Raw genomic sequence first — 85,675 nt, 5'->3', positions numbered from 1 at the left:
CCTCCCCACTTCGTAGGGAGGAGAAGTTAGCCCCGCCGGGTATGGATTTTACCGTGGAGCCACGCCATGCCTGACCCTATCTCCGGCCTTCGGCAGCGTGTGTCGGCCCTGGGGCGGGTCGACCTGTTCAATCTGAACATCTTCAACCCCAACTTCTTTCGCCAGACTCCGTTCCGCCTGACCCTGGTCTTCCTCAGCGTCTATGTCTTCGTCGCCGTTCTGGTGTTCGGCTATATCTACCTCGCCACCTCGACGGAATCGCGCGCCTGGGGCAACAGCGCCATCGATGCCCGCATGAAGGTCTTACAGGAACTGCAGTCCACCGAAGGCCAGGCCGGCGTGGTCTCGGAAATCCTGACCGATGACGCCGTCGAATGGGTCTTCGCGAAAGGCGCCTTTGACGGCTCCGGCCAGGTTCTGGCGCAAAACAGCCGCGCCCGGATGGAGGGCCGCGACCTGCCGGACTATCTGATCGCCGCCGGTTTGAAGATGTTGAAAAACGGCCAGAAGGAGATGTCGGTCAACTTCTTCAGCCGTTCACCCAGCGACGAGAAATGCTGCCGCTACCAGGGGCGGATCGTCAAGCTGGGCGACGACTTCCTCGTTTATGTCGCCATGGACATGAGCTTCGCCGATCACAATTTCCAGCAGGAGGTCAAGGCGGCGGTCGGCGGCGGTATTCTGGTCATCATCCTGGGCCTGTTCGCCGGCACCCTGATCAACCAGGAGGTCTCGCGCTCGGTGCAGCGCGTCACGACCGTGCTGGAACGCGTCCAGGAGGGCGATCTGAAGGCGCGCATTCCCGTACGCGACACCGGCGATGAATTCGACGCCCTGGGCATCCGCATCAACCAGACCCTGGCGCGGATGGAAAAGACCATGGGCAACCTCAAATACGCCGGCGACGCCATCGCCCACGACCTGCGCTCGCCGCTGTCGCGCCTGCGCACCAAGCTGGAAGTGTCGCTGATCGACGTCGAAAAGGACCCTTCCCAGGCGCGTGAGGCCCTGGCCAAGGCGCTGGACGAGACCGACCAGCTTCTGCGTACCTTCCAGACCGTGTTCTCCATTTCGCGGCTCCAGGCGGCGGGCGGGGCGCCGGAGCAGGTCCTGTTCGACGCCACCGCCCTGGCCGACGACATGGCCGAGCTGTACGAACTGGTCGCCGCCGACAAAGGGCTGGAGTTCGAATTCGAGATCGAGCGCGACGTCAAGGCGCTGGGCAATCGTGATTTCCTGGCCCAGGCCCTGGCCAACCTGCTGGACAATGCGGTGAAATATACGCCGGAAGGCGGGATCACCTTCCGCCTGCGCCGGACCTCCCAGCGCGAGGTCGAGTTCTCGATTACCGACACCGGACCGGGCGTGCCGGAAAAGGATCGGTCGCGCATCGCCGAACGCTTTGTGCGCCTGGAAAACTCGCGCACCCTGCCGGGCGTGGGTCTGGGGCTATCGATGGTCGAAGCCGTGGCGATTGCGCACAAGGGCCGGCTGGACATCGCCGAAGGCCCGGGCGTGTACAAGACTCAGGGGCCGGGCCTGCGCACCGCCCTGGTCCTGCCAGCCGTTTAGGCCTTTTCCCGGTTCAAAAACAAGAAACGGTTTCGCTGACAACGTTTTTGCATTACTCAGCAAAGACCGCGTAAGCGATTCCGGGGGGAACAGGAGAGGCGTTACCAGGCTACCATGGCGGATGTGTTGTTTTCTTCTCTGGTCGAACGGCTGCACCCCTGCGGCCCCGTGCTCAACGAGTCCAATGCCGCCTACGTCATGGACACGCTGGAAGAGGTCGCCCGCGCCGAAGGCTGGATCGACGTCCTGAAGGCCGCAGAACCCGCCCTGCGCCCCGTATTGGCCGCGTCGCCCTATCTCGCCGGCCTGATGCGCCGAGACCCCCAACGCCTGCGCGAAACCCTGATCACCGCGCCCGAAGCCCGCCTCAAGGCGATACTGATGGCCACCGAAGCCATCGAGCAGCAGGCCCTGACCATGGACACGCTGGATATTCCGGCGGCCAAGAAGATCCTGCGCCACCTCAAGGCCGACACCCACCTCCTGACCGCCCTGGCCGACCTGGGCGATGTCTGGAATCTGGACCACGTCACCGCCGCCCTGACGCGCTTTGCCGATGCTGTCACCTGCGCCGCCCTGGCCCTGGTGGTACGCGATGAAACCGACAAGGGCCGCATCGTGCCCTTCGAACGCGGCGAACGTGGCATCCTGCCCGGCCTCTTCGTCCTGGCCATGGGTAAGCATGGCGCCGGCGAGCTCAACTATTCGTCCGACATCGACATCACCTTCTTCTGCGACCTGGACCGCTTGCCCATCGCCGGCCAGGTCGAAGCCCAGACCTTTGCCGACCGCGTCGCGCGCGCCGTGTCGACGATGCTCAGCGAACGTACCGGTGACGGCTATGTCTTCCGCGTCGACCTGCGCCTGCGGCCGGACCCGTCCTCGACGCCGACCGTGGTCAGCGTCCCGTTTGCGCTCAACTACTACGAATCGGTCGGCCAGAACTGGGAGCGCGCCGCCTTCATCAAGGCGCGGCCGATTGCCGGCGACATGATCGAGGCGCGTCAGTTCATGACCGACCTGACGCCGTTCATCTGGCGCCGCAGCCTCGACTATCCCGCCATTGCCGACGTTCAATCGATCAAGCGCCAGATCCACGTCTACCATGTCGACGAACGCCTGGACCCTGCCGGCGCCAATCTGAAGCTGGGCGCCGGCGGTATCCGCGAGATCGAGTTCTTCGCCCAGACCCAGCAACTGATCCTGGGCGGCCGCGACCCGTCCCTGCGCTCGCGCCGCACCCTGGATGCCCTGGACGCCCTGCGCCGGGCCGGCCATCTGGTGCCGGCCGTCGCCAAGGAGCTGAAACAGGCCTATTGCCGTCTGCGCGACTGGGAACATCGCGTCCAGATGATCCACGACGAGCAGACCCACGAACTGCCGGAAGCCGATGAGGGCCGTCTTCCGATTGCCGCCCTGTCCGGTTTCTCGAACCTGTCGCGCTTCGATCTGGCCGTGTCGCGGACCCTGCGTCTGGTCAACGGCCACTATGGCGAACTGTTCAGCGAGGCCGAGCCCCTGTCGTCCAGCTTCGGTTCCCTGGTCTTCACCGGTATCGAGGACGACCCCGAAACGCTCAAGACGTTGAAACGCATGGGGTTCGACCAGCCCGAACAGGTGTCGGCGACCATCCGGTCCTGGCACCATGGCCGCATCCCGGCGACCCGGTCGGAGCGCGGGCGCGAACTGTTTACCCGCCTGGTGCCGCGCCTGCTGGAGGCGCTGAACGAAACCGGCACCCCGTCGATCGCCTTTACCCGGTTTTCGCGCTTCTTCGTGACGCTGAATGCCGGGGTGCAGATTCAATCGCTGTTCCTGGCCAATCCGAAGCTGTTCAAGTCGATCGTCGAGATCATGGGCTTCTCGCCGCGCCTGGCCCAGATGCTGGCGCGCCACCCCACCTCGTTCGACGCCATGCTGGATGCCGGCTTCTTCGATCCGCTGGGTGAAGAACTGGACGCCATCGTCACCCGCGAAGTTGAACGCGTGCCGGGCGATCTCGAAGCCGTCATGAACGCCCTGCGCCGGGTTGGCCGCGAACAGCAGTTCCGCATCGGCATGCAGATCCTGTCCGGGCGGCTGGATACCGAAGCCGCGGGCGGTGCCTATGCGCGCCTGGCGGATGCCTGCGTCAACCACCTGGCGCCGTTATGCCTGGAGGATATCCAGCGCCAGGCCGGCCGGCTGGATGGCCAGGTTGCCATTCTGGCCCTGGGCAAGCTCGGCTCCCAGGAGATGACCGCGACCTCCGACCTGGACCTGATGGCCGTCTACCTGCCCGACGACCCGTCGGGTGTCTCCAGCGTCAAGGGCTGGGCGGCGGAAACCTGGTTCGGCCGCTTCACCCAGCGCCTGATTTCGGCCCTGTCGGCGCCGACTCACGAGGGCTCGCTGTACGAAATCGACATGAAGCTGCGCCCGACCGGCGCCAAGGGACCGGTGGCCGTGTCGCTGGCAGCGTTCGAGAACTATTATACCCGCGGCGCCGATACCTGGGAATTCCAGGCCCTGACCCGGGGGCGCGTGGTGTGGTCGTCTTCGGCCGACTTTGCCGACCTGGCGCGGCTGAAGATCGAGACCATCCTGCGGCGTCAACGGCCGAAGGGCGAGACGGCGCTGGACGTGCTGAACATGCGCGCCCTGATGGAGCGCGAACGCCCCGGCAAGGGTTTCTGGGATTTCAAGCTGTGTGTCGGTGGTCAGGTCGACTGCGAATTTGCCGCCCAATACCTGCAACTGATCCATGCCTCTGAAGGCGGTCCCCTGCGCGTCGGCACGCTCCAGGCCTTGTCGGCCATGCAGCGCGCCGGCCTGGCGCCGGCCGAAGAGGTCGAGGCCCTGGCGTCGGCCTGGCGGGTACAGCAATCCCTGGCTCAGGTGATGCGCGTGTCGCTGACCGAAACCGATGACCCGCACAACGAGCCCGAAGCCTTCCAGCGCAAGCTGGCGCGCGCCGTCCACACCCGCCGTCTCGACACGCTGGAAAAGAAGCTGAGGGACTTGCGCAAGCGGGCCCGCCAGGCGTTCGAGAAGATCGTGCGCGCATAAATCATACCTCCCTGCGCCCTTCGCGTGGGGAGGGGGACCGCACGAGCGCGCACCGCCGAAGGCGCAGCGCGTGAGATGTGGTGGTGGGGCGACTTTCTTCCAAGCGCGCTATAAGAATTCTTCTCAGTCGTTTCGACGGAAACACCGTTATTGTTCGTACAATTACATGAAGCCAACCCGGGGGACGGTGTTCAGGATCAGGTAACTCAATGTCGCGTACAGTCATGCTCCGTTTCGCTCTCCGATATGTTCGTCGTGACGGCATGTTTGTGGTAAGGAAGTAAGGCCCATGCCCGAGACCCTGCGCATCAGTCTGCCACCCGCCGACTCCGCCAGGCCCGCTGCCGTGGCGAGGCCGGAGACCACACGTGTGAACGCCGATCCCGACGAAACCTTGCTGGAGCGCATCGCCAAGGGTGATACCTCCGCCGTGTCGACCCTGGTGTCGCGCAAGCTGCCGCGGCTGCTGTCGCTGGCGCGGCGCATGCTGGGCGATCCGGTCGAAGCCGAGGACGTGGCCCAGGAAACCTTGGTCCGCACCTGGAAACAGGCGCGCGACTGGGTGCCGGGCAAGGCGCGGATCGACACCTGGATGCACCGGGTGGCGCTGAACCTGTGCTACGACCGTCTGCGCCGCCGGCGCGACCAGGTGTCGACCGACGATGTCGAAATCGTCGATACGGCGGCCGGACCGGGCGCGGCGCTGGAAAGGGCGCAAAATGCGGCTTCGCTGCAAACGGCGTTGAAGGCCTTGCCGGAACGCCAGCGGGTTGCGATAACGCTGTGTTATTATCAGGAATTGTCCAATATCGAGGCCGCGGCCCTGATGGAGGTCAGCGTCGAGGCCCTTGAGAGTTTGCTGTCGCGGGCGCGGCGCAGCCTCAGAGCCCGGCTCAATCCTGTCGAAGATAAGTCCGGTATCGCCGGATCCGAGATTTACCCTAAGCCTGGTGCCAAAGACTTGGACAACAGGCCGGGAGGTGCGTGATGCGTAACGAAGACATGACGGCCCGGCGGTTCCGGGACATTCTCGACGCCTACGGCGCCGATCCGGTCCGCTGGCCGGACGGTGAGCGTGAGGCCGCGTGCGCCTTTGCCGCCGGCAATGCCGACGCCGCCGAATGGCTGGCCGAGGCCCTGTCACTGGACGATATGCTGATGGCGGTCGACGACGTCGCGGTCAGCGAACGCCTGCACTTTCAGACCGTGGCGAAGATGATCGCCGCCAATGACGTCACCGGCCCGGCCATGGCGGAACCGGCGCGGCGCATGGCGGTCTTCTGGGCCGGCGCCGGTGTGGCCGCCTGCCTGGCGGGAGCGGTTTTCGGCATCAACATCAGCCTGAACAGTCTGGACGAGCTCCGCGCTCAGTCGGTGCTGGAACAGGCCCAGATGGTTGAGATGGCCGAAGAACTGGGGAACGGCTAGATGGCCGGCAAGATCAAATGGGTGCTGGGCGCGTCCATCATCCTCAATGTCTTCCTGCTGGCGACCATGGGCGGCAGCTATTATGTCGTCAAGCAGCATTGCAAGTCCAAGCCCCAGATGCCGATCGCCTCAGCCTGGAAGGACGCCACCAAGGCCATGCCGCCTGCGGCCAAGGAACGCATCATCGCCCTGATCAAACAGTCGGCCCTCAGCGGTGAGGACGACATGGCCAAGGCGCGCGACCTGCGCGCCGAGGCGGCACGCCTGGCGGCGACCGATCCCTATGAGCCGACGCATATTGCGGCCCTGTCGGAAGAGGCGCGCAGCTATGAGGACCAGGCCCGCGCCAAGGTGGAACGCGCCCTGATCGACGGCATGGCGTCCCTGTCGCCGGACGAGCGCAAGCTGGTGGCCGATCACCTGCTGAAGGCCAGCTTCCGCTTCCGTTATTACCTGATGAAGCCGGCGGATGTGAAACCGGGCGAAGCCAAGCCGGCCGCGTCGGCGGTAAAATAGGGTTTTGCTTCCCGCCCTATCCCCGGTTCGGGGGTGGACGGAGGATCGGACATGGGACTACTGTCGGCCCCGACATCCCCTCCAATCCCAGGGCGACCCTTGAACTTCACGTTTTTCACCAAGCCCTCGACACGGCTGCGCATACTGATCGCGCCGGCCCTGGTCGTGCTGCTGGTGGTGATCGGCTGGGCGGTCCAGCCGCCGTCGGGGTTCACGCCAGATGTCGCGGCCTGGCGTCCCTTCAGCGTTCACCCGGCGGTCTGGGTGTCGCTGGGCGTAGGTTTCGGCGCCTATCTCGTCTCGATCTGGATATGGGTGCTGAAGCCGCTCAACCCGGCCTCGAGCCTGTTTGCGCTCAGCGGCGTGATGACCCTGCTGTTCACCTTTGCCTCTACCCGCAGCTTTATGGCGTCCCCCTTGCCGGACGGGCTGGTCACGGCCTTGCAGACCCTCAACCTGCTGGCGGCCTCGGGCTTCGGGATGGTGATGATCGCACTCTTTTTGATCTACCCTGCCCGGTTGCCGTACTGGCGCTGGATTCTGGCGGCGGTGGTCACCGTGTTTGGCCTGTGGACCCTGGTGCGCGGCTTCGGTCCCTTGCGCCATCCGGCGTCTGTTCAACCTATAACCTTCCTGGAAATGGTCGGGATTATCCTGGCCGCCCTTGGCCAGGTCGTTGCCGCGCGTCGCGATCCTCGTCAACGCGCCATTGCCGTCTGGCTTGGCGCGTCGGTCCTGCTGGGGGCCGGTACGTTCATCGCCCTGGTCTCGGTGCCAAACCTTTTCGGCCACAGCGCGCTGATAAAGCCCCAGTACGCCTTCGCCGCCTTTCTGATCATCTATGCCGGCCTGGCCGTCGGACTGGTTCGTTACCGCCTGTTCGATCTCGGGGGATGGGCCTTCCAGCTCATATTCCACGCCTGTGTCGCCCTGGCCGTTCTGGCGGTCGACACCTTCCTGATCGGCAGTCTGTCGCTGGCGCCCGGCCCGGCCCTGGGACTGGTGCTGTTCGGCATGGCCTTCCTCTACATGCCGCTGCGCGAATTCGCCTGGCGGCGGCTGACCCGGAGGCACACGCCGGATGACGCCGGGATCTTCCGTTCGGTCGTCGAGGCCGCACTGCAACCCAGCGGGCCGCAACGCGCCCAGGGGTGGGAGCAGCTTCTGCGCGACATCTATAGCCCGCTCGACATCGTTGCCGAGGCACAGTCGATGGCGATGCCCCAAATCGCGGCGGAGGGGCTGGCCCTGCACCTGCCTGCGGTGGCCAGTTCGCCGGCCCTGACCCTGCGATACCCGCAGGCCGGGCGAGGCCTGTTCAGTCAACGCGACCTGGCCACCGCCGAACAGATCGTCGCTCTGATGCGGCATGCTGAGGAGAGTCGGGGCGCCTACGACCGTGGCGTCAATGAAGAGCGCACGCGCATTGCCCGCGATATCCACGACAATATCGGCGCGCAATTGCTGCGCGCACTGCATTCCGGAGCGGCCGAACGCAAGGACGACATGATCCGCGACACCCTGGCAGATCTGCGCGACGTCATCAACAATGCGCAGGCGCACGATCTGCCGCTGGCGTCCAGTCTGGCCGATCTACGGGCCGAAACCGCCGACCGGCTGAGCCCGCATGATGTTTCGCTGGTGTGGCGTGTCGATACCCCGGCCGACACGCCGCTGGCGCCGTCCCGGCTGCATGCCTTGCGCTCTCTGGTCCGCGAGGCCGCCAGCAATACCATCAAGCACGCCGGAGCCGGCACCCTGACGGTCGAGATCGGTATCGACGACCGTCATCTGTCGCTGTGCGTCGAGGACGACGGCCGCGGCTTTGCGGTCGATACGGTGTCGCTGGGGCATGGCCTCGACAACATGAAGGCGCGCGCCGAAAGCCTGGGCGGAGACTTTTCCCTGGCAAGCCCCCTGGCCGGCCAGGCGGCGGGCGTCCGCCTGGTCGCCCGCATTCCCTTGCCCGCGCAGGAGCCCGCGTCATGAAACAGATATTGATCGTCGAGGATATCGGCGAGACGCGGGCCTGGCTTGGCCGGGCGGCCATGACCGCATTTGCCGGTGCCGAAATTCGCGAAGCGGCCGACATGCGTAGCGGCGTCCATGCCGCGAAAGGCGGAGGGATCGATCTTGCCATCGTTGATCTGGGCCTGCCCGACGGGTCCGGCATCAACGTCATTGCGGCCTTCCGTGAGGTGCAACCCGATGCGGTCGTGGTCGTGGCCACCGTCATGGGCGACGATGCCTCGATTATCGCGGCCTTGTCGGCTGGCGCCCACGGCTATCTTCTCAAGGATTCGCCGATAGATCTGTTTGCACGGCAGCTGGCGCAGCTGGACCAGGGCATTCCGGCGCTGTCGCCCTCCATTGCTCGCCGGATTGTCGATCACTTCCGTTCCACCGCCGTTGCCCACCAACCGGAGGCCACGCTCAGCCCGCGTGAACTCGACGTCCTGGGCCTGATCTCCAAGGGGTTGCGCAATGCCGATACCGCCCTGGCGCTGGGCCTGACGGAAAACACCGTGGCCAGCCACATCAAGTCGATCTATTCCAAGCTGGGCATTACGTCACGCGCCGAGGCGGCCATGCACGCCCAACGCATGGGCCTGACGCGTCTCTGAGAGGTTCGGTCTCCCCTGAACAGGTGAAGACAGCTGTCCTGAACCGGTCATAATCGGCCCCGTTACATCGGGGAGCACAGCCATGTCATCCGTCAACCTGTCACGTCGTTACCTGTTGGGGGCCGCTGCCGGCTGCGCCCTGTCCACCGCCCTGCCAAGTTGGGCCCAGGCTGCCGGCACGCCGGGCGCCACCCTTTTCGTCGACAGCTCGGCGGCGGATCTGACCGGCGTGAAGCGCGTGGCCATTTCTGCCTTCGTCGTCGAGTTTCAGACGGCTGACAAGGCAACGAAAGACGGTTTCCATATCGCCAGCCTGCATATCAGCGATGATACCGCCGCCTACAGCCGCTGGCAGGACGCCGATTCCACCCTACTGCAAAAGATCGCTGATGACGCCTATGCCGCCCTGAAGGCCCGGTTCACTGCCCTCGGCATCGAGGTCGTCGACACAGCCGTTCTGACCGCGGACCCAACCTATAAGACCCTGCAATCGAAGGCGGGATTCGACAGTGGCGCCAACTGGGACAATGCCGACGGCCAAAGCGTCGTCTTTGGTCCGATGGGATTGCCCCCCTACATGCCCTACGCGCTTGAACTGGGAAATTACGAATGCAATCCCAATCCCAAGCTCAGCAAGGCCGGAGATAATGTCGCGCGTAACCCGTCGCACCGGATGCAGGTCGGAAACTGGCAGATTCCCGGCTGGGAAATCGACATCGCAAAGGCATTGGGCGCGACTCTCGTCAAGGCCTGGTATGTCGTCAACTTCTCGGAACTGAGCGCCGGCAGCAAGATCAGCGACATGACTTTCTTCGACGACCTGGGATCGGGCATGAGCGGTGTCACGACCGCCTACTCGGCCGAGGCGCGGTCCTTTGTTCGCCTCAGGCAGGAGCAGAGTCGGATCAGTTTCCGCCTGCCGACCAGCGCCAAGAAGATGGGCTACAAGGTCAAGAATTATCCCGGCACGCTTATGGCCGCGCCGAAAGATGGCGACGTTGTCGTGGCGCTCGGCAAGCCTGTCGGCGTCGGCGCGGATATGTATAGCTTCGTCGAGGGCAGCAGCGGCGCCAAGGGTGTCGGCGGGGCGCTTATGGGTATGCTTAACTCCAAACAGACCTTCTATATCGACGCCACTCTGAACGACCCGACCGCCTACTCCGCGCGCATGAGAGGCGCTTTGGTGGGGGCGCAGCAGACCTTGCTCGACGCGGCATTCGCCCGATAGGCCAGGGACGTTCGATTAGAGCGCATCCCAAAAAGTGTGACGCACTTTTTGGATTAAGATGCGCGTAAAAACAAAAACTTAGAGCGCCGATCCGATTCTACCGGATCGAAACGCACTCTAAAAGGAAGCATGGGATGTTCAAAAGAATATCTGTATTGGCTGGGTTCAGCCTCTGTCTGTGGACGCAGGGCGCGCAGGCCCAATCGGTTTTCGACGATTTGCAGGCCATGGACGACGCGGCTGCCCAGGCGGAGGCTGACGAGGCCACGCAGCGCGCAATCAAGGCCGCCGGCTACGAGGTTGAAAATCACGTGCGCCGGGCCAGGCATTACATTGAGGAGGCGGTTGCTGACGCGAAGAACAACAATTCGAGCCTGGCCTGCTACGACCTCAATGCTGCGGCCAGCGAATATGGTGAGGCCTATATCGCGTACAAGAAGGCTTCGGGGCAGGGTCTGACGGAACTGGAAGACAGGATCGCCGAAATCCACAAGGTCGAACGCTCTCTCGGGTGCTGGTAGGTCTGGCACGGAGGGCTTGTCGTCCAGGCGCTCAGGTTCTAGGGTTCCCCGGACTTTCAAGGGGGCTCCATGCATTACCGTTTTCTGGCCGGACTTCTGACCGCGGCGCTTCTGTCGCTCGCGACCGGCGCCGTGGCCCAGACTGCGAACATCTGTGCCTCGCCGGCGCAGAAACTCGACGAGAAGGGCTTTGTCGAGATCGGCGGCATACCGCAGTGGGTGACCATCAAAGGCGACCGCTGCGACAACCCCGTCGTCTTTATCGTTCACGGCGGTCCGGGTAATCCCATGAGCCCGTTCTCCGACGCCATCTATGGCACTTGGGAAAAGGACTATACCGTCGTTCAGTGGGACCAGCGCGGCGCCGGCATGACTTGGGGCAAAAACCGTCCGTCCGAGGACACGCCGCTGACCATCGAACAGATGCGCGATGACGGACTCGAAGTGGCGCGCTATCTGACGCAACACCTGGGTCAGCGCAAGGTCGTCCTGCTGGGCGGGTCATGGAGCTCGATCCTGGCCGTCCACATGATCAAGGCCGAGCCCGACCTGTTCCATGCCTATCTCGGCTGGGCGCAGATCGTCAGCTATGGCGATAACCTCCCGGCGACCTACACCAGACTGCTCGATATGGCGCGCCAGGCCGGCGACCAGGACAGTGTGACCAAGCTGGAAGGGCTTGGCGCGCCGCCGTGGGCCAATCCGCGCAACTTCGGCATCCTGCGCCGCATCGACCGCAAGTACGAAGGCCTGGCCACCGATCCGGCGCCTGCCCAATGGTGGCAGCCTGCGCCGGACTATGCCACGCCTCAGGCTCAGGAGGACTATACGGCCGGTGAGGACTATTCCTACATCCAGTTCGTCGGCTGGAAAGGCGACGGCATGTTCTCGCAGGTCGACCTGCCGGCCCTGGGCACGGACGTCAAGGTGCCGGTCTTCCTGTTGCAGGGCGAGGCGGACTACCTGACACTGCCAGAGATTTCGCGATCCTATTTCGACAGCCTCAAGGCGCCGCGGAAAGAGTTCGTCGTCCTGCCGCGCACCGGTCACGACCCCAACAGCATCATGGTCGATGCGCAATTGAAGCTGTTGAACGAGACGATCCGTCCGTTGATTCAGTAGGCGAATTCACCTCACCCGCCGCCCTCCCGCATATGCGGGAGAGAACGCCATGCGGTAATATGTTCAACTCTGCGCCACCTGGGACCTCGCGTCTGCACCTGTAGCCCGTCACCGTAGGGGCGACAGACCGCACCGCGCCCCTTCTGCGCAAAGGCTCTGAACCATGACACTGGCTGTGATCGGCATCACCCATGAAACCGTCGTAAACACCTCGCGTTCCGGCGATCAGCACACATCGGACATTGCCTGGCTGGAAGACGGCGGGTGGGTGGTGACCTGGACGTCCGGCGTCCACATCCTGCAGCAGCGCTACACGGCCGCCGGCACCAAGTCTGGCGGACAAATCACCGTGACGACCGGCTTGGATGCCCGCAACAACAGCGCCGTCATAGGCCTGAGCGACGGTGGCTGGATCGTCACCTGGGAGATCTACAAAAACGGCGAAACCGGGGTCAATGTCGAGTCCCAGCGCTACGATGCCCTGGGCGCGAAGGTCGGCAGTGCCGTCACCGTCAACACCTTCATCCCCGGTTCACAGCAGGCACCGGATATCACGGCCCTGACCGGCGGCGGCTATGTCGTGGTGTGGGGTTCGAACGGCCAGGATGGCGACCAGTTCGGCATCTACAGCCAGACCTACAACGCCGCTGGTGTCGCGGTGGGCGCCGAAGTCCGGCTCAACGTGATGACCGTCGGGTCCCAGGCCACGCCGTCCATCGCGGCTCTGACCGATGGCGGCTATATTGCCACCTGGGAACACTTCGGCAGCCACAACAATCTCTTCGGCCAGTTCCATGTTTCCCAGCGTTTCGACGCGTCCGGCCAGGTGGTCGGTCCGGAGGTCTTTACCCAGTCAGGCGGGCGTGTCAGCGTCGCCGGCCTGTCGAACGGCGGATGGGTTGTCATCGCCATCGGCGGGCCGAACAACACCACCGTCATTCAACAGGTCTACGATGCGACGGGGGCGGAGATCATCGCCTCGACCGTCGTCAACACGACCGCCAGCGTCTTCGCGCCCAACGCAACCGTGACCGCCTTGGCAAACGGGCGTTGGGTGGTTGTCTGGGAAAATTACAATGCTTCGGGCCAGCCGGATGTTTACGGCCAGGTTTTCAATGCCGACGGCAGCAAGCTGGGTTCCGAACTGGTGATCAACCAGGTCACCAATTTCGACCAGCGCCTGCCTTCGGTCACCGCGCTCAGCAACGGCAATTTCGTCGTCAGCTGGCATGGCTTCAATAGTGAAAGCGACTTCGTCAGCTTCGGTTCCGATATCTACCAGCGCGTCTTTACGATCATCGACAACGCCGCCCCGGTACTTACGGGGGCCCAGGCCGTTCTCGAACTGGGTCATGAGGATACTGCTTACTTCGTTACGACCGCGCAGTTGCTGCAGGGCTTCAGCGACGCCAATGTCGAGACACCGCTGGTGGTGACCAACCTGACCGCCAGTCACGGCATTGTCGTCGCCAACAGCAACGGTACCTATACTATTACGCCGTTTGCCGATTTTGCCGGCACTATGACCCTGAGCTATACGGTCAGCGACGGGGTGGTCGGCCTGGGGGCCAGTCTGGCTTACGGTGTCGCGCCGGTCGAAGACCACGCCCCGACGGCGGCTGCCCTGGTCAACACCACGACCGCTGGAGACCAGAAGAACCCCGAATTGACGCAGTTGCCGGATGGGTGGCGCGTGAGCTGGGATTCCCCCGACGGCCGTCGCCGCCAGGACTATGACAGCGACGGCAATGCGGTCGGCAGCGAAGCCGCGGGATCGGCTTCGTCCGACCTGACCGCGACGCTGACGGACGGGACCAGCGTGACGGTGCGCGTGGTTTTCACCATAGTCTCCGGGGTGCACACCTATACACTGCTGGCCCAGCACCGAACGGCCGGTGGGGTGGCCATCGAAGCCGAATTCACTATCGACAGTTCTTCGGGGACTGCCGAGTCTTCGCTGAACGATCCGAAAATCGTCGCCATGGCGGGTGGTCAGTGGCTTGTGACCTGGGAGGACCAGTCCAGCACCACGCAGTCGCAGCTGCTCTGGGCCATCTACAACAGCGATCGCAGTCGCGATACTTTGGGAGCCGCGCCTTCGCAGGGACAGGGCTATCATGAGAACGGCGTGGTCACCGTTCTGGCCGATGGCGGCTTCGTCCTGGCCTATACCTTCGACGGCACCTATAGCGCCAGCAAGCCCTTTTATGACCCCAAGCTGATCGTGCTGCGCTACGACGCCGAGGGCAATCCGGTGTCGAGCCACGACGTGACCAGCCCGACCAGCTCCAACCTGTATTTCCCGGACGTTGCTGCCCTGCCGGGCGGAGGCTGGGTTGTGGCCTACTCCAATGCGTCGGCCATCTACTACCGGATATTCAATGCCGACGGCACGGCGCAGACCGAACGCTTCGTCAGCGACTACACGCCGACCAGCATCCACAGTTTCAAAAACCTCCTCAGCGTCACGACGCAGTCCAATGGCGACTTTGTCATCGCCTGGGCCAGCTTCGATGAAGACGGCTCGGGCATGGGCATCTACCAGAGCCTTTTCCGCAGCGACGCCACCTACGGCACGGCCGCGGCCGACACAGTGAACGGAACCACCGGGGACGATCTGCTCTTCGGCCTGGCGGGCGCGGATTTGCTCGACGGTGGCGCCGGCAAGGACGGGCTGGAAGGCGGCGCCGGCAATGACACCCTGAACGGCGACGGTGGCGCGGACACCATGACCGGCGGCCAGGGCGACGACGTCTACTTCGTCAACGACGTTGCGGACGTTGTGCTGGAAGAGGTGGGGCAGGGCAACGATACCGTTTTCTCGACGGTCAGCTTTACCTTGGGGACCGGCGTCGAAGCCTTGGTCCTGCAAGGGAGCAACGTCGTCAACGGCAAGGGCAATACCTTGAACAACACCCTGACCGGCAATGCCGGCGTCAATATCCTGACCGGGGGATTGGGCGACGACACCTACTTTGTCCAGAACGCGGGCGACAAGGTGGTCGAGCTCAGCGGCGAGGGCAACGACGTCATTTTCAGCTCGGTCAGCTACAGCCTGGCCGGCATCAACGCCGAGGTTCTGGCCCTGACCGGCGCCGCCAACCTGACCGCGACGGGCAACAGCCTGGCCAACAGCCTGGTCGGCAATAGCGGACACAACCTGCTGGATGCTGGCGCGGGCACCGATACCCTGACCGGCGGACTGGGCGACGACACTTTTGTCGTCAACATCGCCTCGGACGTGACCATCGAAGCGGCCGGGGAGGGCAATGACCTTGTCCGCGCCTCCGCCAGCTACACGCTTGGCGCCAATATCGAGCGGCTGGAACTGACGGGTACAGCAAACCTGAGCGGCACGGGCAACAGTCTGAACAACAGCCTGACAGGCAATGCCGGAAACAATGCCCTGACCGGCGGCGTCGGCGCGGACACGATGATCGGCGGACTGGGGGACGACACCTACTTTGTCGACCAGTCCGGCGACCGTGTCACTGAGCTGGCCGGCGAAGGCATCGACACGGTGCAGTCTTCGGTCAGCTTAAGCCTGGTTGGGACGGTCGTCGAAAATCTGGTTCTCACCGGGACGGCGAACCTGGTAGCGACGGGGAACGGCGTCGGCAACCGGCTGACGGGAAATTCCGGCAACAACGTCCTGGATGGTGGTGCGGGCCGGGACACCCTGGCCGGTGGACTGGGTGACGACACCTATTTCGTTCAGGATACAAATGACAAGGTGGTCGAAAACAGCGGCGAAGGGCGCGACGTCATTTTCTCGACCGCCACCTACACCCTGACCGGCCGATATGCCGAGGTGCTGGAACTCACCGGAACGGCCAATATCGACGCCACGGGGAACAGCGTTTCGAACCTCCTGATCGGCAATGCCGGCAATAACCTCCTGAACGGCTTGGGGGGCAATGACACATTGACCGGCGGTGCGGGGCTGGATGTTTTTCTGTTTCAGACCGGTAGCCGGGCGGACGAGATCACCGATTTCACCGCGGCCCAAGACGATATCATCAACGTCAGCGCCTATACGTCCGGCGTGGTGAGTACCGGCCTGGTGACGCAGACCGGTGCCGATGTCGTCATCAACCTGGGAGGCGAGAACCTGGTGATGATCCGCGACGCCGGCCGGGCGGACGTGCTGAGTCATATCGTCTGGTAACACGCGCTTTTGCGAAGACATCGCGCTGGAAATCGCCGCGCCCAGAGGTATGCGGCGATAACTGCCGGCGACGGCCACCGCCAGGGATTCATCACCGGCGGCGCCGTTCTGGCACCCGAAGCGACCGAAGTGACCGAAGTAACCGGTATGGGGGGCGAGGCCGCGGCCAAATGCGTCAAGATTTCAGTTGCCAGCTCCTGGTTTATGTCACATAGATGCGACATCCGTCGCATGAGGATCGGTAATAATGGTTAAGCCCAGTGACTTCGAACTGAAACTTCTGCGCCATCTGTGGCAGCGCGGACGCCTCAGTGCCCGTGAACTGCATGACGCCAGCGCAGCGGAAACACGCTGGTCCTATTCGGCAACACGCAAGACGTTGGAGCGCATGGTCGAGAAAGGTTTGGTCAGGATCGAGGCATTTCACGGCCTCAATACCTACGCTGCCTCCCAGTCCAAGATCGAGACCCTGGCCGTGCTGGCCAGCGCCTTCGCCCGCGATGTTCTCGACCTGGATGCGCCCCTGCCGGCTGCGGCCTTTGCCGGCAGCAAGCTGGTCTCGCCCGGCGAGATCGCCGAGTTGGAGGCCCTGCTCGAGCAATTGTCGGATGCGGCGAAAGGTGAGGACAAGGTATGAGCACGGTGATCGTGGTCGTTGGGGTGTTGCCGTTTCTCTGGAGCGCCGCTCTTTATCTGATGCGCCGGTTTTCCGTTCGCACGCCCCATGCTCCGCGCGACCAGGCGGAAAAATCCTTCCTGCTTTTGTTGCTGGCGCCGGTCGCTGTGGGGCTGGGCGTCTTGGCCGTAGCGCAACTGTTCGACATCCATCTCTCCTTGCCGCTGCCTCTACCGCAGGCCACGGGTATTGATGGCGGCTTTGTGCCAGCCGGACCAGAGACCGGCGAACCGGCGCGGGTTTATCCGGATTTATGGCGTTTATGGCCTCTGGCCACGGTCATCGCCTATGCCGGCGTTACCGCTGTTCTGGCCACCCGTCTTTTGCATACCCAGATTCGTATCGCCCTGACCTGCGGTCGCGCCGCGCCCAGCCTGGCCTTGGGCGCAGGCGTGCGCGTTTCAGGCCGTACTGCCATAGCCCTGGCTTGGGGTGAGGCAACCATCCTTCTGCCCCAGCCCCTGTTGGCGCTTTTGTCGCCGGTTCAGACACACCTGATCATCTGCCACGAACGCGCGCACCTTACCCGCCGCGACCCGCTCTATTTTGCGGTGTTAGCATGGCTTGATGTGCTGATGTGGTTCAATCCGTTCGTCCGCGCCCAGACCCGGCATTGCCGGCTGGCAGCCGAGCTCGATTGCGACGCTCGGGTCACCGCCGCGGCGCCCGAAATGCGCGAAGCCTATGCTGAATCTCTCATCATGGCTGTCAAGCATGCCGCTGGACACGCACGGCAATGCGTTCCAGCGGCCTTCTCACCCGCAAAATCTGGAGATTATCGCATGAGAATTAGCGAAATTATGCACCCTGTACCCGGCCGGGGCAAGACGCGCCTTTGGCTCATCGCTGGTGGCCTGCTTCTGGTACCGCTCAGCGTGGCGCAACTGGCCTGGTCGCAGGGGCCGGCAACATCTGTAGCCGCAGTGACGACATCGGCGCCGGCCCGGTTCTTTACGGTCATGCCGGTCGAAGGCCGTCTGTCGAGCGGCTTTGGCATGCGCAGGAACCCTGTCACCGGCGAGATGTCGCAGCATGATGGCGTCGATGTCGCTACCCCGATCGGCATGCCGGTCCGCGCTCCGGCGAGCGGCCGGGTGACGCGTGCCGATTTGGCTGAGCCGTGGTTCGGCAAGGTATTGGACATTGATCATGGCAATGGTCTGGTGACGCACTACATGCATCTTGGCGACTTCGAGGTGAAAGTCGGCGACACGGTCGCTGCCGGGCAAGAGGTCGCCAAGTCAGGCAATACCGGGCGCAGCACCGGACCCCACGTCCATATCGGGGTGTTCGAAAACGGTAAGGCCGTCGATCCAGTGGGCCGGATTCCCCTGCCCAATGCGGGTTAGAGCGCATCCCAAAAAGTGTGACGCACTTTTTGGATTAAGATGCGCGTAAAAACAAAAACTTAGAGCGCCGATCCGATTCTGCCGGATCGAAACGCGCTCTAAATCTTTGATATGAGGCGCAGGCCAGGTATGGCCTGCGTCTTTTTCCTCCGGATCAGGCCGCTACGGCGTCTTCGTCATGGGCGACCGCAGTCACCTGACGGATCGGCAGGATAACATTGACCGTCGTGCCCTGGCCTTCGGTGCTGTCGATCTCGAGACGGCCATTGTGCATCTCGATCAGCGATTTGGTGAGCGCCAGGCCCAGACCCGTACCTTCCTTGGTTTTCGAGAACTGGTTCTCGATCTGCTCGAACGGCCGGGCCAGACGCTCCATGTCCTTCGACGCGATGCCGATGCCGGTGTCCGACACAGCGATATGGACATTATCGTCGGTCATGGCCGCCGACACCGTCACCGTGCCGTGCTGCGGCGTGAACTTGATGGCATTGGTCAGCAGGTTCAGCAGGATCTGCTTCAGTGCACGGAAATCGGCCTCGATCTCGGGCAGTTGCGGCATGTGCACCCTTATCTTGAGGCCGGCCTTTTCCGCCCGTTGCCGCACAAGGCGCAGCGTGTCCTCGATCACCTCGTCCAGGCTCACCGGCTCGATGCGCAGGGTCATTTTTCCGGCTTCGATCTTCGACATGTCGAGGATGTCGTTGATCAGGCTGAGCAGGTGCTGGCCCGAGCCCAGGATGTCGCCGGCATATTCCTTGTAGCGCGCATGACCCAGCGGTCCGAACATTTCGGTCGCCATGATCTCGGAGAAGCCGTTGATGGCGTTCAGCGGCGTGCGCAGTTCGTGCGACATGTTGGCCAGGAATTCGCTCTTGGCATGGTTGGCCGCCTCGGCGCGGATCTTGGCCATTTCGTACTTGCGCGCCAGGATCATCTGCTGCTGGCGCGACTGCTCCAGCTTCTCGACCAGTTCCTGCAAGGCTTCTTCGTTGCGGCGGCGGAACTCTTCCTGGACCTTGACGGCGGTGATGTCGGTGCCGGTCAGCACCCGGCCGCCTTCCAGGGTGCGGCTTTCCGAAATCTGGATCCAGCGGCCGTTGTTCAGCTCAGCTTCGTAGACGCCATCGCGGGCGTCCGGCGCCGGTTGATGGCGGCGTATGGCGATCTGCATCACCTGGTCGATCAGTTCGCGCGGAGTACCGACACGCAGGAAACGCTCGTCGATGCCGAAGGTTTCGCCGAAGGTCGTGTTCCACATCAACAGGCGATGGCGCCGATCCCACAGCACGAAGGCGTCGCTGACCGAATTGATGGCGTCCAGAAGCCGGGCCTCGGCGCGCTGGGCCCGCGACTGGGCCATGCGCTCGTCCGACACGTCCAGGGCGACGCCGTTCAGCCGCATGAAGCCAAGTTGCGTGCGGGCGCCGACCGACTGGCCGCGGACATCGACCCAGATCGACTTGCCCTCGGCATTGGGTACGCGGAAAGAGACGTCGAATGCACCTTTCAGCCGCGCGGTGTCCAGCGCCTTCATGACGTCGGCGCGGTGTTCTGGCGCCACCCGGTTGACGAATTCGCCGGTCGTCGCCACGCCGCCGCCGCCCCAGCCCAGCATGACGCCGGTGACGTCGGACATGTAGATCAGGTCCTGCTCCAGATCCCAGTCCCAGATGCCGCAGCGGGCCGCTTCGACGGCCAGGCGGTAGCGCTGCTCATTGGCCTGGAACTGCAGGGCGTCGGACTGGCTCTTGCGCGCCTGGAAGACCAGCAGGAGGCCGAACAGGGCCCCGATCAGCAAAGGGCCGCCGACAAAGATCAGGCCTTTGACCCAGGCTGCGGAGGACGAATAGAACTGTTGTGTCGGCACGCCGGCCACCGCGATCAGGCCGTCGGCCTGGGGGGCGGAGGCCAGCTTGACGAAGCCGCCGCCGTCGCGCGCGCCCTGGATCAGGTCGCGGCTGTCGGCGCGGGCGCGAAGCTGGTTGTAGCTGACGTTGAGGGCGTCGCGGATATCCTGGCCGATCAGGGCTTCGTCCGAGGCTTCGACAATGGTACCGCCGCTGTCGACCAGAAGGCTTAATCCGTTGGCCTGGGGGGGCGCCAGTTCGCCGTCCAGGCGGGCGACCAGGGCGATATTACCGCCGCGCGCCACCAGATAGGGGCGGGGCTGCGGTGTCAGGCTCTGGTTCAGCGTCAGCAGGCCGGTGTCCTTGGCGTCCTGCGCCGCGCGCAGGATCAGGGCCGGTTCGTCATTACCCTGGCGGGCGACGATGGTGCCATCCTTGACGACGGCCACGCCCAGCGCCGCGCCACGCGAAAGTTTTAGGCCATGCTCGGCAGCGGTCAGGGCGTCGTCCGGCTTGGCGGCCAGGTGCAGGGCGGCGGCATCCAGCGCCGTCCGCGCGGCGGTCAGGCGGGTCTCCGCGCGCGCGGCGGTGAGCTGCGCGGCTGACAACAGGGTGTTGCCTTCGCTGTCCTTGTCGGCCGACAGGCTGTTGTTGAGCTGAAGCGTCGACAGGCCCATGAACAGGACCAGACCCAGTGTAAGCCCCAGGGCGCCCAGGCGAATCCACAGCGGCATCGACTTGCCAACCGGGTAGGTGGCCATCGACATGGCCGAGGATTTGAGAACCTGTTTGAAGTCGCGCGGGCCGGCAGACGGCGTCGCATCTTCACGTGGGCGGCGCGCCGACGCGGCGTCTGTCCTGGGGGCGGACGTTCGCTGATGTTGACGTCCTGACGCCACTTAATGTCCCGCCGTGATTCGCATGCAATTCAGAGGGTAAACGTGCGGTTAAGCTATTGTCGAGAGTCTTAAGTCTTTCTAAATTTCAGTTATCAACCGCGATTTTGCAATCGTTTACGCCGCAGTGTGGCCGATCTGCAAAAGCCCCAAGGCGTTTGAGCTAAAATTAAGCCACGTCCTCGTCCGGATCGTGCGGATCCTGGGTCAGCTTTTTCTTCTTGTTGGCGGGCGGTTTGTGATCCTCGCTCCAGCCTTCGCGGCGTTCTGGCCCCATATATTTGGGATCCATCTTGCGGCGGCGGTCGGGCCCGAAATAGCCGCCGGTCTTGATATAGGGACGCGGAAAGTCAACCACGGCCACGACCTTGCGGTGCAGTTCCTGGGCGGTGACGGGCTTGCAGCAGAATTCGTTGGCGCCGGCGTCGCGCGCCGACAGCACCCGCGACCGCTCCGAGTGAGCGGTCAGCATGATAATCGGGACATAGCGGTTGGCGCTGTCGGACGAATTGCGGACCAGCTTGATGAACTCGACCCCGTCCAGCACTTCCATCTGGTAGTCGGTGATGACGATGTCGATCGAGTCGTGCTTCAGGCGGTGGAAGGCTTCGGTGGCGTCACGGGCTTCGAAAATCTGGGTGGCGCCGAAGCCACGCAGGATCGTTTTGACAATATTGATCATGTGGGCGTTGTCGTCCACCACCAGGAACCTTACACGTTCGAGGCCCGCCAATATTGTCTCCTGAGATTACGCCACTTTGTCCCGGCACTTTCCGAGGATTTGGCTTAGGATTGGTTAACGTGTCCGCCGTCCATTGATGTTTTGGAAAGGCAGTCAGCCATTTAGCGCCTTGCCGGCCAACTCTGCTACGTTTTTTGACAGGTTCGGTTGCGCCAGGATGGTCTCCAGCGCTTTTTGCATGCCGTCCTTGTAGGGCGAAACGTAGTTGCGGAAGCGCGATAGCGGCTCAATCATCCGTGCCGCGGTCATCGGGTTGAAGGTATCGACCGTCAGCACCTGCTTGACCAGGAAAGCGTAGCCCTTGCCCTCGGCATTGTGGAAGACGCTCTGGTTGGCGGCGAAACCACCGACCAGGGCGCGCCAGCGGTTGGGCGTCCGGGCGTCGAAATCCGGGTGGTTCTGCAATGCCTCGACACGTGCCAGGGTGTCCGGATACGGGCAGGTCGCCTGCAGCGAAAACCACTTGTCGATGACCAGAGGCTCGTGGCGGAAACGGTCGTAAAACGCATCCAGCGCCGCTTGATAGGGTGCGCCCTGGACATGCATCAGCGCGATGAGACCACCGACCGTGTCGGTCATGTTGGTGGCCGTGGCGAAATGGGTTTCAGCCAGGGCGATCAACGCGGCGTCCCCGCTATGACCGGCCAGCAGCAGGTCGAGCAGGGCGTTGCGGAAAGCGCGGCTGCCGGCGGCCTGGGCGTCGGGCGAGAAGCTGGCCGGCGTGACGATGGCGTTGTACCGGCTGAGCAGGGTGTCCTTCAACTGGACAGACAGGGCGGCCTTGAAGCGCTTGCGGCTGGCGTGCAGGAAGGCCGGGTCGACCGGCAGGATCGACTGGGCCAGATCGCTTTCGGTCGGCAGGCCCAGGATCAGCGCCTTGAAGGCCGGCTCCAGGGCATCGTCGGTCAAGGCGGCTTTCAAGCCGGCGGCAAAGGCGTCGATCAGCGCCTGGGCCGGCTCGGGATTGAGCAGGATGGCCCGCGCCAACCCTTGCGCCGCTTCCCAACGGTTAAACGGATCGGGATCGCCTTTCAAACGGGCAAAAGCGTGGTTTTCCGGTTCTTCCAGGTTCAGGATGACCGGCGCCGAGAAGTGACGTAACGCCGAGATGACCGGCTGTTCGGCGACGCCGCTCAGCACCACGTCCTGGCTGGCCTCGCGCAACACGATCACGGTCTCGGTCTGGCCATCGTTGAAACTGAGCGTCTCACCGGCTTCGCTGAGCAGGCCCAGGCGAATCGGTATGGGCAGGGTCTTCTTGGTCGGCTGGCCGGGCGTCGGCCGGGTGGTCTGGCTCAGGCGCAGGGTCAGGGTCTGGCTGGCGGCATCGTAGGACGGCGCGATATGAAGCTGCGGCGTGCCGGCCTGGGTGTACCAGTCCAGCATGACCGACCAGTCTTGGCCGGTGACAGCCGTAAAGGCGTCGACAAAGTCCTCCAGGGTCGCCGCCGTACCGTCGTTGGTCGCGAAATAGTGGTCCAGCGCCTGGCGATAGGTCTCCGGGCCGGCGATGGTGCGCAAAACGCCGACGATCTCCGCGCCCTTTTCGTAGATGGTGGCGGTGTAGAAGTTGTCGATCTTGGCGTAGGACGACGGCCGCGCCGGGTGGGCGAGGGGGCCGGAATCCTCCGGAAACTGGCGCGCGCGCAGAGCCCGCACATCCTTGATGCGCTGGACGGCGTGGCCGCGCTGGTCGGCGGAGAAGCCCTGGTCGCGATAGACGGTCAGGCCTTCCTTCAGGCACAACTGGAACCAGTCGCGGCAGGTGACGCGGTTGCCGGACCAGTTGTGGAAATATTCGTGCGCCACGACCGACTCGATGCGCTCGTAATCGAGGTCGGTCGCCGTGGTCGGATCGGCCAGCAGCAGCGACGCATTGAAGATGTTCAGCCCTTTGTTTTCCATGGCGCCAAAGTTGAAATCGCGCACGGCGACGATCATGAACAGGTCGAGATCGTACTCGCGGCCATAGGCCTCTTCGTCCCACTTCATCGACCGCTTCAGCGCGTCCATGGCGTAGGCGGCGCGGTCGCGCATGCCGGTATCGACATAGATCCGCAGCGCCACCTCGCGGCCGGACACGGTGGTGAAGCTATCCTCCAGCACATCCAGCTCACCGGCGACCAGGGCGAACAGATAGGCCGGCTTGTTGAACGGGTCTTCCCACTGGGCGAAGTGGCGGCCGTCGTCCAGATCGCCGGTTTCGATCAGGTTGCCGTTGGACAGCAGGTGCGAAAAACCGGCCTTTGGCGCCTGGACACGGACGCGGTACTTGCTCATCGAGTCCGGGCGATCGAGATAGTAGGTAATCTTGCGGAAGCCTTCCGCCTCGCACTGGCTGCAGTAGCGGCCCGACGACATGTACAGCCCTTCCAGAGTCTTGTTGTCGGAGGGATTGATCTCGACCTCGGTCTCGAGAACGAACCGGTCGGGGACGGAGCCGATCGTCAGGGTTTCATCGGTGACGGTGTAATCGGAGACCGCCTGACCATCGACGGCGACCGAGATCAGCTTCAACCGTTCGCCCATCAGCACCAGCGGCGCGTCGGCGGCGCCCTGCCTTTGGAGCGTCAACCGCGCCCTGACTCGCGTGGCGGTCGGCGCCAGGTCGAAGGTCAGTTCGGTGGTAGGGATCAGGAAATCCGGACGCTTATAGTCGGCGAGGCGAATGACGGGAGGCTGTTCGGTGCGCATGATCGGGTCCGGATGTGAGGTCTTACCGGACCATATGGGGCGTCGCCAGACGAAGGCAATGCGGAAAAGCTATTCCGCCATCTTGGTATCGGAAACGTCCGTCTCGACCGCCTTGCGCAGTTGCTCGGCACGCTTGGCCAGCTTCAACAGGTCGTCGTCGATATCGGCGCTGTTGTCGCGGGCATAGTCGCGCAATTCCTTGATCAGCTTCAACAGCCGCGGCGCCGCCGCGATCAGCCGCGCCTGCATCTCGATCAGCGCCGGGTCGCGTTCGTACTCGGCGCCCGGCACGCGCCAGCCGCCCCAGTCATTCACATCGGTGACGACGATCGGATAGGTGCCGGGGAAGGGGTGATTGCGCGATTCATCGGGGCTTTGCCACTTGTTGCGCGCGCGCATCAGGCGCCAGTTGCCCATCTCGCTGTCGCGGGCTTCGGCCTCGCCTTCGGGGATCAACTCGCTTTCGGCAAAGTCGCGCCCGAGTCCACAGTCGTAGGTTACCCGCACCGGTTCGTCGAAGCCCTTGACCCACACCGGATTGACCTTGTCGATGACGGCCCAGGTGCCGACGGGCTCGACATAGACGCGCTGATGACGGTGATAGCTGGCTTTGGCCATGAATGTCCCCGCTTAGATTCTTAAGCTTCTTTGACGTTCAGCCTAGCGGAAAACCGTTAAGAATTGGATGAATGCGGATTGTTGCGGCGGCAACCATAAAAATTCCGGGCCGTAAGCTGTGTTAGCGGTACCTTATCTTGCGCTGCACAAAAATATGTTTAAGCTTGCTGTCACGGATAAAAAATCCGAACCGCCACAGGAAACGGATTACGGGTGAAGCAACTTATTGAAGGCTTTCAGGCCATGAACGAGACCCTTGTCCGACACCATGCCGCCCTGCTGGACGGCTATCTGAACGAAACCGTTACGGACCTGGGCCGTGGAGGCGTCCTCGACAAGATCGAAGCGCTGAAACATCCCGACTTCGACTTTGCGTCGCTGACGGAATCCGAAGCCGCCCACGCGGCGCGCATCCTGACCTGCCAGTCGACGCTTCAGGTCATTGCCGACGATGTGTCGCAACTGGGTCAGATCGACACCTTCACCACCTCCGACGGCTCCATCCAGACGGTCAGCCTGGCCAATGCCGTCCGTTCGGCAATGAAGGCTGGCCTGCCGACCGAGGATGTCGAAACCGTCCTGTCCGAGCTTCTGGCGTCACCGGTTTTCACGGCCCACCCGACCGAAATGCGCCGCGCCAGCGTGGTCGAACGCGAATATGAAATCACGCAGTTGCTGCAGGCCTATGAGAAGGTGACCAACCACGCCGAGCGCGCGCAACTTGAGGACGACCTCTACCGCGCCGTTTCCCTGCTGTGGAATACGCGCCTGAACCGGCCCGAGCGCATCACCGTCCAGGACGAGATCAACAACCTGGTCGGCGCGGTCAAGCGCTCTATCCTGCCGGCTCTTGTGACGCTGTACAACGAATGGGGCCGCGAAATCCCGCACGACGGCAAGCTGCCCAACATCCTCAAGCTGGGCTCGTGGATCGGCGGCGACCGCGACGGCCACCCCCATGTCGACGAGGTCACGCTCAACTACGCCTTCAAGACCCAGGCAACGGTGCTTTTCGACTTCTACGCCCAGCAACTGGACCAGCTCGATCGCGAACTGACTGTGTCGGACGAGGTCACCCCGGCCAGTGAAGCCGTCAACGACCTGGCGCGTAAGTCGCTGAACACCGACATCCACCGCATCGACGAGCCCTATCGTCGCGCCCTGTCACACATGAAGCTGCGCCTGGCGCGCACCCGCGCCCATGTCTTGGGCGAGCCCGTCACCAATGGTACCGCCACCGCGCCCGCCTATGATGCGCCGGAAGTGTTCAACAAGGATTTGCGGATGATCCGCGACAGCCTGGCTGAACATGGCGGTCGCCGGATGATCGGTCGTACGCTGAAGACCTTGATCCGCATCATCCGGTCTTGCGGCTTCCACCTGCTGGCCCTGGACCTGCGTCAGAATTCCGACGTCCATGAACGCGTCATCGCCGACCTCTACACCCACTCGTCGGAACTGGTCGACTATCTCGGCATGTCGGAAAGCGAGCGCTGTTCGCTGCTGTTCGCCGAACTGACCAATGACCGCATCCTGCGCTGGGATTTCGCCAAATATTCCGACGAGACACGCAAGGAACTGCGAATCGTCGATGCCGCCGCCGCCCTGATCACGACCTACGGTCCCGAAGCTTTCGGCGCCTATATCATCTCCAAGGCGTCGTCGGTGTCGGACATCCTGGAGCCCCTGGTGCTGCTGAAACAGGCCGGCCTGGTCCGCGGCGGCCCGCAGCCGCACACCATGATCAAGATTTCGCCGCTGTTCGAAACCATCGGCGACCTGGAAGCCGCGCCCGACATCATGAAGAAGTGGCTCGGCAACTACGCGGTCCGCTCGCTGATGGGGCGACCGGCCATCCAGGAAGTCATGCTGGGCTATTCCGACTCCAACAAGGACGGCGGCTATACCGCGTCGCGCTGGAACCTGCACAAAGGCTCCAAGGCCGTCAAGGCGGTCTGCGACAAGGCCAAGGTCAAGCTGCGCCTGTTCCACGGCCGCGGCGGTTCGGTCGGCCGAGGCGGGGGGCCGGCCTTTGCCGCCATCCTGGCCCAGCCCGAAGGCACGGTGAACGGCCAGATCCGCGTCACCGAACAGGGCGAAATGATCGCCCGCAAGTTCGGCAATGTCACCACGGCGCACAAGACCCTGGACAGCTTCGCCGCCGCCGCCTTCCTGGCCACCGTGCCGCGCGGCAGTGACCACGATGCCGACATCAAGCTGGAGAAAAAGTTCGCGCCCGTCATGGATGCCCTGTGCGACGCCTCGTTCAAGGCCTATCGCGGCCTGGTCTATGACGATCCGCATTTCCTCAGCTTCTTCCGCTCGGTGACGCCGATTTCGGAGATTTCGGACCTGAAGATCGGCTCGCGGCCGGCCTCGCGGACGGCATCGAACAAGATCGAAGACCTGCGTGCTATTCCGTGGGTGTTCTCGTGGTCGCAGTCGCGCCTGATGCTGCCGGGCTGGTACGGCTTTGCCGCCGCCGTGCGCGAAGTCGGCACCGACGAAGCCACCTTGCAGGACATGGCGAAGTGGGACTTTTTCGATGTCTTTCTGGCCAATATGGAAATGGCCCTGGCCAAGGCCGACATGGACATTGCCGCCCTCTACCTGCCGCTGGCCGCCGAGCCCGAAGAGGCGAAACGCATCTACGACCAGATCCGTTTCGAATTCGATGATACGGTGGCCCTGATCAAGCGCATCCGCGGCGCCCAGACCCTGCTGTCGACGCACGAGCGCCTGCGCCACCAGATCGAGCGTTCGCGGCCATTGCTGGATACGCTGAACCGGCTGCAGGCGCATCTGTTCGCCGTCCGCCGTTCCGGAAACCAGCACAAGCTGGTCAAGCTGGCCATGCAACTGACGGTCAGCGGCGTCGCCAGCGCCCTGCGCAATACCGGGTGACTCCGGTCAGGCGATAGCCGTCCAGTCCTCAAGCCCGGCCAGATGCGGCTTAAGGTGCTGGAAAGCCTTGTCCCGCGTGACCAAAACGGCGCTTACCGTCTTGGCATGAGCGGCTATCATCATGTCGGAGGTGGTCAGGTTGACGCCGGCGGCTTCGCATGCAGCGCGCAGGTCCCCATAGTTGCGCGCCACGGCCTCCGTCCATGGCAGGACCTCTACGCCGGCCAGAAAGCCGCCGATCAGCTTGCCCAGGCGATCGGGATGGCCGCGCCGGGCCCAGCCGTAAAACAGTTCCGCCTGACTGATGACCGATAGCGAGATGATCCCGCCTCGCGCCACCGCCTGGTCCAGCCGGTCACGAACCGGCAGAATATCACCGCGCAAAATGTGACTGACGGTGTTGGTATCGATCAGATAGCGGCTCATTCATCATAGCCGGCAAACGGGTCCACCGGGGGATCGTTTTTCAGTCGATCCTCTTCAGACAGGAAATCGGCCGGTATTTCGGTCCGGTCGGCCAGGGCATAAAAAGCGGCCCAGTCCTGACGTTTCGGACGCAGGATGACCTCGCCGGTGATGTCGTCCCGCCGGATTTCGACCTCGGTGCCCTCGAAGCGGAATTCCTTGGGCAGTCGGACGGCCTGGCTCTGGCCGGTCATAAAAAGTTTGGCGATGCCCATGATGAACCGTTTAAGCAGATTGCACGCCGTTATAACATGCAACCTAAACTAACGCAAATAATAGATACTAATAGTACGTATTCGCTGGGGCGGGTCATGAGATGGAGCGTCATCGTATTGTGCATCGTAGGGGCTGTCGGCATGCCAGCCCGTGCCATCGATCTTGGCCGAATGCGAAACGGCGATGAAAGCCGAAGAGCGTGCAGGGTTTAGCCCGGAGGGATGCCATCCCGCCCCAGGCGGTAACGCAGTTGTCCACTTCAGACGTGGCGCGATCGACCTGCTGACCAGGGAAGGTGTCGTCCCTGCCGGTTCTATTGACGGGGGTAAGGTCGTTTGGGTTCCAGATTCCAGCGGCTTTATCGCCGCTGATTACGAAGGTTCAGGCCAGACAGAGACCTTTCGATATGTCGATGTCTCGACGGCAGACGGCAAGGTGCGTTTGGTCGTGCAGAATGGCGTTCATAGCGAAGGTTGTGTCTTCGATGAGGAAATCATGATCGGTGTTCTTGGCAACCCCGTGACGGGTGTCGTTGACCACGTTCTGTCCGGCGAGGAAATTCGCGCCGAATGGTGCACGTCTGAGGAGCATACCGAATACGGGTATTGTTACGAAGAGGAAGCTTTCCAGAAGGCGCATCCGGCATCAGGCCAGGGTGTCAAATAACCCCCAACCCTTTGAGTACGCTGATCCCCTGCTGCGCGAAGGCCTGGGCCCGCGTGCGCATAGCTTGGCGCTTCTCCTCGGAGTCGGGTGCCATGGCGTCGGCCACGGTTTCCAGCGACTGGCCGCGACGCATGGCGGCCAGAAAAACCTGTTCCGGACCCGGTAGAGGAATGCCCGTACCTGTCACGGGCGAGGGCAGGGCGGCGACCGGCCGGCCCGCCGCCGCCGATTGCATGGCAACGGCGTTGAACCGGTCGGTCACCACCTTGCGCGCCGCATCGCCGTCTTCGGCCAGGGCCGGCTGGACATAGCCGAGCCCGCACAAGACCCCCAGTGCCTGTTCGATATGTCGCGCTTCAATGGCTGCAAGGGCCGGCAGGGCGCGAAGCTGGTCGACCGTCGAAGGCGCCGCGGCCAGGCCGTCCAGCACCGCGTCGAACACTTCGGGGGTCAGATTGAACTCACCGCCCGGACGCTGGAACTTGAGGGGACACAGGTTGCGCAGGCGGGCCAGGGCGAAGCGCCGGCCGCGCATCCACGCCGAGCCTTCGCCGAGCTTCAGGGCGGGTACCCCACGGCCATAGACGTCGCGGCGGAAGCGCCGGTCCAGCAGGACGTCGCGGACGACCTCGGTGGCTGCAGGTGCGTCGGGCGCCGTGAGAACGGCGCGCTGGGCCGGCTTGAAATTGAACTGATCGAAGCCGTCCATCAGACGCGCCTGAGCGACATAGCCCAGCTTGGCGGGAGCCAGGGCGTCGGCGACCTCGTCCTGGTAGAACAGCCACCAGTCCTCATTGAGGTATTCGTGCGCCACGTAGGTCGGATTTTCTTTCGCCAGCCGCTCCAGCAGCGGGCCGGTTTCCGCCGTAGCGGCGAAAAACGTGGCGCCGGCATCACGCAGGGTCCGGGCATAGCCCAGGGCCTGTACAACACGGTCATGGGCCGGGGCCTGAGGGTTGGTGACGCCCAGCTTCATGATCCGCCGCAAAGGCGCCGCGCGCGACCAGCCCGGCATGCAGTTGTAGCTGATATAGATCAGCCCGCCCGGTTTCAGCCGGCGGCGGATAAGCTCGACGATATAGTGTCGGTTCTCGGCGCTGACCCACGACCAGATGCCATGCAGGGTGATGAAGTCGAATTCGGGCAGGTCGGTATTGAGCAGGTCTTCGAAACTGGCTTCGAGGAAGGTGACATTGTCGAGCCCGGCGGCCTGGGCCGTACCACGCGCATTGAGGATGTGGGTCGGGTTGAAATCGTTGGCCCAGAAACGGCCGTGCGGATTGGCCGCCGCCAGCAGGGCTGTCGAATAGCCGTTGCCGCAGCCCAGTTCGAGATAGGTGAAGGGCTGGTCGACATCGACGGTGCGCCGGCCGGCCAGGGTCGCGGCCATCGCCAGGTTCAGCGGCGCCAGCTCCGGGTAGAAGCCGTGCGTATATTCGACATCGACGACATAGCCGCCGGTCCAGGTTTCATCGGACACGGTTCATCCCTTGTGTGTATGACGGGCGCAATTTGAACCTGCTTCGCGTCCGGGTTCAAGGGGAAGCGGAACGGTGTCCAGGAGAGAGGCCGCGTTACTCCTGTGGCGTCCCGGAGCGCATCCCGAAAAGTGTGACGCACCGCGCTGGCGCTCCCGTTTTTGGATTAATACCAAAGGCATTGGCGTCTGACCGTTAATGGGAATGGCTTTTTCTTCCTTCTCCTCCCCATGACAATGGGGAGGTGGCGAGCAAGTGAGCCCCCCTATGGGGCGAACGCGTCGAGACGGAGGGGTCCTCTTAGCAGGCAGTCCCCAATGCCGTTGGTATAAGATGCGCGTCAACACAGAAACTTAGATCGCGTTTCGATCCGATTCTTCCGGATCGAAACGCGATCTAAGAGATCAGATCCAGCAGGTCGGCGTGCGGCGAGCCCAGACTCACCTCGTTATGACCGACGAAATCCCAGCCGAAGCTGAAGGGCAGATAACCCTTGCCGTCCAAGTAGTAATGCGACTGCTGGAAGCGATCGAAGGCAAAGGTCAGTTGAGCTACAGGCGATGCGACTTCGAGCTGGCTTGCTGCATGCGCGAAGTCGAACAGGTATTCGTCGATCATCCGCAGTCCGCCCGGCGTCTCGGCATAGGCTTCGATTTCGACCCGGAACCCGGGGTTTCCGCTCAGCAGGCCTTGCAGAGTCGTCAGGAGAACCTGGTCCGAGCCTAGGGCCAGGCTGACATAGGCGTTATCCTCGCCCGGCTGGAAAGCAAGCGACAGTCCGGTGATCGCGTTGAAGGCGTGATCGCCGTCGGTCAGTATGGTATTGCCCTTGCTGTCCATCAGCCGCAGATAATAGCTGATCTCGTTGTCCGTGCCGCCGGTGACGGTACCTGGGACGAAGGGGCCGTCGCCACTCAGGTCCACGCTTTGGCCAAGCTTGTAGTCCCAGCCGACCGTGGTCGTGGTCTTGCCGTCGACGTGTGCGGCTTCGAACCGTTCTGCATTCAACGTGAACACCGTCCGGTCCTGGTTCGTAATGCCGCTAAGCACGCTGACATCCTCGTACAGGTATCGGTCGACCAGCTGCGCCCCGTCCAGGCCGTCCACCTCCAGTTTCACGCCCAGTCCATTGAGCAATGCGTCTGTCAAGGCCACGCCCAGACGGTCGTCGGCCAGAGTCAGGGAGATGTCGGCGGAGGTCGCGCCGAAGGCTGGATTGAAGCGGGCCAGGCTGACCCAGCCGTCATTGCCATCGCTGCCCAGCACATTGCCCTTGGCGTCGACAAAGCGGGCATAATAGGTCAGGTCCGGGGCGTCATCGACGGCGACCTCGGCCTTGCCGTCAAAGACGTAGTCGCCGTAATCATCGACGGTCGTGCTTGTGTTGGTGACGAAGTCCCAGCCGTAGGTCGACATGTCGCCTTTGGCGTCGGCATGGTTGTGGGAGTACTGGCCCGGGATGAACGTCATGACCGTCACGCCCGAATCGCTCACCATCTGGCTGACTGTCGCATTGGCGAACAGGTACTCGTCCACCATGACCAGGCCGTTGATTGGCCCGCGGTAGGATTCGATCTCGACCATGACGCGGTCACCGGTCAGCATGGCTGCGGCCACGACGGCTTGCGCCGCGTCACCGACGATGTTGACGTTCAACGCGCTATCATTGCCATTCAGCGCGAACGCGCCATGGCCGGAGATCCAGCCGTTGCTGCCGGCGTCGCTGGCAATGGGCATGCCGGTCTTGTTGTCCAGGAAGCGGACGACATAGGTCAGGTCGTCCGTGTGGCTGGCGGCTGTGTCGGTGGCCGGGTCGAAGTCGGCGGAATCCGGCAGGTTGACGGTGGTATGACCGGTGACGTCCCAGCCGCTGGTGGCGGTGTCGACCAGGCCGCCCTTGGAATTGTAGAGGTTGTGATTATGGGTGTAAGCGTTGGCCAGCACGGTGATCGCCCGGGCGTCGGTTCCGTCGTCGCCGGCGGACTGGCTCACGACATTGCCGAACAGGCTGGCGTAGTCAAAAATATACTCATCGACCTGACGATAGCTGCCGGCAATGAATTCCAGGGATTCGACCTGAAATCCGACCGTTTCCCCACGCAACTGAAACTGCTCCAGGACGCTGATGAAAGCGTCCGATCCGTTGAGGGTGAGGTCGATAGCCAGGGACTGTGGGGGCGTTCCGAAATTGTCGTCCTGGGCGGATAGGCCGAATCCGGACAGCAGGACCCATCCGTTGCTGCCTTCGGTGTCGATCGCTCCGCCTTTCGAATCGACGAACCGCCCGACCACCATGTGCGCGCCGGGGCCACTCTGCGCGAGCTGTCCGGCGACGAAATCGCCCGGATCGTTCAGGATGGTCGTCGCCTGGGTGGCGAAATCCCAACCCGACGTGGTCGTTCCGCTGATCTTGCCGTCGCTGTTGACCGTGCTATGCGCCCGCTGCATGGCGCCATAGCTCAGGCTCACGCCCTCACCAACGCCTTCGTTGCTGGCCGACGTCGTCTGCTGGGTGATCTTGGCGCGATCGAACAGGAATTCGTCGACCAGAACCAGGCCTGAGGCGGTAGTGCGATAGGCCTCGACCTCGACCTTCAGCGTCCTGTCGCGCTGGATCGCGTCGCTCAGCCCGATCGACAGCCGCCCGGGCGCCAGAGCCAGGTCCAGGCTGCCGGCCTCCGCCTTGCCAACATTCAGAATAGTAAAGCCGAAGTTATCCGCCTCAACCCAGCCATTGGTACCATTGCTGGCAATGACCGCACCCTTGGCATCGAAAAAGCGCACCACATAGGTCAATTCGCCGCCCGACGCGCCGGGCACGCCGCCGTCGGTGGTGTAGCTGGCCCGATCCGTCAGGTCGGCCGTGGCCTTGGTGGTGAAATCCCAGCCATAGACGCTGGACTCCGGCGCGCCCTTGGCGTCGCGGGACAGGTGTTCGTGTTCTGCCCGTCCGGTCATCAGGCTGTAGGTCTGAAGGTCGGTCGAGGTGCCGGCGCTCTGCAGGTAGCTCCGGTCGAAAAGATACTGATCGACCAGTTGCAGCCCACCGGCGGTCGTCTGGTAGGCTTCGACCTCCAGGCCGATCTGAAGTCCCTGGACAGTCGCAGTCATCAGGGTATTGGCCACGCGGTCCGAACCGAAGCTGAAGCTGGCGCTGCTCCCGGGCTGCCACGAGAAGCTGTCCAGCGCGACCCAGCCATTATTGCCTTCGCTGGCGTACAGATTGCCCTTGCTGTCGACGAAGCGCGCCACATAGGTCAGGTCCGAATCCGGCGGAATGGCGTCGCTCAACACCAGGTCGAGGGCCGCCTTCTGATATTGCAGGAGGGCCGATCCCGAGGCGTCGGTGATGTCGATGGTCTGGGGCTGGCCGTTTATGTCGAGGAAGGTGACGCGGGCAACGCCCTGCGACGGTCCGGCAGTGACCGAGGCGCCGGAGCTGGCCACCAGACGGGCCAGCCCATCATAGCTGACGATCTCGGTCGTTCCGCCCGGCGCGATGATCCGCAGCGTGTCGCCGTCGGAAAATTTGAGGTCCAGAAGGCTGTCGGTGGCCGAAGCCGTGCCCGCCATAAAATCAAACACGAACACGTCGCCGCCGGCCCCGCCGGTCAGGCTGTCATTGCCGGCATTGCCGTTCAGCGTGTCATTGCCGGCCAGCCCATTCAGGCTGTTGTTGCCGCCATTGCCGTTCAGCGCCTGGGCAAACGAATTGCCGGTGGCGTTGATATTGCCCGCGCCGGTCAGATTCAGCGTTTCGACATAGCGCGCCGACAGACCGTAGCTGACGCTCGAAAAGATGGTGTCTGTGCCGCCACTGCTGGCCTCGACGACGTTGTCGCTGGCATTCTGGATATAGTAGGTGTCGTTCCCCGCGCCGCCGGTCAGGACATTGACGCCGCTGTTGCCGGTCAGCACGTTGCTCGACGCGTTGCCGATGCCGTTGATGTTGGCCGTTCCGGTCAGGGTCAGGTTCTCGACATTGCTCCCCAGGGTGTGGCTGACCGACGATTCGACAAGGTCGGTGCCGCCGCTGGGGGCTTCGGTGGTGTAGTCATAGGCGTCGTCGACGACATAGGTATCGTTGCCGGTGCCGCCGGTCATGATGTCGGCGCCGATGCCGCCATCCAGCCGGTCATGACCGGCACCGCCATCCAGCATGTTGACGCCGCTGTTGCCGACCAGGGTATTGGCCAGGCCGTTGCCGGTGGCGTTGAGCGCGGCCGCCCCGGTCAGGGTCAGGTTCTCGACCTGCCGGCCGGCCAGACTGTAGGTCACCGACGCGATGACGGTGTCGAAGCCGCCATTGGTCGCTTCGACGACATTGTCGCCGGTGTTCTGGATGTAATAGGTGTCGTTGCCCAGGCCGCCGGTCAGGACATTGGTGCCGTCATTGCCAGTCAGGACGTTGTTACCGTCATTGCCGGTGCCGTTGGCATTGGACGACCCCAGCAGGATCAGGTTCTCCAGGTTGGCGCTTAAAACATAGTTGAGCGACGACCGCACGGTATCTGTGCCTTCGCCGGCCAGTTCAGTGACCGTGTCGCCGGCATTGTCGACGGTGAAGGTGTCGTCGCCGGCCCCGCCGATCAGCGTGTCGATGCCCGCGCCACCATCCAGGTTGTCATTGCCGCCCAGGCCGCTGAGGATGTTGTTGCCGCTGTTGCCGGTGAGGGTGTTGGCCAGCGAATTGCCGGTGGCGTTGATATGGGCCGCACCGGTCAGGTTGAGGAATTCGATATAGCGGCCGGAGAGATTGTAGGTGGCGCTGCTGTAGACGGTGTCGATGCCGCCGGTGCTGTTCTCGACGACATTGTCGCCCGTGGCGTCGACATAGAAGGTGTCATTGCCGTTGCCGCCGGCCATGGTGTCGTTGCCGGCGCCGCCATCGAGGACATCATTGCCGTCCAGCCCCGCCAGGCTGTCATTGCCGGGACCGCCGGTTTCGGTGTCGTTGCCCGGCCCGGCCGAACCGAAACCGGACGCTATATCGAGATTGAGGCTGTCGTCGATCTTTTTCATGCCCGGTCCCTGAACGTAAGGCTGCCTCCAAGGACAGCTTTGTCGCAATCGTTACCACGTTATTTACGATCTGTAACCAAGCCAAAAAGGCGAAAAGCGGGTGACCTCTTACCTGCTACTCTCAGTCAGTGGGCAACGATTCCAGGAGCTGCCGCAGACGAACGACCGGCGCGTCAGCGGCAGTTGCCGGCGAAGGAGGCGCTTGGGCGTAAACAGTTCGAACGGCTGGCCGATTCGGAGGCAGTGTTCGTAAACGAGCGCATTTTCATGCGCCAGCCGGCCATTGCTCTTTTCCTGGATAAAAGCGATGTCGAACACGGTGCAGGTCCTGTGATAACATGGAGTCGATTATCAGTGACGCAGGTTGCTGACCATCATTTTCGGGGGGAGGTATGAAGTCCTTCATTATGTCCGCTGCAGCCATACCGGCCATAGCCCTGCTGGTGGCTGGGTGCGCCAAATTTACAGGCGGCAAGCGTTTCGAGCTTCCGGCGGAAGGTGGAGCCATGGCCGTATCCTCACCGGACGAAACGCTCCGGCTTGACCTGGTCCAGACCGACCTGAATGAAGTCGAAGGCACGGTCTATCGGTTGACGGCTTCAAAGGCGGGGCGGGAGGTCTACCGCTCCGTCTTTTACCGCGGCATATCCGGACGCTGGTCGCCGGCGACCGGCGGGGTCTTCGTCAACTATGTCAACGGCAGCGATGAAATGGGATGCGAGATACTGGACTACCGCGGCGAGGCGATGCGGACGGTCAATGTCAGGGCCTTGCTGACCCGCCTCTACGCCCGTGACGATACCATGGCCGCCTTGGCCGCTCCCAAGGGGGTGCGATACTATCTCGAGTGCGAGAAATGGGTCGACCGCGATACAGTTGAGTTTTCGGTTTCGGTCGATCATGGCCGGACATATCACCTCCGCTACCACCTGGAATCCCAAACAACGCAATATCTCCGGTATGACGACGATGGAGAAAAAGTCGTCGCGTTGTAATATCCCTTTCCGCCCGTCCTATCCGCTTGTCACATCTCATCCTTTGGGACTATATGGCGCCGTGCGCGTCGAACCTCGGCGCTAAATCCGATTCACGATTGACCTGCCCCGGGAGACGGGCTATGACAGCGTTGTCATGAACCGGCGCGCCTCAGGCGCGGCCGATAAGCCTGAAGTCAACAGGCAGGTCTTGGTAGCAGGAAACAACACCTTATGGTCTCGAGCTCAGCGGCGGGAAGCCGGCAACAGGTCTTTGTTCTGGTCGGCGGTACCGGCGATCTAGCCATGCGGATGCTGTGGCCGTCCCTGGCCATGCTGGACCAGGACGGGTTCCTGTCCGACAATCTGCGCATCATTTCCGTCGCGCGCGAGGACTGCGGCACCGAGGTCTGCGTCGACCGCATCGGCAATGCCGTCACCAAGCGCGTCGGCGAATCGCTGGAACCCGGCACCCTGGCACGTTTCCGCAAGCGCATCGTCCACGTCGCGCTCGACGCGGCCAAGGACGACTGGGGCGCCAAGCTGAAAGCCGAGCTGGGCGATGTCGACGGCCTGGACGTCGTCTTCTTCCTGTCGGTGTCGCCCTCGCTGTTCAAGCCGATCTGCGAGCATATCGAGCGCGCCGGCCTCAACAAGGCGCCCAACCGCGTCATCATCGAAAAGCCGATCGGCCGCGACCTGGCCTCGTCCAAGGTCATCAACGACTCAGTCGCCCACGCCTTCGACGAATCGCGCACCTTCCGCATCGACCACTATCTGGGCAAGGAAACCGTCCAGAACCTGATCGCCCTGCGCTTCGGCAATGTGGTGTTCGAGCCGCTGTGGAATTCGCAAACCATCGACCACGTCCAGATCACCATCGCCGAAACCGTCGGGGTCGGTGAGCGCCTGGGCTATTACGACGAATACGGCGCCATCCGCGACATGCTGCAGAACCACCTGCTGCAACTGGTCTGCCTGCTGGCCATGGAGCCGCCCTCGGCCCTGTCGTCCGACGCTCTGCGCGACGAAAAGGTCAAGGTGCTGCGTTCGCTGAAGCCCATTACCGTCGACAACGTCAAGGATCACACGGCCCGCGGCCAGTACGGTCCGGGCTTCGCCGACGGCCATCCCGTCGCCGGCTACGAGGTCGAAAAGGGCTCGCCGTCGAACACCGAAACCTTCGTCGCCATCAAGGCCGAGATCGCCAACTGGCGCTGGGCCGGCACGCCGTTTTACCTGCGCACGGGTAAGTGCCTGCCATCGCGTTCGACCGAGATCGTCATCCAGTTCAAACCGCTGCCGCACTCCATCTTCGGTTCGGAAGCCAAGGCCAACCGCCTGCATATCCGCCTGCAGCCCGACGAAGACATCTCGCTGACCGTGATGAACAAGGCCCCCGGCCTGACCGCCGAAGGCACCCATCTGCAATCGCTGGACCTGTCGCTGTCGCTGATCAAGGCCTTCGAAGGCAATGGCGAAAAAGCGCCGCGCCGCCGCATCGCCTATGAGCGCCTGATCCTGGATGCGCTCCAGGGCAACAACGCCCAGTTCGTCCGCCGCGACGAGGTCGAGGCGGCCTGGATGTGGGTCGATGGCATTATCGACAGCTGGACCAAGACCAGCATGAAGCCCCAGCAGTACCCGGCCGGCACCTTCGGCCCGGTCAGCGGCTATCGCCTGATCGAACGCGACGAAGGCCGTACCTGGAATGACTGAGGCCGCCGTCATCCGCGAACTCCCTGAACCGACGGTGCTGCAATGGCCGGCGCCGGGCGGTGAGGTCCGTGTCCTGAGCTTTGCCTCCAAGGCTGACGCCGGCGCCTATGTCGCCGGGATCATCGCCGGCGCCTTGCAGGGCGCGGTCGCCGAACGCGGCAAGGCGCTGTGGATCGGCTGCGGCGGTTCGACGCCCAAGCCCATCTACGAAAGCCTGACGACCCTGGACCTTGACTGGGACCGGATCACCCTGGCCCAGGTCGATGAGCGTTTCGTGCCCACCGACGACACCAACTCCAACACCCGCATGATGCGCGAAGCGCTGGAGCCGGTGCTGGACGACATGGACTTCATGACCCTGATCCAGGACCTGTCGAGCGCCCAGGCGTGCGCCGACAAGGCCGAAGCCCGGTTCCTCGAACTCGGGGGCGGCGAGGCGCCGGTGTTCGACATTGCCCTGATGGGCATGGGACCCGATGCGCATTATGCCTCGATCTTCCCGCACCACGTCATCAATGGCGAAGTCTACGGCACCGACCGCATCGTCCTGCCGGTGGCGCCGACCGACGGCAGCCTTGAACCCGTCCTGCCGCGTATTACCCTAAGCGTGCCCGCGCTCAATCGCAGCCGCCGCATCATCTTCTTCATCACGGGGGCGACCAAGCTGGAGGTGCTGCGCAGCGCCAGCCAGTCCACCGACCCGGCCGAGTCGCCGATCGGCGCCTTCCTGGCCCAGTGCCCCGTTCCCGTCGAATTCGTCTGGGCAGCGTGAGGATTACCCTATGACCACCCTGCATCCCGTCATCGCCGAAGTCACTGCCGCCATTGCCGAACGGTCCAGGGACCTGCGCGCCCAGTTCATGCGCCGCGCCGACCGCTATAAGTCCGACGCGCCGCGCCGCAAGAAGCTGTCCTGCGCCAACTATGCCCACGTCGTGGCGGCCTCGGACGACCACGACAAGTTTCAGCAGGCCCTGGACGCCGTGCCCAATATCGGCATCGTGACCTCCTATAACGACATGTTGTCGGCCCACCAGCCGTACCACGACTACCCCGAAAAGCTACGCGCCTTCGCCCGCAAGGTCGGCGCCACGACCCAGGTCGCCGGCGGCGTGCCCGCCATGTGCGATGGCGTGACCCAGGGCCGTCCGGGCATGGAACTGTCCCTGTTCTCGCGTGACGTCATCGCCATGGCCACCGCCGTGTCGCTCAGCCACGACGCCTTCGACGCCGCTCTGATGCTGGGCATCTGCGACAAGATCGTGCCGGGCCTGGTCATCGGCGCCCTGTCGTTTGCCCATCTGCCGATCATCTTCGTGCCGTCCGGCCCGATGTCGTCGGGCCTGCCCAATCCGGAAAAGGCCAAGATCCGGACCATGTACGCCCTGGGCCAGGTCGGCCGCGACAAGCTGCTGGAAGCCGAGATGGCGTCCTACCACGCTGCCGGCACCTGCACCTTCTACGGCACCGCCAACTCCAACCAGATGCTGATGGAGATGATGGGCCTGCACGTGCCGGGCGCGGCCTTTGTCGCCCCGGGCACCGGCCTGCGTGATGCGCTCACCAACGCCGCGGTCGAACGCGCGGCGAAGACCGCCGAGAATTCCAAGAATCCCAAGCGCATGGCCGACGTCATCGACGTCCGCGCCATCGTCAACGGCGTGATCGGCCTTCTGGCCACCGGCGGTTCGACCAACCATGCCCTGCACCTGCCGGCCATGGCGCGGGCAGCGGGCTACATCCTGACCCTGGAAGACATGGACCGGCTGTCGTCGGTGGTGCCGCTGCTGGCGCGGGTCTATCCCAATGGCGCCGGCGATGTGAACCACTTCCACGCGGCGGGCGGCATTGGCTTCGTCATCCGCGAACTGCTGTCGGCCGGCCTGCTGCACGGCGATGTCACCACCATCTGGGGTGAGGGCATGGCCGACTATACCCGTGAGCCCTACCTGAATGACGGCGTCCTGACCTGGCGCGATTCGCCGGAGCAAAGCCTGGACGAAACCATCCTGCGCGGTGTCGCCAACCCGTTTTCGCCGGAAGGCGGTCTGCGCGAAGTCAAGGGTAATGTCGGCCGCGCCGTCGCCAAGGTTTCGGCGGTCAAGCTGGAGCACCAGGTGGTCGAAGGCCCCGCTGTTGTGTTCGACGACCAGGACGACTTCCTGGCCGCCTTCAAAGCCAAACAACTCCCTGAGGGCGATTTTATTTGCGTCGTCCGTTTCCAGGGGCCAAAAGCCAATGGTATGCCGGAACTGCACTCGCTGACTCCGGCCCTGTCGTCGATCCTGGATGCCGGCCGCAAGGTCGCCCTGGTCTCCGATGGACGCATGTCCGGCGCTTCGGGAAAGGTGCCGGCCGTCATCCATCTGGTGCCGGAAGCCATGGACGGCGGACCGATCGCCAAGCTGCAGAACGGTGACCTCTTGCGGGTCGACTGTGAAAAAGGCACCATAGACTACCTCGGAGATGCCGCCGAGTTCGCTCAGAGAGCAAACGCCGAACAGCCCGAAGAGGCTGACGGTGTCGGACGGGAACTTTTCGCCCATATGCGCAGATCGGTCGGACCGGCTGACGCAGGTGGCGCGGTATTTTGGTAGATACTGTATGACAGCGCATTTCGAGACGGGATCCGTCGTGACTTCATCGCAACCTCTGCGCGGCCTGGTCGGCGACATTGGGGGCACCAATGCCCGCTTCGCCATCGCCGAGCGCGTGGGCGGCAAGACCACCCTGGCCAATTTCAAGTCGCTGGAGTGCGAGGACTACAAGGACGTCTATGACGCCCTGAACGGTTATTTCGCCATGATCGGCGGCAAGCCGCAGCTCGACTTTACGGTCGTCGCCGTGGCCGGTCCGGTCAAGGACGGCGCCATTCAGTTCACCAACCTCGACTGGCTGGTGCGTGAGGACCTGCTGGGCCAGACGACCGGCGCGCGCAAGACCCGGCTGATCAACGACTATGCTGCCCTGGCCTTCGCTTTGCCGCACCTGGGCGATGCCGACACCAAGACCATCGGTTCGGTCAAGACCGGCTTCGGCAATGTCCATGCCGTCATGGGCGCCGGCACCGGTTTCGGCGCCTCGGTCCTGGTCGGCGGCGAGTTCGGACCCTATTGCCTGTCGACCGAAAGCGGCCATATCTCGTTCGCCCCGGTCAATGACTATGAGAGCGAAATCCTGCGCGTGCTGCGCAAGAAGTACGGCCGTGTCACGGTCGAGATGCTGCTGTCGGGTCCGGGCCTGGTCAATCTCTATCACGCTATTTCGGCCATCCGCGGTGAGCCGGCCCACGACTTTACCCCGGCCCAGATCACCCATCTCGACGGCGACGACGCCACCGGCTCGCGCTACACCGTCGAAGCCTTCCTGGACATCATGGCCAGCGTCTGCGGCGACCTGTCCCTGGCGCACGGCGCCACTTCGGGCATGTTCATCGCCGGTGGTATCGCGCCGCGCCTGATCAAGCATGTCGACGAACTGCGCTTTCGTGCCCGCATGGAAGCCAAGGCGCCGCTGGCCCATATCGTGGCGGCGACGCCGTCGCGCATCATCATCCATCCGTATGCGGCCTTGCTCGGTTCGGCCAATGCTTTGACGGATGTCCAGATAACCGCCTAACAGACGACAGGGTCTCACCATGCCTACCCATCCCGACGTAGAAAAGTTCATGACCCTGGGCCCGGTTCTGCCGGTGATGGTGATCCCGAGCCTCGACCAGGCCCTGCCCTTGGCCGACGCCCTGCTGAAGGGCGGTATCCGCGCGCTGGAAATCACCCTGCGCACCGACTGCGCCCTGGACGCCATCAAGCTGATCGCGAAGGAACGTCCGGACGCCGTCGTCGGCGCAGGCACCGTCCTGACACCGAAGGATGCCGAAAAGGCCGCCAAGGCTGGGGCGAAATTCCTCGTCTCGCCGGGCCTGACCAAGACCCTGGCCCATCAGGACGCCGCGCCTTTGCTGCCGGGCGTTGCCACCTCGTCCGAAGTGATGAAGGCCATGGAGTGGGGCTTTACCCACCTGAAATTCTTCCCGGCGGTTCCGGCCGGCGGCGTGCCGTATCTGAAGGGCATTGGCGGTCCTCTGCCCCAGGTCAAGTTCTGCCCGACCGGCGGCATCGACGCCGGTAATGCGGCGCAGTTCCTGGCTTTGGACAATGTGCTGTGCGTTGGCGGCTCGTGGGTCGCGCCTGCCCAGGCCATGAAGGACGGTAACTGGGACGAGATTGCGCGCCTGGCTGCCGAAGCCGTCGCAACCTTCGGCAAGAAGAAGGCCGACGCGGTGATCTAAAAATTACCTCTCCCCGCCTGCGGGGAGAGGACGAGAGCCGAGTGAAACGAAGGCGATCGGGTGAGGGGCCTTCAGTTTCCGAACCCCCTCTGTCGTTGTCGCCAGTTGACAAAGCTGTCACAGACGCAGAAGGGTGTCACACAACACCTTCCGGTGATGTCACGACAACGCAGGACACTGTCATTGGCACAGCCGCCTAAAGCGCTTCCCAACGCCGCCAGCGCGGTTTCGACCATCAATGACGTCGCCCGGCTGGCCGGTGTATCGATCAAGACCGTTTCGCGCGTCATGAACGACGAGCCCAATGTGCGCGACGAAACCCGCGCCAAGGTCAAGGAAGCCGCCAATCTCCTGCATTACCGGCCGAACCTGCTGGCCCGGTCCCTGGCCGGCGCGCGCAGCTTCATGATCGGCCTGCTGTACGACAACCCCAGCCAGTCCTATGTCTACGACCTGCAGATGGGCGCCATCAGGCGCTGTCGCCAGAGCGGCTACCACGTCATGGCCGAGCCCCAGGACGCCCATGCCCCCGACCTGGAACGCGCCATCGGCGGGCTTCTGGCGACCATCCGCCTGGACGGTGTGATCCTGACGCCGCCGCTGTGCGACATGGCCGTGGTGCTGCAAACCATCGAAGCGGCCGGCGTGCCCTATGTCCGCGTCGCGCCCTTCCTCTATCCCGGCCGTTCAGCCGCGGTGCGCATGGACGACGCCAAAGCCGCCTTCGACATGACCCGGCACCTGCTGGACCTGGGCCACCGTGACATCGGCTTCATCCTGGGCCATCCGGAACACGGCGCCTCGCACCTGCGCTATGAGGGCTACGTCAAGGCCATGCGTGACGCCGGCATGGAACCGCGCGCCGAATGGGTCAAGCAGGGCTATTTCAGCTTCGAATCCGGCATCGACGCCGCCAGATCGCTGTTTGCCGGCGCCGAGCGTCCGACGGCGGTCTTCGCCAGCAACGACTCCATGGCGTTCGGCATGATCGCCCATTGCCACCAGACCGGCATTCGCGTGCCGGACGACGTCTCGGTCGTCGGGTTCGACGACACGCCGGGGGCGCTGCTGGTGTGGCCGCACCTGACGACCATCCGCCAGCCGATCGAGGACCTGGCGCACCAGGCCGCCGACATGCTGCTGGCCCGCGCCAACGGCGAAGACGCCGGCCATCCGGGCGACACCCGCCTGCTGCCGTTCGAGCTGATCCCGCGTCAATCGGCGCAAAAACTGTAGGTCCTAACCGACCGCGCTGGATTTCGATTCAAATATCCGGCCGACGATCTTCCTTCCTTCCTTCCTTCCTTCTCCTCCCTATTTCTTCAATGGGGAGGTGGCGAGCAAGCGAAGCCAGGCCGAAGGCCATTGGCAAGCGCGTCGAGACGGAGGGGTCCTCTTAGCGGCCGCTCCAAATGCCTTCGGTATGGTTCGCACGCCCTTACTTGCGTCATACCCACGTGCGGTATCCGCCTTTGGTGTGAGGCCCATGCAAACCACATGCGGATTTTATTTTATTTCCGGTAGGACACCCCATCTCTGTGGCGGGCGCATTGTGCGCCTGCAGCCGGGCCTGTGGGGGCATCCATGAACTCTGCAATTGCGCCGTGTTCCGGCCGCCTTTTCTTGCCTGTAAGCCTGTTTTGAACCGATGACTCAGATGATCAGTACACCCGAACCGGATACCGAACTGAAGCCCCTGCGCGTGCTGGTGGTTGACGACAATGTGCCGTCCGCCCAGACCCTGGAATGGACGATCGAAACCTATGGCGATGAGGTTCGCAGTTGCCATGACGGCCGCACGGCCCTGCGTGAAGCGCATGAGTTCCTGCCGGAGGTGATCCTGCTGGACCTGGCCATGCCGGGCATGGACGGGATCGAGGTCTGCCGCCAGTTGCGTAAGGACGAGTCCCTTGCCGGGGTGAAGATCATCGCCCAGACCGGACATGCCGGCCCTGAACACCGTCGCATGACGGCGGCCGCCGGCTTCGACCTGCACCTGGTCAAGCCTGTCGATCCGCATGTCCTGGCCGACATGCTGCATCTTTTGCGCACCAACCCCTTGCGCCGTCGTCGTTGATGCTGGACTGCCTGATCATCGGCGGTGGTCCGGCGGGTCTGACGGCGGCCATCTACCTGGCGCGCTTCCGCCGCCGGATTGCCGTGGTCGACGACGCCAACAGCCGGGCCCGGCTGATCCCGGTGTCGCATAATTTCCCGGGCTTTCCTCATGGAGTTACCGGCGATGGCCTGCTGCTGCGATTGCGGGAGCAATTGGCGCCCTATGACGTGCCCCGCCACGACAGCCGGGTCGAAATCCTCAGCAGGCATGACGACCATTTCGCTGCGCACACGGCCGATCAGGCATTCGAAGCCAAAACCGTAATCCTGGCCACCGGCATTTCCGATGCCGGTGTCGATATGCAGCGTCTGGAACCGGCCATCCGCGACAGCACAATCCGGTTGTGCCCGGTGTGCGATGGCTTCGAAGCCATGGACAGACGCGTCGCCGTGGTCGCCCGCACAGACCATGCTATCGGACATGCTCTGTTCCTGCGGACCTATACCGCTGACCTGACCCTGGTGCATGTCGGCGAGGCCGCCTTGGACCAGGAGGGGAGGGGACGACTTTCCGACGCCGGTATCAGGTTGGTCGAAGGCGCCTCTGTCGATATCCGGATTGATGATGACGGCAAACCCGTGGTCGCCCTTGACGGTACGCCGCACGGCTTCGACATGGTCTATCCGATGTTCGGCTGCCGGCCTCGGGCGGGCCTGGCCCAGGCGCTGGGGGCGCAAAGCGACGAGGTTGGCGAGTTGACTACCGACCGCTATCAGGAAACGACGGTGCCGGGCCTGTTCGCGGCTGGCGACGTCGTCAGCGGTCTGAACCAGATCAGCGTCGCCTGCGGTCAGGCCGCCATTGCCGCCTGCCACATCCACCATAAACTACCGAGAGCGTGGTAAAGGGCTTTTAGAGGCAAGGAAATCCAACTTATTTCATCCCTCCCCGTTATACGGGGAGGTGGATTATTTGCTGGAAGCAAATAAGACGGTGGGGGATTTGGCCCGCCGGTGTTTCCATCATCTACGCCTATATTCTTCAAAGCTTGGCACCAAAACGTGCAGAATAAGTTTGTCGGCGACCCAAGCACCATTGGGGATTTTACCCGCCGATAGTTCCCCCAGTCCAAAGCAAAAAAAACCCGACGGATCTTGCGAACCGTCGGGATCAAAGGCCAGTGCCTTCCAAATAATGCCACATTTAAGAAGGCGCTTTAAAACCACATAACGCCCGGACTGTGAAAAAGGGAAAGAAGTCCGATCGTCAGCCAGCGGTTTTAAACACAAACCTGATGCACCGAGGTGCAACAGGAAACAGGGTAAGCGTATCTATAACCGCAAACTGACAACGCTGTCAAATAAATAATGAAAGCAAATATATTTTTCAAATGAAACCGAGACTTACATCGGTTTCAGGGGGTAAAGAAGGTATTAAGACCGCTTGACCTTGTCTGATAGCGCTGTCAATAATCGCCGCCAACAGCCCGGGGCCGGTCACAATTTGGTCACACGGGTAAGCGCGGCGAGGGGCATTCCGCGGGCGGCTTTGTTCCGCGCTCCTAACCATGCTACAAAGTACAAAAACCGTTGGGAAAAGCGCTTTAAGGAGCACCATGTCCGTTACGTCACCGTCCGCCGCGACGAACCCCGCCGCCCGTTTCAAGCGCCTGCTCAAGCTGGGCACCGCCTTTGGCCTGGCCCTGTCGCTGTCCGTGACGGGCGCCGTCGTGGCCGCTGAAACCGGCTCCGTCGAAGCCGTCCTGGCCCGCTCCGCCAAGCCGCATACGGCCGCCGTCGACCTGGCCGCCAAGAAGAAAAAGGCCAAGGCAAAAGCGAAAAAGCGCGCCCCACGTAAGGCTTCCAAAAAGGTCGCCGCCAAAAAGCCTGCCGCCGCGAAAGCCGCCAAGGCGCCCAAGGCCGACGCCGTTATCCCGATCGATCCGGCCTGGCCGGTCGTGCCCGACGCCGGTATCGCCGATGCGGCAACCGAGGCGCGGATCACCGAAATCATGAGCCAGATGACGCTGGAGGAAAAGGTCGGTCAGACCGTCCAGGCCGACATCAACTTCATCAAGCCGGAAGAGCTGAAGATCTATCCCTTGGGTTCGATCCTGGCCGGCGGTAACTCCTCGCCGGGCCAGAACGAACGCGCCACCCCGGATGCCTGGCTGCAAGTCGCCGACGACTACTGGCGCGCCTCGCTGGAATATCCCTCCAAGGTCAAGATCCCGGTCCTGTTCGGCATCGACGCCGTCCACGGCCACTCCAACCTGGTCGGCGCGGTCATCTTCCCGCACAATGTCGGCCTGGGCGCTGCGCACAATCCCGAACTGATCCGCAAGATCGGTGAGGCCACCGCCCAGGAAATGGCCGTGGCCGGGGTCGACTGGACCTTCGCGCCTACGGTCGCCGTCGCTCGCGACAAGCGCTGGGGCCGCGCCTACGAGTCCTATTCCGAAAACCCTGCCGACGTCGCCGCCTATTCCGGCTACATGGTCGAAGGCCTGCAAGGCGCCGATGGCGCGCGCGTCGGCATCAAGCCGGGCCACATCATGTCGACCGCCAAACATTATCTCGGCGATGGCGGCACGGCCAACGGCAAGGATCAGGGCGACGCCGAGATGAGCGAAGCCGACCTGGCCCGCATCCACAATGCCGGTTATCCGCCGGCGATCGAAGCCGGCACCCTGTCGGTCATGATTTCCTTCTCGTCGTGGAACGGTGAGAAGATGGCCGGCAACAAGCGGCTGATCACCGGCGCCCTGAAGCAGCGCATGGGCTTTGACGGCTTCGCCATCACCGACTGGAACGCCCACCGCCAGATCCCGGGCTGCGAGCAGGACGACTGCCCCCAGGCCATCAATGCCGGTGTCGACATGTACATGGCGCCCGACACCTGGAAGGCCGTCTATACCAACCTCCTGGCCGACGTGAAGTCGGGCGAGGTGCCGATGGCCCGCCTGGACGACGCCGTCCGCCGCATCCTGCGTGCCAAGATCAAGGGCGGCCTGTTCGAACTGGGCGCCCCCAAGGACCGCGCCCTGTCGGGTAACTGGCAGGTGCTGGGCTCGCCGGATCACCGCGCCATTGCCCGCCAGGCCGTGCGCGAATCCCTGGTGCTGATCAAGAACCAGAACCGCATCCTGCCGCTGCGCGGCTCGGACCATATCCTGGTCACCGGCTCGGGCGCCCATGACGTCGGCAAACAGGCCGGCGGCTGGACCATCACCTGGCAGGGCACCGGCAATTCGCGCGAGGACTTCCCGAACGGCCAGTCGATCTACGAAGGCATTGCCGAAACGGTCGAACGTTACGGTGGCACCGCCTCGCTCAGCGTCGACGGCGTCTACAAGGAAAAGCCGGATGTGGCTGTGGTGGTCATCGGCGAGGACCCCTATGCCGAGTTCCAGGGCGACCGCCCGAACCTCGACTATCAGCCCGGCGACGCCACCGACCTGGCCCTGATCAAGAAGCTGAAGGACGCCGGCATTCCGGTCGTCACCGTCTTCCTGTCGGGCCGGCCGATGTGGACCAATCCGGAAATCAACGCCTCGGACGCCTTTGTCGCGGCCTGGCTGCCCGGCACCGAAGGCGGCGGCATCGCCGACGTCCTGGTCGGCAATGCCGACAAGAAGCCGCGCAACGATTTCAAGGGCAAGCTGACCTTCTCGTGGCCGAAGTTCGCCAACCAGCAGCCCCTGAACGTCGGCACCATGGATTACGATCCGCAGTTCGCCTACGGCTACGGCCTGACCTATCTCAGCGACGGTTACGTGCCGCAGCTGTCGGAAGACTCCGGCCTCGGCGAAGAAGCCGTGGTCAATGTCGACACCTATTTCGCCTCGGGCCGCATCAAGGCACCGTGGACCCTGAACCTGATCGATGTCTCGGGCAGCACCTCGGGCGACCAGGGCATGTTCACGAGCCCCGGCGGCGCGGTGAGCCAGAGCGCGGTCGACGCCGGCAAACAGGAAGCCGGCCGTTCGCTGGTCTACTCGGGCTCGGGCCGCGGCCAGGCCGCCATTTCTGGCGCCCCCGTCGACCTCAGCCGCCAGACCACCGGCAAGATGACCCTGGGCGTCACCTATCGCCTGGATGCTCCGGTTTCGGGCCCTGTCCTGCTGGGCATGGGCACGGATGCCGGCTCGACCCATCCCGTGAACATCGCCTCGGCCCTGACGGCGCCGGTCGGCGAATGGGCGACGGTGAAGGTCACCCTCGACTGCTTCGTCGCCGCCGGCGTTGACGTCAGCAAGGTCGGCGTGCCGTTCTCCCTGACCAGCGATGCCCCGCTGAAGATCAGCTATTCCAGCATCAAAATCGCCTCGGACGAGGGCGACGCGACCTGCCCGCGTTAAATCATACCTCCCCGCGCTCTTCGCGTGGGGAGGGGGACCACCCGAAGCCGTAGCAAGGCAAAGGCGAAGGGTGGTGGTGGGGCGACTTTCTTCGGCCTCCACCGCCCGGCTTAAAAATATAGAGCGGCGAATCCCATCGCCGCCATTCACCTGTTGAGACTTCCGCATTGATTCAGCCTGCGGGCTGTGTCATTTGTAGTATAATTAACCAGGCCCGGCATGCGACCGGGCCGTCTTACAGGGGGCTTTCATGCCTGATTTGAAACAGTATTTGCCGTCGGCAAATTTCCTGTCGAACCTCGATCTGTGGATCGTGGTGTTCTACGCCGTCTCGATCTTCGTCCTGGCGCAGGTCGTCGGCCGCCGCAAGGCGGGCGAAGAGGCTACCTCCAAGGGCTACTTCCTGGCCAATAACCAGCTGCCGTGGTGGGCCATCGGCGCCTCGCTGATCGCCGCCAACATCTCGGCCGAACAGATCGTCGGCATGTCCGGTTCGGGCTACAAGATCGGCCTGGCCATCGCCTCCTACGAATGGATGGCGGCCCTGACCCTGATCATCGTCGGCAAGTACTTCCTGCCGGTCTTCCTGAAGAACGGCGTCATGACCATGCCGGGCTTCCTGGAGCAGCGCTTCGGCGCCAGCGTGAAGTACCTGATGGCGGTGTTCTGGCTGATCCTCTACGTCTTCGTCAACCTGACCTCGATCCTGTGGCTGGGCGCGACGGCGGTGATCACTGTCACGGGCCTTGAGCCCTTCTGGGTGCTGACCGGCCTGGGCATTTTCGCCCTGCTGTATCAGATCACCGGCGGCCTGAAGGCCGTGGCCATGACCGACATCGTCCAGGTCGTCCTGCTGGTTCTGGGTGGTCTGATCATTTCTTTCCTGACCCTGACCAAGATCGGCGGTTCCCAGGACCTGACCGGCTTCATCGCCGGCTTCTCGACCCTGCATGACCGCTTCCCCGACCACTTCAAGATGATCCTCAACGAGTCGTCGCCGCACTTCAAGGAACTGCCGGGCCTGGCCGTCCTGCTGGGCGGGCTATGGATCATGAACATCTCCTACTGGGGCTTCAACCAGTACATCATCCAGCGCGCCCTGGCCGCCAAGGACCTGCCCGAAGCGCAAAAGGGCATCGCCTTCGCCGCCTATCTCAAGCTGCTGATGCCGCTGATCGTCGTGGTTCCGGGCCTGGCCGCCCTGATCCTGGCGCCCGACCTGGCCAAGCCGGACCAGGCCTACCCCAGCATGATGACCCTGCTGCCGACGGGCCTGCTGGGTCTGGTGTTCGTGGCCCTGACCTTCGCCGTCATCTCCTCGACCGCGTCCAAGATCAACTCGATCGCCACCATCTTCACCCTGGACGTCGTCGCCCCGTTAAAGCGCGACATTCCGGACAACAAGCTGGTCGGTGTCGGCCAGATCGCCGCCGTCGTGTCGGTGATCATCGCCATCTTCACCGCCGAGCCCCTGCTGGGCAAGTGGGACCAGGCCTTCCAGTACATCCAGAACTTCACCGGCTACTTCACCCCGGGCATCGTGGTGATCTTCGCCCTGGGCATGTTCTGGAAGCGCTGCTCGACGGCGGGCGCCCTGGCGACCATCGTCGGCGGCGTGGCCATGTCGGCAGCCTGGTCGTACATCGATCCGGCCTATCCGTTCATGAACCGGGTTGGCTGGGTGTTTGTCGCCAGCACCGTCCTGTGCGTGCTGGTGTCGCTGATCCTGCCGAACAAGAAGGAAGTCTCGACGCTTACCCTCGAAGGCGTCAGCTTCAAGACCTCGACGGCGTTCAACATCCTGGCCATCGGGGTCGTCGCGATCCTGGTCGTCCTCTACGGCATCTTCTGGTAAGCAACACTTCCAGTTTATGCGAAACGCGGCCGGATCGCTCCGGCCGCGTTTTTGTTTGCACCCGCAAAATAAGCCGTTGACGAAACCTCCAGCCGTGTTTGACTGTCCGCCTACGGAGGGCGTCGATGCGGACTCTGGCGGCGATTCTGCTGGTGATAGGGGTAATGGTGACAGGTCAGGCCAATGCCATGCCGTGGGACAAGCCGCGCACGGCCATCGTCCTGGCCTTCGATCCCGAATGGGACGCCCTGCTGCCGCATATCGAAGACGCCAAAACCGAGACCCATGACGGCGTCACCTATGTCACCGGACATATCGGCGACGAGCCGGTGGTCATGGCCCTAAGCGGCGTTTCCATGGTCAATGCCGCTATGAATACCCAACGCCTGCTAAGCCACTATAAGGTCTCACGCATCGTCATGTCCGGCATTGCCGGCGGCGTCGACCCCGGCCTGAACATCGGCGATATTGTTGTCGCCGATGCCTGGTCCCAGCCGATGGAAACCCTGACGGCGCGCGAAACTCCGGAAGGCTATATCCCGCCGGCCTGGCTGTGGGGCATGTCGCACAAGCCCAATTTCGGCATGTTTCTGCCGCGCCAGGTCCGCATTGGGACCATCGACTACGACAGCTTCCCGGCCGATCCGGCCCTCGTCGCCATTGCGCACAAACTCGAGCCCCTGGCGCTGAAACAGTGCGTCTCGGACACGCTCTGCCTCGAACACGCGCCAAAGGTCGTGGTCGGCGGGGAGGGGGTGAGCGCCGCGTCCTTCGTCGACAATGCCGACTACCGCCAATACCTCCACACAGCCTTCAAAGCCCGTGTCACCGACATGGAATCCGCCGCCGTCGCCCAGGTCGCCTTCGCCAATAGCGTCCCCTTCATCGCCTTCCGCTCACTATCCGACCTGGCGGGTGGCGATGCCGACGTCAACCAGATGATGGCCTTCATGACCCTGGCGTCGGAAAACTCCGCTTCGGTCGTCGTCGCCTTCGTCAAAGCCCTGCCCGGAAAGGACTGACATGAAGTTCCTCGACACCTATTTCGGTCTCACCGCCCAGGGCACCACCGTCCGCACCGAAGTCGTCGCCGGCTTCACCACCTTCCTGACCATGGCCTATATCATCCTGGTCAACCCGGCCATCCTGTCGGCCACAGGCATGCCCGTTGCCGCCATCGCCGCAGCGACCTGCCTGTCGGCGGCGTTCGCCTCGATCCTGATGGGACTGGTCGCCAACTACCCGCTGGCCCTGGCGCCCGGCATGGGGCTGAATGCCTATTTTACCTTCACCGTGGTCAAGGGCATGGGCCTGCCGTGGCAGGTGGCCTTGGGCTGCGTCTTCATCTCCGGCGTCTGTTTCCTGCTGCTGACCCTGGTCGGCGTGCGGCAACTGATCGTCAATGCCATCCCCAAGCCCCTGTTCGCCGCCGTCGCCGCCGGCATCGGCCTGTTCATCGCTTTTATCGGCCTGAAGGAAGCCGGCATCATCGTCGCCAACCCAGCCACCACCGTGGCGCTGGGCGACCTGCATTCGCCGGTGCCGCTGCTGGCGCTCACCGGCCTGCTGATCATCGCCGTGCTCAATGCCTGGAGGATCAAGGGCGCGATCCTGATCGGCATCTTAGGCACCTCGGCTCTGGGCTGGCTGTTCCACTTGGTCAGCTATACGCCCCAGCCCTATGACCTGACGGCCATGACCGCCACCATGGGCCAGCTCGACATCCCGGGCGCGCTGAACATCGCGAAGACCGGCTTCGGCGTGCTCGAAATCATTTTCGTCTTCCTGTTCGTCGACCTGTTCGACAATGTCGGCACCCTGGTCGGGGTCTCGAAACGCGCCGGGCTGATCGACGCCGACGGCAAGATCCCTCGCCTGAACCGCATCCTGACCGTCGATTCCATCGCCACCATGGTCGGGTCGTTTTTCGGCACCTCGACGGTCACCAGCTATATCGAAAGCGCCGCCGGGGTTCAGGCCGGCGGCCGCACCGGTTTGACCGCCGTGGTGACCGGCCTGCTGTTCCTGGTGGCCCTGTTCTTCGCGCCCTACGCCCAGTTCATCCCAGCCGCCGCCACGGCGCCGGCCCTGATCATCGTCGGCGCCATGATGATGAAGCCCCTGGCCGAGATCGAATGGGACGACCCGATCGACGCCTTGCCGGCCTTCCTGATCCTGATCGGCATCCCGCTGACCTTCTCCATCGCCAACGGCCTGGCGTTCGGCATCACCGCCTATGCCCTGCTGAAACTGCTGCGCGGCAAGGCAACCCGGAGCGACTGGATGCTGCTTGTCCTGGCCGGGTTGTTTGTCGTGCGCTTCGTCTATCTGAGCGCCGGATAGGGTTGCAAGCCGGCATTCACCGTGACACTGATACCGCATTCAGGAGGCACAGAATGGACCGGCGGCATCTCTTCAAAACAGGCTTGGCAGCAGCAGGTCTGACCGCACTCCCGACCTTGGCCCGGGCCGATACGCCCATCGTGCCGATCCGCGTCAACGAACCTGATGTCTTTCGCACCACAGTCTGCCTGAGGCCATTCCGCGCCGCCGGACCGCGTATCGAAACCGAGACGGTCGGCCGCAAGATCGTCGTCCATAACTACGGCCACGGCGGCAGCGGCTGGTCCCTGTCGTGGGGCTCGGCCGAAGCCGCGGTCAAACTGGCCATGCAGTCCTCGCCGGAAAAGATCGCCGTCATTGGCGCCGGCGCCCTGGGCCTGACCGCCGCCATCACCGCCCAACGCGCCGGCGCCGACGTCACCATCTACGCCAGGGAACGCTTCCCGTTTGTGCGCTCGGCCCGGGCGACCGGCACCTGGTCGCCGGACTCGCGCGTCGCCAAGGCAGCCTCGGTCGACGCCGGTTTTGCTGACCGCTGGGAGCGCATGGCGCGCACCTCCCTGGCCATGCACCGCGGCTTTGTCGGCCTGGCCGGCAATCCGGTCGAATGGCTGGACCAGTACCTCGTCCGCCGCAATCCTTCGCCCCCGCCGGAGGCGCAGCCACCACAACAGGCCGAAGAGGACCCGGGCTTTATCTACCTGGAAAACCGGCTGGGCGATGTCGTGCCGCACTCATCCCCCTATACCGGTGCCCATCCATTCAATGCCGCCGAAGTCCGCCGCATGTCACAGATGACGTTCAACGTCGCGTCCTACTGCCACCAGCTCGAAAGCGACTTCCTCGCCGCCGGCGGCCGCTTCGAAGCCATGGAGTTCCATTCGCCGTCCGATCTGTCGCGGCTGAAGGAGAAGGTGGTTATCAACTGCACCGGCTACGGCGCCCGCGCCCTGTGGAAAGACGAAAGCATCACCCCGGTGCGCGGCCAGATCGTCTGGCTGGTGCCCCAGCCGGACGTCCACTACGGCTTCTATGCCCGTGGCCTTCTGGTGCTGGCACGGCGTGACGGCATCGTTGTTCAGGCCACCGGCGGCGAAATGTCGGGCTGGAACGACGACAACGAAAATCCGGATCCGGTTGCCGCCCAGGCGGCGTTGGAGACACTGAAAAGCGTCTTCGTCTAAAAGACCCGATGAACCTGGATCAGCCGGTCGTTCTCGTCCGGCCCTTTGGCCAGGCGCATAGGCTCCGGCACGGCGTCGCCATAGACCAGGGTGGCCAGGAACAACGACTTTTGCAGCCAGTCATGCGGCCCTTTCACGGTGGTGAAGCTGGGGCTGAGGCGGAAGACATAGCGCCCGTCGTCGGCCTGCGGGTACATCAGCCCGACATTATGGATGATGATCAAGGTGCCATCGTCGGCCTGCAGGCGATAGAAGGCGTCGACGACATCGACTCCGTCCGGCCGGGTGACGGGAAAATCGGCGCCGCCGGGGACGACCTTGCCCTTCAGTTTCGGCCCTTCGAAGCGCCCGCCGATGATCGGCCAGATGACGTCGCGGCGGCCATCCTTGGCCTCTGCGTTGGGCCCCATCGGCTGCGGCGTCGAACAGGTCACGACCAGGTTCATCACCAGTTCGGTCTTTATCGGATCGAGGTCGACCAGGCCGCTGGCGGAAGCGGGCCGGGCGGCGGCGGTCAGGGCGGCGGCAACGCCGGCACTGGCGCCCAGCAGAGTTCGGCGGGACAGGATGGAATCGGACATGTGGCACCCTTGGTTGGCGGAAACCAAAGCTATAGACATCCGCACCAACCGGCTCATCTCCCGTTTGGGATATGATAATCCGTTGGTCTGTCCTGCAGGTCGCTCGTAATTTTCCCTCGCACCTAAGTGGCAGGGCTATCGCATATGGAATGTTCAAGCGCCCTCCTCTCCACGAAGTGGGGAGGTGCCGGCGAAGCCGGCGGAGGGGTATAGGTCGGCGTCCACGACAACCGGCTTCAGGTCATTGGCCTCCCACAATCCTCACTCAGTGCGCAAAATGCCCGACCATGGTCGAGCAGATCAGCCGCACCAGGTCCGATTGCCGCGGGGCGCCGGTCTTGGCCAGGACCTGCTTCAACTGAAACCGTACCGTGCCTTCGGCCAGGCCGTTCTGCGCCGCATAGGTGTTGACCGCGCCGCCCTCGGCAATGGCCTTGGCCAGCCGCGCCTCAGCCGGCGACAACCGGAACAGCTTCTCCAGCAAACGCGCCGGCACCTCGAACGGCGTCCCGGCGCCGCTCAGGAACAGCGCGACCGCCGGTGCGCCCGTCGCGCCTTCGCTGCCGGGCAGGGGCATGGCGACCAACTGGGTCGGCGCCGTCAGGCCGTCGTCCAGAACCAGACAGCGCTTGTCCGGCGTATCGGCCGCCAACGCATCGCTGTTGCGCCGGATCAACTGGTGTAATTCCAGCGTCCGGTCATGGCTGTGGCAGGTCACCCGGTCGGCAACCACGCGCAGAACGCCCGAGGGTTTCAAAAAGGCGCGGGCGGCGTCGTTGGCCCAGATCAGCCGGGCCTGGGCATCACAGACCAGAAGCGCCGGACGAATGCGGTCCAGAACCTGCCCCATGGAGTGGGCCATGACCAGGCTGGAATGCAGTTGGTCGGATAACCGGATGGCCTGGCACAGGTGCGGCATCAACCCTGCCAGGAAGGCGCGTTCCTGGGATGAATAGTCGTCACGCTGGCCGGCGTGGCGATGCAACACCAGGCTGACCCCTTCCGTCGGTGCCAGATCGAGCCCGGCGAAAATTCCCTTGCCCAATCCGACATCTCTCAGGTCGTCCTGGAAGCGGCGTCGGACATGGTCGGGCATGATCAGGTCTTCGTCGCAGGCAATGGAGATCTCGCCGGGCGCCGGCGGGTGACTGTAGTCATAGCGCATGCGCGGATTGGCGGCGTCGTTGACGACCAGGGCGTGCTGACCGCCCCTGTCTTCGGAATGGGAATCGGTGACCAGCCAGGTGGTTTCCAGGATGGGGCCACCGCCGCGAATGCGCTGGATGACCGCGCTGCGCACGCCGACGCCGGTACAGATCTGGTCGAGGAACTGGGTCCACCGTGCCGGACGCTGGACCGTGTCATACAGCGTCAGAAGCAGGTCGTTTTCAAACGCTGGCATGGGCTTGGGGTCTCGCGCGATACTCTACAACCGTTGAGTCTACGCCGTTTGCACGCGAAGTCCATCGCTTTGAACAGCGTTATCGCTACCATTTCCGGCTATGGCATAAATGTTACATTTTATAACTAATTCCGCTCGCGATCGGCCGCGCGATCCGGCTATATCCCAAACGGGATATGCCGCGGGTTCGGCCCCCGGGTTAGCGTCGTTCAAAGACGTTACCACAGGGATTCCTTTTCATGCCGTCCGTTCGTTCCGCTACCCTCGTTTCCGCCCTGGCGCTGATCTGCCTGGCGCCATGGGCTCAGGCCCAGGATACCCGTCCAGCCGGTTATCCGGCCGGCAAGGGCGATGGTGCGGCCACCACGGCGGCGCCTGCCGCGACCACGTCGAAAGTACCGGTGGCCATCCAGGGCCTGCGCCGCCACATGCTGGACACCGGAGTCTCGACCCTGACCTTCCACAGCATGGACGACCTGTTCTATACCCGGACCGTCGGCCGCTCGGGCCCGGTGTGGCAACTGCCATCCAGCACCGCGGCGCTCGACTTCGATTACAGCTTCGCCGGCACGGCGCATAAGGCCGCCGACATCCTGGACGGCAACTTCACCAACGCCCTGCTGGTCATCAAGGACGGCCGCATCGTCAGCGAGATCTACCGTAACAACACAGGACCCGACACCCATTACATGTCGTGGTCGATGGCCAAGTCGATCACCTCGATCCTGATCGGAAAGGCGCTGGAAGAGGGCCGCATCAAATCGCTGGACGACAAGGTCGTCACCTACCTGCCCGAGCTGAAAAGCGGCGGCTACAAGGACGCCACCGTCCGCCAGGTGCTTGAGATGAAGTCGGGCGTCGACTACGAGGAGCGCTACGACTTCTCCAATCCCGGCCCGGCGGCGCAGAACCACGAAAACAGCCTGGTGCTCAACATCACCCGCTTTGCTGACGCCGCCCGCACCGTACCGTCCAAGGCCGCCCCTGGTAGCCTGTTCGAATACAAGACGCTGGACACGGCCGTTCTGGGCTGGCTGGTCGAACGCGTCACCGGCATGAACGCCTCGACCTACATGGCCAGCCGCGTCTGGGAACCGCTGGGCGCCCAGGCCGACGGCTTCTTCATCCTGGACGGCGAGCCCGGTGTCGGGCGCGAATTCACCGGCGCCGGCTACAACGCCACCCTGCGTGACTACGGCCGCCTGGGCCAGATGATGCTCAACGAAGGCGTCGCCAACGGCACGCGCATCCTGCCGCAGGACTGGGTGAAACAATCGACCGCACCCGCCGGACCGGAAACGCCGGAAGGCGGCTACGGCTATCAGTGGTGGACCGTCGCCAACAGCAACGCCTATTACGCCGTCGGCCTGCAAGGACAGTTCATCTACGTCGATCCGGATACACGTACCGTGGTCGTCAAGCTCAGCTACTTCCCGCCCGACGACCAGATGGCCTACGGCGAAGCGCTGAGTTTCATGGCGGCGGCATCGCAATGGAAGCCAAAAGCCGAATGACTTCAGCTCTCTTCGCCCCTTCCGCACAGATCGTCTTCCTTCTCCTCTCCACGAAGTGGGGAGGGGGACCGCGAAGCGGTGGAGGGGTTTCTTACTTTACTTCCTACAGCCTGATTGTCGGGCGAACGACACCATCCGCCTCAATGCCGCGGAACAATACGCAACCACAACAACCACAAAACTGGGGAAACAGGGAATGACTGCAAATACACACCATAAACGTTTCGGGGCCATGGCCTCGGTCCTGGCGCTGATCGCCACCGGCGCACCGCTGGCGGTCCACGCCCAGGACACAGCACCCGCCGCGCCGGCCGCCGACACGGGCGAGGTGGTGGTCATCACCTCCCAGCGCCGCCGCGAAAACCTGCAAAAGACGGCGGTCTCGGCCGTGGTCCTCACCAGCAACGCGCTGGATGGCAAGGGCATCAGCAATGCCGGTGACCTGCAATATGCTGTGCCGTCGCTGTCGTTTACCGACTCAGGCTTCACCCAGAACGTCAATATCCGCGGCGTCGGCCTGTCGGCCAACACGCCGTCGGTGGCCAATGGCGTCGCCACCTATGTCGATGGCGTCTTCCAACCGCCGATCGTGACCACCAACAGCTTCTATGACACCGGCTCGGTCGAAGTCTTCCGCGGGCCACAGGGCACCTTCGTCGGCTCCAACTCGACCGGCGGCGCGATCTTTATCAACACCCAGTCGCCCAAGCTGGGCCGGCACGAAGGCTATGGTGAGGTCTCCACCGGCAGCTTCGACTTCAAGGGTTTCGAAGGCGCGGTCAACCTGCCGCTGGGCGAAACCCTAGCTGTACGCGTGGCGGTCAATGCCCGCAACCGCGAGGCCTTCTTTGACGACCTGGGCCCCAACAACAACCAGGTCGGCCGCCTCGACGAAACCGGCGCCCGTATCGGCATCCTGTGGAAGCCGACCGACGCCTTCCAGGCCCTGTTCAAGCACCAGGGCGACCGGCTCGAAAACGGCGGCTTTGCCTTTGCGCCGATCGCCGCCCAACCCTACGGCGCCTATCGTTCGGCGGACCGTACGGTCGATTTCGACGAGGCCGTCTTCAACAACCAGAAGGCCTATCAGGACACCCTCGAACTGAAGTACGCGTTCGATAACGGCATTACCCTGCGCTCGATGTCGGGCTATCAGTCCAAGAGCTTCAACACCGCCGACGACTACGACGCCACCAACGCGGCGCGCTATACCGGCTTCCTGCCGCGCACCTTCGAACACAACTACGCCCAGGAACAGATCTGGACGCAGGAACTGAACCTGATCTCGCCGACCACCGAACGCTTCAGCTGGATCGCCGGGGTCTATTATCAGCGCAACAAGATCAACAGCGAGTACGACTTCCTGTCGGCCGGCTTCCCGACGACGATCGACACCGTCACCTGGAAAAAGACGACCGGCATCTTCGCCCAGCTGACCTACAAGATCACCCCGACCCTGGCGGTGGATGTCGGCGCGCGCCATTCGACCTATGAGGTCGAAGGTATCGGCGACGTCGTCATCGGCGCCGGCATTCCGGGCTTTCCGCCGAACGGCTTGGCCGTGGCCAGCGTGGCGGGTCAGGAAAAGGACAGCAAGCCGACCGGCAAGATCTCGCTGAACTGGACGCCAAACGACGACAACCTGGTCTATGCCTTCGTGGCGCGCGGCTACAAATCGGGCGGTTTCTCGTCGCCGGTCGACAACTTCAAGCCCGAGACGGTGACCGACTACGAAGCCGGCTGGAAATCCTCGTTCGGACCGATCCAGACCCAGGTCGGCGCCTTCTACTATGATTACAAGAACTTCCAGTACAACCTGGTCAATCCGGGTACGGGCGTGGCCACACCGGGCAATATCGCCGATGCCACCATCAAGGGTGTCGAGGCCAGCTTCCAGGGCCGCTTCGGCAAACTGAAGGTCGACGGCGGCGCCTCCTTCGTCAACTCCGAACTGGGCGAGATCACCTTCATCGACCTGCGCGCCTTCAACCGCGCCCATCCGGGCCAGACGACGGCGGCGCAATGCCCGCCGGGCGTGCCGGATACGCCGGGCTTCTGCTACAACTATGCCGGCCTGATGCGGACCAGTTCGGGCAAGCCCAACCTCTATTCGCCGGAGCTGTCCTACAATCTGGGCATCGAATACGCGTTTGAGATCGGCGACGCCACCTTCACGCCGCGTCTGAACTACGCCTATGTCGGCGATCAATGGACCTATCTCGCCTATGATCCGGCCACCGACCGCATCGAAGGCTACGGTCTGTGGAACGCCCTGGCGACCTACCGCGCGCAAACCTACAGCCTCGAGATCTACGCCACCAACCTGACCGACCAGTCCTATGTCTCGGGCCAGTATGCCGACAACGAATTCTACGGCTCGCCGCGCCAGGTCGGCGTCCGGTTGCGGCTGTCGTACTGAGCGGAGGGCGCCGTGGAACAACTCCCAAGTCCAGGGCGCCGCACCGTGCTCGGAGCCGCCGTCGCATTCGCGGCGGCGGCAGCCGGCGGTGTCGCCCGTGCCGAGACCCTCATACCTCTTGACCGGCCGGGCCTGGAACTGGTCATGCAATTGGTCGTCACCTGCACCGATCCGGAAACCGTTGGCGGCGCTTCCCACAGCAAGGATGGCGAACGGACCGAAATCTGGCCGATCGTCGGCGGCCGTTTCGAAGGTCCCGGCATCCGCGGCGAAGTCATTCCCGGCGGCGGTGATTTTCCCGTTGTCCGGCCCGATGGCGTCGAGGTCATCGATGCCCTGTACCGCCTGCGCACCGACGACGGCGTCCAGATCATCATCCACAATTTCGGCCTGCGCTACCCGGCGGCCAACGGCCTGGCGGAACGTTACCGCCTGGCGCCCGAATTCATCGCCCCGGTCGGTAAGTACGACTGGCTGAACCGCTCGCTGTTCCTGTCCACCCTGGTCGATGTGCCGCCCGCCCTGGCATTGGCCGGACCGGGTCAGAACGACCGCATGATCGAAATCTATCGTGTGACATGACCCTCAAGACCCTGCTTGCCGGCGCGGCATGCCTGGCCCTGGCCGGTTCGGCCATCGCCCAAGATGCGACCTTCGCGCCCCAGACGACCGACATGTTCCGCGCCGCCTCGGATACCCCGGTCATGGCGCCGTTCTGGGCCAAACGCCTGACCGGTTACCTGACCACCCGCGACGGCGTAGAGCTTCGCTACAGTGTCCTGCTGCCCAAGGGCAAGGGCCCGTTCCCGGCCATCCTGAACTACAGCGGCTACGATCCGGGCAGCATCGGCGGAAAATCCTACCTTCAGGGTGATACCGCCATGTCGGTGACCCTGGACCAGGCTCTGGTGGCGCGCGGCTATGCCGTCGTGGGCGTCAATGCCCGCGGCACGGCCTGCTCCGAAGGCGTGTTCGACTTTCTCACCCCCACCTATGGCCGCGACGGCTATGACGCAGTCGAATTCATCGCGTCCCAGCCCTGGTCGAACGGCGCGGTCGGCATGGCCAACTGGTCGTGGGCCGGCATGTCGCAACTGTCCACGGCCTCGCAACAGCCACCGCACCTGAAGGCGATTGCGCCCGGCATGGTGCTGGCCGATCCGCGCCGTGACTCGTGGGCGCCCGGCGGGGTACCGGCGCCGCTGTTCGTCTCCAACTGGTGGCAGTATCTCCACAGCCGCTGGGGCGCCGCCCGCGACAGCGCCGTGGCCGAAGGTGACAAGCCGTGCGTTGCCCAGATCGCCGCCAACACCGTGACGGCCGAGCCCAATTCGCTGGCCACCTTCCTGATCCGCCATCCCCTGCGCGACGACGCCATCGAGGCCCGCCGCCTGTCGGCCGGCACACACAACATCGCCGTACCGGTCCTGTCGATGGAGTCGTTTCAGGACGAGGCCGTGACCTCGCGCGCCGACCACTACCATGACACGCTCGCCCCCGATCGCCTATGGCTGATCCAGACCAATGGCGGCCACGACCTGTATGACGCCCTGCGCTTCCGGGACACCCTGCTGGCCTTTTTCGACCGCTTCGTGAAGGATGAGGCCAACGGCTTCGAGCGCCGGCCTCATGTCGAGGTGTGGATGGAGACGACCTCATCCGACGAACCGGGCCGGCTCAATCTCGACGCCCGCCCATCCTGGAGCTTCACCCGTCCGGCATGGCCGGTGGCGGTGACGCCGCGGGTCCTCAACCTGGCCGACGATGGCCGGCTGACCGCCGAAGCCGGGCAGGGGACGCCGGACGCCTATGCCTATCCGCGCCCGGGCGTGGCGGTGGCGACCGATGAGATGGATACCGGCGGCGACGGCTGGTCGTCTCTGGAGCCCGGCTGGCGCGACGGCGTCGCCGTCTATACCTCCGCGCCGCTGACGCAGACCTTGCTGACCTACGGCACGGCCAGCGCCGACCTGTGGCTGTCGGCCACGACCTCGGACACGGATGTCCAGGTCACCCTGACCGAGGTCCGCCCGGATGGTCAGGAGATGTTCGTCCAGCGCGGTTGGCTGCGGCTGTCGAACCGGGCGCTGGACGCGCGTTCGACACAACTTCTGCCTATCCCGCTCGACCGTCCGGACAGCCAGGTGGCGCTGACGCCGGATGTGTCGGTTCTGGGCCGGGTGGAACTGAGCAAGTTTTCGCATGCTTTCCGGCCGGGTTCGCGCATCCGTATCTGGATCGACACCCCCAGCCGCTGGGGCGGTTATGGCTTCACGCCGGTGTCGGCGCCCTCGACAAACCGGGTCTGGCATGATGCGGCGCACCCGTCGCGTCTGGTGCTGGGCGAACTGACGGACGTCACAGTTCCACCCACCGCCCAGCCCTGCGACACGGTCCTGAAACAGCCGTGTCGCAAGGATCCGCTGGAATAGCAACACCTTATCCTCCACCGCTTGCGGGGGAGGTGTCGAGCAAGTGAGCCCTCTTGAGGGGCGAAACGCGTCGAGACGGAGGGGGAGCCGGAAGCTCCGAGCTTATAACACCCTTCGTTTCGCTTGTTTAAGCCTTCAACAGCAGATGATCGCGTTCCCACGAACTGATCACACCCTGGAAATGATCCAGTTCCGACTGTTTGATGGCTAGAAACGCCTCGAAAAACGCCTCCCCCAGCCGCTCTCGTACCGGCGCACAACCGGCAAACCGCTCCAGCGCCTCCTCCAGAGTTTTCGGCAAGGTGCGCGGATAGATATAGGCATTGCCGGTCGCTTCGGGTGACGGCTCCAGCGCCATCTCGATCCCGAGATACCCCGCCAGCAATGACGACGCCATGGCCAGATACGGATTGGCATCGGCCCCTGGCAAACGGTTCTCGATCCGCCGGTTCTGAGCATCGGCCGTCGGCACACGCAGGCCGCACGAACGGTTATCGCGTCCCCACTGGACATTGATCGGCGCCGAATGGCTGGGGCGCATGCGGCGGAAGGAATTGACCGTCGGCGCGAACAAAGGCGCGATCTCCGGCAGGAAGGTCTGCAACCCGCCGATAAACTGCCGGAACAGCCGCGAATCCGAACCGTCTTCGTCGGAAAACAAGGTCCTGCCATCGCTGTCGACCACCGACATATGCAGGTGCATCGCCGATCCCGGCTGTTCCGCCATCGGCTTGGCCATGAAGGTGGCATAGACGCCATGCGTCAAAGCGGCCTGACGCACCAGGCGTTTGAACACGATGACCTGATCGGCCAACTGCAACGGATCGCCATGGTGGAAGTTGATCTCCAGTTGCCCGGCGCCGGACTCATGGATCATGGTGTCGAGGTTCAGCGTCGCCACCGCCGCATGCTCATAGATGGTCTCGACCAGATTCTCATATTCGGTGATCGACTCCAGGCCGTACGGTTGCGGCGCCGTCTCGGCCCGGCCGGACCGCCCGATCGGCGGCGCCAGTGGCAGGTCCGGATCCGTATTGACCGCCGTCAGATAAAACTCCAGTTCCGGCGCGATCACCGGCGTCCAGCCGCGCGCCGTATAGAGCGCGACCACTTCCTTAAGGATATGCCGCGGCGAGGCCGGCCACGCCGTGCCGTCGGGCTTCTTGGTGTCGGCAAAGACAAAGGCGGTGGTGGTCTTGTATCCCGGCGCGATGTGCAATGTGGCGACATCCGGAAACAGGATCAGGTCGCGGTCGGCATAGGCTTCGTCGCCGTCGCCGGCATAGGCGCCGGTGATATCGACCGAAAACACGCTGGACGGCATGCGCAGCGAGCCCTCGGCTTCGGACTTGATGAACTTGGCGGCTGGCAGGACCTTGCCCCGGATGACTCCGTTCATGTCGGGGACCAGACACTCGATTTCGCTGATACGATGGGTGGAAATCCAGTGCTGGAAGGTTTGGGTCATGACACGCCGGAAAGGAGGAATGATACCCGGCAATATTTATGAATCATAACTATCCTGCAAGCAAATTGTGATCACAATTTCCAAACTTGCCAACCCCTGTCATATCCGCGATAGGGAGCCCATGAGTATCCCCGCGTCCAAATTTTCTGTTGCGCCGATGATGGACTGGACCGACCGGCACTGCCGGGCGTTCCACCGTGCCCTGACGAAACGCGCCCTGCTGTATACCGAGATGGTCACCACCAAGGCCGTCATCCACGGCGATCGCGAGCGGCTGATCGGCTTTTCCGATGTCGAGCACCCTGTGGCCCTGCAACTGGGCGGCTCCGAACCCGACGAACTGGCCCAATGCGCCAAAATCGCCGAAGACTGGGGCTATGACGAGGTCAACCTGAACTGCGGCTGTCCGTCCGACCGTGTCCAGTCCGGATCGTTCGGCGCCTGCCTGATGCGCGAGCCTAAGTTGGTCGCCGACGGCATGCAGGCCATGATCGAAGCTACGAGACTTCCAGCATCTGTGAAATGTCGAATTGGGGTCGACGATCAGGACCCGCGCGAGGCCCTTTTTACCCTCGTCGAGGCCTGCCGCAAGGCCGGGGTCACCACCTTCATCGTCCACGCCCGAAAGGCCTGGCTGAAAGGCTTGTCGCCTAAGGAAAACCGCGACATCCCGCCGCTCGACTACGACCTCGTCTACGAACTGAAACGTAGCTATCCCGACCTGTTCATCTCGATCAACGGCGGCATCGCTACCCTGGCCGAGGCCCAGGCCCATCTGGAGCACGTCGACGGCGTGATGCTGGGGCGAGCAGCCTATCATGAGCCGGCCCTGCTGGGTCAGGTCGATCACCAGTTTTTTAACGAAAACAGTGAGATAGCGCCGTTCGACGCCTTGGATGCCTACCGTTCCTATATCGCCGCGCGGCTGGAAGAGGGCGTGCCCCTGACCCATATGACGCGGCATATGCTGGGCCTGATGCACGGCCTTCCGGGTGCGCGGGCCTTCCGGCGGATACTCACCGTGGACTCGATCGTGCCGGGCGCAGGTCTCGAAGTTATCGACCGTGGCGTAGATGCCGTCCGCGACGCCCTTGCAGCGGCCCAGGCGCGACGCGACGCCTACCTTATGGGTGCAGGATAAGCGAGGTCCGCGTCGCTTCGAAGCGGCTGAGCCGGCCGAGATAGCTCATGCCCAGCAGGGAGATGTTCAGGCCGTCCTTGACGACCAGGGCCTCGACGTCGCGCACGGTGCTGGTGCCGACGCCGACCGAGTTCAGCTTCACCATGGCCGCAAACGACGGGCCGTTGGCGGTGATCACCTTGCGGTCATAGACGAGGTCCTTGGGCGTAAAGCCCAGGCGCAGCGCGTCGGAAGGCGTCAGGACGACCTGGCTGGCGCCGGTATCGACCAAAAAGCGTACAGCGGTATTGTTGACCGAGGCATTGGCCCAGAAATGGCCGTCCTCGCCTTTGGGAATGGCGGTGGTGTGGCCTGAGGCGCTTTCGGAGGAGACTTCAGTGTGGGCGACGGCAGCCTGAACGGGGGCTTCCTCAGTCTGCTCATGCAGCGACAGAATCCCCATGCCGGCCATGACGGCGCAGAACACGGCACTGCCGACGATAATGGCCGATTTGTACATGTTACGCACTCCCGGGGGCGAGCCGGGCACCCCGCCGGATCGCGGCGCTTTTGCGCCTGTCCAAAGCCTAAACGAGAAGGGTTTATTTCAAATGAATCGCCCCCAAAGGCCATCAGAACCGTCGGCCGGTATCCATAAACCGTAAAATATGCCTTTTAAATCAAGGCGCGGGAACGTGGTTTATAAAAAAATATCATCCGGGTTCGGATAATTCTTGCAATAGGCGAAAATCATCTGCATACTGATGATCGACGCGACGACGACTGTGAGGGTGAGGCCCGGCAAATCCTGCCAAACCAACCCCCTGTGAGCCGCGACGCGTCTTCTTGTCCGCGTACATTTTGGAAAGGAGACGCATCATGCAAGACCAAGAAAAAAAGGCTCACGCCATGACTTCCTTCGCCCTGTTCGGAGGCCTCTTCGGCAGCCCGCGCCAGAAATCTGAGCGCGTGGTTAGTCGTCCGCAGGACTTCCGTCCGTTCGAACGGAAATAGGCTTATCGTCTGATAAAAACAAAAACGGCCTCCTGTTCGCCAGGAGGCCGCTTTTTTTACGCTTACGCCTACAGTAACCCTGAAGTCACAAGGCGTGAGGCTTGCCGAACAAGCTTAGTTCGACGCCAGCTTGACGCCGGCCTTGGCTTCGGCAGCCGCCATGTTCGGGCTGGCCTTCAGCACCTTCGAGCTGGCGCCGCCGCCGTTGCCGTCGAACTTCGACGACAGTTCGACCCAGTACAGGCCGTCAGCGGCCAGGAAGTTGTACTTGTAGTCGACCTGGTAGCTGCCGGCGCGGAATTCGCAGGCCGAGATGTTCACCATCTGCTTGCCGGTGACGGCAACGACCTTGGAAACGGCTTCCTTGCCGACGCCCGCAGCCAGCATACCGGCGGCGGCTTCCTGATCTTCCGAGCAGGGGGCGGCAAAGGCGGGGGCGGCGATCGCGGCGGTCAGGGCGATGGCCGAAAGAATGAGGGCATTTTTCATCTGATTTGTCTCCTTGAGTTTCTTCAGGGTGACATCAGGTATAAGGGAAATTGGAAAATATTCGGTAAAATATTGTATTTACTAGGAATTAAGCAAATTTAATGGCAACGGGCGCAGAGCTGTAAAAACAAGGCTCCAAATCTTAACGCGGACGCCGCCAATTTCGCAGTTGCAAAAAAAGCGGAAGATTTCTTCGATCTTCCGCTTTTCAGGTTCGTTAGTTCGACGCCAGCTTGACGCCCTTGGCCGCAGTGGCCGCCGACAGGTTGGGGCTCATGGTCATGACCTTGAGGTCGCTGACCGTGCCGGCCCTGACCTTGGCACTGCCCTGTACCCAGTACAGGCCATCGGCGCCGAGGAAATTGTATTTGAACAAGACGACGATGCCGCCACCGCCGATATTGCATTCGGAGATGTCAAGCATCTGCTTGCCGGTAATGGCGACCGCCGGGGTAACCTTGGCGGCGGTAGCTGCGGCAACGGCCTTGCCGGCCATGGCTTCCTCGGCTTCCTCGCATTCGGCCAGGGCTTGGCCGGCTACGCAAGCGGAGAGCAGGGCGGCGCCGGCGATGATCGGAGCACGGAAGGAACGAAAGGAGGGGGCAATCTTCTGCATTTTGCAAATCTTTCACTAAGAGACGCTGGGGAGGCGCGTATGGAGTGACCTGAGGCTGTACCCTCCGGTTGCAATTATAATTTTATCGGTAAAATATTTAATTTCATGTGAATCGATTGTGCGGTGCAATGGATTTCGGGGCCTTGTGCATAAGGGAAAACGCGAAAATATCCGTGGCGTTTACCGGACGTGCGGTACTCGCCTGCCGAGCATAAAAAAACGGAGACGCCGGTCAGGGCGTCTCCGTTGATGTGTCCGTCGCCTCGCAGGGCCGTGCGGGACGGGTACAGTACTTTTTAGGCGGCGGTCAGTTCGCCCAGGAAGCGGCGGATGTTCTCGCTCATGGCTTCCGTGCGCTTGGTCAGTTGGTTGGCGGCGCCGAGCATCTCGGTCGACGCCTTTTCGGTGTCGGCAGCAGAGGCCGACAGCTGGGCCACCGAGCTGGACGCCATGGTGGTGCCGTCCGAAGCTTCGTTGACGTTGCGGGCGATTTCGTTGGTGGCGTCGCCCTGCTGGTGCACCGAGTCGGCGATCGACGAAGCGATCTCGTTCATGTGCTTGATGGTCTCGCCGATGCCACGGATGGCGTTGACGCCGTTCTGGGCCGCCGACTGGATGTCTTTGATGCGATCGCGGATTTCGTCGGTTGCCTTGGCGGTCTGCTGGGCCAGCGACTTGACTTCCGAGGCCACGACCGCGAAGCCCTTGCCGGCTTCACCGGCGCGGGCGGATTCGATGGTGGCGTTCAGGGCCAGGAGGTTGGTCTGTTGGGCGATGGCGTTGATCAGGTCGACGACTTCGCCGATCTGGTCGGCCGCGCGCGACAGCTCGGCCATCGAGTCGTTGGTGCGGTCGGCTTCCGACACGGCCTCGGCCGCGATTTCCACCGATCGCACGGCCTGGTCGCCGATGACGCCGATCGAAGCCGACAGTTCCGTGGTGGCCGAGGCGACGTTCTGAACGTTATCAGCCGAGTTGCGGATCGACGACACAGCCGATTGCGAGCGGCGCTCGTTTTCCTGGGCGATGGTCAGCAGGGTGCGGCCGTTGGCGTCCAGGTCGGAAGCGGCGGACGACAGGGCGTCCAGCATGTCCTGGGCTTCGTGACGGAAACGTTCCGCCAGTTCCGACATCTGACGCGAACGCTCTTCGCGGGTTTTGGCGGTCGCAGCTTCCATGGCCGACAGGCGGGCCTTTTCTTCGGCGTTGGCCTTGAAGACGTTCAGGCTGTCGACGACGCTCTTCAATTCGTCGCGGCGGGCCAGGGCGGAGATGTCGACATTAAGATTACCGGTGGCCAGTTCCTCGGTCGTCTTGGCGATGCGGTTGATGCCGGTGACGGTAACGCGCGAGAAGATGAACGCGATCCCCATGGACAGGGCGGCCATGATGGCGGCGAAGATGGCCAGCATGGTGACGCCGGAGGCCTGGGCCTTCTTCGCGTCGGCGGCAGAGGCCTTGGCCTCGGCGACGTTGGCCTCGATGACCTGGTCGGTGATCTGGGACATCTTGGCGTAGCCATCGTCGAATTGCGACATCAGCGGTCCGACCGACGCGAAGTCGACGTCCATAACCTGGCCAGCGAACTCGACGGCTTCCTTGTAGGTCTTGATCTCCTTGCCGAGATCGCCCAACAGCTTCTTCTGTTCCGGGCTGGACGCCTTTTCGGCATCGGTCTTGACCTGAGCTTCGACCTTGCCGAGGTCTGCGACGACTTCGGCGACCTGGGCGGATGCGTTGGCCGTCGGGTCGGTGGCCTTCTTGACCAGGGCGTTGAACAACTGGCCGTTGGCTTCCTTGATGCTCGATTTGATCTCGCCGAATTCAACGACCTGCGGCAGGGCCTTGGCGTTGATGTCGTCGATGGTCTTGCCCTGGCCGTTCATGATGTAGACGGCGCCGCCGGTGAGCACGGCGAGGATCGCAGTGGCGACCGCGGCCGGCGCCATGAATTTTACCGTAAACGGCCAGTTCGAAATCTGGAATCCGCCGGCTTGTTTTGTACCTTGTTTCGTCATTTTGGCCCCTGACTTTAAGGATAAATGGCTTTTGTTGTTGGAAACCGGCCAACCTGACGCGCAGCCGCGAGTCATGGTTAAGACAGGCTTTGGGGACAACCTTTCACATTAAGGTTGTTGAAATCCTAACGACCCAAGGGATTGTTACAAATGGCGGGGCCGGGCCGCAGACGCTTTGCCTCGGCCGCTTTTGTTGTTACAGCTGCCTCCCGACAATCCGAACCCCGACGGAGCCCCACCCGTGCGACATCCCATTGAGACCGTATCCGCCGACGGTGTGAAAATCACCGCTTACCGGTTCGTCGAAAAGCGCCAGGTGGCGCGGGTCATTCCGGCCGGCGGCGCTGCCAACGGCGCGCCGCTGACCCATGTCATTTCGGAAGCCACCCTCATCCACCAGATCGGGGTAGAGCTGTCGGGCGGTTCCCTGCTTCTGGAGCCGGGCGCGCTGCAATACCACCACGGCCGCATCCAGTCGGAGATCCAGCGCCACGAACCGGGCAAGGGCTTTCTGTCGCGCGCCGTGGCCTCCGCCGGCACCGGCGAGTCGGCCTTCGCCACCAAGTTCAGCGGCACCGGCACCCTGTGGGCCGAGCCCAGCCGCAAATATTTCATCCTGGGCAATATGGACGCCGGTGACGACCTGCTGCTGGACGACCGGGCCTTCTATGCCTGCACCGGCGGCATCAGCCTGTCGACCCATCGCCACGCCTCAGTCGCCGGCATCCTGTCGGGTAACGGCTTCCTGCAACCGAAACTGTCCGGCCGCGGCGCCTTCGTCGTCGAAAGCCCGGTTCCGGTCGAAGAGATCGATGTCATCGAACTGAAAAACGGCGAAGCCGTGGTCGACGGCGATTTCGTGCTGATGTTCTCGGCCTCGCTGGACGTCGCCATCGGGCCACTGGTCACGGGATTACGCAACGCTCTGCGCTCGGGCGAAGGCCTGGTCTACAAGTTCCGCGGCACCGGTAATATCTGGGTCATGCCGACGGCGCGGGTGTCGTAAGATCAGGGCTGGGCGTCTTCCAGGATGCCGTCCTTGACATTATAGGTGCGCGCAAACGACGGATCCCTGACCTCGAGCGTCCTGACATTAAAACTGCTCCCGGTGCCGATGCCGGTCGCCGTGATGCCGGTGACAGTTAGCGGCTTGCCGGTCGTCAGGGGCTGGACCTCGCCGCCCTGGAACAGCCAGACATGGCCGTTCTTGTTGCTGTGAATCTTGACCGTACCATCGGCCTCGACCGTCATGGCGGCCTCTTCATCAACGCCCAAGCCCACCAGCGGCTTGCCGTCGCCGTCGCCACGCATGTTTTCCGCCTTGACCAGGAAGGCGATCAGCCGGCCCTGGCGGCTGCGTTCGTCGAAATGGCTGTCGGTGACGACATGGGTCAGCAGCGGGAAATGAAAGAAGTCGCCTTCGATGGTAACCGCGGGCCCCAGTGGATCTGCCAGGGCTTCGGGCGAGGTGACGCTGCCGCCGTCCATGGCGCCGTAAAGCCATGCCCCCTGCACCGCCAGGCCGGCCGAAGTCCCGCCCAGCGGTTTGTTGGCCGCGACATGGGCGTCGATGGCCTCATTCAGCGGCGTACCCTTCCACATGCGGACATAGTTGGCCTGGTCACCGCCGGCCAGGAAGATGGCGTCGGCCTTGCGCACCGCTTCCAGCAGTCGCGGATCGTATGCCGCCTGGCGGTCGAGGAACAGGAAGGTGCGCACCGAAGCCAGGCCGCCGACCACATTATAGAACTCGTCCTGGCTCTCCGTGGTACCCGAAGCGCGCAGCACCACCAAATGGCCGTGACCGGCCTTGGCGGTGAACCAGCGGAAGGCGTCGTAGGCCCAGTCGCCACCACCGCTCATCAGCAGGCCGCCCGTCACCGGGGCCGGCGTCGGTGCCGCTTCATCGCCGATGACGAAGGTCTTGTATCCCGGGCCCTCGTTCCATTGTGCCGCCGCCGGCTGCACCAGGGTGAGACACAGGGCGATGGCGAGGAGGAGCGGGCGCATGGCGATATCCGGACGGTAACATGGGGTGGCATATTTGTGTCACTGTGATCGCAATTTTGCGAGATGGCAAGAATTTGATTTCCCCTTCGCGGCGAGGGCGGCAAGTTTACCGGTAAAAATGAAGATGCTTCGATTCCCACCTCAGGCCGTCCGTTCCATCGGGGAAGGCGGCGGCCATCACCCGTTTCTCAGGAGTGAGTAGATGAAAAAAACCTTTCTGCATAAGATGTTGAAGCCCGCGCTTCTGGCCGGGTGCAGCCTGATCGGCCTCTCGGGCGCGGCCGCCCTGGCCCAGGATGCAACGCCGCCGGAAGAGGGCGGTGTGGTGACCGTGCTGGGTTCGCGTATTCCCCGGACGCAGAAGGAAGGCCCGGCCCCGGTGACCGTGATCACACAGGATCAGATCCGCGCCGGTGGCTACGGTTCCGTGCCGGACGTGCTGAAAACCCTGACCCAGAACAGCGGCGAGACCCAATCGATGCAGTCGGGCAATGCCGCCGACTATTCGCCGGGCGCGCAACAGGTCGACCTGCGCGGCCTGGGCCCCAACCATACCCTGGTCATGGTCAACGGCCGTCGCGTCGCCGACTATCCTATGCCGTTCAACGGCGACAGCAACTTCACCGACATCTCCAACATCCCGCTGGGCATGGTCGACCGCATCGAAGTCCTGTCTGGCTCGGCCTCGGCCATCTACGGTTCCGACGCCCTGGCCGGCGTGGTGAACTTCAAGCTGAAGGACCGCGCCGACGAGACCACGATCGATTACCGCTACGGCTGGACCGAGCAGGGGGGGGGCCAGTCGCACCGCCTGAACTTCTCGACAGGCCTGGACTTCGGCCGTCTTCACGGCGTGGTCGGCGGCGAGATCATGAAGCAGGACCCGATCTACGGCTATCAGCGCGAGCGCCAGGATTCGACGGCCGACGCCCCCGATCCCGACTACCAGATGGGCGTCACCAACTGGCAGCGCGTCGATTATGACGTCTACGCCATCGACGCGACCACGGCGGATTGCGCCCTGTCGGCCAGCACCAATGAAGGTACGACCAGCCTTCAGATCGATCCCTATTACGGCGACGGCGACGAGATCCAGGGCGCCTATTGCGGTTCGCAAACCGCCGTCGGTTATCGCACCGTCCAGTCGGAACGCACCATGGTCAACCTGGTGGGTTCTTTCAGCTACGACCTGTCCGACCGCACCCATCTGTTCCTGGACCTGCAGCTCGGCAAGAGCGACCTGAAGCTGCTGAAGCGCCCGACTTCCTGGGGCTATCAGGACGAAGACGGCAACGATGTCGGCGACTTCTACAACGTCCACCCCAGCTACGAAGGCACCGACAATTGGTACCGCATCTTCACGCCGGAAGAGATGGGTGGATTGGACAAAGCGATGCGCCACGTCGAGGCGACCACCTATACCATCACCCCGGGCGTGCGCGGCAGCTTCGGCGCCGACGACAAGTGGCATTACGAAGCCGCGCTCAGCGCCAGCGTTTATAATGCAGAGGTCACCTTTCCCTTCATCAATGTCGAGAAGGCCAACGCCTTCTTCCTGGGGCCGCAGCTGGGCTGGGATACCGACGATGAATATCTCGGCGAGGACGACGGTTACGGCCTGCCGGTTTTCAGCGCCGATCCGACACGCTTCTACACCCCGCTGACCCCAGCGCAGTACGCCTCGATCGCCGAAAACAGCGTCTACAAGCCGCGCAGTTCGGTGTTCGAAGCCTCGGTTACCGTCGGCACCCAGGAGCTGTTCGAAATGCCGGCCGGTCCGGTCGGCTTCAACTTCCTGGTCGAGGCCGGGCGCCAGGACTACAATCAGGGCACCGACCCCAAGGCCACCCAGCCCTACTATTTCAGCTGGGTCGACTTCACCGCCAAGGGCCATCGCACCCATTCTGCGGCGGCGGTCGAATTCAGCGTGCCACTGCTTTCAACCTTGCAATCCAGCCTGGCGGCGCGTTACGACACTTTCGACTATGCCGGCCACACGGTCGGTGAGACGACCTACAATCTCGGCCTGGAGTTCCGTCCGATCAAGACCCTGCTGTTCCGCGCCGCGGCCGGCACCGGCTTCCGCGCACCGGACCTGAACTATGTCTATCGTGGTACCGGCTTCGAGGAAGGCCGCGCCACTGACTATTACGAATGTATCCAGGACGGCGACTATCCCGACGACTGCGGCCGCGGTCCGCGCATCCGCGTGCGCACCGGCGGCAATATCAACCTGGAACCGGAAACCAGCGAATCCTTCAATGCCGGTGTCGTCTGGGCGCCGTCGCGTGCCTTCGACATCAGCGTCGACTACTTCAAGATCGACATGAACGGCCAGGTCGAGGATCTGCTGGTCAACAACCTGACCCGCACCGAAGGCGAATGCCGCGCCGGCCTGCAGGACGCCAACACCCCGACCTGCCAGGACGCCATCGCCCGCGTCACCCGCGATGGCGACGGCGACATCACCCAAGTCTTCGTCAGCCCGATCAACGTGTCGAAAGAGAGCACCTCGGGCGTCGACCTGTCCCTGCACAGCCGCTTCACGACGCCGGTCGGCGCCCTGGGTTTCTCGGCCAGCTACACCCACGTCCTCGACCACGGCTATACCCGCTACGTCGGCGATCCGGAGCTCGACAAGCTGGCCAACGATTCCAGCTATTACATTCCGCGCGACAAAGCTTCGGTCAGCATCAACCTGGCCAAGGGCAAGTGGCGCTTTAACATCGACGGCAACCATACCGCCCGCCTGCCGAACTATGACGAAAACGGCTGGGTCGGCGCCTACACCACCTGGAACGGCTCGGTGCAGTACGATGTCCGTGACAATGTGAAGGTGTCGCTGGCCCTGAGCAACCTGTTCGACACCAAGCCGCCATACGACTCCGGCTGGACCAGCTATCCCTACTACAACAGCAGCTGGTACGACGGCCTCGGCCGCAACGGCTACCTGCAGATCACCTACAAGTACTAAAAAGAAAGGCCCCGCAGTTTCCTGCGGGGCCTTTCTTCTATGGAGGTCCTTTTCCAGCGGGCGACTGCCCGCCGCGCACGTTTGCGCGAGCCATGCGGCGTTTGAGCCGAAAAAAGTTACTGCGACACGCCGCCGGATTTCATCGCCACTTCGGCGGTGATGTCCTGAGCCGACTTGCCACTGATCGTCGATTTCACCGAAATCGCGCGCGGCGCTTCCGGCGACGCCTTGGCGACGGCGGCGATCAGGGCAGCACGGGCTTCGCCGGTCGGCGACTTGGTGGTCGGCGCCATGCTGACATTGGGCGCCAGGGCGTCGGCCGGTTGCGCAACCGTCTGGGCCTGGTTCAGGGCGTCGCTTGGCAGCGTCGGGTCCGTAGCGCCGGCCTGGACGATCTGCGGCACCGAATTCGACGGCTGAACGACGCCATCGCCGCCCATGCGCGAACCGCGGCCGCGGAACTGATAGAAGACGTGGGTGCCGACCTGGGTAACCCGCTCCATGGTGCCCGACCAGCGCGGATTGACGCCGGTGGTGTGGAAGCTGGTCGCCGTGCCGACAACGGGCATGACATAGCCGCCCAGAGCCGCCTGAGCGACGTCATGGGCGCGGCGCCAAGCCCACTTTTCGACCGGACGGCCCAGCGCACCATTGCAGGTGAAGCTGAACTGGCACGAAGTGCGCAGGTGGGCGCCCTGATAGACGACATTACAGACGGTCTTGGGATAGGCCGGATGGCGGACGCGGTTCAGGATAACCTGGGCGACGGCGCGCATGCCATCGACGCCTTCGCCGCGGGCTTCGTAATAGACGCCCTGGGTCAGGCAATCGAGGTCGTTCTGGGTGCTGCCCTTGAAACCGAAAGCGGCGGCGGCGCGCGTGACCACGGCGGCCACCTGGGGCGCTGCCGGAATCTCGACGCTGGCGCGGACCACCTCGGCGCCCTGATAGCGCTGGTCGGAAGAGGTCCGCAGGGCCGTCAGGTTCTGGGCCAGCAGGGAATTGGGAGCGTCGGTACCGGCATAGTCGGTAAAGCGCATGGCGATGTTCATCGCGGTCCGGCTGACCGGAGCGGCGTCCGACGCCGCTTCGAGGCGGTGGAGTTCCGTCTCGTCGATCTTGCCGTCCTTGCTGATGGACGCCAGTTGCAGGATGCGGGCTGCCGTGTGACGGGCGGTGGAATCGTGGACCAGGGCGCCGCCGAGATAGGCCGAGCCGATGGACGCGCCGATAAGCAACCCGATTGAACTCGCCGCCATGAGTGCGCGTCTGCGATAGCGCGCTATGCCCACTTTGTGCGAAGTCTGGGATGTTGAACTCAAAGCTATCTGTCCTCTGTGGCGAGGGCTGTCTGCCCCCCGGAAGTCAGCCGGCAAAACGTAGCTTTCACGTTCTATGCCAGCGTCAGATAGGCCGGTACTCTTTGCGAAGTCGCCTCGGCCAGGGCGGACTTCTAGGGGCCAAATGTGGCGCAAATGTGTTAAAATGTGATTAACGATCCGTTAGCCATAGTTTAACGCGGCCCCTTATGGGCATCACATAAGCAGATCATGCGATATACACGAAGTTGATCGCTTTTCTATTGACTGGTAAAAGTGAGTATTGGATACTTTGATTATACGAGGGGCGCGATATTTATTATTTGCCTCTTCTTTATAGTCACATTTTTACGAAGAAAAGCTTAATTTAAGAAACCGTTAAGAGCGTCTTTCAACGGTATTTTTGCCGCACCTGCACAGCGGGCTGGAAACGCGAGGCGCCTAACAAGCTGGAATCGCAACGGAAATCACGGCATGTTACAACGTCCGCTGACAAGTTTTGACGCTGCGGTGCGTCAGAATCACCCGCACGGCCCCGGTGGGCGAAAGGGAAAAGTTTTTACGGCTCCCTTTCAAATTTTTTTCTCCGGCTTATGTTGTGTTCATGAATAGTTCGCCCCAAAATCCCGGCTTTTCGGACAATTCCGGCGCGTTTGTGGCCGATTTCAATCCGCCTGCGCTCAAGCAGCGCAGCGATAGCGCAACTGACATGCCAGCTGTGTGGGTGCCGCATCGGCCCGATCGTCCGGCCAAGTCCGAAGGCGGCAAGCGCTTTCGCCTGGCGGCGCCCTACGAGCCCGCCGGCGACCAGCCGACCGCGATCGCCGAACTGCTCGAAGGCGTCCATGCCCGCGAACACGATCAGGTGCTGCTGGGGGTTACCGGTTCCGGCAAGACCTTCACCATGGCCAAGATCATCGAGCAGACCCAGCGTCCGGCCCTGATCCTGGCCCACAACAAGACCCTGGCCGCCCAGCTTTATTCCGAGTTCAAATCCTTCTTCCCCGACAATGCGGTCGAGTATTTCGTCTCCTACTACGACTACTACCAGCCCGAAGCCTACGTCCCGCGCACCGACACCTATATAGAGAAGGACTCGTCGGTGAACGAACAGATCGACCGCATGCGCCACTCGGCGACGCGGGCGATCCTGGAGCGCGACGACGTCATCGTGGTCGCCTCGGTGTCGTGCATCTACGGTATCGGCTCGGTGGAGACCTATACCGCCATGACCTTCGAACTGAAGGTCGGCCAGTCGATCGATGAAGGTCAGCTCCGCGCCGACCTGGTGGCCCTGCAGTACAAGCGCAACGACGCCGCCTTCGAGCGCGGAACTTTCAGGCGCCGCGGCGACGTCATCGAAATCTTCCCGGCCCACTATGAAGACCGTGCCTGGCGCATCAACATGTTCGGCGACGAGATCGAATCGATCCACGAGTTCGATCCGCTGACCGGTAAGAAGATCGTCGACCTGCAGGACCTGAAGGTCTACGCCGCCAGCCACTACGTGACCCCACGCCCGACCCTGAACCAGGCCATCGACGGCATCAAGAAGGAGCTGAAGATCCGCCTGGAGCAGTTGCATGCCGAGGGCAAGCTGCTGGAGGCCCAGCGTCTGGAGCAGCGCACCACCTTCGATCTGGAGATGATGCAGGCGACGGGGGCCTGCGCAGGCATCGAAAACTACAGCCGCTACCTGACCGGACGCGGGGCCGGCGCGCCGCCGCCGACCTTCTTCGAATACCTGCCCGACAACGCCCTGCTGTTCGTCGACGAAAGCCACGTTTCGGTACCGCAGATCGGCGGCATGTATCGCGGCGACTTTGCGCGTAAATCCATCCTGGCTGAATACGGCTTCCGCCTGCCGTCATGCATGGACAATCGGCCGCTCAAGTTCGAGGAATGGGACGCCATGCGGCCCCAATCGGTCTACGTCTCGGCCACGCCCGGCAAATGGGAGATGGAGCGGACCGCGGGCGTCTTCGCCGAACAGGTCATCCGCCCGACCGGCCTGATCGATCCGCCGGTCGAGATCCGCCCGGTGCACAAGGACGGTTTCAACCAGGTTGACGACGTCATCGCCGAGGTCCGCGAGGTCGCCAAGCACGGCTACCGTTCGCTGGTCACCGTGCTGACCAAGAAGATGGCCGAAAACCTGACCGACTATATGCACGAGCAGGGAATCCGGGTGCGCTACATGCACTCGGACATCGACACCCTGGAGCGGATTGAAATCATCCGCGACCTGCGCCTGGGGGCTTTCGACGTCCTGATCGGCATCAACCTGCTGCGCGAAGGCCTCGACATCCCGGAATGCGGTTTCGTTGCTATCCTGGACGCCGACAAGGAAGGCTTCCTGCGCTCGGAAACCTCGCTGATCCAGACCATCGGCAGGGCGGCGCGGAACGTCGACGGCCGGGTCATTCTGTATGCTGATCGGATAACCGGCTCGATGGAGCGTGCCCTAGCGGAAACCACCCGCCGCCGCGAAAAGCAGATGGCCTACAATGTCGAGCACGGCATCACGCCGGAATCGGTCAAGCGCGGCATTGCCGACATCCTGGATTCGCCGTACGAAAAGGGCGATCGCGTTCAGGTGTCGATGGGTGTGGCCGAGAAGGATAGCAAGCCGTTCATGGGCTCCAACTTCCAGGCGACACTGAAGGACCTGGAAACCAAGATGCGCGAGGCAGCCGGGAATCTGGAGTTCGAGACCGCGGCGCGCCTGCGCGACGAGATCAAGCGGCTGAAGCTGCTGGATCTGGAATTCGCCAAGGACATGATCGGCGGGGACGCCTCCTGAACCCGCCGCGCGGAGGGATTCAGGTTTGCTGCGCAGCATTTTTACGCCCGATTCGCGCATTCCGGATGGCCTGTTCCCCCGGAGGCCCCGGCGTTAACCCATAAGCGTTTCTTTCCCCACACACTCCGCCACATTTCGCTGTGTTGCGCCACAATCGTACTGGATTTTTATCTCAAATCGCGCGACGCTGTTGTTAATCATGCAATCGTCGGGCTGATCGCAACGCCGCGGGTAAACACGTTGTTAACCTTGTGCGCGGACACTTGAAGCACGGAATCCAAGTTCTGGGGTTATATATGCGTAGGACAAGACTCAATGTGGTGCCGCCCGTCTCGAAAGAGGTCGCGCTCGGCCAGGTCATCGACGGCGACAAGGTGATGAGCCTGCCGGCGCATGTGCCGCACAAGTCCACGGCCGTGGAAGACGTACAGGTTGTGCGTGAAAGCCGCACCTCCCGCGTCCGCCGGCTGCAGGAAGAGGCCCGCGCCCTGGCGCGCGAGCAGATCTCCGAGTTTGAGGTGCTGATCGACGCGACCGCCAAGATGGCGCTGGAAATTGCCGACGGTGGCGAAGTCTATTCCATCGGCGCCCGCGAAATCTGCCGCCGCTTGGCGGACGAGCTGCCGCGCACCCTGCAGACGCTTCAGGTCATCTCAAAAAAAAACTGATGCCGTGACCTGAGCGCGTCAGGATGCCAGTTCTCTCGACGCGTCGTGAAAAGCCCGCAGTGCGGGCTTTTTTTGTCCCCGCGCCACACGATGTTCACAAAAATATATGCGGACTGTTATCATATAACGCTGGCATGGCGGCGGATTCTCACCTAGATTCGACCTCTTGAAGGGGAATTCTCCATGGTGCAGACCCGCCGGTCACCGGCCCTCGTGGGACGGTTCGTTGCGTTTGTCCTGATCGGCAGCCTGGCCGGTCTGGCTTCCGCCTGCGGGAAGAAGCCCGAAAAGCCGGCCGAGCCTCAAGTCCAGCCGGTGGCGCCGCCGAGGCCGCAGGTGCATCTGCCGGCGCGTACGCCCGGTCTGTGGGAAATGATCATCACCGAGGAAGGCAGCGCCGAAGCCCCGCAGGTGGTCCAGATATGCATCGATGCCGAAACCGACCGTCACCTGGGTTTGCTGGGCACGGACCTGTCGGGCGATCAGTGCGACAAGACGCTTAGCGCCCGCGACGGCGGCTGGGACGTCCTGGCCGCCTGCGATATGGGCAACGGTGTCAGCAACGAATATTCCGGTTCGATCACCGGCGACTATATCACCGCCTACGGTATGAAGCTGCGGTCTCAGACCACGCAGGGCGGGACGCCTCAGGGGGTCGCCACCTACACGGTCGCTGCCAAACGGACCGGAAATTGCGCCAGCGGCCAGGCGCCGGGCGACGTCGTCAATGATGGCGTTCAGTTCAACCTGTTCGACATGGCGGGCATGCGACGGTCCGGTGCGACCTCCAGCGAAGCGCCGTTGCACGACGAGTAAGAGGCTGGCTAGACCACCCAGGCCTTCGGATTGGGATACGGGCGGCCGTAGAGCAGGTGGTTGAACCCCATGGCGCAGCGGCCCGCGACCCAGGCCAGGATGGGCATCACCACGAAGAACATATAGATGGGCTGCACCTGATAGGTCCTGACCAGAAACTGGCTGAGGAAGAAGGTCAGGAAGGTCGGCACAATACCCATCCAGAAGGTGCGTACCTGGAACTGATAGTGCGACTTGATCCAGTCCGGTGTCTTGTCGCTGTCGGCGAAGGTCACGATAATAAGCGCGACAACACCTGTCAGGCCGATCGTAAGGGCCATGAAGAACAGCAGGGCGTAGACAAGCATGGCCATGCCGCGGCCGTCGGTCAGAAAGCTCTTGAGGTCACCGGAATTCGTCATGGTCGCTCCTTCGCGTCGAACCTAGTATGACCGGTTCATGCTGCAAAGCAAAATCTGGCGTGAGGTCGATCCAAAAGCAGGTTGATTTTTGACAATCATGTCGATTTTTTCACAAAAACGGTGATTTTCACGGAGATTGTTACATGCGGAAGCACGCGAACATGGTATGACCTGCCATCGGAACGGGTCGGACGTGATTCTACCCATAAAAATAACCGACGAAAAAATCCTGGTTGAGAGGATACCACATGCACTTCCATATCGCGCGCGCCATGCTTGTCATGGCCGCGCCTTTGTTGTTTGCGACCGTCGCATGCGCCCATACACCCGTCGATGACCATGGCGCGTTGAAAGTCGCCGGCAATCGCATCGTCGACAGTCACGACAAGCCAGTCAAGTTGAACGGGGTCAGTTTCTTCTGGTCCAATTCCGGCTGGGGACAGGAAAAATTCTATAATCCGTCGGCCGTGGCGACCTTCGCCAAGGACTGGAATGTCTCACTGGTGCGCGCCGCCATCGGCATCGATGGTCCGGGCGGGTACAAACAGGACCCGGCGGCGGGACGGGAACGCGCCGAAGCCCTGGTCGATGCGGCCATCGCCAATGGTGTCTACGTCATTATCGACTGGCATTCCCACCGGGCCGAAACCGACCCGCAGGCCGCGGTCGACTTCTTCACCGCCATGGCCCAAAAGTACGGCCATACGCCCAACGTCATCTACGAGATCTATAACGAGCCTCTGGGCAATGCCCAGTGGTCAGGGCAGGTCAAGCCGTATGCCCAGACGGTAATCGACGCCATCCGCGCCACCGATCCCGACAATCTGATCGTGGTCGGTTCGCCGACTTGGTCCCAGGATGTCGACATCGCTGCTGCCGATCCGGTGACCGGCGGCAACGTCACCTACACGCTGCATTTCTATGCCGGTACCCATAAGCAAGGCCTGCGCGACAAGGGCGACAAGGCGCTGAAGATGGGGGCGTCGCTGTTCGTGTCGGAATGGGGCTCGGTCAATGCCAATGGCGACGGTGGCGCCGATGTCAAGGAAACGGGACGCTGGCAAAACTGGATGGCGGCCAACTGCCTCAGCCAGGCCAACTGGGCGGTCAGCGATAAGAAGGAGGGCGCGTCGCTGTTCAAGCCGGGCGCTTCGGCAACCGGACCGTGGGCGGATACCGACCTGACACCATCGGGCCTGCTGGTGCGCGATATCCTGAAAAACGCCTCAACGACCTGCGACTGAAACGATTCGCCCCGGCTGGGTGGGCTTAAGCGGTGGCAAAGCCATTGGTAGGTCATACTGCGGTACGCCATATTGCGGTGACACCGGCGGACGGCGCTTGATCACGGCCTTGACCGGATAGGGCAGGCGCTCGACCTTCGGCCGCGGCAGGGTCATCACCCTGGCGACATGGGGTTTCACTTCGGGCTTGCCGTCATAGTCCATCGTCACTGTCCCGCCACAGAAGGCGTCATTGCAGCGCGCCTCGAACTCCAGCAGGTCCATGAACTGGGCGCCCAAACGGCGTGTCTCCACCATCTCCTGCACGCTTTCGGCCCAATGCTTGCCGCAGCTCTGGCAGGTCACGTCGATATGGCTGTCGCGGGGCAGGGTCTTCAGTTGCGGCTGGCAGGTAAAGGCCATGGCGGAACGTCCTCTGTTGATGTTCCTATTTTGTTCTCAATGTGGATAAGTGTCAACAAAAAAGAATCACAAACTCGAACCAGTTGAATTTCCTCGGCTTTCCGTACCCGAGCGATACGCGGCAACACCCCTTTGACCGACGCTTCGTGCAGTTCCGCTTTCGGCGCGGAACAAACATCCTCGGCGACGACCACAGCGAAGTTGCGCTCCCAGGCTTGGCGCGCCGTCGACTCGATGCCGAACGGCGTCGCCACACCTCCCAGCACAATCCCGGTCACGCCGCGCCGGCGCAGCCGCACCTCCAGATCGGTGCCGAAAAAAGCGCCCCAATTGTGCTTGGTGACGACCAGGTCGCCGGGATGTTCCAGGCCGTCGACCAATCGCGACCAGTCGACCGGCAGGCCGCCTTCCGGTCGCGGCATCGGCTCATCGACCGGTCCCTGCGGCGCATCGGCGAAGCCGGGACCCCAGTCGACATGAACCAGGACCACGGGCGCCCCGGCGGTGCGGAAGCGCCCGGCCAGCATCCTGGCGGCGGCCACCACCTCGGCGCCGGACCGTGGCGCCAACTCACGATTGACGATGCCGTTCTGCAGGTCGATCAGCACCAGGGCCGTCGATGATGCCGTCAGGGTAATCATGACATTACTGGATCACCGCGCAGGCGACGCGCGGACCGGCATTGCCGATCGGCTGGCTGGTATAGTCGTCTGCCATACTGTGGATCACCACGGCGGTGCCGTCGCCGTCAAAGACGGCCGGGCGCTTGTCCTTGGTCTGGGCGGTGATCAGGTTGGAATAGACCTCGGCGGCGCCGGTGCCGTCGGCGGCGACGAATATATTGGGCAGGTCGCCGGCATCGTTATGGCCGACCGCCAGCAGGCCGTGGGTGACCGGCGTGTCGCCATGGACATGGCCGCCGGCCGAGGCGAACTTTTCGTCTGAGCAGGCCCCCTTTTCGTGGAAATGCAGGGCGTGCCAGCCCGGCGTCAGCCCCTTCACATCCACGCGCAGCAGCACGCCGTCGGGTGCCGCCGTCAGGGTCAAGGTGCCGCGTTCGGCGCCGTCCGGGCTTTTGAAGCTGCCGCCGTGGGTGGCCGGCGCTTCGGTGGCCGTGGTGGCGTTGACTGGCGGTGTCTGAGCCAGGGCCGGGGAAGCGAGCAGGGCAAGAACGGACAGGGCAGGGAGGAGGCGCATGGGAGGGAGGTCCTTGTTTGGGTGACCGGCGTTAAACGCGAATGGTTCGCAACACCTGTCGGCCTCCCGGCATAAAAGCACAATATGGCTTTCGCATTGCATCGCCGTCGTGGCCAAGATTACAACATTTTCATGTGCAACCGGTTGCGCCTCAGGCCTTGTTCCGCCTAGGTTTGTTTTTTTGCTTTTCACGAGATGTCCATGCTGGATCGCCGTTATCTGCTCGCCGCCCTGTCCGGGCTTGCCTTCACGGCCGGCGATGCCCTGGCCGCCGCCAAGAAAAAGAAGGCGCCGGCCAAGAAGAAGACAACCTCCAAAAAGGGTAAGGCATCGAAGAAAAAGGCGCCCCCCAAGCCGCCGGCGCCCCCGCCCCCTCCGCCCGTGCCCGAAGTGACCGCACCCGAAGTCAAGGCGAAGCTGGACGCTGCCTTCGACTCCATCCTGCGCGACCTGCTGGTTCAGTCGCCGATGACCGCCACCAATCTGGGCCTCGACAAGGGCGACCTGGCCTATCTCAAGTCGCGCCTCGACGACCGCACCGCTGCTGGCCTCAACACCAATGCCAATCGCCTGCGAAAGGCGGTCCAGACCCTGGCCGCCATCGACCGCGACCAGCTATCGGCCGTCGACCGCATCGATTACGACGCCGTCCGCTGGGACATACAGCTTCAGGCCGATGCCGCCCAGACCTGGAACTTCGGCGAAAACGCCACGCCGATGAACATCACCTTCTATTCGCCGACGCCCTATATCGTCAGCCAGTTGAGCGGTTTCTGGAATACGGTGCCGGACTTCCTCGACGGCCAGCATACGATCAACACTGCCTCCGACGCGGATGCGTACATCAAGCGCCTCGATGCCTTCGCTGCCGGCCTGGACCAGGAAACGGCGCGCATCGTCTCGGAATCTCAGCGCGGCATCATCCCTCCGGACTTCATCCTGAAGAAGGCGGCGCTGCAGATCACCAACCTGCGCGACACCCCGGTCGACCAGTCGATCTTGGTCACCTCCATCGCCCGCCGCACGGCCGAAAAAGGCATTGCTGGCGACTGGACCGCCCTGGCCACCGCGAAGCTGACCGATACCATACAGCCCGCCATGACGCGCCAGATCACGGCGCTGCAGGCCCTGCAGGGCAAGGCGACGCACAATGCCGGCGTACGCAATCTGCCCAATGGCGCCGCCTATTACGCCTATTGCGCTCGCGTCGGCACCTCGACCGACCTGACGCCCAAGGAAATCCACACCATCGGCCTGCAGAAGGTGGCGGAACTGTCGAGCGAGATCGACAGCCGTTTCCGTGCGCTGGGCATGACCACGGGCAGCAATGCCGACCGCTACAAGATCCTGGGCGACGACCCGTCGCAGCTCTATCCGGACAGCGACGAAGGCCGGGCGCAACTGCTCAGCGACCTGAACGGCAAGGTCGACGCGGTGACGGCCAAGATTCCGCAATATTTCGGCGTCCTGCCCAAGACCAAGGCCAGCATCCGCCGCGTGCCGATCGCCAATGAACTGGGCCAGCCCAGCTATTACCAGCCGGCGGCTTTGGACGGCTCGCGCGCCGGGGTCTACAACATCAACCTGCACAGTATGGCCGACAATCCGAAGTGGAGCCTGCCGACCCTGACCTATCATGAGGCTGTACCGGGCCACCACATGCAGATCTCGATCCAGCAGGAAGCCCCGTTGCATCAACTGCGTAAGGTCGCCAGCTACAATGCCTATGTCGAAGGCTGGGCGCTCTATTCCGAAGAGTTGGCCGCGACCGAAATGAAGATGTACGACAACGATCCGTACGGCCGGCTGGGTTACCTGCACGACGCCCTGTTTCGCGCCGTGCGCCTTGTGGTCGATACCGGCATGCACCATCTCGGCTGGAGCCGCGAGCAGGCCATCCGCTACATGGCCGATACCACGGGTGACTCCGAAGGCGGCGCGACCTTGGAGATCGAGCGCTACTGCGCCTGGCCGGGCCAGGCCTTGGGCTACATGGTGGGTAAGATCACTTGGCTGCGGCTGCGCGACGCCATGAACAAGAAGCAGGGCGCGGCTTTCAGCTACAAAACCTTCCATGACACCGGCCTGACAGCGGGTTCGCTGCCGCTGGCGGTGCTGGAAGACCTGTACAAGGCCAAGGGCCTGATCTAGGCTTAAAAACCATCCACAGCGGCGCTTTCTTCTCC

General features: G+C 63.1%; 64 protein-coding genes. 42 read left to right on the top strand and 22 right to left on the bottom strand.

The genetic code is table 11. The features are described 5' to 3' along the window. Positions 1 to 66: 66 nt before the first annotated feature. From ABAC460_RS39830 to ABAC460_RS51140, 13 genes are all read left to right on the top strand, one after another. On the top strand, positions 67 to 1,572 hold the full coding sequence (locus ABAC460_RS39830) for a sensor histidine kinase (RefSeq protein ID WP_023454352.1): 1,506 nt from the start codon (positions 67 to 69) through the stop codon (positions 1,570 to 1,572). Between the two features lie 114 nt (positions 1,573 to 1,686). Then, positions 1,687 to 4,620 carry a bifunctional [glutamine synthetase] adenylyltransferase/[glutamine synthetase]-adenylyl-L-tyrosine phosphorylase gene (locus ABAC460_RS39825; RefSeq protein WP_023454351.1) on the top strand — a complete coding sequence of 978 codons (2,934 nt, stop codon included), beginning with the start codon at positions 1,687 to 1,689 and terminating at the stop codon, positions 4,618 to 4,620. 289 nt (positions 4,621 to 4,909) lie between these two features. Next, complete coding sequence (locus tag ABAC460_RS39820) at positions 4,910 to 5,608, top strand: RNA polymerase sigma factor (RefSeq protein ID WP_023454350.1); 699 nt, start codon at positions 4,910 to 4,912, stop codon at positions 5,606 to 5,608. Further along, positions 5,608 to 6,048, top strand: coding sequence for a hypothetical protein (locus ABAC460_RS0124850; protein WP_023454349.1), 441 nt, complete (start codon positions 5,608 to 5,610; stop codon positions 6,046 to 6,048). Before ABAC460_RS39820 ends, ABAC460_RS0124850 begins: the two co-directional genes overlap by 1 nt. Beyond that, entirely contained in the window at positions 6,049 to 6,564 is a 516-nt protein-coding gene (locus tag ABAC460_RS39815) for a periplasmic heavy metal sensor (RefSeq protein WP_023454348.1), read from the top strand. A 99-nt stretch (positions 6,565 to 6,663) separates the two neighbouring features. Continuing rightward, a complete protein-coding gene (locus ABAC460_RS39810; RefSeq protein WP_023454347.1) occupies positions 6,664 to 8,553 on the top strand; it encodes an ATP-binding protein in 1,890 nt (629 codons plus the stop codon). Further along, complete coding sequence (locus ABAC460_RS39805; RefSeq protein WP_023454346.1) at positions 8,550 to 9,188, top strand: LuxR C-terminal-related transcriptional regulator; 639 nt, start codon at positions 8,550 to 8,552, stop codon at positions 9,186 to 9,188. The genes ABAC460_RS39810 and ABAC460_RS39805 overlap by 4 nt, the downstream gene beginning before the upstream one ends. A gap of 82 nt (positions 9,189 to 9,270) precedes the next feature. Next, positions 9,271 to 10,416 carry a hypothetical protein gene (locus ABAC460_RS39800; protein ID WP_023454345.1) on the top strand — a complete coding sequence of 382 codons (1,146 nt, stop codon included), beginning with the start codon at positions 9,271 to 9,273 and terminating at the stop codon, positions 10,414 to 10,416. Positions 10,417 to 10,550: 134 nt separating this feature from the next. Beyond that, positions 10,551 to 10,937, top strand: a complete 387-nt coding sequence (locus tag ABAC460_RS39795; protein ID WP_155914681.1) for a hypothetical protein — start codon at positions 10,551 to 10,553, stop codon at positions 10,935 to 10,937. A 69-nt stretch (positions 10,938 to 11,006) separates the two neighbouring features. After that, positions 11,007 to 12,059 carry an alpha/beta fold hydrolase gene (locus ABAC460_RS39790; RefSeq protein WP_023454343.1) on the top strand — a complete coding sequence of 351 codons (1,053 nt, stop codon included), beginning with the start codon at positions 11,007 to 11,009 and terminating at the stop codon, positions 12,057 to 12,059. Between the two features lie 163 nt (positions 12,060 to 12,222). Next, positions 12,223 to 16,227, top strand: a complete 4,005-nt coding sequence (locus ABAC460_RS51145; RefSeq protein WP_023454342.1) for a cadherin-like domain-containing protein — start codon at positions 12,223 to 12,225, stop codon at positions 16,225 to 16,227. A 247-nt stretch (positions 16,228 to 16,474) separates the two neighbouring features. After that, the gene (locus tag ABAC460_RS39785) at positions 16,475 to 16,864 is read left to right on the top strand and encodes a BlaI/MecI/CopY family transcriptional regulator (RefSeq protein ID WP_023454341.1); all 390 of its coding nucleotides are present in this window, start codon (positions 16,475 to 16,477) and stop codon (positions 16,862 to 16,864) included. Further along, on the top strand, positions 16,861 to 18,252 hold the full coding sequence (locus ABAC460_RS51140) for a M23/M56 family metallopeptidase (protein ID WP_023454340.1): 1,392 nt from the start codon (positions 16,861 to 16,863) through the stop codon (positions 18,250 to 18,252). Before ABAC460_RS39785 ends, ABAC460_RS51140 begins: the two co-directional genes overlap by 4 nt. Before the next feature lie 154 nt (positions 18,253 to 18,406). Here ABAC460_RS51140 and ABAC460_RS39780 read toward each other — a convergent pair whose 3' ends face one another. The 4 genes from ABAC460_RS39780 to ABAC460_RS39765 all read right to left on the bottom strand — a co-directional run bounded on the left by ABAC460_RS39780 (position 18,407) and on the right by ABAC460_RS39765 (position 25,049). Further along, complete coding sequence (locus tag ABAC460_RS39780) at positions 18,407 to 20,860, bottom strand: sensor histidine kinase (RefSeq protein ID WP_235075829.1); 2,454 nt, start codon at positions 20,858 to 20,860, stop codon at positions 18,407 to 18,409. A 304-nt stretch (positions 20,861 to 21,164) separates the two neighbouring features. Further along, positions 21,165 to 21,728, bottom strand: coding sequence for a response regulator (locus tag ABAC460_RS39775; protein WP_023454338.1), 564 nt, complete (start codon positions 21,726 to 21,728; stop codon positions 21,165 to 21,167). Between the two features lie 102 nt (positions 21,729 to 21,830). Further along, complete coding sequence (gene pepN / locus ABAC460_RS39770; RefSeq protein WP_023454337.1) at positions 21,831 to 24,431, bottom strand: aminopeptidase N; 2,601 nt, start codon at positions 24,429 to 24,431, stop codon at positions 21,831 to 21,833. Between the two features lie 69 nt (positions 24,432 to 24,500). Next, positions 24,501 to 25,049, bottom strand: coding sequence for a hypothetical protein (locus ABAC460_RS39765; RefSeq protein ID WP_023454336.1), 549 nt, complete (start codon positions 25,047 to 25,049; stop codon positions 24,501 to 24,503). Positions 25,050 to 25,292: 243 nt separating this feature from the next. Here ABAC460_RS39765 and ppc point away from each other — a divergent pair, with 243 nt between their 5' ends. After that, the gene (gene ppc / locus ABAC460_RS39760; protein WP_031237047.1) at positions 25,293 to 27,953 is read left to right on the top strand and encodes a phosphoenolpyruvate carboxylase; all 2,661 of its coding nucleotides are present in this window, start codon (positions 25,293 to 25,295) and stop codon (positions 27,951 to 27,953) included. 6 nt (positions 27,954 to 27,959) lie between these two features. Here the strand turns inward: ppc and ABAC460_RS39755 are convergent, their stop codons facing one another. Next, positions 27,960 to 28,379 (bottom strand): type II toxin-antitoxin system VapC family toxin, encoded by a 420-nt coding sequence (locus tag ABAC460_RS39755; RefSeq protein ID WP_023454334.1) that lies wholly within the window; start codon positions 28,377 to 28,379, stop codon positions 27,960 to 27,962. Beyond that, positions 28,376 to 28,633, bottom strand: coding sequence for an antitoxin (locus ABAC460_RS39750; RefSeq protein ID WP_023454333.1), 258 nt, complete (start codon positions 28,631 to 28,633; stop codon positions 28,376 to 28,378). Before ABAC460_RS39750 ends, ABAC460_RS39755 begins: the two co-directional genes overlap by 4 nt. 184 nt (positions 28,634 to 28,817) lie before the next feature. Between ABAC460_RS39750 and ABAC460_RS49845 the strand changes: the two genes are divergently transcribed. After that, positions 28,818 to 29,300 (top strand): hypothetical protein, encoded by a 483-nt coding sequence (locus ABAC460_RS49845; RefSeq protein WP_155914680.1) that lies wholly within the window; start codon positions 28,818 to 28,820, stop codon positions 29,298 to 29,300. Here ABAC460_RS49845 and ABAC460_RS39740 read toward each other — a convergent pair. The 3 genes from ABAC460_RS39740 to ABAC460_RS49835 all read right to left on the bottom strand — a co-directional run bounded on the left by ABAC460_RS39740 (position 29,293) and on the right by ABAC460_RS49835 (position 36,118). Next, the gene (locus ABAC460_RS39740; RefSeq protein WP_023454331.1) at positions 29,293 to 30,780 is read right to left on the bottom strand and encodes a class I SAM-dependent methyltransferase; all 1,488 of its coding nucleotides are present in this window, start codon (positions 30,778 to 30,780) and stop codon (positions 29,293 to 29,295) included. The two genes, ABAC460_RS49845 and ABAC460_RS39740, sit on opposite strands and share 8 nt — an antisense overlap. Positions 30,781 to 31,174: 394 nt before the next feature. Next, positions 31,175 to 35,800, bottom strand: a complete 4,626-nt coding sequence (locus ABAC460_RS49840) for a beta strand repeat-containing protein (protein ID WP_023454330.1) — start codon at positions 35,798 to 35,800, stop codon at positions 31,175 to 31,177. A gap of 108 nt (positions 35,801 to 35,908) precedes the next feature. After that, the gene (locus ABAC460_RS49835) at positions 35,909 to 36,118 is read right to left on the bottom strand and encodes a hypothetical protein (RefSeq protein WP_155914679.1); all 210 of its coding nucleotides are present in this window, start codon (positions 36,116 to 36,118) and stop codon (positions 35,909 to 35,911) included. A gap of 74 nt (positions 36,119 to 36,192) precedes the next feature. Between ABAC460_RS49835 and ABAC460_RS39730 the strand changes: the two genes are divergently transcribed. The 14 genes from ABAC460_RS39730 (at position 36,193) to ABAC460_RS39665 (ending at position 54,582) form a co-directional block, all read left to right on the top strand. Further along, positions 36,193 to 36,795 (top strand): hypothetical protein, encoded by a 603-nt coding sequence (locus ABAC460_RS39730; RefSeq protein ID WP_023454329.1) that lies wholly within the window; start codon positions 36,193 to 36,195, stop codon positions 36,793 to 36,795. Positions 36,796 to 37,008: 213 nt separating this feature from the next. Next, the gene (gene zwf / locus ABAC460_RS39725; RefSeq protein WP_023454328.1) at positions 37,009 to 38,493 is read left to right on the top strand and encodes a glucose-6-phosphate dehydrogenase; all 1,485 of its coding nucleotides are present in this window, start codon (positions 37,009 to 37,011) and stop codon (positions 38,491 to 38,493) included. After that, positions 38,486 to 39,265, top strand: a complete 780-nt coding sequence (gene pgl / locus ABAC460_RS39720; protein ID WP_023454327.1) for a 6-phosphogluconolactonase — start codon at positions 38,486 to 38,488, stop codon at positions 39,263 to 39,265. The genes zwf and pgl overlap by 8 nt, the downstream gene beginning before the upstream one ends. Before the next feature lie 10 nt (positions 39,266 to 39,275). Continuing rightward, positions 39,276 to 41,090 carry a phosphogluconate dehydratase gene (edd, locus tag ABAC460_RS39715; protein WP_023454326.1) on the top strand — a complete coding sequence of 605 codons (1,815 nt, stop codon included), beginning with the start codon at positions 39,276 to 39,278 and terminating at the stop codon, positions 41,088 to 41,090. Between the two features lie 37 nt (positions 41,091 to 41,127). Next, entirely contained in the window at positions 41,128 to 42,111 is a 984-nt protein-coding gene (locus ABAC460_RS39710) for a glucokinase (protein WP_031237045.1), read from the top strand. Positions 42,112 to 42,130: 19 nt separating this feature from the next. Next, positions 42,131 to 42,781 carry a bifunctional 4-hydroxy-2-oxoglutarate aldolase/2-dehydro-3-deoxy-phosphogluconate aldolase gene (gene eda / locus ABAC460_RS39705; RefSeq protein WP_023454324.1) on the top strand — a complete coding sequence of 217 codons (651 nt, stop codon included), beginning with the start codon at positions 42,131 to 42,133 and terminating at the stop codon, positions 42,779 to 42,781. A 183-nt stretch (positions 42,782 to 42,964) separates the two neighbouring features. Then, on the top strand, positions 42,965 to 44,017 hold the full coding sequence (locus tag ABAC460_RS39700; protein ID WP_023454323.1) for a LacI family DNA-binding transcriptional regulator: 1,053 nt from the start codon (positions 42,965 to 42,967) through the stop codon (positions 44,015 to 44,017). Between the two features lie 421 nt (positions 44,018 to 44,438). Continuing rightward, positions 44,439 to 44,858: a response regulator gene (locus ABAC460_RS39695; RefSeq protein WP_023454322.1), complete on the top strand. Its 420-nt coding sequence runs from the start codon at positions 44,439 to 44,441 to the stop codon at positions 44,856 to 44,858. Continuing rightward, entirely contained in the window at positions 44,858 to 45,745 is an 888-nt protein-coding gene (locus tag ABAC460_RS39690; RefSeq protein ID WP_023454321.1) for an NAD(P)/FAD-dependent oxidoreductase, read from the top strand. The genes ABAC460_RS39695 and ABAC460_RS39690 overlap by 1 nt, the downstream gene beginning before the upstream one ends. Before the next feature lie 710 nt (positions 45,746 to 46,455). Beyond that, on the top strand, positions 46,456 to 49,200 hold the full coding sequence (locus ABAC460_RS39685) for a glycoside hydrolase family 3 protein (RefSeq protein WP_023454320.1): 2,745 nt from the start codon (positions 46,456 to 46,458) through the stop codon (positions 49,198 to 49,200). Between the two features lie 250 nt (positions 49,201 to 49,450). Continuing rightward, positions 49,451 to 51,055: a sodium:solute symporter family transporter gene (locus ABAC460_RS39680; protein WP_023454319.1), complete on the top strand. Its 1,605-nt coding sequence runs from the start codon at positions 49,451 to 49,453 to the stop codon at positions 51,053 to 51,055. Positions 51,056 to 51,180: 125 nt separating this feature from the next. Then, on the top strand, positions 51,181 to 52,077 hold the full coding sequence (locus ABAC460_RS39675) for a 5'-methylthioadenosine/S-adenosylhomocysteine nucleosidase (RefSeq protein ID WP_023454318.1): 897 nt from the start codon (positions 51,181 to 51,183) through the stop codon (positions 52,075 to 52,077). 1 nt (position 52,078) lies between these two features. Continuing rightward, the gene (locus ABAC460_RS39670; protein ID WP_023454317.1) at positions 52,079 to 53,398 is read left to right on the top strand and encodes an NCS2 family permease; all 1,320 of its coding nucleotides are present in this window, start codon (positions 52,079 to 52,081) and stop codon (positions 53,396 to 53,398) included. Between the two features lie 53 nt (positions 53,399 to 53,451). Next, complete coding sequence (locus ABAC460_RS39665; protein WP_023454316.1) at positions 53,452 to 54,582, top strand: FAD-dependent oxidoreductase; 1,131 nt, start codon at positions 53,452 to 53,454, stop codon at positions 54,580 to 54,582. Here ABAC460_RS39665 and ABAC460_RS48435 read toward each other — a convergent pair. After that, positions 54,579 to 55,163, bottom strand: a complete 585-nt coding sequence (locus ABAC460_RS48435) for a DUF3237 domain-containing protein (RefSeq protein ID WP_023454315.1) — start codon at positions 55,161 to 55,163, stop codon at positions 54,579 to 54,581. The genes ABAC460_RS39665 and ABAC460_RS48435 overlap by 4 nt on opposite strands. A 265-nt stretch (positions 55,164 to 55,428) precedes the next feature. Further along, positions 55,429 to 56,565 (bottom strand): helix-turn-helix transcriptional regulator, encoded by a 1,137-nt coding sequence (locus ABAC460_RS39655; protein WP_023454314.1) that lies wholly within the window; start codon positions 56,563 to 56,565, stop codon positions 55,429 to 55,431. A 239-nt stretch (positions 56,566 to 56,804) separates the two neighbouring features. On the opposite strand from ABAC460_RS39655, the gene ABAC460_RS39650 reads away from it, so the two are divergent. The 4 genes from ABAC460_RS39650 to ABAC460_RS39635 all read left to right on the top strand — a co-directional run bounded on the left by ABAC460_RS39650 (position 56,805) and on the right by ABAC460_RS39635 (position 62,930). After that, positions 56,805 to 58,079 (top strand): serine hydrolase domain-containing protein, encoded by a 1,275-nt coding sequence (locus ABAC460_RS39650; RefSeq protein WP_023454313.1) that lies wholly within the window; start codon positions 56,805 to 56,807, stop codon positions 58,077 to 58,079. Positions 58,080 to 58,275: 196 nt separating this feature from the next. Beyond that, positions 58,276 to 60,498 carry a TonB-dependent receptor gene (locus ABAC460_RS39645; RefSeq protein WP_081716608.1) on the top strand — a complete coding sequence of 741 codons (2,223 nt, stop codon included), beginning with the start codon at positions 58,276 to 58,278 and terminating at the stop codon, positions 60,496 to 60,498. 45 nt (positions 60,499 to 60,543) lie between these two features. Next, positions 60,544 to 61,080, top strand: coding sequence for a DUF3237 family protein (locus ABAC460_RS39640; RefSeq protein ID WP_023454311.1), 537 nt, complete (start codon positions 60,544 to 60,546; stop codon positions 61,078 to 61,080). After that, entirely contained in the window at positions 61,077 to 62,930 is a 1,854-nt protein-coding gene (locus tag ABAC460_RS39635) for a CocE/NonD family hydrolase (protein WP_023454310.1), read from the top strand. The genes ABAC460_RS39640 and ABAC460_RS39635 overlap by 4 nt, the downstream gene beginning before the upstream one ends. Before the next feature lie 127 nt (positions 62,931 to 63,057). Here ABAC460_RS39635 and ABAC460_RS39630 read toward each other — a convergent pair whose 3' ends face one another. After that, entirely contained in the window at positions 63,058 to 64,398 is a 1,341-nt protein-coding gene (locus ABAC460_RS39630; protein WP_023454309.1) for a glutamine synthetase family protein, read from the bottom strand. A 121-nt stretch (positions 64,399 to 64,519) separates the two neighbouring features. On the opposite strand from ABAC460_RS39630, the gene dusA reads away from it, so the two are divergent. Then, positions 64,520 to 65,539 (top strand): tRNA dihydrouridine(20/20a) synthase DusA, encoded by a 1,020-nt coding sequence (dusA, locus tag ABAC460_RS39625; protein ID WP_031237036.1) that lies wholly within the window; start codon positions 64,520 to 64,522, stop codon positions 65,537 to 65,539. Here dusA and ABAC460_RS39620 read toward each other — a convergent pair. Then, entirely contained in the window at positions 65,523 to 66,038 is a 516-nt protein-coding gene (locus ABAC460_RS39620; RefSeq protein ID WP_023454307.1) for a TIGR02281 family clan AA aspartic protease, read from the bottom strand. The two genes, dusA and ABAC460_RS39620, sit on opposite strands and share 17 nt — an antisense overlap. 359 nt (positions 66,039 to 66,397) lie before the next feature. On the opposite strand from ABAC460_RS39620, the gene ABAC460_RS51040 reads away from it, so the two are divergent. Continuing rightward, positions 66,398 to 66,532: a hypothetical protein gene (locus tag ABAC460_RS51040; protein ID WP_023454305.1), complete on the top strand. Its 135-nt coding sequence runs from the start codon at positions 66,398 to 66,400 to the stop codon at positions 66,530 to 66,532. 114 nt (positions 66,533 to 66,646) lie between these two features. On the opposite strand, the gene ABAC460_RS39615 is transcribed toward ABAC460_RS51040, so the two are convergent. The 3 genes from ABAC460_RS39615 to ABAC460_RS39605 all read right to left on the bottom strand — a co-directional run bounded on the left by ABAC460_RS39615 (position 66,647) and on the right by ABAC460_RS39605 (position 69,655). Beyond that, positions 66,647 to 67,021 carry a hypothetical protein gene (locus ABAC460_RS39615; protein WP_023454304.1) on the bottom strand — a complete coding sequence of 125 codons (375 nt, stop codon included), beginning with the start codon at positions 67,019 to 67,021 and terminating at the stop codon, positions 66,647 to 66,649. A gap of 217 nt (positions 67,022 to 67,238) precedes the next feature. Further along, on the bottom strand, positions 67,239 to 67,637 hold the full coding sequence (locus ABAC460_RS39610; RefSeq protein ID WP_023454303.1) for a hypothetical protein: 399 nt from the start codon (positions 67,635 to 67,637) through the stop codon (positions 67,239 to 67,241). A gap of 296 nt (positions 67,638 to 67,933) precedes the next feature. After that, positions 67,934 to 69,655 (bottom strand): methyl-accepting chemotaxis protein, encoded by a 1,722-nt coding sequence (locus ABAC460_RS39605; RefSeq protein ID WP_023454302.1) that lies wholly within the window; start codon positions 69,653 to 69,655, stop codon positions 67,934 to 67,936. A 241-nt stretch (positions 69,656 to 69,896) separates the two neighbouring features. Between ABAC460_RS39605 and ABAC460_RS39600 the strand changes: the two genes are divergently transcribed. Continuing rightward, positions 69,897 to 70,661 carry an AIM24 family protein gene (locus ABAC460_RS39600; RefSeq protein WP_023454301.1) on the top strand — a complete coding sequence of 255 codons (765 nt, stop codon included), beginning with the start codon at positions 69,897 to 69,899 and terminating at the stop codon, positions 70,659 to 70,661. A 2-nt stretch (positions 70,662 to 70,663) separates the two neighbouring features. Here the strand turns inward: ABAC460_RS39600 and ABAC460_RS39595 are convergent, their stop codons facing one another. Continuing rightward, positions 70,664 to 71,665, bottom strand: coding sequence for a cyanophycinase (locus tag ABAC460_RS39595; protein WP_023454300.1), 1,002 nt, complete (start codon positions 71,663 to 71,665; stop codon positions 70,664 to 70,666). Positions 71,666 to 71,867: 202 nt separating this feature from the next. Between ABAC460_RS39595 and ABAC460_RS39590 the strand changes: the two genes are divergently transcribed. After that, on the top strand, positions 71,868 to 74,639 hold the full coding sequence (locus ABAC460_RS39590) for a TonB-dependent receptor domain-containing protein (RefSeq protein ID WP_023454299.1): 2,772 nt from the start codon (positions 71,868 to 71,870) through the stop codon (positions 74,637 to 74,639). A 116-nt stretch (positions 74,640 to 74,755) separates the two neighbouring features. On the opposite strand, the gene ABAC460_RS39585 is transcribed toward ABAC460_RS39590, so the two are convergent. Further along, positions 74,756 to 75,898 (bottom strand): cell wall hydrolase, encoded by a 1,143-nt coding sequence (locus ABAC460_RS39585; protein WP_023454298.1) that lies wholly within the window; start codon positions 75,896 to 75,898, stop codon positions 74,756 to 74,758. A 664-nt stretch (positions 75,899 to 76,562) separates the two neighbouring features. Between ABAC460_RS39585 and uvrB the strand changes: the two genes are divergently transcribed. The 3 genes from uvrB to ABAC460_RS39570 all read left to right on the top strand — a co-directional run bounded on the left by uvrB (position 76,563) and on the right by ABAC460_RS39570 (position 80,245). Further along, positions 76,563 to 78,761 (top strand): excinuclease ABC subunit UvrB, encoded by a 2,199-nt coding sequence (uvrB, locus tag ABAC460_RS39580; protein ID WP_031237033.1) that lies wholly within the window; start codon positions 76,563 to 76,565, stop codon positions 78,759 to 78,761. A 296-nt stretch (positions 78,762 to 79,057) separates the two neighbouring features. Further along, entirely contained in the window at positions 79,058 to 79,429 is a 372-nt protein-coding gene (locus tag ABAC460_RS39575; RefSeq protein ID WP_235075828.1) for a hypothetical protein, read from the top strand. A gap of 183 nt (positions 79,430 to 79,612) precedes the next feature. Next, complete coding sequence (locus ABAC460_RS39570; protein WP_023454295.1) at positions 79,613 to 80,245, top strand: DUF3617 domain-containing protein; 633 nt, start codon at positions 79,613 to 79,615, stop codon at positions 80,243 to 80,245. Between the two features lie 8 nt (positions 80,246 to 80,253). Here the strand turns inward: ABAC460_RS39570 and ABAC460_RS48430 are convergent, their stop codons facing one another. Further along, on the bottom strand, positions 80,254 to 80,646 hold the full coding sequence (locus ABAC460_RS48430; protein ID WP_023454294.1) for a hypothetical protein: 393 nt from the start codon (positions 80,644 to 80,646) through the stop codon (positions 80,254 to 80,256). Positions 80,647 to 80,894: 248 nt separating this feature from the next. Between ABAC460_RS48430 and ABAC460_RS39565 the strand changes: the two genes are divergently transcribed. After that, positions 80,895 to 81,890, top strand: a complete 996-nt coding sequence (locus ABAC460_RS39565) for a glycoside hydrolase family 5 protein (RefSeq protein WP_023454293.1) — start codon at positions 80,895 to 80,897, stop codon at positions 81,888 to 81,890. Here the strand turns inward: ABAC460_RS39565 and ABAC460_RS39560 are convergent. The 3 genes from ABAC460_RS39560 to ABAC460_RS39550 are packed head-to-tail and all read right to left on the bottom strand — an operon-like array spanning position 81,873 to position 83,489. After that, positions 81,873 to 82,292, bottom strand: a complete 420-nt coding sequence (locus tag ABAC460_RS39560) for a hypothetical protein (protein ID WP_023454292.1) — start codon at positions 82,290 to 82,292, stop codon at positions 81,873 to 81,875. The two genes, ABAC460_RS39565 and ABAC460_RS39560, sit on opposite strands and share 18 nt — an antisense overlap. Then, positions 82,265 to 82,933 carry a hydrolase gene (locus tag ABAC460_RS39555; RefSeq protein WP_023454291.1) on the bottom strand — a complete coding sequence of 223 codons (669 nt, stop codon included), beginning with the start codon at positions 82,931 to 82,933 and terminating at the stop codon, positions 82,265 to 82,267. The genes ABAC460_RS39560 and ABAC460_RS39555 overlap by 28 nt, the downstream gene beginning before the upstream one ends. A gap of 4 nt (positions 82,934 to 82,937) precedes the next feature. Continuing rightward, entirely contained in the window at positions 82,938 to 83,489 is a 552-nt protein-coding gene (locus ABAC460_RS39550; protein WP_023454290.1) for a superoxide dismutase family protein, read from the bottom strand. Positions 83,490 to 83,690: 201 nt separating this feature from the next. Between ABAC460_RS39550 and ABAC460_RS39545 the strand changes: the two genes are divergently transcribed. Beyond that, positions 83,691 to 85,640 carry a DUF885 domain-containing protein gene (locus tag ABAC460_RS39545; protein WP_023454289.1) on the top strand — a complete coding sequence of 650 codons (1,950 nt, stop codon included), beginning with the start codon at positions 83,691 to 83,693 and terminating at the stop codon, positions 85,638 to 85,640. The last annotated feature ends 35 nt before the right edge of the window (positions 85,641 to 85,675 follow it).

The sequence above is a fragment of the Asticcacaulis sp. AC460 genome (assembly GCF_000495795.1).
Lineage (GTDB): Bacteria > Pseudomonadota > Alphaproteobacteria > Caulobacterales > Caulobacteraceae > Asticcacaulis.
The sequence above is the reverse complement of the archived record's forward strand: the minus strand, read 5'-3'. Positions and strand labels throughout refer to the sequence as shown.

What these genes read in the sequence shown, in the direction of transcription:
- ABAC460_RS39635 (WP_023454310.1), top strand. Translation starts at nt 61,077, where the DNA reads ATGACCCTCAAGACCCTGCTTGCCGGCGCGGCATGCCTGGCCCTGGCC.
- ABAC460_RS39560 (WP_023454292.1), bottom strand. Translation starts at nt 82,292, where the DNA reads ATGGCCTTTACCTGCCAGCCGCAACTGAAGACCCTGCCCCGCGACAGC.
- ABAC460_RS39630 (WP_023454309.1), bottom strand. Translation starts at nt 64,398, where the DNA reads ATGACCCAAACCTTCCAGCACTGGATTTCCACCCATCGTATCAGCGAA.
- ABAC460_RS39690 (WP_023454321.1), top strand. Translation starts at nt 44,858, where the DNA reads ATGCTGGACTGCCTGATCATCGGCGGTGGTCCGGCGGGTCTGACGGCG.
- ABAC460_RS39590 (WP_023454299.1), top strand. Translation starts at nt 71,868, where the DNA reads ATGAAAAAAACCTTTCTGCATAAGATGTTGAAGCCCGCGCTTCTGGCC.
- ABAC460_RS39545 (WP_023454289.1), top strand. Translation starts at nt 83,691, where the DNA reads ATGCTGGATCGCCGTTATCTGCTCGCCGCCCTGTCCGGGCTTGCCTTC.
- ABAC460_RS39570 (WP_023454295.1), top strand. Translation starts at nt 79,613, where the DNA reads ATGGTGCAGACCCGCCGGTCACCGGCCCTCGTGGGACGGTTCGTTGCG.
- ABAC460_RS39665 (WP_023454316.1), top strand. Translation starts at nt 53,452, where the DNA reads ATGGACCGGCGGCATCTCTTCAAAACAGGCTTGGCAGCAGCAGGTCTG.
- ABAC460_RS51040 (WP_023454305.1), top strand. Translation starts at nt 66,398, where the DNA reads ATGCAAGACCAAGAAAAAAAGGCTCACGCCATGACTTCCTTCGCCCTG.
- ABAC460_RS39610 (WP_023454303.1), bottom strand. Translation starts at nt 67,637, where the DNA reads ATGCAGAAGATTGCCCCCTCCTTTCGTTCCTTCCGTGCTCCGATCATC.
- ABAC460_RS39670 (WP_023454317.1), top strand. Translation starts at nt 52,079, where the DNA reads ATGAAGTTCCTCGACACCTATTTCGGTCTCACCGCCCAGGGCACCACC.
- ABAC460_RS39695 (WP_023454322.1), top strand. Translation starts at nt 44,439, where the DNA reads ATGATCAGTACACCCGAACCGGATACCGAACTGAAGCCCCTGCGCGTG.
- uvrB (WP_031237033.1), top strand. Translation starts at nt 76,563, where the DNA reads ATGAATAGTTCGCCCCAAAATCCCGGCTTTTCGGACAATTCCGGCGCG.
- ABAC460_RS39830 (WP_023454352.1), top strand. Translation starts at nt 67, where the DNA reads ATGCCTGACCCTATCTCCGGCCTTCGGCAGCGTGTGTCGGCCCTGGGG.
- ABAC460_RS39605 (WP_023454302.1), bottom strand. Translation starts at nt 69,655, where the DNA reads ATGACGAAACAAGGTACAAAACAAGCCGGCGGATTCCAGATTTCGAAC.
- ABAC460_RS39780 (WP_235075829.1), bottom strand. Translation starts at nt 20,860, where the DNA reads ATGGCCACCTACCCGGTTGGCAAGTCGATGCCGCTGTGGATTCGCCTG.
- ABAC460_RS39585 (WP_023454298.1), bottom strand. Translation starts at nt 75,898, where the DNA reads ATGGCGGCGAGTTCAATCGGGTTGCTTATCGGCGCGTCCATCGGCTCG.
- ABAC460_RS39795 (WP_155914681.1), top strand. Translation starts at nt 10,551, where the DNA reads ATGTTCAAAAGAATATCTGTATTGGCTGGGTTCAGCCTCTGTCTGTGG.
- ABAC460_RS39805 (WP_023454346.1), top strand. Translation starts at nt 8,550, where the DNA reads ATGAAACAGATATTGATCGTCGAGGATATCGGCGAGACGCGGGCCTGG.
- ppc (WP_031237047.1), top strand. Translation starts at nt 25,293, where the DNA reads ATGAACGAGACCCTTGTCCGACACCATGCCGCCCTGCTGGACGGCTAT.
- ABAC460_RS39565 (WP_023454293.1), top strand. Translation starts at nt 80,895, where the DNA reads ATGCACTTCCATATCGCGCGCGCCATGCTTGTCATGGCCGCGCCTTTG.
- zwf (WP_023454328.1), top strand. Translation starts at nt 37,009, where the DNA reads ATGGTCTCGAGCTCAGCGGCGGGAAGCCGGCAACAGGTCTTTGTTCTG.
- ABAC460_RS49840 (WP_023454330.1), bottom strand. Translation starts at nt 35,800, where the DNA reads ATGAAAAAGATCGACGACAGCCTCAATCTCGATATAGCGTCCGGTTTC.
- ABAC460_RS39825 (WP_023454351.1), top strand. Translation starts at nt 1,687, where the DNA reads ATGGCGGATGTGTTGTTTTCTTCTCTGGTCGAACGGCTGCACCCCTGC.
- pepN (WP_023454337.1), bottom strand. Translation starts at nt 24,431, where the DNA reads ATGCGCACCGAACAGCCTCCCGTCATTCGCCTCGCCGACTATAAGCGT.
- ABAC460_RS39555 (WP_023454291.1), bottom strand. Translation starts at nt 82,933, where the DNA reads ATGATTACCCTGACGGCATCATCGACGGCCCTGGTGCTGATCGACCTG.
- ABAC460_RS51140 (WP_023454340.1), top strand. Translation starts at nt 16,861, where the DNA reads ATGAGCACGGTGATCGTGGTCGTTGGGGTGTTGCCGTTTCTCTGGAGC.
- ABAC460_RS48430 (WP_023454294.1), bottom strand. Translation starts at nt 80,646, where the DNA reads ATGACGAATTCCGGTGACCTCAAGAGCTTTCTGACCGACGGCCGCGGC.
- ABAC460_RS49845 (WP_155914680.1), top strand. Translation starts at nt 28,818, where the DNA reads ATGAAAGCCGAAGAGCGTGCAGGGTTTAGCCCGGAGGGATGCCATCCC.
- ABAC460_RS39680 (WP_023454319.1), top strand. Translation starts at nt 49,451, where the DNA reads ATGCCTGATTTGAAACAGTATTTGCCGTCGGCAAATTTCCTGTCGAAC.
- ABAC460_RS48435 (WP_023454315.1), bottom strand. Translation starts at nt 55,163, where the DNA reads ATGTCCGATTCCATCCTGTCCCGCCGAACTCTGCTGGGCGCCAGTGCC.
- ABAC460_RS39595 (WP_023454300.1), bottom strand. Translation starts at nt 71,665, where the DNA reads ATGCGCCCGCTCCTCCTCGCCATCGCCCTGTGTCTCACCCTGGTGCAG.
- ABAC460_RS39790 (WP_023454343.1), top strand. Translation starts at nt 11,007, where the DNA reads ATGCATTACCGTTTTCTGGCCGGACTTCTGACCGCGGCGCTTCTGTCG.
- ABAC460_RS39650 (WP_023454313.1), top strand. Translation starts at nt 56,805, where the DNA reads ATGCCGTCCGTTCGTTCCGCTACCCTCGTTTCCGCCCTGGCGCTGATC.
- ABAC460_RS39655 (WP_023454314.1), bottom strand. Translation starts at nt 56,565, where the DNA reads ATGCCAGCGTTTGAAAACGACCTGCTTCTGACGCTGTATGACACGGTC.
- edd (WP_023454326.1), top strand. Translation starts at nt 39,276, where the DNA reads ATGACCACCCTGCATCCCGTCATCGCCGAAGTCACTGCCGCCATTGCC.
- ABAC460_RS39815 (WP_023454348.1), top strand. Translation starts at nt 6,049, where the DNA reads ATGGCCGGCAAGATCAAATGGGTGCTGGGCGCGTCCATCATCCTCAAT.
- ABAC460_RS39615 (WP_023454304.1), bottom strand. Translation starts at nt 67,021, where the DNA reads ATGAAAAATGCCCTCATTCTTTCGGCCATCGCCCTGACCGCCGCGATC.
- eda (WP_023454324.1), top strand. Translation starts at nt 42,131, where the DNA reads ATGCCTACCCATCCCGACGTAGAAAAGTTCATGACCCTGGGCCCGGTT.
- ABAC460_RS39645 (WP_081716608.1), top strand. Translation starts at nt 58,276, where the DNA reads ATGACTGCAAATACACACCATAAACGTTTCGGGGCCATGGCCTCGGTC.
- ABAC460_RS39820 (WP_023454350.1), top strand. Translation starts at nt 4,910, where the DNA reads ATGCCCGAGACCCTGCGCATCAGTCTGCCACCCGCCGACTCCGCCAGG.
- ABAC460_RS39730 (WP_023454329.1), top strand. Translation starts at nt 36,193, where the DNA reads ATGAAGTCCTTCATTATGTCCGCTGCAGCCATACCGGCCATAGCCCTG.
- ABAC460_RS39765 (WP_023454336.1), bottom strand. Translation starts at nt 25,049, where the DNA reads ATGGCCAAAGCCAGCTATCACCGTCATCAGCGCGTCTATGTCGAGCCC.
- ABAC460_RS39750 (WP_023454333.1), bottom strand. Translation starts at nt 28,633, where the DNA reads ATGGGCATCGCCAAACTTTTTATGACCGGCCAGAGCCAGGCCGTCCGA.
- ABAC460_RS0124850 (WP_023454349.1), top strand. Translation starts at nt 5,608, where the DNA reads ATGCGTAACGAAGACATGACGGCCCGGCGGTTCCGGGACATTCTCGAC.
- ABAC460_RS39785 (WP_023454341.1), top strand. Translation starts at nt 16,475, where the DNA reads ATGGTTAAGCCCAGTGACTTCGAACTGAAACTTCTGCGCCATCTGTGG.
- ABAC460_RS39620 (WP_023454307.1), bottom strand. Translation starts at nt 66,038, where the DNA reads ATGTACAAATCGGCCATTATCGTCGGCAGTGCCGTGTTCTGCGCCGTC.
- pgl (WP_023454327.1), top strand. Translation starts at nt 38,486, where the DNA reads ATGACTGAGGCCGCCGTCATCCGCGAACTCCCTGAACCGACGGTGCTG.
- ABAC460_RS39550 (WP_023454290.1), bottom strand. Translation starts at nt 83,489, where the DNA reads ATGCGCCTCCTCCCTGCCCTGTCCGTTCTTGCCCTGCTCGCTTCCCCG.
- ABAC460_RS39800 (WP_023454345.1), top strand. Translation starts at nt 9,271, where the DNA reads ATGTCATCCGTCAACCTGTCACGTCGTTACCTGTTGGGGGCCGCTGCC.
- ABAC460_RS39575 (WP_235075828.1), top strand. Translation starts at nt 79,058, where the DNA reads ATGCGTAGGACAAGACTCAATGTGGTGCCGCCCGTCTCGAAAGAGGTC.
- ABAC460_RS39755 (WP_023454334.1), bottom strand. Translation starts at nt 28,379, where the DNA reads ATGAGCCGCTATCTGATCGATACCAACACCGTCAGTCACATTTTGCGC.
- ABAC460_RS51145 (WP_023454342.1), top strand. Translation starts at nt 12,223, where the DNA reads ATGACACTGGCTGTGATCGGCATCACCCATGAAACCGTCGTAAACACC.
- ABAC460_RS39675 (WP_023454318.1), top strand. Translation starts at nt 51,181, where the DNA reads ATGCGGACTCTGGCGGCGATTCTGCTGGTGATAGGGGTAATGGTGACA.
- ABAC460_RS39685 (WP_023454320.1), top strand. Translation starts at nt 46,456, where the DNA reads ATGTCCGTTACGTCACCGTCCGCCGCGACGAACCCCGCCGCCCGTTTC.
- dusA (WP_031237036.1), top strand. Translation starts at nt 64,520, where the DNA reads ATGAGTATCCCCGCGTCCAAATTTTCTGTTGCGCCGATGATGGACTGG.